Annotated in this window: 93 protein-coding genes (2 of these 93 running past the window's edge); 36 read left to right on the plus strand and 57 right to left on the minus strand. The window is 47.5% G+C overall.

What is annotated here, in order from left to right; translation table 11 throughout:
* Positions 1-547 carry the 5' portion of a class E sortase gene (locus tag BLT51_RS01765; protein WP_091279170.1) on the minus strand. It extends 395 nt beyond the left edge of the window, so only the first 547 of its 942 coding nucleotides appear in the window; the start codon lies at positions 545-547; its stop codon lies beyond the left edge, outside the window.
* Between the two features lie 121 nt (positions 548-668).
* On the opposite strand from BLT51_RS01765, the gene BLT51_RS01770 reads away from it, so the two are divergent.
* Positions 669-938 (plus strand): cell division protein CrgA, encoded by a 270-nt coding sequence (locus tag BLT51_RS01770; protein ID WP_091279173.1) that lies wholly within the window; start codon positions 669-671, stop codon positions 936-938.
* 52 nt (positions 939-990) lie between these two features.
* Here BLT51_RS01770 and BLT51_RS01775 read toward each other — a convergent pair whose 3' ends face one another.
* Together BLT51_RS01775 and BLT51_RS01780 are read right to left on the minus strand one after the other, a co-directional pair.
* Positions 991-1569, minus strand: coding sequence for a rhomboid family intramembrane serine protease (locus BLT51_RS01775; RefSeq protein ID WP_091279176.1), 579 nt, complete (start codon positions 1567-1569; stop codon positions 991-993).
* 75 nt (positions 1570-1644) lie between these two features.
* On the minus strand, positions 1645-2166 hold the full coding sequence (locus BLT51_RS01780; protein WP_091279179.1) for a peptidylprolyl isomerase: 522 nt from the start codon (positions 2164-2166) through the stop codon (positions 1645-1647).
* Positions 2167-2390: 224 nt separating this feature from the next.
* Between BLT51_RS01780 and BLT51_RS01785 the strand changes: the two genes are divergently transcribed.
* From BLT51_RS01785 to BLT51_RS01800, 4 genes are all read left to right on the plus strand, one after another.
* The gene (locus BLT51_RS01785; RefSeq protein ID WP_157672853.1) at positions 2391-3257 is read left to right on the plus strand and encodes a hypothetical protein; all 867 of its coding nucleotides are present in this window, start codon (positions 2391-2393) and stop codon (positions 3255-3257) included.
* Positions 3258-3378: 121 nt separating this feature from the next.
* A complete protein-coding gene (gene rfbA / locus BLT51_RS01790) occupies positions 3379-4254 on the plus strand; it encodes a glucose-1-phosphate thymidylyltransferase RfbA (protein WP_091279184.1) in 876 nt (291 codons plus the stop codon).
* A 7-nt stretch (positions 4255-4261) separates the two neighbouring features.
* Positions 4262-5134: a glycosyltransferase family 2 protein gene (locus BLT51_RS01795; protein ID WP_091279186.1), complete on the plus strand. Its 873-nt coding sequence runs from the start codon at positions 4262-4264 to the stop codon at positions 5132-5134.
* A 45-nt stretch (positions 5135-5179) separates the two neighbouring features.
* A complete protein-coding gene (locus tag BLT51_RS01800; protein WP_157672854.1) occupies positions 5180-6133 on the plus strand; it encodes a serine hydrolase in 954 nt (317 codons plus the stop codon).
* Here the strand turns inward: BLT51_RS01800 and BLT51_RS01805 are convergent.
* The gene (locus BLT51_RS01805; RefSeq protein WP_091279190.1) at positions 6102-6719 is read right to left on the minus strand and encodes a dTDP-4-dehydrorhamnose 3,5-epimerase family protein; all 618 of its coding nucleotides are present in this window, start codon (positions 6717-6719) and stop codon (positions 6102-6104) included. The genes BLT51_RS01800 and BLT51_RS01805 overlap by 32 nt on opposite strands.
* A gap of 129 nt (positions 6720-6848) precedes the next feature.
* Here BLT51_RS01805 and rfbD point away from each other — a divergent pair, with 129 nt between their 5' ends.
* Genes rfbD through BLT51_RS01830 form a run of 5 tightly spaced genes read left to right on the plus strand, consistent with a single transcriptional unit; the run spans position 6849 to position 10289 of the window.
* Positions 6849-7697: a dTDP-4-dehydrorhamnose reductase gene (gene rfbD, locus BLT51_RS01810; protein WP_091279192.1), complete on the plus strand. Its 849-nt coding sequence runs from the start codon at positions 6849-6851 to the stop codon at positions 7695-7697.
* An 8-nt stretch (positions 7698-7705) separates the two neighbouring features.
* Positions 7706-8215, plus strand: a complete 510-nt coding sequence (locus BLT51_RS01815) for a hypothetical protein (protein WP_157672855.1) — start codon at positions 7706-7708, stop codon at positions 8213-8215.
* 48 nt (positions 8216-8263) lie between these two features.
* On the plus strand, positions 8264-8683 hold the full coding sequence (locus tag BLT51_RS01820; protein WP_091279196.1) for a helix-turn-helix domain-containing protein: 420 nt from the start codon (positions 8264-8266) through the stop codon (positions 8681-8683).
* 4 nt (positions 8684-8687) lie between these two features.
* Positions 8688-9119 carry a hypothetical protein gene (locus tag BLT51_RS01825; protein ID WP_091279199.1) on the plus strand — a complete coding sequence of 144 codons (432 nt, stop codon included), beginning with the start codon at positions 8688-8690 and terminating at the stop codon, positions 9117-9119.
* Positions 9120-9176: 57 nt separating this feature from the next.
* The gene (locus BLT51_RS01830; protein WP_091279201.1) at positions 9177-10289 is read left to right on the plus strand and encodes a glycosyltransferase family 4 protein; all 1113 of its coding nucleotides are present in this window, start codon (positions 9177-9179) and stop codon (positions 10287-10289) included.
* A 182-nt stretch (positions 10290-10471) separates the two neighbouring features.
* On the opposite strand, the gene BLT51_RS01835 is transcribed toward BLT51_RS01830, so the two are convergent.
* The 4 genes from BLT51_RS01835 to BLT51_RS01850 all read right to left on the minus strand — a co-directional run bounded on the left by BLT51_RS01835 (position 10472) and on the right by BLT51_RS01850 (position 14623).
* Entirely contained in the window at positions 10472-11605 is a 1134-nt protein-coding gene (locus BLT51_RS01835) for a sunset domain-containing protein (protein ID WP_091279204.1), read from the minus strand.
* 475 nt (positions 11606-12080) lie between these two features.
* Entirely contained in the window at positions 12081-12461 is a 381-nt protein-coding gene (locus tag BLT51_RS01840; protein WP_091279207.1) for a DUF2304 domain-containing protein, read from the minus strand.
* 6 nt (positions 12462-12467) lie between these two features.
* A complete protein-coding gene (locus tag BLT51_RS01845) occupies positions 12468-13178 on the minus strand; it encodes a glycosyltransferase family 2 protein (RefSeq protein WP_091282480.1) in 711 nt (236 codons plus the stop codon).
* A gap of 428 nt (positions 13179-13606) precedes the next feature.
* Positions 13607-14623 carry a glycosyltransferase family 2 protein gene (locus BLT51_RS01850; RefSeq protein WP_091279210.1) on the minus strand — a complete coding sequence of 339 codons (1017 nt, stop codon included), beginning with the start codon at positions 14621-14623 and terminating at the stop codon, positions 13607-13609.
* A 506-nt stretch (positions 14624-15129) separates the two neighbouring features.
* Between BLT51_RS01850 and BLT51_RS01855 the strand changes: the two genes are divergently transcribed.
* The 3 genes from BLT51_RS01855 to BLT51_RS01865 all read left to right on the plus strand — a co-directional run bounded on the left by BLT51_RS01855 (position 15130) and on the right by BLT51_RS01865 (position 19334).
* Positions 15130-16917 (plus strand): NTP transferase domain-containing protein, encoded by a 1788-nt coding sequence (locus BLT51_RS01855; protein ID WP_091279212.1) that lies wholly within the window; start codon positions 15130-15132, stop codon positions 16915-16917.
* 88 nt (positions 16918-17005) lie between these two features.
* Positions 17006-17872: a LicD family protein gene (locus tag BLT51_RS01860; RefSeq protein ID WP_091279215.1), complete on the plus strand. Its 867-nt coding sequence runs from the start codon at positions 17006-17008 to the stop codon at positions 17870-17872.
* Positions 17873-18083: 211 nt separating this feature from the next.
* Positions 18084-19334: a lipopolysaccharide biosynthesis protein gene (locus BLT51_RS01865; RefSeq protein ID WP_091282482.1), complete on the plus strand. Its 1251-nt coding sequence runs from the start codon at positions 18084-18086 to the stop codon at positions 19332-19334.
* A 33-nt stretch (positions 19335-19367) separates the two neighbouring features.
* On the opposite strand, the gene BLT51_RS01870 is transcribed toward BLT51_RS01865, so the two are convergent.
* Genes BLT51_RS01870 through BLT51_RS01880 form a run of 3 tightly spaced genes read right to left on the minus strand, consistent with a single transcriptional unit; the run spans position 19368 to position 24923 of the window.
* Positions 19368-20933, minus strand: a complete 1566-nt coding sequence (locus tag BLT51_RS01870; protein ID WP_091279218.1) for a DUF2142 domain-containing protein — start codon at positions 20931-20933, stop codon at positions 19368-19370.
* Between the two features lie 25 nt (positions 20934-20958).
* The gene (locus BLT51_RS01875; protein WP_091279220.1) at positions 20959-23400 is read right to left on the minus strand and encodes a glycosyltransferase; all 2442 of its coding nucleotides are present in this window, start codon (positions 23398-23400) and stop codon (positions 20959-20961) included.
* Positions 23397-24923 (minus strand): hypothetical protein, encoded by a 1527-nt coding sequence (locus BLT51_RS01880; RefSeq protein WP_091279223.1) that lies wholly within the window; start codon positions 24921-24923, stop codon positions 23397-23399. The genes BLT51_RS01875 and BLT51_RS01880 overlap by 4 nt, the downstream gene beginning before the upstream one ends.
* A 160-nt stretch (positions 24924-25083) precedes the next feature.
* Between BLT51_RS01880 and BLT51_RS01885 the strand changes: the two genes are divergently transcribed.
* Genes BLT51_RS01885 through rfbB form a run of 3 tightly spaced genes read left to right on the plus strand, consistent with a single transcriptional unit; the run spans position 25084 to position 28270 of the window.
* A complete protein-coding gene (locus BLT51_RS01885) occupies positions 25084-26019 on the plus strand; it encodes an ABC transporter permease (protein ID WP_091279225.1) in 936 nt (311 codons plus the stop codon).
* Positions 26019-27251, plus strand: coding sequence for an ABC transporter ATP-binding protein (locus BLT51_RS01890; RefSeq protein WP_091279228.1), 1233 nt, complete (start codon positions 26019-26021; stop codon positions 27249-27251). The genes BLT51_RS01885 and BLT51_RS01890 overlap by 1 nt, the downstream gene beginning before the upstream one ends.
* A gap of 26 nt (positions 27252-27277) precedes the next feature.
* Entirely contained in the window at positions 27278-28270 is a 993-nt protein-coding gene (rfbB, locus tag BLT51_RS01895) for a dTDP-glucose 4,6-dehydratase (protein WP_091279230.1), read from the plus strand.
* 86 nt (positions 28271-28356) lie between these two features.
* Here the strand turns inward: rfbB and BLT51_RS01900 are convergent, their stop codons facing one another.
* The 11 genes from BLT51_RS01900 to BLT51_RS01950 form a co-directional block, all read right to left on the minus strand.
* Positions 28357-29736: an MFS transporter gene (locus BLT51_RS01900; RefSeq protein ID WP_091279232.1), complete on the minus strand. Its 1380-nt coding sequence runs from the start codon at positions 29734-29736 to the stop codon at positions 28357-28359.
* 150 nt (positions 29737-29886) lie between these two features.
* On the minus strand, positions 29887-30630 hold the full coding sequence (locus tag BLT51_RS01905) for a glycerophosphodiester phosphodiesterase family protein (RefSeq protein WP_091279233.1): 744 nt from the start codon (positions 30628-30630) through the stop codon (positions 29887-29889).
* A gap of 131 nt (positions 30631-30761) precedes the next feature.
* Positions 30762-31643 carry a glycosyltransferase family 2 protein gene (locus tag BLT51_RS01910; protein WP_091279235.1) on the minus strand — a complete coding sequence of 294 codons (882 nt, stop codon included), beginning with the start codon at positions 31641-31643 and terminating at the stop codon, positions 30762-30764.
* 7 nt (positions 31644-31650) lie between these two features.
* Positions 31651-32316: a copper homeostasis protein CutC gene (locus tag BLT51_RS01915; protein WP_091279237.1), complete on the minus strand. Its 666-nt coding sequence runs from the start codon at positions 32314-32316 to the stop codon at positions 31651-31653.
* A gap of 148 nt (positions 32317-32464) precedes the next feature.
* Complete coding sequence (locus BLT51_RS01920; RefSeq protein ID WP_091279238.1) at positions 32465-33484, minus strand: DUF3644 domain-containing protein; 1020 nt, start codon at positions 33482-33484, stop codon at positions 32465-32467.
* Positions 33485-33581: 97 nt separating this feature from the next.
* The gene (locus BLT51_RS01925) at positions 33582-34853 is read right to left on the minus strand and encodes an alpha-L-fucosidase (RefSeq protein WP_091279240.1); all 1272 of its coding nucleotides are present in this window, start codon (positions 34851-34853) and stop codon (positions 33582-33584) included.
* Positions 34847-35737: an ROK family protein gene (locus BLT51_RS01930; RefSeq protein ID WP_091279243.1), complete on the minus strand. Its 891-nt coding sequence runs from the start codon at positions 35735-35737 to the stop codon at positions 34847-34849. Before BLT51_RS01930 ends, BLT51_RS01925 begins: the two co-directional genes overlap by 7 nt.
* A 5-nt stretch (positions 35738-35742) precedes the next feature.
* Positions 35743-37740, minus strand: a complete 1998-nt coding sequence (locus BLT51_RS01935) for an ABC transporter ATP-binding protein (RefSeq protein WP_091279246.1) — start codon at positions 37738-37740, stop codon at positions 35743-35745.
* Positions 37741-37748: 8 nt separating this feature from the next.
* Positions 37749-38612: an ABC transporter permease gene (locus BLT51_RS01940; protein WP_091279249.1), complete on the minus strand. Its 864-nt coding sequence runs from the start codon at positions 38610-38612 to the stop codon at positions 37749-37751.
* On the minus strand, positions 38612-39571 hold the full coding sequence (locus tag BLT51_RS01945) for an ABC transporter permease (protein WP_091279252.1): 960 nt from the start codon (positions 39569-39571) through the stop codon (positions 38612-38614). Before BLT51_RS01945 ends, BLT51_RS01940 begins: the two co-directional genes overlap by 1 nt.
* Positions 39572-39695: 124 nt before the next feature.
* On the minus strand, positions 39696-41504 hold the full coding sequence (locus tag BLT51_RS01950) for a peptide ABC transporter substrate-binding protein (RefSeq protein WP_091279254.1): 1809 nt from the start codon (positions 41502-41504) through the stop codon (positions 39696-39698).
* A gap of 188 nt (positions 41505-41692) precedes the next feature.
* Here BLT51_RS01950 and BLT51_RS01955 point away from each other — a divergent pair, with 188 nt between their 5' ends.
* Both BLT51_RS01955 and BLT51_RS01960 read left to right on the plus strand, forming a co-directional pair.
* Entirely contained in the window at positions 41693-42883 is a 1191-nt protein-coding gene (locus BLT51_RS01955) for an ROK family transcriptional regulator (protein ID WP_091279257.1), read from the plus strand.
* Positions 42884-42901: 18 nt separating this feature from the next.
* Positions 42902-44419 carry a M81 family metallopeptidase gene (locus BLT51_RS01960; RefSeq protein WP_091282486.1) on the plus strand — a complete coding sequence of 506 codons (1518 nt, stop codon included), beginning with the start codon at positions 42902-42904 and terminating at the stop codon, positions 44417-44419.
* Between the two features lie 76 nt (positions 44420-44495).
* On the opposite strand, the gene BLT51_RS01965 is transcribed toward BLT51_RS01960, so the two are convergent.
* The 5 genes from BLT51_RS01965 to iolC form a co-directional block, all read right to left on the minus strand.
* On the minus strand, positions 44496-45989 hold the full coding sequence (locus BLT51_RS01965; RefSeq protein ID WP_091279260.1) for a CoA-acylating methylmalonate-semialdehyde dehydrogenase: 1494 nt from the start codon (positions 45987-45989) through the stop codon (positions 44496-44498).
* Positions 45990-46158: 169 nt separating this feature from the next.
* Entirely contained in the window at positions 46159-48048 is a 1890-nt protein-coding gene (gene iolD, locus BLT51_RS01970; RefSeq protein WP_091279263.1) for a 3D-(3,5/4)-trihydroxycyclohexane-1,2-dione acylhydrolase (decyclizing), read from the minus strand.
* Entirely contained in the window at positions 48045-48941 is an 897-nt protein-coding gene (gene iolB / locus BLT51_RS01975) for a 5-deoxy-glucuronate isomerase (protein ID WP_091279267.1), read from the minus strand. Before iolB ends, iolD begins: the two co-directional genes overlap by 4 nt.
* On the minus strand, positions 48938-49804 hold the full coding sequence (locus BLT51_RS01980) for a Cgl0159 family (beta/alpha)8-fold protein (RefSeq protein ID WP_091279270.1): 867 nt from the start codon (positions 49802-49804) through the stop codon (positions 48938-48940). The genes iolB and BLT51_RS01980 overlap by 4 nt, the downstream gene beginning before the upstream one ends.
* A complete protein-coding gene (gene iolC, locus BLT51_RS01985) occupies positions 49804-50790 on the minus strand; it encodes a 5-dehydro-2-deoxygluconokinase (protein ID WP_091279273.1) in 987 nt (328 codons plus the stop codon). The genes BLT51_RS01980 and iolC overlap by 1 nt, the downstream gene beginning before the upstream one ends.
* Before the next feature lie 170 nt (positions 50791-50960).
* Here iolC and BLT51_RS01990 point away from each other — a divergent pair, with 170 nt between their 5' ends.
* The 4 genes from BLT51_RS01990 to BLT51_RS02005 all read left to right on the plus strand — a co-directional run bounded on the left by BLT51_RS01990 (position 50961) and on the right by BLT51_RS02005 (position 54923).
* Positions 50961-51737, plus strand: coding sequence for a GntR family transcriptional regulator (locus BLT51_RS01990; protein WP_091279276.1), 777 nt, complete (start codon positions 50961-50963; stop codon positions 51735-51737).
* A gap of 191 nt (positions 51738-51928) precedes the next feature.
* Complete coding sequence (locus tag BLT51_RS01995; RefSeq protein WP_091279279.1) at positions 51929-53008, plus strand: transaldolase family protein; 1080 nt, start codon at positions 51929-51931, stop codon at positions 53006-53008.
* 32 nt (positions 53009-53040) lie between these two features.
* The gene (gene iolG, locus BLT51_RS02000; RefSeq protein ID WP_091279281.1) at positions 53041-54027 is read left to right on the plus strand and encodes an inositol 2-dehydrogenase; all 987 of its coding nucleotides are present in this window, start codon (positions 53041-53043) and stop codon (positions 54025-54027) included.
* A gap of 32 nt (positions 54028-54059) precedes the next feature.
* A complete protein-coding gene (locus BLT51_RS02005) occupies positions 54060-54923 on the plus strand; it encodes a sugar phosphate isomerase/epimerase family protein (protein ID WP_091279283.1) in 864 nt (287 codons plus the stop codon).
* Between the two features lie 465 nt (positions 54924-55388).
* Here the strand turns inward: BLT51_RS02005 and BLT51_RS02010 are convergent, their stop codons facing one another.
* The 3 genes from BLT51_RS02010 to BLT51_RS02020 all read right to left on the minus strand — a co-directional run bounded on the left by BLT51_RS02010 (position 55389) and on the right by BLT51_RS02020 (position 58935).
* A complete protein-coding gene (locus BLT51_RS02010) occupies positions 55389-56210 on the minus strand; it encodes a PI-PLC domain-containing protein (RefSeq protein WP_157672856.1) in 822 nt (273 codons plus the stop codon).
* On the minus strand, positions 56197-57567 hold the full coding sequence (locus BLT51_RS02015) for an MFS transporter (protein ID WP_091279286.1): 1371 nt from the start codon (positions 57565-57567) through the stop codon (positions 56197-56199). Before BLT51_RS02015 ends, BLT51_RS02010 begins: the two co-directional genes overlap by 14 nt.
* Positions 57568-57801: 234 nt before the next feature.
* Positions 57802-58935 carry a zinc-binding dehydrogenase gene (locus tag BLT51_RS02020; protein ID WP_172801294.1) on the minus strand — a complete coding sequence of 378 codons (1134 nt, stop codon included), beginning with the start codon at positions 58933-58935 and terminating at the stop codon, positions 57802-57804.
* Positions 58936-59119: 184 nt separating this feature from the next.
* Between BLT51_RS02020 and BLT51_RS02025 the strand changes: the two genes are divergently transcribed.
* On the plus strand, positions 59120-59860 hold the full coding sequence (locus BLT51_RS02025; protein ID WP_091279289.1) for a sulfite exporter TauE/SafE family protein: 741 nt from the start codon (positions 59120-59122) through the stop codon (positions 59858-59860).
* An 86-nt stretch (positions 59861-59946) separates the two neighbouring features.
* Here the strand turns inward: BLT51_RS02025 and BLT51_RS02030 are convergent, their stop codons facing one another.
* Positions 59947-60288 (minus strand): hypothetical protein, encoded by a 342-nt coding sequence (locus BLT51_RS02030; RefSeq protein WP_091279292.1) that lies wholly within the window; start codon positions 60286-60288, stop codon positions 59947-59949.
* A 228-nt stretch (positions 60289-60516) separates the two neighbouring features.
* Between BLT51_RS02030 and BLT51_RS02035 the strand changes: the two genes are divergently transcribed.
* The 6 genes from BLT51_RS02035 (at position 60517) to BLT51_RS09030 (ending at position 65302) form a co-directional block, all read left to right on the plus strand.
* The gene (locus BLT51_RS02035) at positions 60517-61779 is read left to right on the plus strand and encodes an AGE family epimerase/isomerase (RefSeq protein ID WP_091279295.1); all 1263 of its coding nucleotides are present in this window, start codon (positions 60517-60519) and stop codon (positions 61777-61779) included.
* 111 nt (positions 61780-61890) lie between these two features.
* Positions 61891-62217 (plus strand): helix-turn-helix domain-containing protein, encoded by a 327-nt coding sequence (locus BLT51_RS02040; protein WP_091279298.1) that lies wholly within the window; start codon positions 61891-61893, stop codon positions 62215-62217.
* A 6-nt stretch (positions 62218-62223) separates the two neighbouring features.
* Positions 62224-63012 carry an ImmA/IrrE family metallo-endopeptidase gene (locus tag BLT51_RS02045; protein WP_091279301.1) on the plus strand — a complete coding sequence of 263 codons (789 nt, stop codon included), beginning with the start codon at positions 62224-62226 and terminating at the stop codon, positions 63010-63012.
* Between the two features lie 8 nt (positions 63013-63020).
* Positions 63021-63641, plus strand: a complete 621-nt coding sequence (locus tag BLT51_RS02050; protein WP_091279304.1) for a PIN domain-containing protein — start codon at positions 63021-63023, stop codon at positions 63639-63641.
* Between the two features lie 890 nt (positions 63642-64531).
* Entirely contained in the window at positions 64532-64660 is a 129-nt protein-coding gene (locus tag BLT51_RS09385) for a hypothetical protein (protein ID WP_269456646.1), read from the plus strand.
* Positions 64661-65089: 429 nt separating this feature from the next.
* Positions 65090-65302: a hypothetical protein gene (locus tag BLT51_RS09030; RefSeq protein ID WP_157672857.1), complete on the plus strand. Its 213-nt coding sequence runs from the start codon at positions 65090-65092 to the stop codon at positions 65300-65302.
* 317 nt (positions 65303-65619) lie between these two features.
* On the opposite strand, the gene BLT51_RS02055 is transcribed toward BLT51_RS09030, so the two are convergent.
* The 9 genes from BLT51_RS02055 to BLT51_RS02090 form a co-directional block, all read right to left on the minus strand.
* Positions 65620-65961 carry a transposase gene (locus tag BLT51_RS02055; protein WP_091279305.1) on the minus strand — a complete coding sequence of 114 codons (342 nt, stop codon included), beginning with the start codon at positions 65959-65961 and terminating at the stop codon, positions 65620-65622.
* A 37-nt stretch (positions 65962-65998) separates the two neighbouring features.
* The gene (locus BLT51_RS09035; RefSeq protein WP_157672858.1) at positions 65999-66277 is read right to left on the minus strand and encodes a hypothetical protein; all 279 of its coding nucleotides are present in this window, start codon (positions 66275-66277) and stop codon (positions 65999-66001) included.
* Positions 66278-66290: 13 nt separating this feature from the next.
* Positions 66291-68258, minus strand: coding sequence for a DUF6571 family protein (locus BLT51_RS02060; protein ID WP_157672859.1), 1968 nt, complete (start codon positions 68256-68258; stop codon positions 66291-66293).
* 15 nt (positions 68259-68273) lie between these two features.
* The gene (locus BLT51_RS02065; RefSeq protein WP_091279311.1) at positions 68274-70211 is read right to left on the minus strand and encodes a DUF6571 family protein; all 1938 of its coding nucleotides are present in this window, start codon (positions 70209-70211) and stop codon (positions 68274-68276) included.
* Between the two features lie 13 nt (positions 70212-70224).
* On the minus strand, positions 70225-72183 hold the full coding sequence (locus BLT51_RS02070) for a DUF6571 family protein (RefSeq protein WP_157672860.1): 1959 nt from the start codon (positions 72181-72183) through the stop codon (positions 70225-70227).
* A gap of 13 nt (positions 72184-72196) precedes the next feature.
* A complete protein-coding gene (locus tag BLT51_RS02075) occupies positions 72197-74155 on the minus strand; it encodes a DUF6571 family protein (protein ID WP_091279316.1) in 1959 nt (652 codons plus the stop codon).
* A 13-nt stretch (positions 74156-74168) separates the two neighbouring features.
* Positions 74169-76781, minus strand: a complete 2613-nt coding sequence (locus BLT51_RS02080; protein WP_091279317.1) for a DUF6571 family protein — start codon at positions 76779-76781, stop codon at positions 74169-74171.
* 129 nt (positions 76782-76910) lie between these two features.
* Positions 76911-77846, minus strand: a complete 936-nt coding sequence (locus tag BLT51_RS02085) for a carbohydrate kinase family protein (protein ID WP_091279320.1) — start codon at positions 77844-77846, stop codon at positions 76911-76913.
* On the minus strand, positions 77843-78874 hold the full coding sequence (locus tag BLT51_RS02090) for a LacI family DNA-binding transcriptional regulator (RefSeq protein WP_091279323.1): 1032 nt from the start codon (positions 78872-78874) through the stop codon (positions 77843-77845). Before BLT51_RS02090 ends, BLT51_RS02085 begins: the two co-directional genes overlap by 4 nt.
* A gap of 171 nt (positions 78875-79045) precedes the next feature.
* Here BLT51_RS02090 and BLT51_RS02095 point away from each other — a divergent pair, with 171 nt between their 5' ends.
* Positions 79046-82075 carry an alpha-mannosidase gene (locus BLT51_RS02095; RefSeq protein ID WP_091279326.1) on the plus strand — a complete coding sequence of 1010 codons (3030 nt, stop codon included), beginning with the start codon at positions 79046-79048 and terminating at the stop codon, positions 82073-82075.
* Positions 82076-82081: 6 nt separating this feature from the next.
* The gene (locus BLT51_RS02100) at positions 82082-83281 is read left to right on the plus strand and encodes a glycoside hydrolase 5 family protein (RefSeq protein WP_091279329.1); all 1200 of its coding nucleotides are present in this window, start codon (positions 82082-82084) and stop codon (positions 83279-83281) included.
* Between the two features lie 74 nt (positions 83282-83355).
* Here BLT51_RS02100 and BLT51_RS02105 read toward each other — a convergent pair whose 3' ends face one another.
* From BLT51_RS02105 to BLT51_RS02125, 5 genes are all read right to left on the minus strand, one after another.
* On the minus strand, positions 83356-85728 hold the full coding sequence (locus tag BLT51_RS02105) for a VWA domain-containing protein (protein WP_157672861.1): 2373 nt from the start codon (positions 85726-85728) through the stop codon (positions 83356-83358).
* Between the two features lie 180 nt (positions 85729-85908).
* Positions 85909-86907, minus strand: a complete 999-nt coding sequence (gene rarD / locus BLT51_RS02110; RefSeq protein WP_091279334.1) for an EamA family transporter RarD — start codon at positions 86905-86907, stop codon at positions 85909-85911.
* Positions 86908-87092: 185 nt separating this feature from the next.
* Entirely contained in the window at positions 87093-87746 is a 654-nt protein-coding gene (locus BLT51_RS02115; RefSeq protein WP_091279337.1) for an Abi family protein, read from the minus strand.
* A 12-nt stretch (positions 87747-87758) separates the two neighbouring features.
* Positions 87759-88517, minus strand: coding sequence for a hypothetical protein (locus BLT51_RS02120; protein ID WP_091279338.1), 759 nt, complete (start codon positions 88515-88517; stop codon positions 87759-87761).
* A gap of 235 nt (positions 88518-88752) precedes the next feature.
* On the minus strand, positions 88753-90600 hold the full coding sequence (locus BLT51_RS02125; protein WP_091279342.1) for a BCCT family transporter: 1848 nt from the start codon (positions 90598-90600) through the stop codon (positions 88753-88755).
* Between the two features lie 189 nt (positions 90601-90789).
* Here BLT51_RS02125 and BLT51_RS09190 point away from each other — a divergent pair, with 189 nt between their 5' ends.
* The gene (locus BLT51_RS09190; RefSeq protein WP_172801295.1) at positions 90790-91008 is read left to right on the plus strand and encodes a hypothetical protein; all 219 of its coding nucleotides are present in this window, start codon (positions 90790-90792) and stop codon (positions 91006-91008) included.
* A 396-nt stretch (positions 91009-91404) separates the two neighbouring features.
* On the opposite strand, the gene BLT51_RS02135 is transcribed toward BLT51_RS09190, so the two are convergent.
* From BLT51_RS02135 to BLT51_RS02150, 4 genes are read right to left on the minus strand one after another with little or no spacing between them, the layout of a single operon-like run.
* Positions 91405-92949, minus strand: coding sequence for a sugar ABC transporter ATP-binding protein (locus BLT51_RS02135; protein WP_231943961.1), 1545 nt, complete (start codon positions 92947-92949; stop codon positions 91405-91407).
* A gap of 5 nt (positions 92950-92954) precedes the next feature.
* Complete coding sequence (locus BLT51_RS02140; RefSeq protein WP_091279350.1) at positions 92955-93956, minus strand: substrate-binding domain-containing protein; 1002 nt, start codon at positions 93954-93956, stop codon at positions 92955-92957.
* 59 nt (positions 93957-94015) lie between these two features.
* On the minus strand, positions 94016-95005 hold the full coding sequence (locus BLT51_RS02145) for an ABC transporter permease (protein WP_091279353.1): 990 nt from the start codon (positions 95003-95005) through the stop codon (positions 94016-94018).
* A gap of 9 nt (positions 95006-95014) precedes the next feature.
* Positions 95015-96487 carry a xylulokinase gene (locus tag BLT51_RS02150; protein ID WP_197672584.1) on the minus strand — a complete coding sequence of 491 codons (1473 nt, stop codon included), beginning with the start codon at positions 96485-96487 and terminating at the stop codon, positions 95015-95017.
* Between the two features lie 215 nt (positions 96488-96702).
* Between BLT51_RS02150 and BLT51_RS02155 the strand changes: the two genes are divergently transcribed.
* Positions 96703-97956, plus strand: a complete 1254-nt coding sequence (locus tag BLT51_RS02155; protein WP_172801296.1) for an ROK family transcriptional regulator — start codon at positions 96703-96705, stop codon at positions 97954-97956.
* Between the two features lie 59 nt (positions 97957-98015).
* On the opposite strand, the gene BLT51_RS02160 is transcribed toward BLT51_RS02155, so the two are convergent.
* Genes BLT51_RS02160 through BLT51_RS02175 form a run of 4 tightly spaced genes read right to left on the minus strand, consistent with a single transcriptional unit; the run spans position 98016 to position 102680 of the window.
* Positions 98016-98666, minus strand: a complete 651-nt coding sequence (locus BLT51_RS02160) for a LutC/YkgG family protein (protein ID WP_231943962.1) — start codon at positions 98664-98666, stop codon at positions 98016-98018.
* A complete protein-coding gene (locus tag BLT51_RS02165) occupies positions 98663-100189 on the minus strand; it encodes a LutB/LldF family L-lactate oxidation iron-sulfur protein (RefSeq protein WP_091279361.1) in 1527 nt (508 codons plus the stop codon). The genes BLT51_RS02160 and BLT51_RS02165 overlap by 4 nt, the downstream gene beginning before the upstream one ends.
* Entirely contained in the window at positions 100189-100977 is a 789-nt protein-coding gene (locus BLT51_RS02170) for a (Fe-S)-binding protein (RefSeq protein WP_091279364.1), read from the minus strand. The genes BLT51_RS02165 and BLT51_RS02170 overlap by 1 nt, the downstream gene beginning before the upstream one ends.
* 44 nt (positions 100978-101021) lie before the next feature.
* Positions 101022-102680, minus strand: a complete 1659-nt coding sequence (locus tag BLT51_RS02175; protein WP_091279366.1) for an L-lactate permease — start codon at positions 102678-102680, stop codon at positions 101022-101024.
* A 343-nt stretch (positions 102681-103023) separates the two neighbouring features.
* On the opposite strand from BLT51_RS02175, the gene BLT51_RS02180 reads away from it, so the two are divergent.
* On the plus strand, positions 103024-103842 hold the full coding sequence (locus tag BLT51_RS02180; RefSeq protein WP_091279368.1) for a CAMP factor family pore-forming toxin: 819 nt from the start codon (positions 103024-103026) through the stop codon (positions 103840-103842).
* Positions 103843-103928: 86 nt separating this feature from the next.
* On the opposite strand, the gene BLT51_RS02185 is transcribed toward BLT51_RS02180, so the two are convergent.
* Positions 103929-106850, minus strand: coding sequence for a YhgE/Pip domain-containing protein (locus BLT51_RS02185; protein WP_172801297.1), 2922 nt, complete (start codon positions 106848-106850; stop codon positions 103929-103931).
* A gap of 123 nt (positions 106851-106973) precedes the next feature.
* On the opposite strand from BLT51_RS02185, the gene BLT51_RS02190 reads away from it, so the two are divergent.
* Entirely contained in the window at positions 106974-107663 is a 690-nt protein-coding gene (locus BLT51_RS02190) for a TetR/AcrR family transcriptional regulator (protein ID WP_091279373.1), read from the plus strand.
* A 3-nt stretch (positions 107664-107666) separates the two neighbouring features.
* On the opposite strand, the gene BLT51_RS02195 is transcribed toward BLT51_RS02190, so the two are convergent.
* On the minus strand, positions 107667-108239 hold the full coding sequence (locus BLT51_RS02195) for a GNAT family N-acetyltransferase (RefSeq protein ID WP_157672862.1): 573 nt from the start codon (positions 108237-108239) through the stop codon (positions 107667-107669).
* Positions 108240-108449: 210 nt separating this feature from the next.
* Here BLT51_RS02195 and BLT51_RS02200 point away from each other — a divergent pair, with 210 nt between their 5' ends.
* Positions 108450-109685 (plus strand): sodium/glutamate symporter, encoded by a 1236-nt coding sequence (locus tag BLT51_RS02200; RefSeq protein WP_091279379.1) that lies wholly within the window; start codon positions 108450-108452, stop codon positions 109683-109685.
* A gap of 103 nt (positions 109686-109788) precedes the next feature.
* Here the strand turns inward: BLT51_RS02200 and BLT51_RS02205 are convergent, their stop codons facing one another.
* On the minus strand, positions 109789-114390 hold the full coding sequence (locus BLT51_RS02205) for a sugar-binding domain-containing protein (protein WP_091279382.1): 4602 nt from the start codon (positions 114388-114390) through the stop codon (positions 109789-109791).
* Positions 114391-114479: 89 nt separating this feature from the next.
* On the minus strand, positions 114480-115343 hold the 3' portion of the coding sequence (locus BLT51_RS02210; RefSeq protein WP_172801298.1) for a family 20 glycosylhydrolase. It continues 2316 nt past the right edge of the window; only the last 864 of its 3180 coding nucleotides appear in the window; its start codon lies beyond the right edge, outside the window — the gene reads right to left on this strand; its stop codon occupies positions 114480-114482.

The following is a 115343-nucleotide window of genomic DNA, read 5'->3' on the forward strand; positions in this document are numbered from 1 at the left end:
TAGTTTCATAATGACCATAACCACCATGATCGAGAATATCCCAATTTGTTGTCCCCTGACTGATAGTACGGGTAGCGAATTTTCCCATCGTAGGCAGGTGAATAACACCAAATGTTTCCGCATGCTTAGGCGATAGTGTGAACGGTGGCGGATCTTTTTTTACCGGTTCAGCTACCACTGCAGGTGGCTTGCCGGCCGAGCGCGAAAAGTCATCAAGCCACTCGTTTTGTACTTGTTTCGCTAAAAATGTGGTCCACCAAAGTTGCCAAGCAATGAATCCGGCCACAATGATGCCAAACGTGATAAGAAGCTCACCTACAATACCGATGATGATCGCAGATGTTTTTCTTTTTTTGCGCGTGCGCATTTTAGGTTTCTTCTTGCCACCCGCCGACGCGACAATCATCGTAGGCGCAGGATCCGGTTCTGTTTGAAATCCGTGGAAAAGATCATCCTGATCGCGCGTTTTTATTCGAGCTTCCCGTGGGAGTGCAGACCGCCGTCGTACCGGCATGGTGCCGTCTGATACGTTTTGCTCATGTGTCACAGAATTCCCTTTCACAGTGTTTCATCTGCCCACTATACGGGTATTTGTGAATCTAAACTACCGCGAACGCGTCAATACCGATAGTCTTATATCGGTAGTTTCACTTTTAGCGAGGAAAATGATGCCTGAATCGAAGAAACGTAAGAAAGTTGAGGAGCGTCGTATCGCCGCTTCACGTAACCAGCAAGAGCGTCCAGCTCCGGAAATTCAACGCTCCCCACGTTGGTGGGCACCACTCATGGTGACCCTAGCGTTGATTGGCTTACTTGTGGTAGTAGTTGCCTACGTGTCTCAAGGTCAAGCCCCTATTCCCGGCTTCGGCAACGGAAACCTGTTTATTGGTATCGGTTTGATGCTGGCAGGTTTCTTGATGACGATGGGTTGGAAGTAACCTCCATACGTTAAAATGTTGAGGCTCGCGTTCGTACGCGAGCCTCAACATTTCACCATCCGCTACGAGATTGTCTTTGCCGACGACGGTGCAGTGGCCACCAGATAGCGGTCAGCAGTAGCCCGGTAAGAAATCCACCGAGATGTGCCTGCCATGAGATTTGCGGATTTGTGAAAACAATCAGTACGTTGATCACAAGCAAGGCTATGATGCCACGCGGATCAGTCCGCAATGCTCGGGTAAGGACAACGAGCGCTCCGAAAAGACCAAAAATCGCTCCGGAGGCTCCGACTGCTGCTATATTCCATTCATTCGTCCAGAATGCCCAAGCATACACACCGGCGTTGCCACCGAGAGCACTAGCAATATAGAGAACAGCAAAACGTGATGATTTAATTGCTGGTTCCAATTCGTTTCCGAGGAAAATCAAGGACAGCAGATTAAATCCGATATGTAGCATCCCGGCGTGTAGAAAGGCTCCGGTAAGGAAACGCCACGGTTCTGTTTGAGCTAAAAACGGCACAAAAGCATAGTCGTAGAGCGCTTGCGGATAGACGTACGTCACCAGGGAAGCTGCAATACATACGGCGCTCATAAACGCTGTTACTGGGGGAATGTTGAGCTTAGACATAAATCCTCACATTGGTAAAAGTATTCCTGCCGCGCCGAAACCGGCGCGGCAGGAAAGATCAACACAAGAAACGAGTTACTCAGTAATAGTGATGGACTCGATCATGATCGGATCGATCGGGCGATCCATTGGGCCAGTTGGGGTGGTAGCAATCTTGTCCACGACTGCTTTCGACTCATCATCGACGACCTTGCCGAAAATGGTGTGTGCACCGTGGAGCCATGGTGTTGGAGCAACGGTGATGAAGAACTGTGATCCGTTTGTGCCTTTACCCATGCGCTTACCCGCGTTGGCCATGGCAAGAAGATAAGGCTCATTGAAGGTCAGTTCTGGGGAGATTTCATCGTCAAACATGTATCCCGGGCCACCGGTACCAGTGCCTAGTGGGTCACCGCCTTGGATCATGAAACCGTCAATGACACGATGGAAAATGGTGCCGTTGTAGAGTGGCTCAGTGCTTTCTTCACCGGTAGCAGGATCGATCCACTCACGCTTGCCGGTTGCCAACTCAGTAAAGTTAGCAACTGTTACTGGGGCATGCTCTGGAAAAAGTTCGATGGAAATATTACCAACAGATGTTGTCATTAGTGCTTTCATAGTCTCAATCTTCCCATACCTTCTCGCCACACACCACTAGCAGCACTCCAAGTAACGGCTGAGAGCGAAATAGCAGCGCCGTCGTCGTCATTAATTCGGTTCAGCGCGAACAAAACCAAGCAAAACCGCGTTTTTATGTGCACAGGATTACAATTTCATGAAAGAATGGAATGGAAGAAGGCTCGCTGTGAAAATTCACGGCGATGAAACCTGGAGGTGGTGCAATGTCTTTCTTTAAGCGCAAGACTGCCGCAGAAAAGGCAGCAGATGAAGCTAAGAAGCTCAAGGACCAGGCAGCGAATGCAACTGGAACATTTTTTGCCAAGGTAGCAGATGCATACCAGACATCCCGCACATGGGCAGAGCCACGGATCGAAGAAGCCGCAGAGAAGCTGGTTCCGGTAGCACAGCAAGCCGTGACCCGAGCCAATACGGTAGCTCGTGACGCATACGAGCGCACGATGCCGTACGTAGAAGAAGCAGTAACTAAGGCAAAGCCGTATGTGGAAGAAGCTGTCACCAAAGCTAAGCCCTACGTTGATGACGCTCAGGCTTTCGTAGCTGAAAGCACCGATCGCGTGAAAGACGATTATCTTCCACGCGCCAAGAAGGCCGCCAACGCTGCTATTGCAGAGATGAAGGCTGGTGCGGATGAGCAGGCGACTAAGATTACGAAGCTTTCCAAGAAAGAAATGAAGAAGGCTAAGAAGGCTGCTAAGAAAGCCGAAAAGAAGGCTATGAAACTGACGAAGAAGCAGGAAAAGAAGGGACGCGGAAAGAAGATTTTCGGTCTGACGCTTCTTGTTGGCTCTGCTTTGGGAGCAGCTTATGTCGCGTGGGCTCGTTCCAAGCCAGTTGAGGACCCGTGGGCAGAAGCCTACTGGGAAGATCTGGCTGTTCCAACGGAGGACAGCACCGATTTCACATCGTTCGAAGAAGCTGTTGATTCAGTCAAAGAGCAGGTAGAAGACGGCGTAGAAAAGGCTGGCGAAGTTGCTGACGAGGTCAAGGAAGCTGCCACTGAAGTAGCTGATGAGGTTACAGAAAAAGTAACTCCTCTTGATGTTGCAGAGCAACTAGAAGACAAGTAATCATCACTGTTGTGGGGCAGAACAAAGTTCTGCCCCACACGTGTACCTATTACCACCCGTTACCCCAAAAAATACGGAATAATAGAGGACATACATTAACCCGCAATAGAAGGTAGGTATCATGCGTGGCATTATTTTGGCAGGTGGGTCCGGCACCCGGCTTCATCCCATTACCCGGGGTATTTCAAAGCAACTCGTGCCAGTCTATGACAAACCGATGGTCTACTATCCCATGACTACTCTTATGCTGGCCGGGATTCAAGATATTTTAGTCATTACTACGCCACACGATGCAGAGAGCTTCCAACGTCTTCTTGGCGACGGATCCCAGCTTGGTGTCAACCTCTCCTATGTTCAGCAACAGCAACCAAACGGACTAGCCCAAGCCTTCGTTTTAGGCGAAGAGTTCATCGGAAACGAAGCAGCGTCGCTCGTTTTGGGTGACAACATTTTCTACGGTCCTGGAATGGGAACTCGGTTGCGCCGTCACGTTAACCCGGACGGTGGCGCCGTATTTGCCTACCATGTGGACGATCCGGAACGCTACGGCGTGGTCGAGTTCGATAGCGAATTCCGGGCGCTCTCCATCGAAGAAAAGCCTACACATCCTAAATCAAACTATGCTGTTCCGGGCCTGTATTTCTACGATAACGATGTTGTTGAAATTGCGAAGAATCTTCAGCCTTCGCCACGTGGCGAATACGAGATCACTGATATCAATAAGCATTACCTGCGTGAAGGAAAGCTAACTGTTGAGGTCTTGCCGCGCGGCACTGCATGGCTTGATACTGGCACATTCGATTCGCTCGCAGACGCTACCTCTTTTGTGCGCACGGTTGAGGCCCGTCAAGGCTTGAAGATTGGATGCCCGGAAGAAGTTGCGTGGCGCATGGGCTTCCTGACCGACGACGAACTCATCGAACGAGCTGAGCCACTGCGTAAGTCTGGGTACGGCGAATATTTGATGCGTGTTCTTGCCCGTGGGAAGGACGCCTGAACTTACCGTGTCCACCATTTTCGCGGTTATTGTGACATATAACCCTGGCGACATCTCGCAACTACTGGACCGCTTCGTCGCGCAATGTGCTGAAGTTGTTGTTGTTGATAATTCCGACGTCGATAGCGCCTTACTTCGTTCAGCGTGCACTGATGCTGGCGCAACTCTCATTAGTTTGGGACAGAATGTTGGCATTGCGGCAGCTCAGAATATCGGCATTGACTATGCACTGAATAGCGGTGCGGACGCGGTGCTTTTATCGGACCAAGATTCTATTCCAGGGCCAACAATGGTTGCCGATCTCGCAACACATCTAGGCCCTGGTATTGGCGCTGTTGGACCAGTTCCCTACGACGGCAATGAACCACTGGTGTACACCGATCACTACTGGGGGCCGAAACGACCTAACACCGCGGTAATCGGGGACGAACCCATTACGGCCGCCTTCTTGTTGGCTTCCGGATGCTTGATACCGGCACAGGTACTCCGTCATGTTGGGTTGATGCCAGCTGACTATTTTATTGATCATGTAGATTTGGCGTGGTCCATGCGAGCACGCACTTATGGGTATCAGCTTCTTGCGATTCCAACAGTTAGGTTGATTCATTCGCTCGGTGACCGCGGAATCAAGATTAAAGGACGCCAACGAACTGTTCACGTGCACTCGCCAATTCGTAACTATTATCTGACCCGAAACACGGTAGAGCTGATGCGTAATCCGGATCTGCCAGCTACATGGCGATTCAGGTATGGCTATTGGATCGCTCGCTTTGCGGCGTTCACCCTATTAGCAAATAGTGATCGAGCAATACGTGCAACTATGATCGGCCGCGGCTTGCGTGATGGTGTTCGACGTCGAATGGGTAAGATGCCGCAGTAACTGGCATATGCTGAATCAACAATAAATGTCAACTATCCTTGAAATATGGCTTTTAAGCACTCTAGTTCTTTCAAGAGGTGCGCTACCGTATGCATCCTTGTTGTTAGTAGTTTGGCAACAGTAGCGTGTTCCGTTACTCCTAACGATGAGCAAAGTAAAGATTACTCAGAAACTACGGAAAGTGCTGATCAATCGGCTCCAGCTTACGAACCATCCCTAGAAGGGCTTCTGGGGCGCGTTGACAGGATCAACTCAAACAAGCTCATTTTACTGCCGCACACTCCTCAGCTTTCGGCACCTTTAAAAGCCAAGCTCACCGCGCAGATAAAAGCTATTAAAAAGGCTGGAGCTAACGTCGGTATTCTCATGATTGACACTGAAACCGGACAAGGCTTGGCGTACAATGCAGAGACCCAATTTTATGGCGCCAGCACCATTAAGGGCCCGTACGTCGTCGCCATTAACAAATTTTTAGCCGACGACGTCACCGAGGCTGACGAAACACTGATGTACAACGCCATCGAAGCATCCGATAACGAAGCCTATATCGCGCTGCGAACCAATTACGGCGACGATCTGTTCTCATTTTTTGCTGACAACGCCAACGCACCTGATATCGACCGCGAAGAATACTATCCTTATCTATCCACGAAAGAACTTACTGCTCTCTGGGCTGAGATGTATGACTATTTCTTCCTCAACCCCAACGACCGAGCCGAAACAACCCGCGATTTCTTCACATCTCCCTACAACTCGTTTATTTATCAGTCTTTGGGCGACGAATACACCACGTACACAAAACCGGGCTGGATAGATATCGATCCGATAGCCCGCAACGATGCCGGCATTATCGAAACAGACGACGGCACATATCTACTCGCGATTATGTCTACCGCTTTCAACGAGGAAGAAAAACTGATGGACCTCACCACAACTATGGATGAGATCCATCAGGATTTAAAGGAAGCTACTTCTGAAGTGAACGCACAAAAGCCATAGCTTCCTCATAGGATGGCAATAGCCCCGCTTCTTGAGCTTCGATAAGACCTGGAGCAGCGGTGTCCTTCTCTGACAGCAGCAATTCCATCGGGTTCCCGGCACGGTCCACAGTTGGCCATTCGATGCCAAGGGTAGAACAGGTTGGATTCACGCCATGTTCCCGGCCCGGCGCATACGGTGCCGAACACAAATAGGTAGCCACAGTATTATCTTCCAACGCAATGAATGCGTGACCGAGACCTTCGGAGATAAAGATCGCTCGCCGATCGACGTCGTCAAGTAGCACTGAATCATACTGACCAAATGTTGGCGAACCGACCCGGATGTCAACCACAAAATCAAGCAACGCGCCCTGCGGGCACATCACGTATTTGGCTTGCGACGGCGGAACATCAGCAAAATGAATACCGCGAACAGTTCCCGCCTTTGACACCGACGTATTAACCTGTTGCACATCGAGTTCCCGGCCAACAGCTTCAACGAACGTCTTCTGCTTAAAAGCTTCCAGGAACAAACCGCGCGAATCCGGGAATTGCTTCGGAGTGATACGGTATGCGCCGTCGATAGCGAGTGGTTCAATCAGCATGGAGCCTCCTCAAAAAGATAAATACTTCTGGAAAGAAGTCTACGCCACCTACAGTGGTGAACACGTTAGTTAAGTCCCCGTGCGTGTAGAATTAATGAAGCTTATGAAATGATGTGAAGGAGATACCCCATGACATGGATGGTTGTTGGCGCTAAAGGCATGCTTGGAACTGACCTTGTGGCACGGATCAAGCGTGACGGTCATGAGGTGCGAGCCGTTGACCTTGGTGACATCGACATCACCGATGTTGATTCGGTGAACACTGTTGTTAACGACGTCGACGTGGTTATCAACTGCGCTGCCTTCACTGCCGTGGATCCGGCAGAAGAAAATGAAGGAACCGCGTTCCGAGTCAACGCTACCGGCCCGGCGAATCTAGCACGTAGATGCACCCAAATTGGTGCCCGGCTGGTGCAAATCTCTACCGACTACGTGTTCCGGGGGGACGGCTCTACCCCGTGGGGCGAAAACGATCCAGTTGATCCGATGTCTGCCTATGGACGCACAAAGGCTGCCGGCGAATGGGCGGTGCAGGCCTACACTGATGATTATTTGATTGTGCGAACCGCATGGTTGTACGGCAAATACGGCAATTGTTTCCCGAAGACGATGGCGAAACTCGCCCAGACGCATGAGACACTGAAGGTCGTTACTGACGAGGTTGGTCAGCCAACGTGGACTGTTGATTTAGCTGATCTGATTGTGCGCCTGGTGGACGCGAAGGCACCGTCGGGCATCTATCACGGCACATCACAGGGCGAAACCTCGTGGAATCTTTTCACCAAAGAGATTATGCGCTCGATCGGCAAGGATCCCGAGATGGTTTTGGAGACGACGGCGGCTGCGTTCGACCGTCCGGCAAAGCGCCCCTCCTACTCGGCTCTCGGCCACGATGCGTTGACGGCTATCGGTGTTGACCCTATTGGCGAGTGGAAAGAGCGCTGGGCGGTAGCCGCGTCGGTAGTGTTAGCAGATTAAGACTAGCCGTGACGATTGAACCCGTTTTCCGTGTTTGTTCATGGCCTCCAGGCCGAGCTTGTGGTGATGGGGCACCTGAATACAAATTTTATCGCGGACATTATGGCGATTTCTCTCAGGAAATCCAAGACTTGCTTAACAGTCTTCCGCGAGTGAAGAAAATGCAACTTCAAGCTATCCTAGTCGCTGTACTCACTGAAGCTAAACTCGGACAGTTGGCGCCTGTCCACCACGATGGAGCCGGCCACCGCATTGGCGATGTGGATGTTTTAGAAATAACCGACCGAAAAATATTAGAAATCCGGTTGGAAAATCAATTCGAGGGCAGTGCAAAGCTATTCCCCGGAAAACGCTTACGGATCTATTTTTGTGAGCCCCTAGTCCCTCACATTCTGATGCTGCTTCTTTGTGAACCAAAATTAGCTAATCAGCAAGGCTTAGCAGAGCAAGATCAGCACGCGAAAAACGCTCTTGATCGAGCGTATGACTGGCACAGCCAGTACTACACGCAACCTTAAAGTTGCACATACTTGTCATGTAGTACAGAATATGAGAAAGGAGGAGCCATGAACATCTACGAAACATTAGGTATAGATCTTACCGATCCACATATGTGCAGTGCGCTAGAAATGGAGGAATCTCGTAGAGAGCTCATCCGAAAACTTACCTCCATCAGAAAAGCATCACATTTAACCCAGGACGATGTTGCCCGTGAGCTTGGCGTTTCCCGGCAATCCATTTCGAAAATCGAACAAGAAAACCGTAACCCCACACTTTCCACTCTTATCGGATACGCTATTGCAGTTGGTGCGCACATAACGTTTAGTGTCGATACCATTAACAGCGAAGACAGCCATTCCAACAATATACGCATCTTCCGTACCAGCATGGATGGGAATGAATCCAGCTGGGGGCCAGATGAGATCGCTTGGCCACAAACGTCCAGCCACGATCAAGTTTTTAGTTTTAAAACTCAGATAAAGTAGTGAGATGAACACTTACACATTACGTGATGTTTCTGTCCGTAAATTCTCTGGAGAGCGCCGCAATAAGTCGCAAAGTCTAGAGCCTAATTTATCGAACAATGAGGTTGAAACTTCGATCACCTTTACCCCTCAGAGTCCGCACGATAATTCGCAGTTTTTTTCTTTTCTAATTGATATTGAAGTAAAAACACTGGACTCAACTTTAGCTTTCACGCTCGGAGTTCTATTTGAATCGCAGACTCCGGAAAGTATTCCCCTAGACGAGTCCGAAAAGCGCCATTTCATTAGCAATATCCTATACCCGTCAATATTTCCATACATACGACAATACGTACAACACTTTTCTGCAACCTTACACACTCAGCCCATTACCTTTCCGTTTTCTCCGCCAACTGAAGCTGACGCAACTTTTATTGAAAACAACATCACTGAATAGCAACTACTATTCACAATATTGACCCTCATTCCCTTATTTCAATTACGGTACATAACTATGCAAATTGCAATGATTGTCAACAATTATCCGCCAAAAGTCGGTGGAGTTGAATACCATGTCCAAAACCTCGCGCATGAACTAGTCCAGCTGGGACACAAGGTCTGGGTGCTCAACATTTCCAATACTCCTGGAAGCCGGTCGGATGAAGGCGTTAAAGTCATTACACGTAAGGCCCACTTGCCGATAGCTGACGTCATTACAGTTCCCGGTTTTGGCACTACTCGCGATATCACACAGTTTTTAATCAAGAACCGGATCGACGTCGTCTCTATCCACACTCGCTTCTTCCCAATGTCATTCGTCGGGCTACGAGCCGCCCAAAAAGCTGGCATCCCAGTTGTTCATACGGAACACGGTAGCGGCTTCGTGGCAACCAAAAACCCTATCGTCTGGTTAGGCTCCCGAGTTGTCGATCTAACGATGGGACGCTACATTCTGCGACACGCCACCAAACTTTTCGGGGTATCAGAAGCCGTCACCGCGTTTGTGGAAAAGCTCAGCGGCCGTCACGCAGATGTGTTTTATAACGCCATCACTCCTCCTAAGCCTCGTTCAGCGCACCCGAATCGCCCGAACCATTTAGTTTTCGTTGGGCGAATGGTTGCCGGTAAGGGCTGGGATACGTTTCTTGACGTGGTTGCCCAGTTGCGTAAGGAAGGCTACGACGTCGACGGCGAACTATTGGGTGACGGCGCGCAACTGGCCGCGGCACGAGAAAAAATATCTACTCTCGGAATGGATGGGATCGTTACGGCACCTGGACGAGTGACTCCAGATGAAGTCCGTGAGCGTCTTGCTGGAGCGACGCTCGTCAATCCTACCGTCTTATCTGAAGGCTTTCAAACAACCCTTGTTGAAGCCATAGCGGAAGGTGGACGTGTAGTGACATTCCCTGTTCCTGGCGCACGTATGCTCGCTGAAAAGCAAGCACCAGTAATCATCGCCAAAGAAAAAACTATAGCTTCCCTTGCCACAGCACTACGCAGTATGCTGGAAAATCCACTACAGCAAGCACATACGGAAATCTATCAAAATTTAACATGGCCTGAGCAAGCTAAAAATTACATTACCGTCTGTAACGACCTCATTCCCTTCGACAGACACCTATAAAACAATCGTACAAAAATCTTCAACTTACTAAATATTCATCATTTTCCGGTTAAATCAGCTTTGGAAAACATAATTCCGCTTGCGAAAAGTTTTTTGAGGAGTACCTCAGATTCAAAGATCTAAGGTACTCCTCAAAGTATCAGTTCAGATAATTAGTTGCTGTCTAACGTAACTGATTATAACTAATCTCTAGCACGACGATACCCTGCAGCTTGTGCGGCTTGCTCATCCGCAAAACACTCTTCCGCGTGAGTCCTCGTATAAGATCTTCCCCCTGGAACATGGTAGATCTTGCCATTCGAAGAACGATTACCTTTAATCGGTTGACCTGCCGGACAAGGATATTTGTCGCCACTTATCGATGGCGCGGATGATGTGGGTGGTACCCACATACCGTCGGCACCAACATAATAGTTACCAATCCATGCATTGCGCATCATCGCACCATCGGCACCAACATAATAGTTACCAATCCATGCATTGCGCATCATCGCACCCGAATTCCCAAGATAGTACCATTGACCATTGGAGGCAATCCACTGATTTGAGAGCATCGCACCGGAAGGATTAAAGTAGTACCACTGGCCACCGTTAGCTAGCCACTGGTTAAACTGCATCGCTCCAGAAGCATCAAAGTAATACCACTGGTCACCGTTAGCTAGCCACTGGTTAAACTGCATCGCTCCAGAAGCATCAAAGTAATACCACTGGCCGCTAGATTGTAGCCATTTATTGGCTAGCATTGCACCATTCGAGTTCAGATAGTACCACTTCCCACTCGATGCAATCCACTGGTTAGACTGCATAACACCAGATTCGTTGAAATAGTAATATGTCTCTGTGGTATCTTTAGCCCATCCGGAAACCATGGCACCATCACTACCGAAGTAATACCATTGACCACCCGCAAATAGCCACTGGTTAACTAGCATTACTCCGGAATCACCTAAGTAGTACCAGCGGTTATTAGTCTGAATCCAACGGTTAGCTGTCATTGCACCACTAGGGTCAAAATAAAAATATTCTCCTAGTTGATTCTGCATCCAGCCAGTAGCCATCACACCTTCATCATCAAGGAAATAGCGATTACCATTGTCAGAAAGCCAACCAGAAACCGGCTGATTGCCGACGTAATAAAACCAGCGTCCATCTTTTTGCTGCCAGCCATGAAGCGCTGAGTCACGAACGGAAAAAAGATCCTTATCGTAGCTCATATTCGCGTTATCAATCATTTCTGTTGCAATTGCAGAACTAGTAAAGCTAAGACCTAATAAAGCAGAAACTACTCCTGCAACTGCACGATAACTTGTTCGCATATTATCTCCATATTTTCAGCGGTTAGTGAGTCGTAGCTTAGTGAAGAAAACTACACATTCCATTAAATCAGAATACGATTTAACTTAATAGTTAAACTAAGCGAATATGTAACACAAGCGCTTACTCAACTCGGACAAACGATGGAATACCAGTGGTTTGTTGCAATACAGTAGTGCTTTCGAGCAGCCAAACCCTTATCGCATTTCCAGGGTAATAAATCATCCAGCACCTGATAACTATACTTTTTCGGCATCCATGTGCTGAGATAAAGCTATTCCTTCACCGCGGTCCAGCTGAATATGCCAAGAGAACAGTCCACACTGAAATTGGATGAGATCGTTACCGTGTCAAACTCTATGACGGAATAATTTCTAGCTCAAAAGAACGACTCAAAATTATTAAAACCAATATTCGATATAGATTTTTTGTTAATTCCCGTCCATCGCCGGAACAAGCAGACTCACCTTAGGTAGATTAATCATTCTCGTTCCGCAAATGGATATAACCGTTCTTTTTTAGCTCAGCTTCAAGAATTGCGATCTTTCTAGCCAGTACCGTCGAGGTTCGCTCTGCTTTACGAGCATGCGCTGTTGTTGTGACCGCAAAGCCCATAAAGAAAACTATAAACATGTAGAGAACTAAGTCGGTACCGCGACCAATTCCCAGCCACGATGCCACAATATCTGTACTTTGCGGGAATAACACTGCGAAGGCTCCTACGGCTAACCCGAGAAGCCAAGCAAGATGCCTGATTGCTTGTCCACGTGCACTCCGTCCTGGGACCACAATCGCGAGTGCAACTAAAAGAAGCGAAATAATCAGGATTGATTTAATAATGATCTGGTTAGTATCCATCAGTTCTCACCTAAACATCAGATCGGAAAGAATGTTGACTGAGTTCCATAATGACTGGCCCTTAGAAAGCGAGTAGTCAGTGTAAACAATAAACACCGGCTCTTCGACGTAACGTAGTTTATGCTCCGCAATTTCACTGACGATTTCTGAGGCATGAGCCATCCTGTTTTGGTTGATACGAATATTTTTGGCCGCAGTTCGGTTTAAAGCACGCAAGCCATTATGCGCATCCGTTAACCGCATTCCAGTAGTCAGCCGTTGGAACACTACTGCTGCCTTAAGCACTATCCGCTTCAAAAGTCCCGCATTGGTTCTATCGTCGAGAAAACGCGATCCGATCACCACATCGATTGGTTCTTTAGCGAGCCGAATGATCATCTTTTGCGCATCAACAACTCGATGCTGTCCATCTGAATCGAAAGTTACAAAATACTTAGCATTCGGCTGTAACAGCGCGTAATCAAGACCTGTACGCAAAGCAGCTCCCTGACCGAGATTTATCGGGTGCTCAACAACATCCACTCCGGAATGACGCGCTTGCGTTGCAGAATCATCACTCGACCCATCGTTTACACACACGATATTGGGGAATGTTTTGCGAGCTTCTTCCATCACGCCTTTAATAACTTTGGCTTCATTATAGAGAGGAACAATCAACCAGCTTTCTTGGGCAAGCTGCTCAGACCATCCAGTAATGTTTCGCTCTTCTTCAGTGATTTTTTCAGGATCCGCCACGTTTCTTTCCGACCTCGATCCTTAACGTTTGGTTAATAACACAGCTGATTATAGCAATCAGCTCACTAGCAAATGTCGTTTCATCTCTTATGCCACTATATTGAAATGAGTAATCGCTTACACATTGACCATAACCGTTCATTTCTAAACCATTAGTTTATATATTTGAACATATTAATAATTCCCGATGATAGTATGAGAGCTCTCTAGCACACACTTACACCACATACAATTCAACAGTCTGACGATTGTCAATCCCGAACACTGTACAATCTCTAGTATAGGTATCTGAGAATCGTGGTGTTCATATTTAGATCCTCAACCAAACTAATAACAATGTCTTCTATAACACTATTACACATTTTAGTTAACCTCATCAATCGACGATCGATAAGTTGAACCTACATAACTCAACGCTGCACAACGTGATGTGGATATTTCTTTCTAAATGCTACACCCAAGCCACGCGCCATAATAGATAACCCAGTAAAACGACTCATCAGATACGCATAGCGTACCGATTTTCGTCCGCTCACACGTGCAACTTTAGGGAATTGAGCAAGTAACTGTTTACGGTGGCTGCTACCATCGACTTTATTGAACAAATCTAATGCTTGGGCTTGCCCAATCCAGACAACAAACGGGTAGGCGAGGAAAGCAAAAAGTGCTTGCTGGCGCACTTTACTCAATTTGGTGCTCGCATCGAGGTGGCGTTGTATAATTTTTTGGAGATCATCAACCTCGGATTGCGTCAGCCGATGCGATGTTTGAGCATACTCATGCCCACGCCGATATACATAAAAACTATCATCAAGCCAAGTCATAGACGCACATAATGAAATAACCTTTGCGCTCCAATCAGTATCTTCGTTGCGCATTCCAACGGGAAAAATAATGTCATTATCAATAATGAACTGCCGGCGAACAACCTTAGTCCAAACCGCACTGGCTAGCAGGGCACGATCAGCCAATAGTTTTATTTTCTGATCGACAGAAAACGAATCCATTTCTTTTTCTAGGCCAGGCACACCGTACTCACAAAACTGAGAACCATCAGAGTTGGAGTCTACATTAATGTGGCAGAGCACATCTGCATTGGTGTCACTGATCTTTTCGTTCATTTTTTCTAGTACATCGTCGTACCGCCACCAATCATCATTATCCATGAAGGTGAGGTACTTTCCAGTTGCTGCAGCGATTCCAGCATTCCGGGCAGCGCTAGTTCCAGCGTTTTGCTGATGGATAACTTTTATTCGCGAATCCCCTCGCGCAAAATCATCGCATATCGCAGGCGAATGGTCTGTGGACCCGTCATCGACGAGGATTACTTCCCAATCATCAAAAGTTTGAGATGTGATCGTTCTCAACGACGATTCGATATATTCTTCCGCATTATAGACAGGGATAATAATGCTAATAAAAGTCATTACTCGGCTCCATAAGGGTTAAGCATCAGACGGCTCCTAATACATATTTTCACAACTATTTTAAGACATTTCTAACCGGCAGCGACACTCAATTGCAATGACAATAAACTGCTACAACATAGGCCATTCACAATCTCGCGTTTATCCGTGACCTAAAGCAACACTACACTGTTGCAATTATCCACTTCCTTTCTTGTTCCGTAGACTTTGTTTCGCTACTCGAGGATAGAATCACCTACGAGCATATTACTAACCGTCGACCGCGACTACGCTGGAAACTAAGATTGACAGATATCAATATCCGAAAACGCTGCAGTAAAAATCAAAGACCCACAACAGAAGAGTGGACAATATCAGTTGCAAGTACTTTAAAACGTTCCTAATTAACGCACTTTCTCACCCTAACATGAGTAATCGCTTACACATTAACCATAACCGTTCATTTTTAGACTATTAGCTTATATATTTGAACATATTAACATTTCCCGATACAGCAAGAGATTTCCATGACACATAAACTAACTCACGTACAGTTTGATATACTTCATGCGCTATTTAAAGCCGATACCGAACTCTCGCAGCGGGATCTGCAATCACACATCAACGCCTCGTTAGGCAGCGTGAACAACGCCGTTCGCGAACTTGAGGCACTTGGCTACATCACAAACCGCCAGATCACTCCTGCCGGACTCAATGCTTTAGCCCCGTATCGGGTCCACAATGCTATCATCATGGCTGCTGGACTATCGTCACGCTTCGCGCCAATTTCTTACGAGCGCCCAAAAGGCACACTACGAGTACGCGGTGAGATCCTCATTGAACGTCAAATTAAACAGTTGCAAGAAGCTGGCATTAGCGACATTACTGTTGTTGTTGGATACAAGAAGGAGTACTTTTTCTATCTTATTGAAAAATATGGCGTTAAAATCGTCGTCAATAAAGAGTATTCTAGCCGTAACAACAATGGCTCTTTGTGGTTAGTCCGTGACCAACTATCCAATACTTTCATCTGCTCCTCCGATAATTACTTCACTGAAAATCCTTTCGAACCTTATGTTTATCGCGCTTACTATTCGGCGGTCTATGTTGACGGTCCAACAAATGAATGGTGTATAACCACTGGGCCAGGTGGCCGCATAACTGGATGCACTATCGGAGGCGAAAATGCATGGACCATGCTTGGGCATGTCTATTTTGATTCGAATTTTTCCAGTACCTTCCGCGATCTACTCGAACGTGTCTACCATCTCCCACAAACTGCGCCTAAACTCTGGGAATCACTTTTTATTGAAAACATAAAAGATTTCTCTATGGTTATTCGCAAGTATCCAGATGGAGTTATCAATGAGTTCGATTCCGTCGATGAACTTCAAGACTTCGATCCGCTGTTTATCGAGAATGTTGATTCAGAAGTCTTTGACAACATCACTAAAGCGCTAGGCTGTAAGAAAACTGATATCCGTAATTTCTCCCCACTAAAACAAGGATTGACTAATCTCTCATGCCACTTTTCGGTTGGCGATAATGAATACGTCTACCGTCATCCCGGAATTGGAACAGACAAACTTATTGATCGCACTGCTGAGAAGCAGGCGCTTTTACTTGCACGCGATCTTCAACTTGATTCCACCTTCATCACTGCTGACGTCGCCAAGGGATGGAAGATTTCCCGTTACATCCCCGAAATACGTAATCTTGACGTAACGGACGACGACGAGCTACAACAAGCGATGCGAATGATCCGCAACCTGCACACCTCGGGTGCTGTTCTCGATAGAGATTTTGACTTTGTGCAAGAAGCGATGAAGTTTGAGCAATTATTACACGATATTGAACCCGTTGTACCGCAGGGATATCAGGAATTGCGTGCCAAAGTTCTCGAACTCAAGCAGTATACTGACGCAGATGGTTTCCCAATAGTACCTAGCCATAACGATTTCTACCCACTCAATTTTCTAATTACCCCTGACGGCGAGATGAATTTGATCGACTGGGAATATGCAGGAATGTCTGATGTCGCCGCTGATTTTGGCACATTGGTAGTGTGTACCAACGACATGGATGACGAGCGCGCACAAGCTGCATTGAAATTTTACTTCGGTCGCACCCCCACACCGGAAGAACAACGCCACTATTGGGCATACGTTGTTTTTGCTGGTTGGTGCTGTCACGTGTGGGCATTACTGAAAGAAGCCGATGGAGACGACGTCGGAGAATGGCTTCTGACATACTACGAGTATGCTTCACAGTATGTCGACAAACTGCTTGTTCAGTACAAAGAAGCCACTAAGTAATGTTATTTGCACACCTACTGAATATCTAAACTAACCTCATATACTTAAATTTAGTAGCTCGATCGTCTTCTACATTGAAAGAAATCTCATGACTCACGAATACAATCCAAAAACGTTGCAACGAATCCAGTTAGCAATGACTGATGTACTGCAAGAATTTGATCGCTTGTGTACTGTATTAGATTTGCGATACGTGGTTTATGGAGGATCGGCTATTGGTGCTGTTCGCCACCAAGGTTTCATCCCCTGGGATGACGATGTCGACATCTGTATGCTACGCGAAGACTACGATAAGTTTTTTGCGCAAGCTCCGGAAATTTTAGATAAGAAGTATACTCTGATTGATTCGCGTACTGATAGTAACTATCCGAAGACATTTGGAGTTCTTGGCTTTAAGGAAAGTGAGTTTATCCCCGGTTTAGCAGCAAAGCGTGACTATCGCATGCCCTTAGGTATCGATCTCTTCCCGCTTGACCCAATCCCAAGTTCGTCGAAAGATTTCGCGAAACAGAACAAGGCCACCTGGTTCTGGGGGAGATTACTCTATCTTCAGGGCACCCCTAACGCCGTACTCTCTGTGCCACAACCTGCAAAATTAGCTATTAATGCTGCACTCCACGGTATTCATTGGGCCTTAAAGCTTGCTCATATTAGACCCGCAACGTTAATTACAAAGTGGGAGAAAGCCGCTCGACAATTCGAGAATAGTTCGGCTACTCTTTATGGCGACTTCTCCACTCGAGACCCGCAGCGATGGTCAGCGACACTAGATGAACTTTACCCAGCGCAACGGCTACCTTTCGGTGATATCGAGGTGATGGTTCCCCGCGATTATGATGCCATTTTGAGCCGTGGTTATGGTGATTACATGACTATTCCACCAGAAGATCAGCGAGAAAACCACGCAGCTTCCTCAGTTATTTTCGGTCCCTACGCTCCGAAACTAGCAGAATGAGTTATGCTTTTTGACATCAATAACTTCGTATTTGCACTATTTTCGTACGGAACCAAAGAATAGAATGCAACACAAATACTGCCAACTATATTTATATTTAATGGTGTACTGCATAAAATATAAAGTCAACTAGAGCATACTGCTATAGTCGGCTTTGTTAATTACGATGCGCTATGGCAATAGAGAATTATAGGAAACAGATGAGGTGCGTATGAGCACTAATAAGCAGCTATCATTAAAAGATAATATGCTGTGGAATTCAGCAGGTTCAATGGTGCGATTGGCTTGTAATTACCTTATAACAATTGCTGCCGTACGTCTCTCGTCTGGATTTGATGTTGCGGGTGGGCTGGCTATCGCTATGTCCATTGCAAATCTTGTTCTACCTTTTGCAGATTATCGACTACGTACACTACAAATCACTGATGTAAAAAATGAACGCTCTTCGAATCACTATGTGGGTTTGAGAATCTTAACGTCTTTCATAGCCTTTTTCGCTGGTAGCTTTTACGCACTATTCACCGCGTCGTTAAACAATCTAGTTCCAGTAATTTTATATCTTATTTACTGTTTAATCATTAGCTTTACCGAGGTTTTTCGTGCGATCGATTGGCGCAACTATCGTATGGATATCTCTGGAATCTCATATATTCTACAGGGAGTTATAGACGTAGTATCTTTTAGCTTCGGACTGTGGCTTACAAACTCGTTGATCTGGGCGATCATTGCTATGACTGTTTCTGAAATTCTCCTAGGAATCCTCTACGACGCACCTCGGGCAGCCAAGTTTGAAAGCATTAAGCCAGCTCTTGAAATCCTGCCCTCATTAAAACTACTTCTTACACTTACTCCACTTGCTGTATCCCAAGTGCTTAGTACGATTGTATTTACCATTCCCCGCCAGCAACTAGAGATTTCTTTAGGCGCTGATGCGTTAGGAATTTATGCTTCAGTAGCATCTCCAGTACTCATTGTTCAAATGGGCGCTACATACGTCTACAGCCCACTGCTTCGGGAGCTTGCCCAGCGGCTGAATTCGGACAAACACTCTGCCTTAAAACTCATCAAAAAAACAACCGGTTTTATCTTGCTCATCACTGGTCTGCTATCCGTTCTTCTTCTGATTTTTGGCAACTGGCTCTTAACGATCTTATTTGGCAATGAGATTAGCCAGCACACTTACATCCTGCAACCAGCCATATTATTTACGTTAATTACTGCCTTTGTGTGGTTTATGAACGATCTGTTGATCACCATAAGAAACTACAAAGGAGCATTCATTGGAAATGCAATCGCTGCAGTTTTAACCATTACACTTTCCCAAGGGTTCATTACCATGTTCGGAATCAATGGACCGAGTTGGGTTGGCACCGCATCTTATTCGAGCGCCCTAATAGTTATGGTTGTAGTATTCGCACACAACTATCGTAAGCTACCACGTCACTCATCCATTGAAGAGTAGGACCAGACCTACAGCCAATCCGCATTTTCATCTTCACACGAGATTTTTAGGCGCCTTCTTTTCACCTTCACTGGCGATGTATCGGTTTTCCTCAACCATAGAAACATTCTTCACTTCCGCATCATAAAATGAATGTCGATGGATGAAGATAATAACCGTTATCACCCCAACTACAAATGCAAGTGACGACACTTCCCATACAGTCATTGGCGAAATACTGATGTCCCACCACCACTCCATGTTGTTATTCAGATTGAACAGATGCGGAGGCTGGAACCCAGAAATATAACGTTGCATGACAATATGAAGAGCAATACTGTTCGCAGCCGAAATAGCCATACCTACAGCTATCAGCTGCGGTAATTGGAATATGCGTTTTTGCTGTGTACCCACAATAAAAAGGATAAAAAGTAGAACTCCAAGTAAAGGCATCATGTATCTTGGCTGATAATCACCAAAACCGCTAAATATTCCTTTAAGAATAAATACTAGTGGTATTCCTGCCATGGCACCAAGAACAACTGTTGCAGACAGCCATTTACGCCATGTTCCAGAACGCAACCCCGCCATTAACGCACCTGAAAAAACAAAGAGCGCCATGTACGTTACCGGTCCGTCTAATGGCGTATCGAACCAACCCGGACCATACGTAACACCGAACATTCCAGCTAGATATCGCGGGAAATCAAGAATCGTATGAACAGCTGTCCGCAATAGATTCCCCTCGGCGGCAAAACTAGCTGTTACATGTTTTGCCTGACCGCCTAAGGTTATCGAATATGCGCCTACCAACCCTATAAGAGCAACAGTTATGGCTGGTACTATATTATCCCTAGTCCACTTGATAGCGAACACGAAAGCAACTGCAACAACGAACAGGTAGAATGAAACGTCTCGCCGAGATGATAGACATAGGATCGCCGAAAAAATACTCAGACCTAAAAGAATCCATCGTCTCCAGTCTTTGCGTGTAGCAGCCCCATACATGGCTGTCGTATAACCATATAGTCCTGTTATTGCCCAGGAGCTTGGATTCATTGATGTAATGAAATAGAACCCCATCGGAATCCAAGTAACTATCATCGGCAACAAGAATGCTGGGCGTTGTTCAGGACGTATGAAAACTCCAATTAAACCTAGTAATACAACGGCAATAGCTAGATTAATCGTACGCATAAGAATAATAGACTTGCCTACATCCTCCTGAACAAAAAGATGCTGAAAGGCATAGTAACCAGTCGGATAGTCACCATTGTCATAGCGGTGGCTCCACATCAACTCGTTGGTGGAGATATCAACATTACAGTCTGCAGCTGAACTATCTGATTTGAACGCGTGGCATGCAGCCCCGGCAGCCACAGGGGCTGGAACTCGAACCTTCTCAACACCATCGATCATCTTGACCGCGCACGATTGACCAATAGGCCTTGGACACCAAATCGACCCCATATGGAAATCGTCATCAGGAGAGCCACCGATCGGGGAAGCTACTGCCCAACCCAAGCCAGCCCCCAAAAAGGCAATCATCGTCAGGATAACTAGGCTGATCGAGCGAATACCTAAAGTTGATCGTAGGTGCTGAAGTCTATTGTCACGCATTATAAATTCCTGTCGCTGTCACGTATTAAAAAAGCTTGCGCAATCGGGAACGTACTTTATCAGCTAATAGCTTTGGACCACCAGCTTTAAGGTGCTCGACCACAAGTTTGGCATCACGGGATAGATTAAATGGCACCTTCGCAAACTGGAGATCGATACGAACTGTATCTCCTTCAACGGTCTTCCGATCGTCTGCACGATGAGCATGATCCACAAAATCGAGTAAAGGTTTGAGCGCATTTCTCCATTCAAATTGAACCGAATAACGCGCAATATTACGCTTAAAATCGTCCGCTAGGCCTGGCTCAAATAGTATTCGCTCTAATGCGGTTGCCAACGCATCAACGTCTTCAGGCGGAACAGAAATTCCAATATTTTCTGAGTTTAACGCATTACCAAAAGAATCACCTTCGGTTGCTACAATCGGCAATCCAGCCCATAAATAATCCAGAATCCGAGTACGGAATGAATACTGGGTTTCAATGTGTTCAAAGTGAGTTGAGACTCCACAGTCTGCATCAAGTAGATAGTTGTGGCGGATGTTGTAGTCCACCCAATCATGATTAAAGAAAACATACTTCCCGGTCAGGCCAAGTTCATCAGCAAGATCCATCGCCTGTTGTGTCATCTTCATCTTCGGCACCGCCGGATTAGGATGCTTCACACCAAGGAAATACATTCGGACGTTGTCGTGCTTCTTTACTAAAATGTCAACTGCCCGAATCAATGTGAGCGGATCGAACCAATTATAGACTCCACCACCCCATAAAATAACCTTATCTTCAAGCGAAATTCCAGGAACCTTTCCCTTAATCGCATGATAATCCTGTACCGGGCGTACTTCATTTAATCCAAATGGCACAATGTCGATCACAGACTCAGGATTATTGCCAGTACCTACAAAATTCCGATTGATTCGGCCCATTGCAGCTAGTTGTCCAAGCCAGAAGTTACGTTGTTTCTCCGAAGCGCATAGGAATCTATCACCTCGAATAATCTGTCGATTTAACGCATTAGTACTTGACAGTAACGTATCGTCACGACCCTTTGGACCTTGGTCTTTAGCTTGTTCAAGTTGTTCGAGGTGGATAGGGTCATAAATATCAGTGATCAAGATCTTATCTGTATCTATAATCCATGGAGCGACTTCAAGTAAAAACCCTTGAAAAATGACGATATCAGACCAGTCAACAAGAGCATGAAGCTCTTTGCTACTACCCAGATGGATATCAAAATCAGCTGATTCCACGCCAATAACACCAGTAGTTGAACATAGTTTGACTTGATGTTTTTCGCTAAGACGCTTTGCCATTTCCCAGGCACGAATAGCTGGACCAGCCATCTTTTCGGAGAGCATATCGCCAGTAATAACTAAAATGCGTGATGGACGGAAATATTTCTGCTCAATATCAAAATGATCAACCAATTCCTTATGCGCATTAAGATAGGCTGAATACGGTTCGAGCGGTTCCAAAGCTACCCGCATTAAAGGCAAAATCTCTGAATCATCACGTACACGTGTTGCTTGAACTTGCTTTCGCAGCGCAGCAAAGTACTCCAGATTTTCATTGAACCAACCAACTGCAAATGCACCCGTAACTGCAGTCTTCTTAATCTGTGTACCCGCAAATGCATCCGCATTAGCGGTATCTATTTCTTTTTCCCCCCGCGAGGCACCACGTTCATTCGCCAATGCCAGTGCAGAAGCAAACACGGTACGTAGAAGATCCGGTCCTAGATTCTTATAAATACACGCCAAAGCATTGCGTTCTAGTAAATACTGCTCACGGTAATTACCGAATTTATTCATCGAGACATGATGCCGGTGATAAGCAATAGATGTCGGAACATAGCGTACATCGTATCCTGCAAGTGTCACACGCCAGCCAAAATCGACGTCTTCATAGAACATAAAGAATTTTTCATCGAAACCGCCGAGTTCTTCATACACATGACGCGGAACAAACATTGCAGCGCCAGTCGCGAACAACACGTTCTTTTCCGAGCTACCTTGCCCAACATAGTCCCAGCCAGCTTCACGCTTGTAGCCCATACCGAACCACGTAAGTGAGCCATCGACGTAGTCAATTTTGTCACCTTCCCAGTTTAGAACTTTCGAGGCTACACAGCCGATTTTCGGATCTGCTTCAATACGTGCCACTGCAGCGCTGATCCAATTTTCGTCTGGGCGCGCATCATTATTCAAAAAGGCAACAACATCCCCGGTTGACGAAGCGACACCCAAATTACAGCCACCTGCAAAACCAAGGTTCTTCCCTGCATCGACAATAACTTCATTAGGAATTTGCTCGCGGAACTTTGCTAGGGAATCATCGCCCGAATTATTTTCAACAACGACAATTTCCAGTTGGTCTTGGGGCCACGATGTTTGGCGTAAATATTTGACTGCATCAATCGTATCTTGTGCACCACGGTAATTAACCAGGATGACCGAAACTTTTGTCATTTCTGAACACTTCCCTTCGCTTTATCCACCACGTTCCCAGTTTTCTTTGCCAGCTCGTTCACTACACCCTTGGCAGTTCGCTTTGCTAACATACCGTAAGGAGTCTTCTGATAAAGCGGAACAGATTCAACGTTATCGAGTGCTTTTAGTGGATGTTTAATAGCAGAAATGATCTCTGCATTCCCCTCTTCAATAGCGACAAGGGAGTTGTATGCGTGATCCTCGTCGTAAGCCATGGCATTAAGCCGTTTAAGCCCAGCAATATAACCAAGGTAAAGATCTCGTTGTTTTGGCGAAGAAACAATAATCCGATCCATATATTCAATCGTTTCATTCCACGTTTGCACAGACGTTTCGGTGACACCTTCAGTAAAACTTCGATAATCATTTTGCATCAGCGATAAAATATCTGTTGTTGTCATATCAAGAATCATCATTGCATGAGTATTTCGAATTCCAATCACATCGCGCAACGGCGATCCAATCAAAACAATAACGGACATTTGCTCAAAAATCCCTTGGACTTTTTCCACCCTCCTCAGCTTTCCCGCTGAGCATTGGAAAAGCTCACTATTGCCCGTGTCCCACATATAAGCATCAGTAGGAAGAAGGGAACTGACCTCCATCATCCGATCGTAGGAGATTTTATCTTTAAACGGACAAACAAATAAAATATCCGGATGATTATACGGTGAGATATCGGCAAAAGACTCACGCAACACAGAAATATAAGCTGGATTCAGTCCAGTACTCGCCCACATTTCATCAATGAAATCGGATAGCCCAGGCAATCGCTTCCCGGGTATTCGATTCATAGGAAAGTTAATCTGACTTGCAGCATTGGTACACTTCATCCCTTTAGTCCATTTACGAATCAAGCGCGCTCCAGATAACGCACGAGAGGGAAGCGTGAGTTCTCGATTAGCTTCGTCGCCTGGCGACAGTTGCAAGTCTAAAGTAGAAATATCAACACCAGTCATCGCCCCCGACAGAACACCTAGTACCAACGGTGCAAGTTCATAAGCTTGCACCTGTGGATCAAGATTTCGGGAAAGAACGTTCATATATAACAAGACAGACGGCAAGTTGGATTTCAATCCGGCCATCCGACGACGTTCAATGACATATCCTCGAGCACTTAGCCGGAACATTACATCCATCGCCATCGTCTGCGCATCAAGTGAAGCATCGAGCCCCCCAATATAATGGATGTCTTCAGCATTGAAAAAATATGCAGCAGCAGCCGTCGATAAAGATTGCCCTTCATATCCATCGCCAGTAAAGACAACATTCTTACCGGCACTCAAGTAATCTAATCCTTTATCCATAACAGTCGCGATTAACTCTCCCGGAATCGCAGCTACCTGCGGGATTATCACAACAACACCGGGGAAAGACATCTGGTCGAAAACATTAGTAAACTCCCCAGGTACAACTTTCTCTACACGCGCGTCACTTTGTAGATATGGCGACCACTGCTGTGAAAAACTCTGATCTTCACCAATAATAAACAGCGAATTCACTACGATCTCCCTAAATTTAATAAGATGTAATCACTACTTAATGCTACCCTGATTACTCATAGTACATACTCCGACTTCAACTATGTCTATCTCACATGTCCACTATTTAGCCAGTCGAGCATTACTATAGATTTAGGAATACCGAAACGATTGGATATCAATGCAAGAACATAACGCCAACCGAAAACCGGGCTCTTCTGCTCAGCAAAGGTTTAAGCGCCTTGCCACTGAAGAAATGCACACAGTTTCGCCTGATTCTAGCTTCATTCATGGCTTAATCCCATCATGGCTCGATGTTTGGAACCATCGAAATCTCCTGATGCTTCTCATCCGTCGCGAACTTAAAGCAAAATATAAAGACTCTTTCCTTGGTTTCACCTGGACTTTAATCCGGCCACTAGTGCAGCTTTTCATTTACTATTTTGCAATCGGAAAAATTCTTGGCGCAGAACGCGGGATACCAGATTTTGGAATTTACGTCTTCGCAGGACTAACTGCTTGGGCATTGTTCAATGAAATTGTTGCAATGGGAACACAATCGATCGTTTCCAATGGTGGAATTATCAAAAAAGTTTATCTGCCACGAGAGATTTTTCCTCTAGCTAGCGCGGGAGCTGCCTTCGTAAACTTCTGTGCTCAAATGTTGGTATTGATCATCGGCGCACTTGTGATCCGTGGTATTTCTTTAACTTCTTTCATTCTTTATGTACCCCTAGCATCACTCGTTCTTTTCGTTTGGGGCGTCGCGCTAGCTTTATGGTTGTCTGCAGTTAACGTCAGTATGCGCGATACCCAATATTTAGTCGAAGTCGGTTTACTCATCGGAATGTGGTTAAGCCCGATAGTTTATTCTTATGAGATGGTAGCTAACGTTGCAAGTGAGACCATTGCACTCATTTATAGTTGGAACCCAATCACCATAGCCGTATCTGCTTTTCAAGCTGGAACATGGAAGGCAGGGATGGACAATGGTGCACAACTCCCTCCCGATTTGCTAACTCGAAACTTCACCGCCCTTGCCGTCGGTATTGTTTTATGCATTCTTGCTCAACGCTATTTTGCCCATGCACAACGTAATTTCGCTCAGGATCTATAATGACATTTAACGTAGCACCAGAACCTTTAGACGTTATTAAAGTAGATAGCGTCTCTAAAAAATTTGTTTTACGTAAAGATAAATCGCTTAAAGAACGCATCGTTAATGCTGGACGTAACCGTAAACACATCGAGCGCTACACCGCACTTGATGATGTTTCTTTCTCGGTACAAGCTGGCGAATCCCTCGGGCTAACTGGCGCCAATGGCTCCGGAAAGTCTACGCTACTCAAACTTATTGGTGGAATTATCTCTCCCGATTCAGGGAGTGTTAAGGTTCGCGGCCGCATTGCAGCTCTTCTTGAACTTGGGGCAGGATTCCATCCCGATCTTACTGGAATGGAAAACATCTTCCTTAATGCATCCATTATGGGCCTGAGCGAAGAAGAAATCGATGACCAGATAGATTCCATCATTGACTTTTCTGGAATTTCCGATTTTATCAATACCCAGGTGAAATTTTATTCTTCTGGAATGTATGTGCGACTTGCCTTCTCAGTTGCTGTCCATTCAAATCCAGACATTCTCTTAGTCGATGAAGTCCTTGCTGTGGGAGATGAACCTTTCCAGCGCAAATGTATGGAACGTATCCGACAGTTCCAAGAGGACGGCCGCTCCATTATTTTAGTTTCCCATTCGCCAGACCAAATTGTTGAAATGTGCGATCGCGCTCTAGTCCTTCAAAAAGGCAAGCTTATTACTATTGGCCCCACTCGTGAATCTATGAACATTCTTCACAAGTCATACGCGAAACAGATTCAGGCCGATCGAGCTAAAAATGCAAGCATCCCTCCCGAAGCTGAAGAATCACTCCACAATCTCAAAATTACCGATGTGCGAGCTAGTGGATTCACAACACTCCCTAGTGGCGTTGATTTGTTCCTTTCAGGCAATGACCTCACTATTTCAACAGATATTTCCACCCAAGTTCCGCTTCATGATTACACGCTAGAACTGAGTATAGAAGCCCTCGACGGCACAAAAATTTTCACAATGAATAGTGCCAACCTTGATCAAAAACTTCAGCCAGTTTCATCTACTGGAACTATCGATATTACTATCCCAAATTTCTATCTTGGCGAAGGTCAATTTGTTTTCAGCGTTCTCCTCAGCACTTCTTCAGGAATAACTCTGGCACATAAAAAGAACGCTTTAGTTCTTCAAGTAGGATCTGACGCAAAGACTTCTGGCTTGATCAAGGCCTTCCCCGAAATCACCGTTAAAGCTGACTAATTCGTTCACATAATTAAGGAGAAATAATGAAAGTACTCGTCACCGGCGGAGCCGGATTTATTGGTGCGAACTTCGTCCACCAAACCGTTGAGACCATGCCCGACACCGACGTCGTCGTCTTGGACAAACTCACCTACGCTGGTAATCCAGCTTCGATCGCTGGCCTCGACCGGGTAACACTTATCGAAGGCGATATTGCTGATCGGGACACTGTTGATCCACTCGTGAAGGATGCCGACGTCGTCGTCAACTTCGCTGCTGAATCACACAACGACAACTCTCTCAACGATCCGTCCCCGTTCATCCGCTCCAATATTGTGGGCACGTTCGAGCTCCTCGAAGCCGTTCGCCGTCACGGCACCCGGTTCCACCACATCTCCACTGACGAAGTCTATGGCGACCTTGAGATCGGCGAACCACGTCGTTTCCAGCCGGGTGACCCCTACGTGCCATCAAGTCCATACTCGTCATCAAAAGCTGCGTCAGATCACCTTGTACGCGCCTGGGTACGCTCCTTTGGGATCGAAGCAACGATCTCCAACTGCTCGAACAACTATGGCCCCTACCAGCACGTTGAAAAGTTCATTCCGCGTACCGTCACTAACCTGATGGACGGCATTCGGCCCCGCATTTACGGCACAGGCGAGCAGATCCGCGACTGGATCCACGTGCGCGACCACAACACCGCTGTCTGGGCCATTATTAACAAGGGTCGCCTCGGCGAAACCTACTTGATTGGTGCCGACGGCGAACTCAACAACCTCCAAGTCACCCAGATGATTCTGGAAGAATTCGGCCGACCAGCTGACGATTTCGATCACGTCAATGATCGCCCCGGACACGATCAGCGTTATGCTATCGATAATTCCAAGCTCGTTGAAGAAACCGGATGGCAGCCGTCGTTTAAGAACTTCGCTGACGGCCTGCACAACACCATCGAATGGTACAAGGCCAACGAAGCTTGGTGGCGTCCAGCAAAAGACGCCGTCGAAGCTAAGTACGCCAAGAACGGCCAGTAAAACTAACTAAATTAATAATCCGCATCTAGTAGGAACGGCAAACCCGATTCCCGCCAGATGCGGATTATTTTACGTCTGAGCGAAGACTAGTCTTCAACCTCAGCTGCAACAGCGAGGATTTCGTTGTCGCCAGCAATATCCAGCTTTCCAGCCTTCTCTAGGCGATTGTTAACAATCGCCAAAACGATCGCGCAGGCAGCACCGATCGCTGCTACCAATACCGTGATCCACAAGATCTGCTGGTAACCGACGTATGGATCCGCCTTGTGAGCTTCCACCAAACCTGCAGTCATTCGGTGTGCCCAGAGCACTGAGGCGAAAGCCGCAAATGAACCGACCGACATAGCCGAACCAGAAATATGTTCAGGCAGATGGAGCTCCGCGATCGGAGCAAGAATAACAGCCTTACCCATAAAGATTCCGATAGCCATGATCATCAGCAGAACCATAGCTAGCCACATCGATTGAGAACCAGCCGGCAACAACGACACGGTGAATGCGCCACCCGCAGTCACCGCCAAAGATACGCCCAGCATGACTGTCGAGGACTTAAAGACATAGTCCGCAACGATACCTGAAATAAGACCAGCAAACACACCAATAAGACCAGTATTGAAAATACCGAAAGCACCCGCAACAGCATCCGAAGCGTTGAATACCAGCTTGATGTATGGCGCCGACAGGTAGATGAGGTTGACGTACGTCCAGTACAGACACATAGCTGCCATGCCTGCCATCCACACGCGTGGCTTGAGCAATACGTTGATCAGACCCGCTAGCGCAGCGACATTCTTACCAGCCTTCTTATCGCTGATCTGAACACTCTTAGCAATTGCGTTCTTTGGTACGTAGCGAAGCAGAGCAATAATGATCGGGATGAGTAAAAGGGCATATCCGATTCCGAAGCCCTTCATAATGCTGACTGCGTTATCTGGATACAGTCCAATGAACACCAAGATAATTGCGTTCATAGCAAATTCGAGTGCGCGGCGAATGGTTTCAAGCAGACCCATTGCTAAACCACGACCCTTAATATCTTCGTCTTTTGCGATAAATACGACACCATTAACCACTGCTGGCCAGCCGATTGCATCCCAGATGCCCCAGCTAGCTGCAATAACAACCATAGCCTTAAATGGAATACCTGGTACCAAGTACAAAATAAGGAATGTGACAAGACGCCATCCAGCGAATGCAATCAGGATTGAACGAATAGTGAAACGATTGTTCACCCAGCCCGCTGGCACATAGAAGAACATCGCAATGCCGATCCAGCCGAATAAAATACCGAATTGGTCAATGCTAATTCCGAGCGACTCGGACAAAGGCAGAAGCAACGCGCCTTTAAACGCTTCGAACGAAACATATACCAGCTGGCCAGTCAGGACGATAGTCAAGAACGCACCGATTTTGCCTCGCTGTAGGAACTTAGGCAAACGTCCAGATGACGTTACGCTTTCTGTCATTATTTTTCACTTTCTGTGTTGGTAGTAGCACCGTTGCTACTAGCGTCAAGTTTTAAAAAATTTTCAGTCAATACAACCAGTCAGGAGCGGGAAGGTATACTGCCTTCCTGCTCCTGATAGGCGTTATAACGGTGAGATATAGGTGGATGGTTACTTCAAGAATTCATCTGCAATGTCGGTAAAGACTCCGGTCGCACCCCAGTTGAACAGTTCGTTTGCGCGGTCTTTTCCATTGACGGTCCAGACGTTTACGCCGTATCCAGCTTCCCGGAATTGGGAGATGAGCTCTGGGGTAAGCTTTGCATCCTCTGGATGGATGTAGGAGGCTCCTACGAGTTCCAAGATGGACTTCCAGTCTGGCCACAGGTTATCAACAACGAACAATGCACCGATCGGGATATCCGGGCGCATTTCATGTACGTGATGGAGAAGCAGGTGGTTGAACGACGAAATGATGATCTCACGCTCTGGATCGAGGCGGTCCAGTTCTGCTAGCGTATTCTCGATCATCTGAAGCGACATGGCCTTGCCTCGCTCATTAGACTTGAGCTCAATGTTGGCGTTCATGCCGGTTTCGTTCATCAAATCTACGAGTTGATGAAGCGTTGGCATTGGCTCGCCGGCATATTCAGACGAGAACCAGGAGCCAGCATCGATGCTCGGCAGATCCTTAGCAGTAAGATCGTAGAAATACCCTGATTTGTTGGTGGTGCGATCTAACAAGGTATCGTGCAGAATAATTGGTGTACCGTCTGCCATAATGTCGACGTCGGTTTCAAACCACTTGCAGCCACTTTCAGCCGCAAGACGGAACGCAGCAAGCGTGTTTTCCGGTGCACGATGGTTAAGACCACGATGTGCGATTACTTCGCGTTGTAACATTGTATGTTTCATAGCGCAATTATCCCCTTTGATATGAATACTTTTGAAGAATAACCCTTCAGTGCAAATAAATCTTAACTGTCGCTAAGTAATGAGAATTGTCAGCATTGACAACGTTGGCTTGTGCACAAAATTTCACATAACTATTCGTTATCACGCGTTTGCCACCACGCACGCATATCCAAGCCTAGTCCCAGCACACCTCGGAGTGGAGCAAACTTCATTCCCGGATATGCCCCAGCAAGATACTGTTTAGCAGATTCGTGGTGGGCACGTATCATTCGTGCCGGACGGGCTTTCCAGGAAGCGCCTTGTTCGTGGACGACGACGGCGGAGGGAACATACACGCTAGCATATCCGGCTTCGCCCGCACGCCTGCCCAAATCGACGTCTTCAAAGAACATGAAGAAACGCGGATCGAAACCGCCAATTTCACGCCAAACAGAGGCTCGGATAACTAGGCACGCCCCAGAGAGCCACCCGGTCACATGCTCTCCGGTTGTCGAGCCATGATATGCCTTCGTCCATGGATTATGTGGCCATATATGCGCGAAAACAGCATGCCCAATTCCGTTGCGAATACTTGGTAAAGCACGTGCCGAAGGGTAAACGTTTCCATTGCTTTCTAAAAGCTGCGGACCGAAAATTCCTGCTTGCGGCCAGCGTTGCCCAGCGGCAACCATCGCCGCTAATGCACCCGGTTTAAAAACCGTATCTGGATTAGCAACACAGACCCACGGTTCGGCTACGTCGTCGAGACCTAAATTTGCGGCTCGGCCATACCCGAGATTCTCTCCTGGGCGTAGCACGCGAACCTGCAACTGATCCCGATATTGTTCCGCGAGCGCATCAACCCGCTCAGTCTCGGTACCGTTATCCACAATCGTCAGCGAGACTCCAAGATCACCACTCACATCGTCTACCTGCCGGCCAGCTTCCAGAAGCGAGAAAACCATCGCATCCAATTCCGGCCCCGGATTGTAGGCGATCGTAACAACGTGAATTGCGGATTGTTTAACTGGCATAGGTCTATTATAAGACACCCGTCGCTACCGCCCAAGATTCGACTAGTCGCGGATCGATTGGATTCGCAAAACTACCGCCACGCACTGCAGAACCAACATGGAACTTATGGATACCTGCGTCTTTCAAAGCTGGGAGATGCTCGAGATGTAATCCACCACCGACCATCATAAGCTCCCGCGCCTGCGGATTCACCGCTTGTGCAAGCAGGTTATCCATACCAGCAGTAACTCCCGCTGCCGAGCCAGCAGTGAGCACACTTGTCACGTGAGACAGGCTCAGAATCTGATGCCAGCCAGCAGCATAATCTGCCACATTGTCTATCGCGCGATGAATCGTTAATTCACAACCAGGAACATCAGCGAGAACCTCCTGCAAGGTTTTTGTATCTAGTTGTCCGTCTCGAACCCAGCCAACAACAAGCGCTTCTACCCCAGCCTGCACAAGTTCTCGAGCAGTAGCAGCAAGCGTTTCTTTGCTCCCAGGCATGAAGCCAGCTTGATCGCGCACCATCGCACGAATAGGAATATCGGATACTTCGCGAATGTGCCGCACCTGTTCAACCGTTGCAGATAATCCGTCTTGGTCCATTGTGCCAACCAATTCGATTCGATCTGCTCCACCTTGAGCAGCCGCGAGCGCATCGTGCGCATTTAATGCGATAACCTCAAGCATCTTTCCTCGTATCCTTACTGATTATTATCTCACTTTAAAATACATTTTCCACTGTATTAACACTAGTTTTCTGTTATTATGTTCGTTATAAAAGGAATGATGCTTGTGAAGGGTTTAGCTGGGTCCCCGAATGGGGGTAAGTGTTTCATCACTGAGAATTCCCTTGCTCCTGGGGGTCGTTCCTTTTATTTTGCTTATTTACGAGTAAGTCTATAATTTTTGGGTTCTTCCGTATTTCTTCAACCACAAACTGAATAACTTGTTCAGAATAAATATATGCTGGTTCTTCACCTCGCGTTGCTCGATTAAACGCAAAACGTAAGTCGTTCTTCATGTCGTAGAAGTCAACAAATTGCTTAAAATGGAAACTGTTAAATCTATCTTGCGGTTTTCCTTTATAGAGAAATATGATGTCACTTTTTCGAATCCTTTTCGAAATAGCATGACACGCTTTGTTATACGTATAAATATACTTCTCTGATGGATTTATTAACTGCTTACCAATTGCCAAACCAGCTTCACTTTCCGAGTACAAGCGCACGGCCAAATCGGCTTTTTTAGGATTCTTCACGACAATAAGGTTTGTTTGATAAAAAGAAGCATAGCGCTCGTTCCCCTCACCAATATCTTGGGTAATACTGTTGTATTGAAGGAGTAGTTTTTCCGCTATTTCCGGAGAATACTTCGCTCGAACTTTATCCTCGTCTACAACAGTGCGATTAACCGATAAATTCAGATAATTCTCCGGCATAATGTCGCTCATACATCGCCCGTGCAGTTCTTCTATTTTTTCAGCATAGTTAGAAACACACGCTTGCAAAATCGGTCCATAAAAAATTTCATACTCCATAGTAATAAAGTGTGTGCTCGTGTTGCGAAGCTCAATAACTTTATCCATATTCTTGCGTAATGGATCGTTCTCATTCGTAAATATTTTCTTTAAGCAATCCGAAAGCGATAATGTCCTGCCTGTTCCCGAATAAAATAACGCCTTATTCCCAGACCGCTTACATATCTCAGCCTTGAGCATTAATTCCCACGCACTACATAAAAAGATCGCACATCCTTCTGCATGATATTTGATTGTGGGACGGTTATAGAGCTCTACTGCCAGCGTAAACAATTCTTGAGATTTATCTAAAAGCTCATTTTGAAGATCTAAGCACATGCGTTGCCCTTTTTCGCCATTATGCAATAAATATTACGTATAGTAACTATACGATAAAATTCGAGCTCAAGTTTTATCTCTACAATTAGGGAATATTTCAATCCACCAACTTCGCCACAACAATAGGCCACTGCATGCCATCACCACTCCCGAGTGGAATTATTTTTCGATCCCGTAGCTTTTCTGGTAACACTACCTCGCGGTCCGGCTCGTACAGTACATAGACCACGTCATCAGCTCCAGTTGAACAGGTGAAATAACAGCCGTCAAGTAATCCCGGACCCCACGGCCGCGTCCCGTAGATGCCCTCACCAAAAACACGTAACCATTGCCCCATATATTCCAGCGATTGCTGCTGAATATCAGGTACCGTTCCATCTGCCTTGGGCCCGATATTGATTAGTAAATTGCCGTTCTTTGCAACCACATCCACCAGATATCGCACCAAATCTGGGCCACTGAGCATTACAGATTCATCTTCATCTGCATTGTAGCCAAAAGACTTACCTAGTCCGCGCACAGCTTCCCATGGTCGATCCATCACCCCTAAAACATCACGATATTCACGGGTTAGTACACCTTGAGCTGGCACTCCCCATCGGTCATTTATTACCCCGTTTGGAACAGTCTGAAAATATTGCGTAAACAACGCAGATAAACCGTATAGTTCGGGTCCCTTTCCACCATCTGGCCAATCAATATCATTCCAAATATAGTCCGGATGGTAAATATCAATGAGTTCACGAAGTTGGGTGGCCGCGTATTGTGCAAACTCCGGATCGTTACGCCGGAATGCGAACAGCTCCTCATCAGAAGTAATCGGCCCGAAATTACTAGCGTGCCAATCTAGTGCACCGGAAAAATACAGTCCCAGCCGAAGCCCAGCCTGGCGTACCGCCTGTCCGCATTGACTAATAATATCGACGCCGGGACCTCGTTTAACAGTAGAAAAATCCGTCGTCTGTGTGTTCCACAAACACAGCCCATCGTGGTGTTTCGTAGTTGGAACAACATAACGCGCTCCGGCACGCACAGCTAGATTCACCATGTTTGCTACTGCATCGTCACGAATCTGCCAGATATCCACCAAATCTTCATAGGAACGTTGACCGTACCGCGCCCGATGAAGCAACGCTGTTGGTGATCCGGGAATACGTACTGTATTTCCGTACCATTCCGCATAGCGATGAAAAGCATATTCTTCAGCTGGGGAAAAATGTTCATCACTTGTAACCGCCCATGCCGGAATCGAATAGATTCCCCAATGGATCATCAGCCCAACTTTAGCGTCCCGATACCACTGAGGTACTGGCGTGGGCGGATACGATACGTCCTGACGGTTGCCCACACGTTCGTCGAAGTTCAGCACAACTCGGCTCCCTTCCGCGCTGCACCAATAAGAACAGCGTCTCCTCCAAGAATAGATTTATGGATAACTAGCCGCGTCCCCGAAACCAATGGGTTTTGTTCTATAACATCGGCAAAACCGACGGAGAGATACTCCCAATCACGAGTTACCCCGCCACCAACCACAACCGAATCTAGATCAAGAATAGTTGCGGTTTGGATAATCGCGAGCGCAACATATCGTCCGGCATTTACAAGGGTCTCGACGGCGATCTGGTCGCCTTGTTGTGCCGCCTGCGAGACTTCTCGAGCAGAAGTCACCTTGTTGCCAGTGGCTTGGGAGTATAACCGAGCAATTGAGCGACCCGACGACGTCGTCTCCACATGTCCACTACCACCGCAGGTACACGGAAGTGAACCAAAGCCAGGCATGTGTCCTATTTCAGCCGCGGCTCCCCGCGGACCGTGAAGGATCTTTCCATCGAGCATAATTGCTCCACCGACACCGGTACCTAACATGACTCCTAAACAGTCAGTTTCGCCAGCAACGGTCCCGCATAACGTCTCACCTAACAAGAATGCATTGACATCATTTTCTACACCTACCGGGATTTCTAACGCACATTGTACTTGCGCACGTAACGCAAACCCTGCCCAGTTGCGGAAAGAATCGGAGGCAGTAAGAATATTACCTTCGGCATCAATCACGCCTGCCGCCCCGATTCCTACAGATGTCGCCTGCGGCCAACGAGATGAGACAATCTGCTTCAGCTCCCGTACAACAGCAAAACCAGATTCACGGGCTGGACTCGGAATTTCGATCCGATCAAAAATCTGTCCATCGTCATTCACTTGGGCGACAGCCATGGTGGTTCCGCCAATATCCGCACCTATTTTTATAGTCATCGCACTCACCGCAACGGATAGTGGCAAGCAACTTGGTGGAAGCCATCAGTCAAGAGCGGTTCTGTGTCACATAATTCAGTAGCGAATGGACACCGATTCTTAAACCGGCAACCTTCCGGCGGATTAACTGCCGATGCCGGTTCGCCCGTCAAATGGACTATTTCTTTTGGTTTATGCGCTGGATCGGCAACTGGAATTGCTTCGATCAAAGCCTGAGTATAAGGATGTTTTGGCGAGCTCACAATGTCTGCAGCCGGCCCTATCTCCACGATTTTACCCAAGTACATCACCGCGATTCGGTCAGAAATATATTTCACTACTGACAAATCGTGAGAGATGAAAATGTAGGTAAGTGAATGCTCTTCTTGCAGTCGCCGCATCACATTCAGTACTTGGGCTTGAACCGATACGTCAAGAGCTGACACCGGCTCATCACAAACAATCAGCCGTGGCTCCATCATCAGCGAACGCGCTAAGCCAATACGTTGTAGCTGACCACCCGAAAACTCATGCGGATATTTCCACATGGCATCTTGTTCAATTCCAATCTTTCCTACCAAAGTATCGGCGCGCTCTTGTTGCTCAGCTGCGGAGCCCATTCGCTGTATTTTTAACGGCTCAGTCAAAATTTCATCCACCCGCATGCGTGGATCCATAGCAGCAAAGGAATCCTGGAACATCATCTGGACGTTGCGCCGGAGTTTCTTCAACTCACTGCGTGAAGCCTGCGCAATATCCCGACCATTAATCACAATGTGTCCCTCGCTGGCCGGCTCAAGAGCTGAAATAATCCGCCCTAAAGTTGACTTGCCACATCCTGATTCTCCCACGATTCCAAGAGTTTCCCCTTCGTGGACATCCAGAGAAACATGAGATACCGCATGGACAGATCCGATTCTTCGGCGGAACAATTTGCCACCCATTGCTGGGTAGAGCTTTGATACGTCTTTTACCGAACACATGATAGGTTGACTTGCGACATCACGCATTTTCCGTACTGACGTTGGACGCTCAAGTGGGGCACCCGCCGGATTCCAACACGAATGAGAATGTGTCATCCCGTTGACCGCTGTCATCACTAACTGCGGGGTTTCCGTATGGCATTTTTCAATGGTGCGAGGACACCGGGGCGCGAACGGGCACCCTACCAGCGTTTCCCTTAACGACGGCGGCATCCCAGGAATTGTGTATAGCTCTTGCCGAGTATCCTTTGTATTCTCCGGCAAAGCCGCCATCAATGACCGCGTGTATTGGTGTTGTGGATGGGCGAAAATTTCAGCCGTCGCACCAATCTCTACAACTTTACCGGCATACATCACTGCAACCCGGTCTGCACGTCCGGCGACTACTCCCAAATCGTGGGTTACCAAAATAACTGCGGTGTTGAATTCCTTCTTCAACGAATCCAACAAATCCAGTATCTGGCGTTGAATCGTTACGTCCAACGCCGTCGTCGGCTCGTCTGCGATCAACAACGCTGGCTGGCAAATCAATGCCATCGCGATCATCACACGCTGCCGCATACCTCCAGATAGCTGATGCGGATAATCGTTGACTATTGCTTCCGGACGTGGCATACCAACTTTGCGTAACACATCGATAGCAGCTTGCCGACCTTCAGCCTTCGATACTCCGCGATGCACCCGCAACGGTTCGGCAACTTGATCCCCGATCTTCATCGTCGGATTCAAACTGGTCAGCGGGTCCTGGAAAATCATGCCGATTTCCAGTCCCCGTACCCGGCGCGCATCCTTTTGCTCCAGTGCCGTCAGGACCCGACCTTTGAAGGTAATCTTGCCACTCGATACCTGCCCCATCTGCGGCAATAAGCCCATGATGGACAGCGCGGTCATCGTCTTGCCACAGCCCGATTCACCAACTATGCCTAGTGTCTCTCCCGGCATAACATCGAGGCTCACGCCGCGCAATGGAGTGACCTGCCCCTTGCGAAGCTTGATTGTCACATTGAGATCATCAATAGATAGCAATGGTTCTGTAGTCATGATTACTCCTAACGGGTCCGAAGCCGAACTTCGAACGCATCACGCAAACCGTCACCAACAAAATTGAAAGCCACAACCAGCAAAATGATCATGATTCCGGGCGGATACAACAACCACCAGTGCCCGTTGTAAACCTCGTTCATACCGGTGGACAGCATGCCTCCCCAGTTGGCTGCCGGCGGTGGAACTCCAAGCCCTAAGAATGATAAGTAAGCGACATATAAAATCGCGTCAGCAACCTGGAAAGTCGCATTAACAATGACCGTTCCAATAGCATTACGCACAATGTGGGTCCGCACAGCACGCATCGGAGAACCACCCATGCCTCGCATCGCCGTAATATATTCGCGAGATCGCAAAGCCAAGGATTCGCCACGAATTAAACGAGCCGGATTCAACCAGGCGAACGCACCAATTGTTAATACCAATAATGGAACATTAGGGGTGATGACAGACGCAATCAAAATAAAGAGGAACAATGCTGGAACTGCCATCATTGCATCCACGATTCGCATCATTGCTGAATCAACCCAGCCACCAACGAAGCCCGCAATTGCGCCCCAAATTGTGCCAATCGTCGTCGCCAAAATACCCGCAGCTAAACCGATAATAATCGACGTTTGGCCACCTTCCATTAACCGGCCTACCTGATCGAAACCAACTCCATCAGTTCCTAACGGATGCTCGCCAGAAATCGGTAAGTAAGCATCCGATAAAGATGAGTATTGCTGCTCAGTTACCCAGATATATGGGCCCACAAAAGAAAACAGCGTAAATGCGATAAGAATTGACAATCCTACAACGGCCAATCGATTCGAAACAAAGACCTCAGCTCCTTGTCGGAATAAGCTGTTGCGTTTCTTAACGCTCATCACGCATCACCTCCCCCATAGCGCACTCTCGGATCAGCCACTGCGTACATGATGTCTGCTAAGAGAGCACCAATCACAGTTGCTATCGAAATAATTGTGGTTACGGCCAACAAGATTGGATAGTCACGTCCCTGGGCCGCCTGCCAATACATCAATCCCATTCCCGGATAGTTAAAAAGTGACTCCACCACGAGCCCTCCAGAAAATAGTGCCGGAAGTGACATTCCAAGCAAAGTGATAACTGGGAATAAGGAGTTGCGCATCGCGTGTTTAATAACTACCCGGGATTCAGACAATCCTTTAGCTCGAGCAGTCCGGATATAGTTTTCTTCTAGATTGTCCACCATCGATGAACGAATATAACGTGTATAGGCCGCTAACGAAACAATCGCTAACGTGATCGACGGCAAAATCAGCCCTTGCCATTGGGACAGCATTTCAGAGACGGTAAATCCCTGAGGTGCTTCGGGTGGCAAAATTGGCCAGGTTTGCGAGAACAGCACAATCAAGAGCAGACCCATGAAAAACAGTGGAGTGGAGTACATCAGCAACGCGATAGCTGTGATGAGATAGTCCGGCCATTGGTTACGTTTCCAGGCCTGTAGCATTCCAAGCGGAATTGCAATCACCACCGCCAACGTTAAACCACAAAAGCTGAGAAGCATTGTTTTTGGTAGTCGCTGTGCGATAGCGTCGGACACATCCATATTCAAGGCAAACGAAGTACCCAATTCACCGTGGATCAGCTGGTTGAGGTACGTAAAGTACTGCTCGTAAAGCGGTCGGTCATATCCCATTTGATGCGCGTAAGCATCTAGCTGTTCCTGGGTGGCTTGCAGGCCCAAAGCTGAGCGAGCCGCTCCCCCGGGCAACATATGCAAAATCGTGAAGGTTATGATCGTCACGAGAACAACCACAACTAGCGATTGCATGAGTCTGCGCGTAATGTAGCGGACCATGTGTTCTCCTTTCACAAAAGAACCGGGTTGGCGGCGGCACACCGTCATAGAATCGGCATGTCATGCTCATAACCAGGACAGTTATTGAACTATATTCTGAGCACCGCTAACCCGGTTCCCTTTGCTACTTGGTATGTGCCCAATCTTGTGGGAACATACCAAGCATTGGATCTTGTGGACCTATTCCGTAAAGGTCTTTCTTCCACGCAGAAATTTGCGCTACTGGATTTGGCATCCACAAAACTGGTAGATCTTCTGCAAGGAAGTCGTTGTATTCCTTCAATGCTTTGCTGTCCTTGGCCCGCAAGGTGGCCTCAATCAGCTTGTCTGCCTCTGGGTTAGAGTATGAACCAAGATTGACTGGCGCATCCGTTTGAAACAGTCGATCTCCTGATGCGTAAACCGGGTAGTACCACGATGATTGTGATCCGAAGAAAGACAAGTCCCAATCACATGCTTCACCCGGTGCACACTTTTGCGAAACTGCTACCGAATCTGGAACTTCTTGGATCTCGAGCTTGATGCCAACCTCCGAGAAGCGGGAGTTAATTTCCGTCATCATGCGAGTTGTGGCTGGGAATCCAGACTGCGAAATCATCTTGAACTGCAGCTGTGCGCCCTTTTCTACACCTTCACCACATTGTTCATCACCAGTACCTGGCTTTTCACATATGGAAACGTCGCCGGCATTGATCTTCCAACCGTGCGATTCCAAAAGCTTCTTTGCGCCTGCTGGATCAAACTTGTATGCGCAGCCTTCAGTTGATCCAGCTGCCCCTGGCTTTTGTGGCACTGGTCCACAAGTCGGGGTTGCTGTTCCAGCCCAAACTGTTTTAGCGATTGCTTCTTGGTCGATTAGCATCTGCATCGCTTGGCGGACGTATTTTTGCTTGAAAATTGGGCCTGACTTCGGGTTGGCGAAGTTGAACGGCATGTAGGTGATTGACCATCCCGCCCAAGGTTCGACGACGTACCCTTGCGATTCAATCGTTGACCGTTGATTAATAGATCCAGCTGGGATATAACCATAGTCAATACCGCCAGAACGCAGAACATTAAACTGGGCATCATCAGATGTGAACGGACGCAAGGTTACCGAATCAAGCTTTGGCTTATCGCTACCAGTGTATTGTTTATTGGCAACCAGTTTGACTTCACCGTTTGGCACGAAGGAATCTAGCTGGAATGGTCCGTTAACAACTTTCCACAATGGGTTAGTTGCATATGATTGCAGATCCTTAGACGCTTCAGTAAGCATGGCGAAAATTGCTTTCGCTCCATCTACGTCACGATCGTAATCGCCAATTTCACCATCAACAGAGGTTTTACCCCACACGTGTTGTGGCAGCGGGCGAACTGAACCTAGCTGATTATCAACAAACCAGCCTGGATTGAATACTTCAGTTGTTGTAAACGATACGGTGTGATCGTCAATAATCTTGAATTCAGCAACGTTATCCGGGAAGTTTCCCTTGCGATAACCGGACCATTCTTCTTTGTTCGCGTTCAGAATGTTCCACCAGAATTCCACATCACGAGTGGTAATGTCTTCCCCATCAGACCATTTCGATGGCTTCATTTTCAGCTCATAGGTTAGACCATCATCAGATACCTTTGGTTCTTCGGCAAGGGAACGCTCGTCAAGGTTGAATTCGTTGTCTGCGTCAAGCTTGTAATCGAAGAATCCCTTGTACAGCATGTTGATGAAAATGCCATTTTCTCCTTGTGTTTTTCCAGGTGCAGAAATTGGCAATATCCATGTAGGTGTGCGCAACGCTACTGTGACGTTTCCGCCCTCTTGGATTTCTCCGGTGGGCTGTGCGCTACCGCCGTCTGACGGTTTGTTAGCAGTTGGTTGTCCAGAGCACGATGCCATCAGCAACATCGCACTGGTAAAAGCAGCTATTTTAGCTACACGGCTGAATGAACGCATAGTCAGTCTCCTCGTTGAGATACACATGGCGGGATACTCCACCACCTGTGATCTACACAATACCATTTGTTCACACACTTCGTTCACTTTTTTCGAATTTTTCCCAAACTTTGTCCACTTAGGCTAGACTAGAGAAAACAGCAACTGGGGCCACGTTGCTCACTCCGCTCGATATAAAGGCAACACGCATGGAAACGATCTCTCTTAATACGACGGTCTCTCCTCGCATATCGTCCACAGCAGATATTCACAAAAACGACCTTGCCGTTCTTGAATCCCTCACTATCGGGCCATTGTCTCGCACCGATATCATCAAGGAAACTAGGCTTCCACGCTCTACCGTTCACGCCAGTGTGCGACGCCTACTTCAGCGAAACGATATCGAGGAATTCACGCTTGCTTCTTCTACTGGTGGTCGACGCGCCGCCCTCCTGCGCATTTCGACACTTCACGACATTGCTGACGTAGTCGAACTAGGATCACACCATGCACGCATCGGAATCGCTAATCTGTCTGGAAAGATTCTTGCAGCAACTGATGTTCCGTTAGAGATCAGTGATGGCCCAGAACGGGTTATTCCAACGCTATATAACGCTTGGACCGAACTCCATCGCAACAATCCACAGATAGCGTCTGCAAAAATCGTTGGCGCGGCGGTACCAGGCCCTGTTAATTCTCAAGGACACATCGTTGCTGCTGCACGTATGCCTGGCTGGAACCACATTGGCCTCGTTGATTTACTCCACGAAGCCACCGGATGCCCAACAATAATAGAAAATGATGCACGTGCTGCCGCCGTCGGCGAATGGTCGCGCCGTGGCGAAACAGCCGAATCTTCGATATACATCAAAGCCGGGTCGGGTATCGGTGCAAGTTGGATTGCTGACGGAATCGTTTTCCGCGGATATCAAGGTTTTGCGGGCGAATTAACCCACACCCGAGTACAAACGCCACAGCCAATGATCTGTTCTTGCGGAAATACTGGATGCCTTGAAACAGTTGCCTCCGGTGCTGCCATGCTCCAGCACCTCGCCAGTATCGGCTCGCCCATCACAACGGTTGCTGAGATTATTGAAGCTACCCAAAACGGTGACTACACAGTTTCACCTCTAGTACGTAATGCTGGTGCCTATATTGGCGAGGCTCTTTCTGGCTTAGTCAATTTCCTTAATCCTCAACGAATTATTATCGGAGGTTCGCTTTCCCAAACACGCACACTCATTGCTGGAATCCGTTCCGAGCTCTACCAACGTTGCCTCCCTATGGCAACCGCACACCTCACCATAGACACTTCACTCTCCGGACAAGATGCTCCCCTCATTGGGATGGCTGTTCTTGCCCGCCAAACCCAAACTACCTCACACCGTCATAGTCATTAAGCAAAGGAGCTTAGAATGATGCGTATTGCTATCTGCGGGATTCATATTGAATCGTCAACATTCACCCCATACCTGTCTGTGGAATCAGATTTCACTGTACGCCGTGGGGAGGAGCTACTACAGCGCTATCCGTTTATCACAGGTGCCGATATTCCACTAATAGACCGCGTGCCAGAGCATCTGGCCGGCCGGGAATGGGGTGTGGGTGGGCGTCGTACTTGGGCGAACGACGTCGAATGGGTGCCAATCTTGCATGCCGCAGCGTTACCGGGTGGCCCGCTTGATGCTCCTACGTTTTTAGCCTGGCGGCGCGAAATCTGCGAGCGGTTAGCAGAGGCTGGCCCACTAGACGCAATTTTCTTCGATATTCACGGCGCGATGAGCGTTCCCGGGTTTGACGACGCCGAAGGGTATCTGATCGATGGGATCCGAATGGCGATAGGATCAGAGATTCTGGTGGGAGCCTGCATGGATCTGCATGGCAATGTTTCACGCAAACTGTTTAGCCAAACTGATATGCTCACCTGCTATCGAATGGCTCCGCATGAGGACGCTTGGGTGACCCGCGAACGCGCAGCACGCACTTTAGTTGAGCGGGTTCGTTCGGGGAAGGGCCGGCCAAAGAAAGCCCTCGTTCATGTCCCGATTTTGTTGCCTGGGGAAAAGACCTCTACACGGATGCAGCCTGCGGCACGGTTGTACGACGCGGTGGCCGAGTTTGCGGACCATACTGATGGTGTTATCGACGCGAGTTTTTGGATTGGTTTTGCATGGGCAGATCAGCCGCGGTGTTGCGCTGCTTTTGCGGCATACGGCGACGACCAGGAGATTCTTAACGACGGCGTATCCCGGCTAGCGCGCTCGGCTTGGGACGCTCGGCACGAGTTTGAGTTTGTGGCACCTACGGACGAATTCGATGTGGCGCTAGATAAGGCAATAAAGTCCGATGCGCGCCCGTTCTTTATTTCTGATTCGGGAGACAACCCAGGGGCTGGCGGAGCCGACGACGTCACCGTTGCACTTGCTGAGGTACTGTCTCGCGCTGAGGTCATCAACGGTGAGGTGTCAGTTATCCTCGCCTCCATTTTCGATCCAGTGGCAGTAATGCATGCGGCTGAGGCCGGCGTCGGCGCGGAGATAACTGTGCACGTTGGTGGAAAGGTTGATACCCGCGAACCCGGGCCAGTTGAGCTGACGGCACTAGTAGAAAATCTGGTGGACGATCCAGAGGGCTTACTGACCGCGGTCTTAGCCGTTGGCGGCTTGCGACTAATTGTCACTACCCGTCGCAATCAATACACGACGCGCGAGCAGTTTGCCCGGTTGGGACTTGACCCGAAGAAAACCGATATCGTGATTGTAAAAATCGGCTACTTGGAACCGTATTTACACGATATCCATGCGGATTGGATTTTAGCTCTCACCCCGGGCGGAGTTGATCAGAACTTGGTGCGCCTTGGCCATTCACATATTGACCGTCCAATGTTCCCATTTGATGACCCAGAGGACGTCTCACTGAAGGTCATTCGCGACTAATTTTCGAACTATAACAGTGTGATGCCCGGGAGCCGAGCTTCCGGGCATCACACTGAATTAGGATTTGCGAGATTACTTATTCTTCGCGTTGGAATGACATAGTTGCCGAGTATGTTTGTTCTGATGGCCAGCGGCTGGTAATTGCTTTTGCCCTAGTATAGAAATTCACGCCCTCTGGGCCATGAATATGATGATCGCCGAGGAGAGATTCTTTCCATCCACCGAAGGAATAGTATGCCACTGGAGTTGGAATTGGAACATTTACTCCAACCATTCCGGCTTCAACATCAAGCTGGAAGCGGCGCGCCATCCCACCATCATTAGTAAAAATAGCTGAACCATTCCCGAATGGCTGTGCATTGACAACATTAATTGCTTCTTCGTAGGTATCGACGTCGTTAATGGTCAGTACCGGACCGAAAATTTCTTGCTTATAAACGTCCATGTCATATGTAACGTCAGTAAGAATCGTCGGACCAACAAAGTATCCGTTTTCATAGCCTGAAACTTTAATGTCACGCCCATCAAGGACAACTTTCGCACCCTGCTTTTCTGCATCCGTGATGAGTTTGACGATCCGTTCCTTAGCATTCTTGCTAATGACTGGGCCCATCTGAACTCCCTCGTCAAGACCCATACCGACCTTAATTTTTTCGGCATGTTCTTTAACTTTCAGTGCAAGCTTCTCACCGATACCGCCCACTGTAATAACTGCAGGTAGCGCCATGCATCGTTCGCCGGCAGCGCCGAATGCGGCAGCTGAAATATGCTGAGCTACAAAGTCTAAATCCGCATCAGGCAAGACGATTGCGTGATTGTTTGCCCCACCAAGTGCTTGTACTCGCTTACCATGCTTGATTCCACCCTCTTGAATAATGTGAGCCACTGGTGTTGAGCCGACGAATGAAATGGCATCAATGCCATGATGCTCAAGGATCTGCGTAACCACTTCACGCGTTCCAGAAACCACATTAAACAGTCCATCAGGAAGGCCAGCTTCTTGATAAAGGCGCGCGATAATCAGTGACACGGTAGGAGTTGAGGTTGCCGGTTTGAGAATAAAGGCATTACCTGTGGCTAGTGCTAGTGGGTGCATCCACATTGGAACCATGACTGGGAAATTGAATGGGCAAACACCAGCAACTACACCAAGTGGCTGCCGGATTGTATGGATATCGACTCCGCGGGAAACGTCATACGAATATTCCCCTTTGAGTGCGGTATTTATTGAGCACGCAAAGTCTAGTGTTTCCCGGCCACGTTGGATTTCACCGATGGCATCAGAATAATCTTTACCATGCTCTTCGACGATTGCACGCGCAATTTCATCTTGATGGTCCAACACCAGTTGGCGCATTTTAAACAGAATTTCAACGCGTCTGGCTAGCGACGTCGCCACCCACTTTTTCTGCGCTTTTCGTGCCACATCAACGGCATAGTTAAGGTCGTCTTGCGAAGCTAGCGCAACTCGACGAATTACCTCACCAGTTGCTGGATTATCTATATCTGCGTAGCTATTTGATCGACCTTCATAGAGTTTTCCATCGATCCAATGCTTGACTATTTCCATAACCACTCCTATGTAGTACATCAACCATTTGTTTACAAACATATCACATTTAAGTAAATTGTATGTACATTAAAAGCGTAATTAAGTCTTATTGTTTGAACGGAGGCCTGCAATGTGAATTTGCAGGCCTCCGTGCTCTTTGGAGAAGAGATTTAGCAGAAACTAACGATTAAAAATAATGCCTTTGATGCTTCACCCCTTCACAGTATTCCTGGTATGCACGCTGGGTTGATTCAAGACGTGAAACTTGTGCGACCGGTACGTCCCAGTAGGATGACGACGGCGGATTTGGCCCATACAGATCAGTCTCAATATAGATCATCACTGCTGACGTCATTTCGGTTGCCTTACGATACGCCGTCTTGAACTCATCAATGGACGAAACACGCAAGACAGTTAATCCCCAAGACTCAGCATTCTTCGCGATATCAACCGGGATAAGCTCTCCTTCTTGATTATGTGGATTGCCGCCACCCATGCGATAACGCGTACCGAAACGCTGTGAACCACGAGATTCTGAAAGCGCACCAATAGAAGCAAATCCATGGTTCTCTAGCAGAACATAGATCACCTTCAGCCCTTCTTGAGCAACAGTTGCTAACTCCATTGGAAGCATCTGATACGTTCCATCACCGACGATCGATACGACCTCAGAGTCCGGACAAGCCATTTTGACACCAATTCCAGCCGGAATCTCATATCCCATCGTCGAGAATGCGTATTCAACATGGTACTGAGTTGGCGTCTTTGCCTGCCAGAGTGCTTGTAGGTCACCTGGCATAGATCCGGCAGCATTGATGAGAACATCAGTATCTTTCATCATCTCATTAAGAGCGCCAAATACTTCAATTTGGGCTGGTAATGGGCCATGACCAATATGGTAAAGACTGTCAACAACCTTAAGCCACGCCGTCCGTTCTTCCGCGATGCGCTTTTCGTATTCCGTAGAAACATGATAGTCAGCAAGCAAATCAGTCAGGCCACTCAACGCTTCTCGCGCATCTGCAATAACCATTTCGGCGCCGTTCTTTACAGCGTCAAATGGCTTCACATTGATGTTGACAAACTTGACAGCAGGGTTCTTAAACTGCGTTCGCGATGCCGTAGTGAAATCGGAATAACGCGTACCAATTCCAATGACGAGATCAGCTTCATCAGCTAAATGGTTTGCTGAATCACCACCGGTTGATCCAACTCCACCAACAGCTTGCGGGTGGTCACAATTGATAGCACCCTTGCCAGCCTGAGTGTCAGCAACTGGAATTCCGGTAAGTCTTGCAAATTCGCGCAATTCTTCCGAAGCCTTCGAATAGATTACACCACCGCCAGCTATAATCAACGGAGCCTGCGAATGCCGAATTAATTCAGCCGCACGCTCTAGCTGTGACTTTTCCGCTGGCGGACGGCGAATATGCCACACCCGCTTAGCAAATGCGGCTTCCGGAAAATCAAATGCCTCAGCCTGCACATCCTGCGGCATGGCGATCGTGACTGCACCAGTATCTGCCGGATCTGTTAGTGCGCGCATTGCTTGCATCAACGACGGTAACAACTGTTCGGGTCGGTTAATTCGATCAAAGAACACCGATACGGGCCGGAATGCATCGTTGACAGACGTGTCTAGCGTTTGCGCATTCTCTATCTGTTGCAGAACCGGATCAGGTATACGCTTGGCGAACTGATCAGACGGGAACAAAAGCACTGGAAGCCGGTTTGTGGTTGCTAACGCAGCTCCAGTGACCATATTAAGTGCACCCGGCCCAATGGAAGAAGTACACATGAAAGTCTGCGTACGGTTCTTTGCTTTAGCATAGGCGGCAGCAGCATTGACCATACCCTGTTCGTTGCGTGGCATGTAATACGGCATCGAACCGCCATCGGGGTCTGGATCAATTTCATTTTGTAATAAAGCTTGTCCTAGACCAGCAACATTTCCGTGTCCAAAGATACCGAAGGCACCGGCAATAAGTCGCTCCTCAACGCCGTCAGCTTCTACGTATTGATTAACTAGAAATCGGATCGTTGCTTGTCCAACTGTTAGACGTACGGTGTTGTTCATAGCTTCTCCTCTGTTACAGGCATGAATGGCAGTCGGGGATCAATATCCTCCCCTTCCCAGGCTTGACGTTGCCAGGTATGGACTGGATCATCGGTCATCATCCAGACAGAGTCCTCTGCAGGTCCTGCCATAACGTTGAGATAGTACATATCATGGCCGGGGGCAGCTACGGACGGACCATGATACCCATGCGGGACGACGACGGTGTCACCCGAACGCACTTCGGTACATACGTTGATGTCTTTTCCGGGCGAAGAGTAAACTCGCTGAAGTCCGAAACCATCAGTTCTTTGTTCCGGACCGCCTGGACGCAACTCAAAATAGTAGATTTCCTCTAAAATCCGCTCATTGTCAGAATGTTCATCATGCTTATGTGGTGGATAAGATGACCAATTTCCTCCAGGAGTTAGGACTTCAGTAACAAGCAGATGTGATGTTTCAAGGTCATTGCCTAGTGCATAGTTATTAACTTGACGCGAACACACGCCTGCACCTCTGATGCCAGAATGGACATCACTTGCAGGACAATAACGCACCGGCAAATCCTTCGTTGATTTTGCCCCCGGTACCGCGAACCGACCGGACTCAGTGGCAACTATCGTGAAGCTAGTATGCCACGGAATGTAGATATAATCAGTTACTGCTGTAAATACAGATTCTCGTCCGGCAAGCGAATACTTTTCATTTGCCACCACCACATCTGCACTTCCATTGAGCGGCAGGACTAAAACTTCGTCGTCGTCAGTATCAATAGTGACTGACTCGCCTTTTTGCAGACGAGCTATTCGTAGACTCGAAAAATCCCATCCAGCTTTTTCGGCTGTAATGTAGGTGTCAAATTTACCGGTTTCAGTACTTCCCGCTTCTAGTACATATTTATCATTGTCGTTCATAGCAACTCCACTGCGTTGTCGACTGCTGTTTGGACATCCCCGTGTGAGGGGAAAAGAAGGGATCGACCAATTACAAGACCACATACGTTTGGCAATTTAACTGCTTTACCCCAACTATTTAACGTATTTTCTGGATCCTTAGATACTTCTCCTCCTAAGATCAGCGATGGCAAAGTCGTACTTTCCATCACGCGCTCCATCTGTGGGACACACGGCAATTTGAGCCAGGTGTATGCACTCGTCGACCCTAGCGCAGATGCAATAGTTATCGACTTAATGACTGCTTCTGGGCTGAGATCATTAACAAGTTGCCCATCTTTCCAACTGGAAACAAATGGCTCTATCATCGCGATTTTTTTATTTACTGACAGCTGGTTAACCGCCTGTGCAGTAGCCGCTAAGGTGCGTGGAGTGCTTGGATCTGCAAAGCAGATGCGAGTCAAAGTTTTCCCTCCGTCTAGATTGTCCTCAACAATCGCTTCTGGCGTATAGCACCCAAAACGGTCATCTATTTCAAAGCTTGCCCCCTGAAGACCAGTCCGGTTCATTGACCCAAAAACAAGCTTGTTTTCAAGCGCTCCTAGAAGCGTAAGGTCTTCAACTAAATCAGCAGTTCCTAAGAATCCATCAACGCCTGGCCGAGACAGAGCTATCATGCACCTTTCTAGAAGCTCAGTACGATTAGCCATCGACATCGGATCCTGTCCGGCGCCCAAAGCACCCCGAGCAGGGTGATCACATGCAATGATCATCATCTTCCGACCATTTTGAGGTAACTGTCCTGGAGCTCGTGAAGACAAACGCTTCTTTATCTCTTCTGGATGATGGAGTCTAATATCCAGGATGTCTTGAATAGCAACCATCACGATTCCTTCACTACCGGCGCCGTCTCAGTACGCTGGATCATTAATTCACGAACTTCGCCTTCCGTCGGCATGGCGGTAGAGCATTCCAAGCGGGAAGAAACAATTGCCCCTGCTGTCGACGCAAAATGGATCGCCGTCGGAATATCCCAGCCAGCAATTAGTGCATGAGTCAAGGCACCACCAAAAGCATCTCCGGCACCTAAACCATTGAGCGTGTCAACTTTAGTAACTGGCACTTCGATACGAAGATCGCGAGTTTTTGCGAGAGTGCCTTTTGGACCTTGCTTAACAATTGCCAGCTGCACACCTCTCTCTAAGAGTGCGTCTGCAGCTCTATCTGGTTCTGTTTCACCAACAGCAATTCGGCATTCTTCTTTATTTCCGACAGCAACATTGACATAGTCGAGTAACGAGCCAATTTCCCGCTGTGCAACTTCTTCACTTTCCCAGAACATAGGCCGATAATCAAGATCAGCGATCGTCCATCCAGAAGTATTTTTACGTGCTCGCAAAGCTTCCCAATGCGCGGAGCGAGACGGTTCGTCCGACAACCCCGTACCTGAGACCAAAAATACCTTTGCATGAGCGACTGCGTCGACCGGAACATCTTGTGGCCGAAGTTGGAGATCTGGTGCTGATGGCTCACGATAGAAATATAACGGGAATGTATCCGGAGGGAATATCTCACAGAATGTTACCGGTGTTTTATAGTTTTCAGTCGTAATGACAAACTGGTCAGATACGCCTAGACGATTCATCTCCATACGAACGAACTTTCCAAAAGGATCATCGCCTACACCGGAGATCACAGCTGCGGAATGCCCCAGCCGGGCAGCTGCTACCGCAACATTAGTTGGTGATCCCCCAAGAAATTTGCCAAATGTTTCGACGTCTTCTAATCCCACTCCGGACTGAAGAGGATATATATCTACTCCGGACCGTCCCATGGTTATTACTTCCGGATATTGAGTTTCACGCACCATTGCGGATTCCTTTCTCACGTACTACACATTTTTCATCACCAACATCACATATGTCAAGTCCTTGTCCTAACATAAATATTACAAACTGTTGCTTATGGGTACTAAAATCAGCACTATAACAGAAATAGGTTATGCTTTACATAAAAAGTGCAAACAACAAGGAGGCTTTCATGGTGGATAAAGAAAAGGACGCGTCTCTTGACAAACCTTTCGCGCTCGATTTAGTACTCAACAGAAATTCGGCCGAACCTCTTTATCAGCAAATCCTCGCACCCATCTCGCAACTAATTAAGAACGGTAGTCTGCAACCAAATCAGTTGCTTGAAGATGAGATATCCATGGCCAAACGTCTTAACATTTCACGACCCACAGCACGTCGCGCACTTCAAGAGCTCGTTGATTCTGGCCTTCTTATTCGACGACGTGGCGTTGGTACAAGGGTCACCCCCTCTCATGTACATCGCCAGCTTGCGCTAACATCCCTCAATGACGACCTTGTCAAAGCTGGTCATGCCACACGAACAGAAGTTCTTAAATACCAGATCCATTTAGCCACCCAAGAAGAAGTTGAATTTCTCAACTGCGACCCAGACGAAGAACTTGTTACTATCCAGAGATTGCGTTGGATTGATGACCACCCGCTAGCAATCTTAAATAACATCATTCCAAGCAGGATTGCTCCATCTTTGACCGAGCTGTCTCACTATGGACTCTACGAATCCTTCAGCCATCAAGGGATAGTCCCCATTTCGGCAGTGCAAACGTTAGGGGCGAAAAACGCAAGTAAAGCTGAGGCAGACATGCTTCAAATTGAACCCCAAACAGCACTATTTACCATGCAGCGAACCGCATATGACTCTCAAGGGAAAGTTATCGAGCATGGCAATCACGTTTATGATTCGCAACAATATAAGATGACATTTCCGCTTGTAAATCCAGCAAACTAGCCACAGATAAGCGTTACCCACAGCATCTCAACCAGCATCTCTTACATAAACAACATGACATGAGAGGACAAATCCTTGACATAAGCCACCCATGTTAGTAACGTATATCTCACACGGTACGTCACCAACGAGGGTGGCTATGAGTTGACTCATTTTGCGTGACCTACTTTAACGTAGTTGAGGAGCAATCTATGTCAGATACTAAATACACACCAGGTCCACTATTAACAGCATGCGAATCGTTCGACACTGTCTTATGGAACGACTCTTCAGATCTTGAGGAATTGCAAACTTCAATTTCATATGGTGGCGTAGGAGCAACCTGCAATCCTGTCATCGCTTATACAACCATCGCAAAGCATCCTGAAATTTGGACTGACCGCATCCGGAAGATCGCTGAAGATCACCCAACCTGGAGCGAATCTCAGATCGGCTGGCAAGCGGTCATGGATATGTCCGTAGAGGCAGCTAAGCTGTTGGAGCCAACTTTCGATAAGACACATGGTCATGATGGACGCCTATCCGTTCAAACAGACCCTCGCTTACATCGTGACGCTCGCGCACTTGCTGACCAAGCCGAACTGTTCCATAACCTTACAAAGAACATCATCGTCAAGATTCCAGCCACAAAGACCGGAATCGAAGCAATCGAAATGGCAACCGAACGCGGTGTCTCAGTCAATGTAACCGTGTCTTTCTCAGTCCCCCAAGCAGTTCAAGCTGCCGCTGCTATTCAGCGAGGGCTTGAGAAGCGTGAAGCTGCTGGACATGACACCTCACAGATGAGTCCAGTTGTCACAATCATGGTTGGTCGCCTTGACGATTGGCTTAAGCACGTCGTAAAACGCGACAAGATTTTCTTGGATCCATCCGCATTGGAGTGGGCCGGAGTAGCCGCAGTCAAGCGCGCATACAAGATTTTTAACGAACGCGGATACCGTGCTCGTGTGCTTGTTGCAGCATTCCGCAATGTACTTCAATGGAGTGAATTCCAAGGTGGCGACCTTGTGGTTTCTCCACCGTTCTCTTGGCAGAAACTCATTAATGACTCAGATTATGAGCCAATCGAAAAGATGAGCATTGACGTTGATGAGCATTACCTCACCCAGCTACGGAGAATCCCCGATTTCAACCGTGCCTACGAACCGGACGGGATGACATTGGAGGAATTTGAAACGTTTGGCCCAACAGTTCGCACACTGCGCCAGTTCCTTAATGCCGACAATGACCTCGACATGCTCATTCGCGACATTCTTATCCCTGCACAATAAAGTTACAACTGACAACGACGTTAGGAAAGACAATGATTAGAATTGGATTAGTGGGAGCCGGGCGTATTGCTCATGTTCATGCTCGCACAGTAGAGGCACACCCAAATGCTCAATTAACATTTGTTGCAGATCCAGTAGAGGCTGCGGTTAAGCCTCTTGCTGAGAAGTATGGAGTTCGTTATTCTCTTAATGCGGATGATGTTTTTACAGCCCCCGATGTGGATGCAGTAATTATCTGTTCACCAACACCCCTACACGTTGAGCACATTTTGAAGGCCGCCAAAGCCGGTAAACCTGCTCTCTGTGAAAAACCAGTTGCAATGGAAACAGCAAAAGTTGAGGAACTGGTTGAGTCACTCAAAGATGTTGATCACACCACCATGATTGGATTCAACCGACGATTTGATCCTACCTTCGCTCAAATGCACAAGATGGTTGAAGCCGGGGTAGTTGGTAAAGTCGAACAGGTAACGATTATTTCTCGAGATCCTGCCGCTCCGCCAAAGGAGTATATCGCCGTTTCTGGTGGCATTTTTAAAGACATGACCATCCACGACTTCGATACTGCACGTTTCTTCCTGGGAGATATCGTTTCGGTCTACGCCGTCGGACAGAACTTGGACCCCGAGTTGGCTGATACCGGCGACTTCGACGGCGCAGTAATTACACTCACCAATTCCGAAGGTGCGGTAGCAACAATCACGAATTCCCGTCATTGTTCCTCTGGTTATGATCAGCGTCTTGAAGTTTTCGGAGATAAAGCGACGATCAACGGCGACAATATGCGATCTACCCAGGTACGCGTCTCTAATGGAGATCATACTGATGCGAAGAATGTTTATCTCGACTTCTTCCTTGAACGTTACGAAGAAGCTTATGCCAATGAGCTAAATGAATTCTTCGCAGCTATTTCTGAGAACCGTAAGCCTGCAACATCTATTGACGACGGCGCTAAGGCTCTTCGTATCGCTGAAGCCGCTGAAGAGTCCGCCAAAACCGGCAAAATCGTTTACCTGTAAAACAATGACAAAAATTCAAAGGAGAATTTGATATGAAAATTGCAGGGGCACCCATCAGCTGGGGAGTATGTGAAGTTCCAAATTGGGGATACCAGTTGTCGCCAGAACGTGTCCTTACCGAAATGAAAGAAATGGGACTAACTGCAACTGAGTTTGGCCCTCAAGGCTGGCTACCTCAGGAGCCAGAGGCACGCGCTAAGGCAGTGTCCGGATATGGTCTCGAACCAGTTGGTTCTTTTTTCTTGGCAGTTATGCATGATCCTAATGTTGATCCGATTCCTGCCGTGGAGCGTGAGCTCGATGCGTTCGAAGTCGCGGGTGGAACTAACTTAATTCTTGCCGCTGATTCGGGACAGGACGGATATGACACTCGCCCAGTTCTAGATGAAACTGGGTGGAATACCCTATTCACAAACCTGTCACGGATCACCGAAGTAGCTGCAGCTCGTGGCGTAACCGCTTCGCTACATCCTCATTGGGGAACAATGGTGCAAAACCTAGACGAAGTTGAACGTGTCTTGGATAACTCACAGGTCGGTCTTTGCCTCGATACAGGGCATCTCGCCTGTGGTGGCGCTGACGTTGTTGAGCTGGTGAAAAAGTATGCTGATCGTGTCAAGATCGTTCACGCGAAAGATATCCACAAGGATATGACTGACCAGCTACTACCTGGAACTTTAACGTGGGGTCAGGGCGTCAAGGCTGGTATGTTTGCTCCCATTGGTGAGGGCGATATCGATTTCGCTGCCATTGTTTCAGAACTCGATAAAGTCGGTTTCGACGGCTATTACGTTCTAGAGCAAGACATCATGATCGACGGCGAACCGGCGCCTGGCGAAGGTCCCCTACTTGACGCTCAAAAGTCATTTGAAGCTCTAAAAGCCTTGGCACGGTGAGCTTCTAAGATAATCATTTCCCTCGGACACTAGGACTCTTCCTATCGGTAAATGATTATCTATGTAGTAGCCCAATGGAGGGAGAATCTCAGATTCTCCCTCCACTCTTCATGCCTGAAATAGGTAGACCACAAAGAATCCTTCTGAGAAAATATGAACACTGCATCCTAGAAGCGGCTGCTACTAGGCACCGCAGTCTTTCATACCCTGTAGTACAAGTGACTCGCATCATTTGTATGTATATAATATGGTCTGCTTCTCGCCCTCGTTTTAACAGAAGTAGATACAATGGCACTGTGTCTGCCGTTCTGTTTCCTCTACTTTACTCACCGCATTGTCCTTAGTATCCGCCAGCGAATATCTGTGTTGCTCTTAAAAGACAAACAGGGTAGCTGGTTCTATCGAAATAAAGTGTTTCGATAGAACCAGCTACCCTGGATATGTTGAACGGATCTACTAGATGGACTATCGTAGATTCATTTCGACTGTTGCACGTGCAAGCTCCGGTGTAACAAAATCAAAGATTTGTACTCCACGTAAAGACAAATCTTCTCCTTGCTTTTCCTTAAATAGCTCCGCTACTCGCGGATTTAGTTCTTGCGCGTATCCCAGTGGGTTACCTAGTTCGCCAAGTGTTGCACTGACATGATTAAGAACGAGACGTTCATCAGTGTCAGTACCCATTGCCTCACGAATTGCTGACCACTTTTCTTCAAGATCTGGACCTTCCCATAAATCTTGAATCAGAAGTGTTGGATTATTGTGCCAAGCTTGCGCCCAGAAGTGGCCACCAATTTGGGTAAAACCATATTGCTCTGGAGCACATTCAAAGGCCACAATCTTCCCACGATAGTCACCAACGCTACCCCATGGTTGCCTATCAGATTCCCACTCTGGGAAGAACTCTTGATAGTTAGCAACGAGATCCAGCATGGCACGACCATATTTCATGAAGTCATCCTTGCGCTCATTCGCATTTTGTACTCTAGCAATAATGACTTCAGATGGGTGTTCGCGTAAGAATCCGGTCATCTCGTCGAATATTTCAGAGCCAGTAATATTTGACTGCCATTCCCGATGCGCCGCAAATAGATTTCGCTTCAGACGCAGATCAACGTAACGCACACCAGCTTCAAGTTGCTCCATAAGAGACAAGGATTGCGTTCGATAAAAAGGATGATCACATGTTGCAGTCATGGTGTCATGCGTACCTGGCAAACAGAGCTCAGCTAGCGGCCGTTCGCCATCAACCTTCTCCATCCAGTCCGCTGTGTTATGCGCCAACATGGTTGTCTTCCATCTTTTGATGCATCCGCACCATAATATGCGAGAGAACCGCGGCGACAATCGCCAGAACTGCAAGACCGAAGAATACGCCACCGAGCGATGACGTTGGTGTCAGTACCTGCGTGACAATCTCACCGACGTCGTTCTTAACCGAAGGAACAATAACGTTCGACAAAACAATAGGCGCAACGAGAGCTGGAATGTAACCTAAGGTAATGGCAAATGACATAGCAGCAGATGCGTGTCTCTTCGGTACATTGAACTCGCCGATCGGAGCGTAATAAACGCCTCGCACCATAAACGTAATAGCCGATGCAAGGAGCATCAAAACGACGAGCGTCCAGAAGATTCCTGTGCTTACGATGTTATCTGGTGCGTTGTCTGCCGAAAACTCCGTCACGGTTGCCGGGTTGGTAATGAAGATTACTCCGATAACAGCAAGAATGACTGCAAGGATAACTTCCATGAACCGCATAAACCGGGTGGCAGTCTTGAATACCTTTTCAACGAGAATACTAGAAACAAGTGGAAGCATCCGCAACCCGATAACTGTGGTTGCGAATACTGCTGCAACAACTGCGCTCGTTCCGTATCCTGCCTGAAGGTAGCGTGCGAAATATGTACCAGCAGCAACAAATGTGCCGTAGATACAGAACACGTTGATGCCCGCGATCCAAACCACTGGGAGCTTTGCAACATGTCCAACGCCACGGATAGCTTCCTTAGCAGAAGCACTCTGAGTATCTGCATCTCCAACCTTAGTACCCTTCGGAACAACGAAGAATACCGCTACACCAGCACCTATTACGATGCAGGAAGCAGTAAGCATAATCGCGAACGGAGTAGCACTTATAGCAATCATCACTGTCCAGAGAAGCGAAATCAGGAAAGCTAGTAGGCCACGTCCAAATTCGAACAAGCCAAAAGCTGTTCCTTGGTGCTCTGCACTTGTTGAAAGACTTACTGCTTTGAAGTTTGCAGGTTTAAACAAGACTTCAGAGCATAGCAACATCAAGAAGAAACATGCTAATAGCACCGGGAACGGGATCCCGGGGGAAGCCAAGGTGATGTATAGCGATATTCCCCCAACGCCTGCCGAAGCGATCGCCATAATCACACGAATTGGAAAACGATCTCCAATCCATCCGAGTGCCACCGTTCCTAGGATAATAACAAGGCCTTGCATTGAATAAAGCTGTCCTGCCTGTGCATCTGTTACACCCAACGCGGCAGGGAAATCCTGGGGAAGAGTGTTTCTAATATCCCAGAATGCGTAGATGAGTTGGGCGTTTACAGTCACAAGTATCAACTGGAAAAGCCCCGTCGTCGTGAAAATTTCTTTAAATTTTGCGCTCATGTCAGCTCCTTTGCTGAATATGGAAGTAGTTCTTCACGCCACATTGCGAGAAGAGCCGAAATGTATCATCACCTCAACTCTATCCTAATGATATGTAACATAGTACATAATGTCTATAACATTTTGATATTTAATGAAATATTTGATTAGACAAATATCTTTCTCGTACGCTTGGTGGGTGATAAAGCACCCTAAATCGGTGCTTTATCACCCACCAAGCCAAGCTGACAACTATTACAAGGACATATCCACAACGGCACGTCCTTGAATCTTGCCCTGCGCCAATAACTTGTACCCTTCACCGGCCTGATCCAATGAGAACTTTCGGGTCACGATGTGACGGTAGTCGATATAACCGTCAGAAGCCATCTTCACAACCGTCGGCAAATCTTGACGTGTACGAGCGCCATACGATCCTAAAATCGATTGCGAGCGACGGACAGTTCGGTTAATTTCCACAGCCGCTGTTTGAACGCCAGCACCCAGCCCAATCGGCACCATACGTCCACCGTCACGAAGTGAATCTAGCGCAGATGTCCAAGTTTCGGGACGTCCAAGTGCTTCGAATGCTACGTCCACGCCGCGGCCGTTAGTAAGGGCTAGCACTTCATCGCGTACGTTCCGTTTCATTGAGTTAACAACATCAGTTGCACCGAGCTTACGTGCAGCTTCGAGCTTCTCATCATCGACGTCGATAGCAATAATTTGCGCAGCACCAAAAGCTTTTGCAACTTGAATAATGTTTGATCCAATTCCTCCAGTTGCAACAACGGCAACAGTTTCTCCGTATTGTAAATTAGCGCCACGACGGACAGCTCCATATCCTGTCAACGCCGCACATCCGAGGATAGAACCAGCAACCATATCCATCCCGTCTTCGAGTGCAGTAACCGATGTCGATGGAATTACACAGTATTCGGATAAGGCTCCCATAGAATACATAGCAATTGGTTCGTTATCTAGACCAAAAAGGCGGGTATGACCGTCATATAGCTGTCCTTTAATACGGTTCATATCAAAAAATGGCGCACATAGGTCATCTCGACCTTGAGCACAGTATTCACACTTTCCACATGGCATCAAAAACGCACCAGCAACATTCTGCCCAACATGAAGTCCTGTTTGCTCATTGCCTGGCCCAACCTCAACAATTTGGCCCGTTACCTCATGCCCAAGAACACACGGCAATGGGAAAGCGATTTTCCCACCGATGACGTGTAGGTCTGAATGGCACATTCCACAAGCAGTTACTTTTATGAGTACTTCACCATCTCGCGGATGCGGTGTTTTAATTGTTTCAACTTGCAATCCGATCTTAGGATCACGTAAAACAGCTGCCCGCATCGTTGCGGGTATTTGTACAGACATTATGCCCCCCATTGGAATTTTTATCTGAACTATTGTTCTATTGTGACACTATCAGTGTAACTATACAGCGGCCATTAAATCCACTTTCTGGCGATTTTCTAATGAAATAATGCTCCACTACCAGATTTAACCAAACTTTAAAACAAGGATATATTTTGTCACATACAAATATTATAATAACGCTATGCATATCTCGATAACCGGCATGATTTTCCTCGCCATAGCTAGTTTTTTCGTTGGCGTATCTAAAACGGCATTGCCTGGCTTAACAACGGTGTCTGTTGCAATTTTTGTAGCTGTTCTTCCAGCAAAGGAATCAACGGCAGCTTTATTAATTCTCCTGCTAGTAGGCGATATTTTCGCTCTCTATGCATGGCGGCAGTTTGCTGACTGGTCCGTTCTACGCAAGCTTCTTATCGGAGTATTCGCTGGTGTTGGGTGTGGGGCTCTATTCTTAGCCGTCGTTCCGGAAGTCGTATTGCGGCGAGGTATCGGTGCACTACTCATCTGTTTAGTGCTATTAACAATATGTCTTAAGTACTATCGACCCGATCAAACTTCCCACCATTGTACGTCTCCCCGAGCACGATGGTTTTACGGCTCCCTCGCGGGTTTCACAACAATGACAGCAAATTCTGGTGGTCCGGTAATGTCGTTATATTTCATCGCATCTGGTTATCACATTGCAGAATTTTTAGGAACACAAGCATGGTTCTTTTTCTTAGTAAATATGATGAAATTACCCTTTACTCTGGGATTAGGTCTTCTCAGAGGTCCGACGCTTAGTATACTTCCTTATTTAGTTCCTTTTGTTATTATTGGATCTTTAGTAGGAACAAAAAGTATAAAATATTTTAGTCAGCAAACATTCGACCACAGCATTATTTTTTTAACTCTCGTTTCCTCAGCATACTTACTTTGGTAAACATATCTATGACTGTGTAGTGTGCCCCTAGAGCCGAGCTCTAGGGGCACACTACACAAAGCCTGATTTTAGCTGAGTATCAAGGGTTACTTATCACCCATGACGATCTTCTTAACACAGTCATTAGAGGTTTTTAGAAACACGTCTTCCGTGCCTTTTGGAAGGTCGTTCTTGTCAATTTTTTCCTTGTCTAAAACTTTATCAAATTCTTTAATCTGCTGGTCATTTAGCTGATCAAAAATTCCATCAGCTAAACAATGCCCAAGATCATTGACCTGTTCTTTGCTCAGCTCGCCAGACGGCACGTCTTCAACGAACTTGTTGTAAAACTTATCTTTAACGGCTGCTTTGTCTGGACCTTGAGAGCATCCAGCTAAACCTGCAATTGAAAATGCTAGTACGCATACTCCCGCAACAATTTTCTTCATACTTATCCTTCACTGTAAACCTGACAGCATAATAAAATAAGCTCGCTTGCCTACATTACTAATAAAATCAGCGAAATATCTTAATTGATTTTATCAGAAATACGGCTTTACGACCGATTACCCTAGCTTAACTAAACCGTTTTTGTTAGGCTCTAACTAGCAGTCTAGAATTCCTGAGGGCGTTCTACCTACTGGCTTATTTAACTACTTGGTTGACAAGGAAGTCTCATGGTTATTGACGAAACAACACAGACCTGGCTTACCCAGGAATTTGATGCGTTAGTTGATTTTGCTCGCCATTCCCGGTGCGAGCATGGTTTTTCCACTCTTGACGCAACTGGCGAAGCTGATCCGGATGCCGGCCTCCAGCTCTGGATTAACTGCCGCATGACGCACGTTTTTTGCCTTGCTACACTCAAAGGCGATGATTCAGCCCGTGCTTTCGCTCAACACGGAATTGATTGTCTGCGCACCCACTTCTATGATGCACAATTCGGCGGGTTTTTCACCACGTTACGTTACGACACCAATGAACCATTAGGGGCCGACGGCGAACGCAAGGCCGCCTACGCTCACGCATTCGTTCTTCTCGCTGCTAGTTCGGGCATTCAGGCTGGTTTAACGGGCGCTCGTGAACTATATGAGTTAGCTCTAGACGCTCACGAAAAACATTTCTGGGAGCCAGAGTATGGGCTGGCTCGCGAGTCTTGGAACCGCGACTTTACCCAGACAGATAGTTATCGCGGGGCGAATGCAAACATGCATACCCTCGAAGCATCACTAGCAGCATGGGACGCTACGTCAGATCCACGATGGTTAGCTAAGTCGGCGTCGATCCTATCTTTCGTGTTGGGCGAAGCCGATAAAATTGGCTGGCGGATTCCTGAACATTTTGATTCCACTTGGCAGTTGCTTCCGGAGTTCAATCGAGATCGTCCGGCTGATCCGTTCCGCCCCTTTGGGCTCACTCCCGGCCACGGAATTGAATGGGCCCGGTTGGCACTTCATTTTTGGGCGGCAGTAAATCGCTTGTCCGGCGAGATTTCACCAGAGGTACAAGAATTTGTTGACCAGCTCCCGGAAGCTGCTTATTCATTATTCACGACGGCGTTGGCTGATGGCTGGGATGCGGACGGCGCACCCGGAATTGTCTACACAACTGATTTCGACGGCGAACCAGTCGTTCACGAACGAATGCATTGGACTATCTGTGAGGGAATAGGTGCAGCATCCGCATTTGCTACCTATGCAGAGCAGGCCGGAGACGCAGATAAGATCACCGAGATGCATCTATGGTTCGAAACCTTCCTCGATTATGCCAAGACACATCTCATCGAAGCCCCGGGCCGTTGGATTCACGAGTTAGATCAGAACAACACACCGTCTGGAATAACTTGGCCAGGCAAGCCGGACGTCTATCACGCAGCTCAATGCGTCCTTATGCCAGAGCTTGGTCTTACCCCATGCTTTGCTGGCGCATTAGTCAAATAAGTAGCTAGATAGATTTATCCATCTCTCAAATTTAACATTCGCAATACCAAAATTTCACCTTGTAGCTCACAATAACATAACATAGAATGAATATTTAGAGAGGTAATATTCATGAATATTAAGTCAAAATTAGTAGCGGAACGAATTCAACAACATCGCCTTGCAGCTGAGTTGAACCAGACCGAGCTCGCACACTTAACACAAATTTCACAACCAACGTTATCTCGCATTGAGCAGGCAACCCAATCATTGACCGCTGAACTTGCTTTAAAGATTGCGATAGCACTCAACATATCTATAGAAGCAATCCTTGGTCCTGCTCTCATATCAGATTCCCTTGCAACAGCTGCTCGCCCTGGCAGTTCCACCTCAGCAATGACTACTATGCACGAAGCTGCCGCGTCATACTTCGCTGATTTCCGGCGAGTAACACTTTAAAACACTATGAGTAACGAAAACGAAGGAGCAGAGGCAGCCCACACTCTCCGCGAACAACTCGATATTGGAAACGCTCCCATCAGTAATATTTTTACTATATTTGACCTTTTAAATATAGATGTTATTTTTGTTCAAGCAGATAACAATGAACATGGCTTCACAGCTCGTGACGAAAAGAGTAAAGCAATAGTTGTAGTTGTTAATTGTCATCTCCCATATGCTAGATTACGTTCAACACTTGCACATGAACTCGCGCATATCAGTTTTTCTGATGACCTCACTAACTTGAATACTCATCTATATTCGAGTGATTCTGAGATACGCGCCAATGCGTTTTCCCGCCATTTCCTATTGCCACTCGCCGCTGTTAGCAATTGGTGGGATAAAGCAGCTACTAAGGATACACATCGATTCCTCAATTCACTTGTCCGTAATTTCGGAGTTTCTCCAGCAATCGCAGCTTTTCAAATGAGCAATGCAGACCTCATTGATGACGCGGTGTGTGAACAATATCGTCAAGAATCCAGTCGATCTCTCGCTAAGAACTATGGCTGGGAAGACCTCTTACAAAACCGCGTTAATGAGATTCACACAAAAAAAGAGCCTAAATTACTGAAAGAAAAAGCTATCACCGCATTTCACAATGGGAAAATTACCCAAAACGAGCTAGCTGCAATTCTTAAGTGCACAGTTACAGATGTAGCACGTAATTTTCCTATCTCATCCCTGCGCGAATCCAAAACGGATGTTGCTGATCCCATTATTTTGGATGACGATCTTTCCGACTTGCTGTGAGTACACCCGTGAACGATACCATTATTGTCGATGCATGTTCTTTCATAAATTTTTTGTCAGTCAATGAACACAATATCTTGATCCAATTCGCAACTATACACGAGGCGTCTCTATTAGTATCTATGACTGTTGCGAACGAAATTGAGCGAGTTACTAACACACAAACCGGGAAATATTCATACCGTTACACTGGCGCATGGTCAAGTTGGCAGAAGATTAAAGACAAGTTCGTTACTATATATGACGATAAGTTTGACCTGGTACAGAACGCAGAGTACTCAAAAGCGCTAGTTGATCTACATAGATATGATATAGCACAGAAAACGGAGCTTGCTTCCCGCTTAAATAACAGAGAAAATCTTGGAGAATTTGTTTCCATCGGCTATTGCCTCTACTTAGCTCGTCAAGGATATAAGGTCATCTTTATTATTGATGATGCCGAAGGACGTCAAATATTTAAACATGCCCAACAAATTCTCCAACGAGACGGTATTGATAAACGCAATCTGCGCCTAGCATCAACTCGTTCAATCCTCAACATCGCAGAAAAAGCTTGGCTAAAAAAGAACTCCAAAACTGAGATCCTGTCAGCAATGGAGAAAATTAATCCTATTCCAGATTGGTCTTGATATATCAATTCTTCAGTACACACTTTTACCAGTAAAATATTATAGCCAGTGAAAAAGGTGGACTTCAAAATCAACTAGTATTTGAAATACCCTTATCAGTGGTAACTCTAGTTATTTTCAGCTCTTGATAAAAGCAATCACCTTAGTTAGGGTTCCTCGCAGATTCCGGACAGTGGCCTATATGACTTTCCGAAAACACCGGCCTTCACGTCCCTATATTGAATACCTGCGTCTATAGTTGTCGATTTATTCAAGGCAAATATCATGCAAATCATATGTCATAAGCTAAGTCTGTTCTATCGAAGCCTTATCTTGAATAGAATCAAAAGCATAATCTAGAACCATCAAGAGTAGCTTTTATACGTGACATTTCGTAATACCTAATCTGTTTTTGCCCAAGTGGTAAATCTCTTCGCCTAACTGCAGTCAATAACTAGTTCTCATATTCTTGCGAGCTAAAATCATGCTGTACCTCACTAAGTTCATCAAGCGTAATACCAGTATCAGACAACACATCACTGTGAAGTGCCCCAGGTTTTGTTCCGTTTGAGTAGATGGGATAATCTGGACTATGCCAAAGAAATTTGATCAGGATGCGAAGGATCGCGTCGTCCGCTTGGTAGAAGACCGTATTCTTGGCTAGAGGGCCTGTCGTTGCAGGCTGCCTGTCAGGTGGTCGCACCCAGGCTGGGTGTTTCTTGGCGCACTGCTCGGCAATGGACTCAGGTAGCTCGCCGCGGAAGGGGCGCGTTCTTGAACGCTTGTCGGAGGACGTGGAAGTCGAAAATACGCGGCTACGTTAGTGAAAACCCCGAGCTTCGCAATACTAACGAGTTCAGATAAGCAGCGTCGGCTTTTTCGCGTCGGAACTCGACCCGAAACATCGGTGAATGATTCGGTTCATTGATGAGAATCGGAAGCGTTTCTCTACTCAGTTCATCTGCAAGACGTTAAACACTGACCGTGTTGGTGGTTTGTGGCTATCGTCAATCACAATCCCGTGGCGTGATTGCTCGTAGCCTGCGTGATGCTGCTGCCGATAGTGCATATCGTTGAGGTTCATCAAGGTAACTACAGTGTCTACGGGATTGGTTAAGATGTGGCACGCGTCGGGCCCGTGAGGGGAAAAGATATTGGTCGTGAACAAACCGCTCGTTTGATGCGCCTTGCTGGAGTTAGCAGCAAAGGTAAGCGCCAGGTTGCTTGTAACAACTCGCAAACCTCAAGGGTGAGATACTCGCCTAGAGTTGGTGAAACGTGAATGTCGAGCTCCGAGGCCGAATCGGTTGTGGGTGGCTGACATTACCTATGTCCGTACCCGTAAGGAGTTTTCTCTACACCGCTTTTGTGACCGATGTGTTCTCTCCGGACGGATTGTCGGGTGGGCGCTGGTCGGTTCAATGCGGACGTAAAGCGTTGCCGTTGCAGGCGCTCAATCAGGCGATCGTATGTGCGAAGAAAACAACTGGGCTGATTCACCATTGCAACCCGCGGCTCACAATATGTGTCCATTGTTGACAATGAGCGTCTTGCCGAGCATGGGATTACTTACCTCGACAGGGACGGTTGGCGATTCCTATGACAATGCTTTGGCTGAGAACGTCAACGGTTCTTACAAGAATGAGCTGATTCATAGGCGGTCATGGATGGGACGTGGTTGACGTAGAAATCGCGGGCGTTTGAATGGGTTTCGTGGTGGAACGAGTCACGACTTCACCAGAGCTTGGGCTACCGTACACCGGCTGAGGTTGAACAGGAGTTTTGGAACGGCAACACCGGCCATGAAATAATAGAAATCAAGGCACGTGCCTAGGAACAAAACCCGGGGCACTTCACATGATGGGGATCAATTCGCAAGTCCCGCAACGAACGCTTGGAAGGCAAACGCCTCTTAGCAGCGCGGTATCCGCGCGCGGTTATAAACCCACCTTCGCGGTGGCGAGCCAATGTAGTGCAGATGAACTCTACCCCGAAACGATCACGATACGCATCGATGAACGCGATCATTTCTTGGCTCGGGGGTCGAGTTCGGACGCGAAAAAGCCGACGCCTCTTTGAGTAGCTCATTGACCCGCCGAAGCTCCAAATTTTCCGCACGAAGCCGAGCGTTTTCCGCCTCGTAATCGATCGCGCTGCCTTGCCCGGCTTTAGCCGAAGCGGCGTCCTTTTTCATCCAATCCAAGATCGAATGCGGTGACATACCAAGTTTAACCGCAATCGCTTGGGCTGCTACCCAACGTGAACACTCATGAATCCGCTGATGTTCAAACGTCAAACGAACAGCCCGATCCTTCAACTCCTGCGTAAATTTCCGTGCCATAATAACAATCCTTCCTCAAAACAACACGGAACAAAGGTCAGGGCGGTTCATACCCACACACACTATCTGCATGTATCGCATCAGTCGCAAACTGGCCCGCCCTATCAGTCAGTTCATCAAGCGTCATACCAGTATCAGACAACGCATCACTGACCGTGGTATCCACACCATCTACCCCAACACCACACCCAGACACCACGTCAGAGCTACTACTAGTATCACTGCTACTAGCAGGACTAGCCCCACACCCAGATAAAAAGACTGAGGCAGCAAGTAACACAGCGAAGAATCGAATACGCAAACGATGGGATGACATAGCCAGGTTCTTTCTATCTAATTTCAGGAGCCTCGTCAGCAAAAGTATCGAAAAGATCATCCATGTCATAGTTCTCAGTCTTTAAGAAATCTTCTAATTCATCGCGTAAAAGTCCATTGTTGTAGATCATGTCACTGGTAGGGAAACTCCCCCCACTAAACCACCGATCAACTTGCCCAGGCTCTTCTTCATGCTGACGGGTGTAGTCCATAAACTCATCCTGATCCACAACACCACTCACAAACAACGCATGAATAATCACAGACTCACGCCGATTAAACACCCCACCAGACAACCCTTGAACATCCTCTCTGCGTTCGCTGGTGGTCTCGGCAAGAGTGGTGGTGTTGGTGGTGAGGGGTTGGGTAGCAAGATAGTCGATAAGATCGGTTGGGTGTTCGAAAACAGGAACAACAGGAGTAGCAGTAGTGGCGGTGAGCCAAGTGGTAGGTGCTTGATAAGGATCACCAGCGAGTCTAGCGTCAAGGATAGCGTGGAAAATAAACCCTTCTAAGGCTATATCCGCTTGATTAACCTGACCAATAACATCAACAACACTAGACATATCACCAACAGTGTTATGGGTTGTTTGGTGCGTGTTGAAGACCGTAGTAAACAACAAACCATGATAGTTATCTACCGCAGCGTGAAGAGCATGAATACCCTCGTCAGTGTGTGTGGTTAGGCTAATCAGGGTTTGGATATCGTTGCGAGTAAAAGACGGCATGGCTGGTAGATCAAGAAGATCATACGGATCAATCGTAGAACGCGACCACGTGTTGGGCGGGGTAGTAGCCCGGCAATGATCAATAGCTGGCATATAGGTAGCCAGAATATGAATAACATGCTCGACTGCCTGGGGACTAAACACTGGTTTAATAGTTGCAAAATTCTTCATAGCATGAGTAGTAAGGGTAGCTGCCTGTAAGCTACCTGCTTGACCCTGAGTAGTAACCGCAGCATCAAGCGCAGCACTGATAGCCGTATACCCATCAAGACCCCAAGACCGATCATGAAACCAATAATTTTGACGAACACTCTTATTGTCAGTGGTGTTAGTGTTAGTCTCATTCTCACCATCATTACCAGTAGCCCTCCCGCCAGTAGCGTTCTCACTAGTGGTGGGGGTGAAGAAGGTCAGGGCAGCTTGCGGGTTATGAGCAAGAGCGCTCATAAAAGACGTAGCAGGGTCATACCACGCATCACGTACCCGGGCAGGGAATAAAACCTTAAAACGCGTTGAGGTAGGTTTAACCCACAACCAATCAACACCACCAGCACCAGCAGTAGTAGTGGTGGTGTGGGTGTGTTCGTAGCGTTCTAACTGGTCACCAAACTCAGTTAAAAACTCACTCGTTAACGTGGCATCATATAACAACCAAGAAATAGCAGTGGTATGAGTCGTTGACAAATGCTGAGCCATCTGGCGAGCAAGACCAACTGACTGACCAGGACTCAGGTATGGTTGAGCAGTGATAAACACTTTTTTCAACACAATCGCATACCGAGACTGAGGATGATCCACAACCGGGTAAGACGGGACATGATAAAACTGTTGCGTCAGATTCATCCGATCAACCAGCTTATCCCCACCCAGGGCAGTAATAAAACGAGCACTAGCTTGTGGTGAAGATGCAAGACCATCAAGAAGAGCACTCACCCGATCAATCTCATCAACACCAGACGAAACAGACAACGCATTCAACTTATCTACCACATACCCACATATACTATCGGCATATGCGGGATCAGTAGCAAACCGGCTTGTTTGAACACTAAGCTCCTCAAGCGTACTACCAGTATCAGACAACGCATCACTGACCATGGTATCCACACCATCTATATCCCCACACCCAAACACCACGTCAGAGCTACTACTAGTATCACTGCTACTAGCAGGACTAGCCCCACACCCAGATAAAAAGACTGAGGCAGCAAGTAACACAGCGAAGAATCGAATACGCAAACAACGAGATAACATAGCACCAGGTTCTTTCTATCTGATTTCAGGAGCCTCGTCAGCGAAAATATCGAAAAAATCATTCAGGTCGTAGTTCTTAGTTTTTAAGAACTCGTATAGCCTATTACGCAAAGACACATCATGGCAGATCGTGTCACTGGTAGGGAAACTCCCTCCACTAAACCATTGATCAACTTGCCCCGGTTCTTCTTCATGCTGACGGGTGTAATCCATAAACTCATTCTGATCAACAACACCACTCACAAACAACGCATGAATAATCACAGACTCACGCCGATTAAGCACCCCACCAGACAACCCTTGAACATCCTCTCTGCGTTCGCTGGTGGTCTCGGCAAGAGTGGTGGTGTTGGTGGTGAGGGGTTGGGTAGCAAGATAGTCGATAAGATCGGTTGGGTGTTCGAAAACAGGAACAACAGGAGTGGTGGTGGGGGTGGTGAGCCAAGTGGTAGGTGCTTGATAAGGATCACGCGTAAGTCTAGCGTCAAGGATAGCGTGGAAAATAAACCCTTCTAAGGCTATATCCGCTTGATTAACCTGACCAATAACATCAACAACACTAGACATATCACCAACAGTGTTATGGGTTGTTTGGTGCGTGTTGAAGACCGTAGTAAACAACAAACCATGATAGTTATCTACCGCAGCGTGAAGAGCATGAATACCCTCGTCAGTGTGTGTGGTTAGGCTAATCAGGGTTTGGATATCGTTGCGAGTAAAAGACGGCATGGCTGGTAGATCAAGAAGATCATACGGATCAATCGTAGAACGCGACCACGTGTTGGGCGGGGTAGTAGCCCGGCAATGATCAATAGCTGGCATATAGGTAGCCAGAATATGAATAACATGCTCGACTGCCTGGGGACTAAACACTGGTTTAATAGTTGCAAAATTCTTCATAGCATGAGTAGTAAGGGTAGCTGCCTGTAAGCTACCTGCTTGACCCTGAGTAGTAACCGCAGCATCAAGCGCAGCACTGATAGCCGTATACCCATCAAGACCCCAAGACCGATCATTCAACCAATACTCATAACGAACACCCCCATCCTTAATATCATCACCAGTGGTGTTCTGGTTGGTGGTGTCAGTGGTGGGGGTGAAGAAGGTCAGGGCAGCTTGCGGGTTATGAGCAAGAGCGCTCATAAAAGACGTAGCAGGGTCATACCACGCATCACGTACCCGGGCAGGGAATAAAACCTTAAAACGCGTTGAGGTAGGTTTAACCCACAACCAATCAACACCACCAGCACCAGCAGTAGTAGTGGTGGTGTGGGTGTGTTCGTAGCGTTCTAACTGGTCACCAAACTCAGTTAAAAACTCACTCGTTAACGTGGCATCATATAACAACCAAGAAATAGCAGTGGTATGAGTCGTTGACAAATGCTGAGCCATCTGGCGAGCAAGACCAACTGACTGACCAGGACTCAGGTATGGTTGAGCAGTGATAAACACTTTTTTCAACACAATCGCATAGCGAGACTGAGGATGATCCACAACCGGGTAAGACGGGACATGATAAAACTGTTGCGTCAGATTCATCCGATCAACCAGCTTATCCCCACCCAGGGCAGTAATAAAACGAGCACTAGCTTGTGGTGAAGATGCAAGACCATCAAGAAGAGCACTCACCCGATCAATCTCATCAACACCAGACGAGACAGACAACGCATCAACCCTACCTGTTACATACCCACACACACTATCTGCATGTATCGCATCGGTCGCAAACTGGCCCGCCCTATCAGTCAGTTCATCAAGCGTCATACCAGTATCAGACAACGCATCACTGACCGTGGTATCCACACCATCTACCCCAACACCACACCCAGACACCACGTCAGAGCTACTACTAGTATCACTGCTACTAGCAGGACTAGCCCCACACCCAGACAAGAAAACTGAGGCAGCAAGTAACACAGCGAAGAATCGAATACGCAAACGATGGGATGACATAGCCAGGTTCTTTCTATCTAATTTCAGGAGCCTCGTCAGCAAAAGTATCGAAAAGATCATCCATGTCATAGTTCTCAGTCTTTAAGAAATCTTCTAATTCATCGCGTAAAAGTCCATTGTTGTAGATCATGTCACTGGTAGGGAAACTCCCCCCACTAAACCACCGATCAACTTGCCCAGGCTCTTCTTCATGCTGACGGGCGTAATCCATAAACTCATCCTGATCCACAACACCACTCACAAACAACGCATGAATAATCACAGACTCACGCCGATTAAACACCCCACCAGACAACCCTCGAACATCCTCTCTGCGTTCGCTGGTGGTCTCGGCAAGAGTGGTGGTGTTGGTGGTGAGGGGTTGGGTAGCAAGATAGTCGATAAGATCGGTTGGGTGTTCGAAAACAGGAACAACAGGAGTGGTGGTGGGGGTGGTGAGCCAAGTGGTAGGTGCTTGATAAGGATCACGCGTAAGCCTGGCCTCAAGGATAGCGTGGAAAATAAACCCTTCTAAGGCTATATCCGCTTGATTGGTCTGACTGACAACATCAGCAACACTAGACATATCACCAACAGTGTTATGGGTTGTTTGGTGTGTGTTGAGGACTGTGATGAAAAGCAGGGCGTGATAGTTATCTACCGCAGCGTGAAGAGCATGAATACCCTCGTCAGTACGCGTGGTTAAGCTGATCAGGGTTTGGATATCGTTGCGAGTAAAAGACGGCATGGCTGGTAGATCAAGAAGATCATACGGATCAATCGTAGAACGCGACCATGTGTTGGGCGGGGTAGTAGCCCGGTGGTGATCAATAGCTGGCATATAGGTAGCCAGAATATGAATAACATGCTCAACTGCTTGGGGACTAAACACTGGTTTAATAGTTGCAAAATTCTTCATAGCATGAGTAGTAAGGGTAGCTGCTTGAGGACTACCTGCTTGACCCTGAGTAGTAACCGCACTATCAAACGCGGCACTGATAGCCGTATACCCATCAAGACCCCAAGACCGATCATGAAACCAATAATTTTGACGAACACTCTTATTGTCAGTGGTGTTAGTGTTAGTCTCATTCTCACCATCATTACCAGTAGCCCTCCCGCCAGTAGCGTTCTCACTAGTGGTGGGGGTGAAGAAGGTCAGGGCAGCTTGCGGGTTATGAGCAAGAGCGCTCATAAAAGACGTAGCAGGGTCATACCACGCATCACGTACCCGGGCAGGGAATAAAACCTTAAAACGTGTTGAGGTAGGTTTAACCCACAACCAATCAACACCACCAGCAGTAGTAGTGGTGGTGGTGTGGGTGTGTTCGTAGCGTTCTAACTGGTCACCAAACTCAGTTAAAAACTCACTCGTTAACGTGGCATCATATAACAACCAAGAAATAGCAGTGGTATGAGTAGTTGACAAATGCTGAGCCATCTGGCGAGCAAGACCAACTGATTGACCAGGACTCAGGTGTGGTTGAGCACTCGTAAACACTTTTTTCAACACAATCGCATAGCGAGACTGAGGATGATCCACAACCGGGTAAGACGGGACATGATAAAACTGTTGCGTCAGATTCATCCGATCAACAAGCCCATCCCCGCCCAGGGCAGTAATAAACCGAGCACTAGCTTGTGGTGAAGATGCAAGACCATCAAGAAGAGCACTCACCCGATCAATCTCATCAACACCAGACGAAACAGACAACGCATTCAACCTATCCACCACATACCCACATATACTATCGGCATATGCGGGATCAGTAGCAAACCGGCTTGTTTGAACACTAAGCTCCTCAAGCGTACTACCAGTATCAGACAACACGTCACTAACCATGTCATCCACACCATCTGTGCTCCCACACCCAAACACCACGTCAGAGCTACTACTAGTATCACTGCTACTAGCAGGACTAGCCCCACACCCAGATAAAAAGACTGAGGCAGCAAGTAACACAGCAAGCGGCTTAACACGTAAGAGTGACATAGGTAGAGTCTTTCTAGTTGATTTCAGGAGCTTCGCTAGTAAACGCTGTGTCAAGATCTTGCGTATCATAGTTCTTAGTCTTTAAGAACTCGTATAGCCTATTACGCAAAGACACATCATGGCAGATCATGTCACTGGTAGGGAAACTCCCTCCACTAAACCATTGATCAACTTGCCCCGGTTCTTCTTCATGCTGACGGGTGTAATCCATAAACTCATTCTGATCAACAACACCACTGGTGAAAAGAGCACGAGTAGTCACAGACTCACGCCAAACATACACCTTAGTAACCAGCCCTTGAACATCCTCTCTGCGTTCGCTGGTGGTCTCGGCAAGAGTGGTGGTGTTGGTGGTGAGGGGTTGGGTAGCAAGATAGTCGATAAGATCGGTTGGGTGTTCGAAAGCAGGAACAACAGGAGTGGTGGTGGGGGTGGTGAGCCAAGTGGTAGGTGCTTGATAAGGATCACGCGTAAGCCTGGCCTCAAGGATAGCGTGGAAAATAAACCCTTCTAAGGCTATATCCGCTTGATTGGTCTGACTGACAACATCAGCAACACTAGACATATCACCAACAGTGTTATGGGTTGTTTGGTGTGTGTTGAGGACTGTGATGAAAAGCAGGGCGTGATAGTTATCTACCGCAGCGTGAAGAGCATGAATACCCTCGTCAGTACGCGTGGTTAAGCTGATCAGGGTTTGGATATCGTTGCGAGTAAAAGACGGCATGGCTGGTAGATCAAGAAGATCATACGGATCAATCGTAGAACGCGACCATGTGTTGGGCGGGGTAGTAGCCCGGTGGTGATCAATAGCTGGCATATAGGTAGCCAGAATATGAATAACATGCTCAACTGCTTGGGGACTAAACACTGGTTTAATAGTTGCAAAATTCTTCATAGCATGAGTAGTAAGGGTAGCTGCTTGAGGACTACCTGCTTGACCCTGAGTAGTAACCGCACTATCAAACGCGGCACTGATAGCCGTATACCCATCAAGACCCCAAGACCGATCATTCAACCAATACTCATAACGAACACCCCCATCCTTAATATCATCACCAGTAGTGTTCTTATTACTGGTGTCACCATCGTCACCAGTAGTGTTCTTATCAGTGGTGGTGTCAGTGGTGGGGATGAAGAAGGTCAGGGCAGCTTGCGGGTTATGAGCAAGAGCGCTCATAAAAGACGTAGCAGGGTCATACCACGCATCACGTACCCGGGCAGGGAATAAAACCTTAAAACGCGTTGAGGTAGGTTTAACCCACAACCAATCAACACCACCAGCACCAGCAGTAGTAGTGGTGGTGTGGGTGTGTTCGTAGCGTTCTAACTGGTCACCAAACTCAGTTAAAAACTCACTCGTTAACGTGGCATCATATAACAACCAAGACATAGCAGTAGTATGAGTCGTTGACAAACGCTGAGCCATCTGGCGAGCAAGACCAACTGATTGACCAGAAGTCAGGTGTGGTTGAGCACTCGTAAACACTTTCTTCAACACAATCGCATAGCGAGACTGAGGATGATCCACAACCGGATAAGACGGGACATGATAAAACTGTTGCGTCAGATTCATCCGATCTACCAGCTTATCCCCACCCACAGTAGTAATAAAACGAGCACTAGCTTGTGGTGAAGATGCAAGACCCTCAAGAAGAGCACTCACCCGATCAATCTCATCAACACCAGACGAGACAGACAACGCATTCAACTTATCTACCACATACCCACACACACTATCTGCATGTATCGCATCAGTCGCAAACTGGCCCGCCCTATCAGTCAGTTCATCAAGCGTCATACCAGTATCAGACAACGCATCACTGACCATGGTATCTACACTATTCGTATCCCCACACCCAAACACCACCACACCAGCATCACTATTACTAGCAGGACTAGCCCCACACCCACACAAAAAGACTGAAACAGCAAGTAACACAGCAAGCGGCTTAACACGTAAGAGTGACATTAGTAGGTTCTTTCTATCTAATTTCAGGAGCCTCGTCAGCAAAAGTATCGAAAAGATCATCCATGTCGTAGTTCTTAGTCTTTAAGAAATCTTCTAATTCATCGCGTAAAAGTCCATTGTTGTAGATTGTTTCACTGGTAGGGAAACTCCCTCCACTAAACCATTGATCAACTTGCCCAGGCTCTTCTTCATGCTGACGGGCGTAATCCATAAACTCATCCTGATCAACAACACCACTCACAAACAACGCATGAATAATCACAGACTCCCGCCGATTAAACACCCCACCAGACAACCCTCGAACACCATTTCTTAGTTCTTCTTCGTTGGTAGCTAGGAGACTATCGAGATGTTCTTTTCCCACGTCAAGGCCTTGATCGGCAAGATAATCGATAACTAGCCCACCTTTCAAAGGAATAAAAGTAGTAGCCGCATCTGTTCCGAGGCTGAGAATATCGCGCCCTAGCTCAGTCCAGGCTTTAATAGCCTGATCCCTTTGCCCAGCTTGATACATCCTACCTTCAATAATGTTGTGAATAAAGAATCCCTCAAGACCAATAATGCTCTGATTGGTCTTGTTTATGGTGGTTATTTCATCAAGGTTATTACTTAAGTATTGTTGAGTAATCTTTCCATATACCAGGTTTTGATAGTTATCTACACCGTTTCGCAATGCGAGGAATCCTTCATCAGTGCCAGAGACAGCTCGAATAAGATATTCAAGGTCTTCTTGCTTGAATCTTGGCATGTTTGGTATGTCGCCAAAACCGATGTCTATATTTTTAGATGTGTTTGACATTTTGTCCGTAGAATTCTTCTTTCGATAACGGTCTATTGCGGGCATGTAGGTGGCCATGATGTGGGCGATGTTGATAGCTGCTATGGGGTTGAGTGATACTACGAGGTTAGTTTCGTTATCCGCAAGTCCTAAAGATTTATTATCATTGCTTGTGTTTTGCATACGGTTTGCTAGTAACTCGATAATGCTGGAGGTTAACTCGCCAGCTTCTTTTGTGCCTCGTAATCCTTCCGATGTCACAGCCACATCAAGCGCGCCCAAGATTGAAACAAACCCATCATGAGCCCAAGACCGGTTTTGGATCCAGTATTCTTGACGAGCAAACTCCCCATCCCTACCAGGCTTAAAGAAAGCCAAAGCTGCTTGCGGATTATTCTTTAACGCGCTCATAAAAGACGTAGCAGGATCGAGTCCTGATTTTCGTGCTATGGCAGGGAAAAGGACGCTAAGATTGCTTGGGTGCTGGGTACACCACAACGGATACGATTGATCAGTTCGGAAACGGTCAGCTAATTCAAAATCATCACCAAACTGCGTTAAGAAAGAAGTACTTAAGTGAGCATCATATAACAGCCACGAAATAGCGTTGCCATTGTTATTAGAAAGTAAAACTTCGCCTTGAAAGGGAGAAATGCATCCAACCATATCCCGAGCAATTTTCTTCGATAATTCAGGGCTATAATCAGCTAACTCCCGTTCACCTGTCATAAAAATAGTTTTGAGGGACTGGGCAAGAATCTGAACTTGAGTAACTACACTTTTACCAGACCGTTCGAGGTGAGTAGCATTTTGAGAAAGTAGTTGGTCTGCTAAAACAATCTTTTCAACCAGACCTTTCCCACCCAAACCCATCAGCATATATCTACTGGCCTGAGGAGATGTTTGAATCCCCGATAACAACGCATTCACACGACTAATATGCTCTGCTGTAGAAAACTCGGTTAGCCCTTTAAGAACGTATGCGACATAGGAAGCAACCTTGGCAGTGTTATCCCGGTTTTGCAGTAAAAGACGAACAGCCTGTTCTAGTTCCTTATTGGAGAGGTTTTTATCAGACAAGATATGATTAACATCATCAACACTCCAAGCAACAGCAACAGATAAACTAAACACACTAAGAGAGTCGTGAGCCTCATTCGCTTTTTCAAACGCTTGAGCAATACGCCCAATCCACACTCTATCAGCCGCATTCTCAGTGAAATACTCAGATATACGAGTAAATAAATCGATATTAGATAACGTGACAAACGTGTTCCGAGTCCGAAAACGCATCCACGCCTCATCAACATCTCGAAACCTGTTTTCTATCGCAGAAGAATAATGAGACAAATACTGCTCATAAGCCCGTAACCGTACCGGATCAGCACTCACCACATCACTACCCAACACAGTCGGGAAACGACGTCGAGTATTGACATAAAAAGGCAGTGAAATCTCGCCCGGAGCAACAGGAACATCCAAGGAAAAATCATAATACGCGGGTAGTGACTCGTGGGATAACACTGCAGGGACAAGGAACGGGCTAGTACGCTTCTTACCTTCTTCCACCTCTAGAGCGTGTAACCGTTCTCGTTCCCGGCGTGCCTGCTCTTTAGCTTGCCAAACTTGCTCAGCAAGGTCTTCAAGCCTGGCAATAATAATGCTCCGGTTCTCGCTTTCTAACGTGGCAGCATTCCCAATAAGAACCCGATACGGGCCACGAAAATCAACCAACGCATCACACACACAACGATAATGATCTTGCGCAAAATACCGATAATCCCGAGCAACACTTCGAGCAACACTCATCAACTGGTCAGCAACGGTATCATCGAACTCAACGCCCACCCGCAACAACCCTTCAAAACACCAATAAAAACGACTAATACCCAACAAGGGATATGTCGATAATGCTACTGAAAACACTTTCAGAAATCAAGCAGTAATACGTCTGAATTATACCTAATACAACCAAAATTAGGAGAGTTCTTCGAGTCGCGGTGGATTGGCTCCCGCACGCGAAACGGTAATATCAGCAACCCGCGCCGCAAATACCGCAATATCTCGCATAGTATCGCGATCGATTTTTGCGATTTCTTCACGTTTACCAGTCAATCCACGGTGAGCTAACTGGTAGACGAGTGCACCCATGAAGGAATCTCCCGCACCTACCGTATCCACAACTTTCACCTGCGGATCTGCCGCCACATGGACATATTCACCTGCTGCGTTTACGGCGATAACACCATCTTTTCCGGCAGTCACAGCAACCAATAGCGGACCATGCCCAGATTCACGACCTCGCGCGATCCATGTGCGTGCCACGTCAATCGCGTCATCTTGGCTTAATGCATCACGCTCAAATAAATACGCGAGGTCTTCATCAGAGCATTTCACCACATCAGCCTGCGCTATTAGGCTCAACACGTGCTCTCGAACCTTCGCCATATCATCTATAAGTGCCGGCCGAATATTAGGATCATAGCTGATTGTGGCATGTTCGCGTGCCTGTGCAATAATTCGCGCTACATCGTGAGCGCCAGGGTCGATAAACGCTGCGATAGAACCGGTATGGACATGGTCAACATCTGTCAGATCTGGCGCGTATCCGTCCAGATCCCAGGTCATATCGAACGTGTAAGTACTTGCGCCCGTCTCGTCAAGAGTGGCAAGAGCGGTCGCGGTACGTTCAGTTTCGACAGTAGTAGTGGTGACGTCGTCGTCAGCTAACCACTGTTCAACGATCTTTCCGTGCGCATCGTCTCCAACCATCGTCAAAAGGCGGGCTGGGATACCAAGTCGACTGACACCGATAGCAACATTTGCAGGGCTTCCACCCGGGTGTTCTTCAATAGTTCCGTCAGTGCGTTTGATGATGTCGATGACGGCTTCGCCAACGATCAAAATGCTCATTTGTAGACCTCTTCGTCTTTCTGTGGGAGTTTTCCGGTTGAATCCCGAATGATAATGTCAGCCGGTTCTTGTTTCTCAAGACGTGGCTTTTTGCCGTTGAGAACGTCCAGCAAAAGCGCTGCAGCCTGCCGGCCAATAGCTGCCGGTTCACGATTGATGACCGTAATTGACGGGGTAACTATTCGACACAGTGGGGAGTCTTCGCATGAGCAGATCAAGACATCCCGGCCGATTTCTTTTCCTGCGGCTCGCAATGCGTTAAACCCGCCGAGGGTGAGGATTTCGTTATCAAAAATGATGGCATCGGGCGTAGCGTGTGCGTCGAGAAGCTCCGCGATAGCGTTGCGTCCCGCTTCTTCGGTTGCATTTGCTCCACTGGCAACTAGTGCGGTAAGGCCACGTTCACGAGCATAGTTTTCGAGCGCTCGGATACGTTCTTGCGTGTGAATGAGACTTGGAATACCAGTGACGTATCCGATGGTTCGGGCGCCTTGGTCATAGAGGTGATCAGCGAGCGTGGTGACGATTGCGGCTTCGTCGCCAATAATGGAGGCGGTGTTGGGGACGTCATTTCCGACGACGACGGCTGGCAATCCGATTTCGTTAAGGATATCGATTCGCGGATCGCCGTCGATCGGATCAACGACGACGACGCCGTCTACTCGCCCTTGTGCCCACCACGTGCGATAGGTAGCTATTTCGGCTTCGAGATCTGGGCCGGTATGGAATACCAGATCGTAATTGTGGTGGGTGAGTGTTTCTTGCAGGCCGACGATGAAGTTGAAGAAGAATCGTTCAGATGTGTAGGAATCTGGTTGGCGGGCGATGAAGAGCCCGACGGCGTCGGCTTTAGCAAGGGAAAGTGATTGAGCGCGAGAGTTCGGCACCCAATCCATTTTGTTTGCGATGTCGAGGATGCGTTCGCGGGTTTGTTCGGAGATACCTGGGCGGTTGTTGAGGGCGAAGGATACGGCAGTGATTGAGACGCCTGCTTCGTGTGCAATATCCTTAATTGTTTTTCTACTCATAACCTACCTTTTGGCTTTGTAACGCTCATTAGTAACTTTTTATATCATAGCTGTATCGGACACTAACCTCAGCGTTTTTGCCCAATCGATTTAAAGACTTGCTCTAAATCGGTTTAGTCATTAATCTGAATATACATCGGGAACAATGATGCTCTCAACTGAAAGGTTGCTATGGACGCCGGACTACTTCTCACTCGTATCAAGCGCACGCTTAACGAGCGGATCGCGCGAGCACAATACACCCCAGTCTCTCAACTACACGTAGAAACGTGGCGCGTCCCTGATGAAACAGTAGATGGCCAAACGGTTATCGGCGAACCAGCAGTCCCGCCGTCGTCTGCCCAATTTACCCCACTACACGTTGGTGAAACCTGGGGGAAACCGTGGCAAACCGTCTGGTTCAAAGTCAACGGAGCCACTCCAGAAAACGTCCCTGCAGGTGACACGATTGAGGCACGGATCAACCTTGGCTGGGCCGATCACTCTGCCGGGTTCCAAAGCGAAGGCCTCGTACGTGACTCTGCCGGCCGCACAGTCAAAGCCCTCAACCCGCGCAACCAGTGGATACCACTTCCGCAAACTCCTAACACCAGCTTCAACTTCACCATCGAAGCCGCAGCCAACCCACTCCTCCTTGAAGTTCTTCCCTTCCAAGTCACCTACGACGGCGACAAGCTCACCGCATCCCAGCAAGATACCTATCAGTTGTCCCAAGCAGATGTGGTCATCCGCCACAACGACGTCGTCAATCTCACCACAGACATCACAGTCCTCTACGAGTTGCTTGAAGCCAAAGGCACCGCCGCCTTCACCAATGATGACTACGAGACGCTATACGCGCTGAACTCCGCCCTCGATCAGATCGATCTGGACAACATCCCGGCAACCGCCGCCGCTGCCCGCACAGTAATCGCACCGATTCTTGCACGGCCGGCACTACCCGGCGCACACCGCCTCTCCGCCGTCGGCCACGCCCACATCGATTCTGCCTGGCTGTGGCCAATCCGCGAAACCAAACGCAAAGTCAATCGCACCATCGCCAACGTTGTCCGCCTGATTGAGGACGGAACCGGACTGGTCTTTGCACTACCTGCCGCTCAACACGTTGCCTGGCTGGCCGACGAAGATCCCGAACTCTTCGAACGCGTCAAGAAATGCGTGCGCGACGGCTCCATCGTTCCGGTTGGATCCATGTGGGTAGAACCCGATGCCGTCCTGCCCGGCGGTGAAGCCATGGCCCGCCAACTCGTAGAAGGAATCAGCTTCTTCCGGGAAGCATTCGACTACGAATGCAAAGAAATCTGGCTCCCAGACTCCTTCGGCTACTCTGCCGCTCTACCACAGCTAGCTCGCGAAGCTGGCATTGATCGGTTCTTAACTCAGAAAATATCGTGGAACCAAACCAACATATTCCCGCATCACACCCTGCAATGGGAAGGGATTGACGGGTCGCGGATCTTCACTCACTTCCCGCCGGCAGACACCTATGGTTCGGAAATCACCGGTGCCCAGATTCGCCACGCCGTCGAAAACTTCAAAAACAAAGGTGAGACCAACAGTTCCCTACTCCCATACGGATACGGCGACGGCGGTGGCGGTCCCACCCGGGAAATGATGGAACGCCTCGATAGGTTGGAAGATCTACGTGGCGCGCCACGTATTGTCCGCGAATCCCCGCACGACTTCTTCGATCGCGCCGAGGCCGAGTTCCCCGAACCACCAGTATGGGTTGGTGAACTCTACCTTGAACTACATCGTGGAACTTTCACTTCTCAAATCAAGGCGAAACAAGGGAACCGTCGTAGTGAAGCGCTCTTGCGTGAAACTGAATTGTGGTGCACTATCGCAGCTCTCGCCGGCGCACCCTACCCGTACGAAGAACTACGTGCTACCTGGCGCCAGGTTCTGCTCTGCCAATTCCACGATATTCTCCCCGGCACATCCGTTGCCTGGGTATACCGCGAAGTAGCTAAGATCTATGCTTGCGTGAAAGAAACCTGCGAACGGCTTATTTCGGACGCGTTCTCATACTTATCTGCGGGTCGCTCCCCCGTCCACGCCCTTGCTAACGCCACAGCTTTCTCCTCACGTGGCGTTGCACCATTGGGCGCGGCAGTGGCGGCCGAATATTCCGGTGGCGTCGCTGATGATATTCAGATCGGCGAATCGTTCCTCTCCAACGGTGTTCTCACCATCGATTTTGCTGACGACGGCGCATGCACCCGCATCACCGACGCCACCGGACACACGTTTATTCCATCCGGCGAAAAGGCTGGCCAATTCTTTGTGTTCCAAGACTTCCCCAACATGTGGGACGCGTGGGATATTGACCCGTTCTATCGCGGTTCCGAAACAGTGTTACCGCTAAAGTTCGACGGAACTAGAATCGACGACGACGGCGTGGCCTGCGCTCGTTCCCGCGCCACATTCAACAACTCACATATGAGTATTGAATGGCGGCTTGCTCCCGGGGCGGACTTCATCGACGTCCATGTTGAAGCTGATTGGCATGAGCATGAAAAGCTGCTCAAGCTCGGCTTCCCAGTTGATATCCACACCAACTCCGCACAGTACGAAACTCAGATGGGATATATTGAGCGGCCAACTCATACCAATACCTCATGGGATAGCGCTAAGTTTGAAGTTAGCACCCATCGCTGGGTGCGCCTCGAGAATGCTCACACATCCTGGTCAATCGCCAACGATGCTACATATGGATGGGATATCAGCCGCCACAGTGCTGGCCGACGCGGAACCTGGAGCCTTGTGCGTGCCACGCTCATAAAATCCGCTGTTTATCCAGATCCAAACCAGGATCAAGGATGTTTCACGTGGAACTTCCGGATTCGCCCGCAGGCCTCAGTAGCACAAGCTATTGCTGACGGCCAACAACTAAATCTGCCATTACGCGAAGCCCCGATGGAAATCGCTGCACCATTTAGTGTTGATGGAGCAATCGTTGAATCTGTTTCGATGACACCAGATAAGAGTGGCGACGTCGTCGTCCGGCTATACGAAGGCGAAGGTAGCCCAACGCACGTGCGCCTCACCTGGGACAACGTATCGGTACGCGCAACCGACCTATGCTACCGAGAGAGTGACAACGCTCCACTCGTAACCTCACATAATGGCGTCCATACGTTTGACTTAGCCGCTTTCCAGATCGCAACATTGCGCATCACACCAGGTCAAGAAAGGTAACTGAACATGAAATTCGGTGTTAACTACACCCCGCGAATTGGCTGGTTTCATTCCTGGTTAGATTTCACTCCAGATCATGTTCGCGCCGATCTTGACGCAATCGCCTCACTCGGCGTGGACCATATTCGGATTTTCCCGTTGTGGCCAGTACTGCAACCCAACCGTACGTTGATCCGCCAGCAAGCACTCGATGACGTTGCTACTGTTGTCCAGCTTGCACACGAACGCGGTATGGATACCTATGTGGATGTGTTACAGGGCCATCTATCGTCTTTCGACTATCTACCGTCATGGGTAAATTCATGGCATCGGCGAAACATTTTCACTGATCCGGACGTAGTATCTGGCGAAAAAGCACTTGTTGAAGCCCTCGCCACCCGATTGCACGATGTGCCCGGAGCACGTGGGCTGAGCCTGGGCAATGAATTCATACAATTCGCAGCTAACCGGCACCCAGAACAGCACAAAATCACTACTGAGCAGGCACACGCTTGGTTAAATGAGCTACTCACTGTTGCTCGTACCCACTGGCCTGAAGGAATGCACGTTCATACGCACGACGACGATCTATGGTTTGACACTGGGCATCCTTTCGATCCAGCAGCAGCCGTGACATTTGGTGACGCCACCACTGTTCATTCATGGGTGTTTGGTAAGGTAGGACCGCGGTTTGGTAAGGGCAGTCCTCAATTACAGTGGTTTGCGCGCTATTTGTGCGAACTCGCATATGCTTGGGGTGAATCGTTCGGCCAGAATCGTCCGGTGTGGCTTCAAGAAATTGGATCGCCCTCAAACTATGTCGACCCTGCCGATGCTGCTAGTTTCTTGACCGCTAATATTGAGCGACTGATGGGGTCTCATGGTGGTGGTACTGCACCAAACTTGAATGCAATTACATGGTGGTGTTCCCATGACGTATCTCGCTCATTAGCAGATTTCCCAGAGCTAGAGCACACCCTTGGACTGTTTGATTCCGACGGCGCAATCAAGCCGATTGGGCGGGCGTACCGAGAAGCCATCGCTACTTGGCACGATGCTGACTGGCACGCTGCAGAACCGACAACAGTCGAGCGTCCTACCCTGACCCTAGAGCTAGAGCCACAAACCCGTGACTGGGCTGATGCTAACCATGGCTTCTTCGATCAGTGGATGGAACAAGCGCTGGCCGGCGAAGTGCCGCAAATAGCTATCAACCAGGTCAGCTAATCGTTACTCACTTGCTGATGCAGTTGTGCGCCGAAGCTTAGCTTCGGCGCACAACTTATACTGATAGTAAGGAATTAGTTTGCGTGTCTACGGTTTCGCCATATCAGACCTGCTGCTACCAGGAGCAGAAAACTACCGGCGATATAGAAGTGGTCCCGTCCTATCCCGCCTGTTAGCGGTAGCGTAGGCGGCTCAATACGGTGGTTTTCGATTTTACCTAAATCAACCTCAAGTTTTTCTCCATTGATTTCTGCAGTCCGCTGTTCTTCATCAATCAGATAACCAAATGGAGCCTTTTGCTCTTGAATGCTCCATTTTCCCCAAGCAAGATTTAATACCTCGAATTTACCTGCCTCTGGATTCTTATCCAGTCCCGAACAGCTCTCTACTGATTCGGCTACACAGTCTTCAACGGTTTTAGGCTCTTGGTTTTCGGCCGTCAATGTCCAGACTGAACCTTCTAAATATTTGTCGGTATCATCTGCATCCACTTTGGACCAGAGAATAGAACCCGGTTTCGCGGTATTTGTGACAGTACACTTGACTGATCCGCGCGACTGTTCATCTGTTGGTTGGCAAACAACTTCACTTGATACATTCGGGAGCTCAGTAAGCTCTTTAACTCGATATTGATATCGTTTTCCATTGGTATCGAAACGATCGAGCTTCTCCCATGTCGCAGTACCATCAGCAGTTTTTTTACTCAGGCTAGACACATCTTCCCAGGTCTGTCCATCAATTGATCTCTGTGGGATAAGGGTAACTTCATGAGGAGCTGTCAGTCCTACCCATTCCTTGATTGCAACTAGTTCAATAGGCTTCTCTCTGTTCGTAACAACGATATTAACGTCCGAATCAGTCTCATCTTTTACAACAAAGGTATTTTTTTGCATAGATGCGCCTGACCGGGTCACCTCATAGCTAACCTCGTAATCTTCAGGCGCTATTTCGCCAGGGAATTTTTCAGTAACCTTATACTCCCCAGTATATCTCAGGTGTGTTTGCCGAGTCTTTTTAGCAGATTCTGAGTCTTTTGGAGCAATCTTATAAACAATGACTTCCGAACACTCTTGTTCCTCAATACACTTTGCTTTTGGCTGATCTTTACGATCATTAGTCAGCTCGATATCAAAAATTTGCGCACTGTTTTTAGCGGTGCCATTAATATCTAGCACCCTCTTTTCCACAGAAATCAACACTGGATTCACTTCTGGCTTCGGAAAGGCTTCTGCTTTTTGTTTCCCTAAATAATCAACGTAAGTTAGCTGCGCTTCTTTATTAGTTGGATATAGATGTTTTTCGTTCGCTACCTGCCCATCAGCCCCTGGTACCTCCCGGAGTTTATCGTCGATCTCAACCCGATAAGTCATTTCTTCAAATTTAATACGGTTCCCATCCCGTATCTCAACTTGATTAAGGCTTTCAACATCCCATGAAAGCGTGGCAGATTTTTCATCATACGAAGCAGTACCCTGCTTCGGGTGAGGGTTGCCAACTACTCGGAAACCTTCACCCATTGGGTCAACTACTTTTGCGTTGTTAATCGGCGACACGATCGAGCCTGCAATATTAGTAAAGACTTTCTCTAAACCCTTGGGATCCGCTTCCGTGTAACTATCACGGTCTGTTGCGATCGCCTTCAAAATATCTTGTCCTGTTTGGCCAGCTTGGAGAGCAACAGACCACATATGGCTAGATTCTTTCGCAAATCTTGCCTCCGCTATAGCACTATTTCCGTGATTAAGAACAATAGGAAAGCCATCTCGATAGTAGTAACTGTAATACCTTAACGTACGGCCATCACCAGCGCGATATTTTCCAAAATCTTCTAACTCTAAATTCGTATTCGTTTCTAAAAAATAATCGTAAATGCTCTGCTGGGTAATTAATTTGTCATAATCTAAGGAGTGGCTAATCGTGTATCCGAACGTTGGCTGCCCATCCGACAGTAAGACAATATGCTTGTGGTCAGCAGTGGAGTTTTCCAGCATCAGGCGAGCTTTTCTAATACCATCTTGCGTGAAGGTTCCACCTCGGATCGTAATCGCGTCAATCGCACGATCTAAAGCTTCACGATTTGTTCCAAGCTGGAGATCTTGAGTAGCTACAGTCCCAAAAGATACTAAACCAACGCGCGTAAGACCATTATTGTTGCCATCCAGAAGTTTCTCCACGAAGGTTTTCGCAGATTTTTTCGCAGCTTCCATTCGTGCTTCACGTGACATACTGCCAGAATGGTCAATAACAAGGACAACGTCGCTCGTTTGTTTAACTTCTTGAGATTCGACCCGTAACGTAATATCCCAGGTATTAACGAGCCCTGCCACCGGACGCGCGGTTTTACAGAGCTTCACTTCTCCTGGCATTTTTGACGAGCCGCGACATTGATCTTCTCCAGCAGACCGTGGATCACTCAAAGCTGCATAAGACCACTCAAAATTACCCACAATCACAAGTAAGACAACAGTAAGTAGTATTCCACTATTTAACTTTAAAATCCATTTCGGACACCTGCGGAACAGAGACAATTAGCACTCCATCTTTACGTACACTAACCTATTCAAGCGTACCTATAACAGTCAAGCTCCGCAGTATAGATAATGTCCGCTACTCGACAGAGACAGAAGTCACCGGGGCTTTTCCACCAGTTTTCCCTTGCGATTCCGAAATAACCGACCCCATGAATCTGGTTCCGAACGACGCTTACGCGGACGACGACGACGCCATGGACGAACCGCCGGAACCGACCAACGTACATGTTTCGATAGCGCAATGACACCGTCAACACCAAGTAACAATACCGCAAGCCAAATACCAAGATATGTCCACCATTGTGTTGGATCAATTCTCTCACCCAACAGCATCGCAACCATAATCACCAAAACTGGCTCTACATAGGACAACAGACCAAAAATACCGTACGGCAACCACTTCACTGCCAATACGTATGAGATAACACCAAATACCGATAGCGCTCCTAGCAACAGCAAAACAGCCACAATTGAGATAGACGAAAATGCGCTATGAACCGAATGACTCTCCGTAGCCACCCAGATCGACACCGGCAAGGCCAAAGTCATCTCCCACGCAAGCGAGCCAACGCCGTCGGTCTCGTAATGACGTCGAACCACAAAATACGCTGGGTAACCAATCGCAATAAATGAAGCAACAGGACCGATGCCACCAGCACGCCACGCCTCATACACCACCGCCATCGCCGCAATCACGGTCGCAACTACCATAAGCCGTGTCATGCGTTCCCCATAGAAAACACGCCCAATGACAACCATTACTAGCGGCATTAAGAAATACCCCATACCAACTTCGAGCGTACGGCCCACCTGCGGCGCCCAGCCAAACAGCCACATTTGGGCAGCGAGCATCGGCGCACAGAACGCATATGCGATAAGCTTGCGCGGGTCTTGGCGCACCCGTCGATATTCACCGGTAAACCACGAGAAACGCTTTGTCATTAGCAAGACAATTAATACACCAGGAACGGTCATAATCATGCGCCACGCCCACAATTCCACGCCAGTTAGTGGCGCAGTCAATGCAGCAAAGTACGAAAACATCGCAAACGCTACGGAAGATAAAAGAGAAATGACGACGCCGCGACTGGACATAAAGCCCCCGAAAACTATGCTGGAAACGTGGAAAAGTAGTGGGCGGGACCGATACGGCCCCGCCCATCACATTAGCGTGTATTACTAGTTATTACGCCAGCAAGCCACTGTGAGCTTGCACTATCTTCAATACACCAAGCCTTTATAGTTCTTTTGTGTCAGCAACCCTAATGTGCTCTTTCAAACTACTGCATACTCTCACCTAAGCGTTTAATCCACTCATCCACCAAAGGCAATACCTGCGGTTCTATCCAGCTCATAATCTGCTGAACCTCGTGGAGAACCTGCGCATCATTTTCGTGAAACACCGGTTCAAGATGAGCTGCACGATTTCGTATCGCATGAAGATGTTTCATAATTTTCTCAACTTCTTGCCGGCGTTTTTTGAGATCTAAATTTCCATAAGAAAACGCCCTGTGAATAGCCGGAACCCACAATTGCGTATAGTAGCGTTTCGTTAAAAGATACCTCCAAAAGCCAAAAGTTAGCTGAGCAAGCACATTGTCATGCGTAACTGGTTTACCATGCTGTTTCAAACGGCCTCTGGCTTTTTCAATATCTCGTTGTGCTTTCTGAGTCAACAACCGTTTATCATCAAGCCAATCCCGGCCGGCATACTTCTTGCTATACCAGTCTATAAGCGCATAATCGATTTGATTTTGCACGATAATCTCAACTGATCCGACTAAATCGAGATACACAAGCGTTAGCTTCCGATTTCGTTCATACAGTTTTAAAGCTTCAGCTTTATTCTGATGAAATTCTTGAAGGTAGGTATCCATGCGCGGTTGAGAGTACATTTTGATCAGAACATCAACAGGAATCACATCTTTCGTCATTGACTTTCCCTCTCAGTCCTGTATAAAATCAAGTGAAGACCCCGGAACGATCCCCAGCTTTTGCTGAATCGCCGGGGTTATATTGTATTCATCCTGGTAAGTATCAACAAAAGAATCCGCTACTTCTTGAAATAGGCCCTCCGCTGTCCATACCTTGTTCATTGGCCCCGGGCGCGACGCCAGATAATTGTGAGCGTACCGGAACCGTTCTTTTGGACTAAACGGTTTAACAACGAAACACCGTCCGCCCGATTTGCTGAGCACGTTAGGGACCTGTTTTTCTATCCGGCCCCCATCGAGGATAAAACCCGCATACGAGGCGACAATAATCCCGTGATTATTCGTCAAATAATTTGTATCGTCTTGACTTACTCTCCAATGACCAGTCACCCGCAATTTGCCGGCGCGAATCTGATTCCACATTACAGGATCTTTAAGTTCCTTTTCGATTTCTTGCAAGTCCTGTTCACGCTCTCCCCAGGTGGCATCAAGGTACAAAGATGGCCGATCTTCGCGCTCCTCCACTCCCATTGAGCAGACAAGTGCACGCGTCCCTGACGGGATAAGGAACGGACGGTTTCTCGCGGTTGCTAAGTATTCGATATCCCAGCCGGAGTATCGCTGATTACGAGGGTTGGCACGATCGTCAAAAACAGAAATAAGGTTGAGATCAATAATTTTCGCAGCAGTATTGGATCCAACGCCAAGAACCCCCTTGAGGGTTTCAAAACCAAAAACTGAACTCGAAAGAGAGTACGTTGTAGCAGACATGTTAATTTTCCTTTCCATGCAGGCCCGCAGGCGTGATGATATACAGGTTTGAGAGCATAGTGTGCTAATACTCATCAGTCCTCAAGCTACTACAACCCATCCCACTTGTCAACAGGATAATGTGAATCCACCTTATCCCAGTATTATTTATAGGTTTGGGCGAGCCTATATAAGACTCGCCCATCACATTAGAGTGAATTACTAGTTATTACGCCAGCAAACCACTGAATTTGCACTATTTACGCCCAGATTTTGTAGCTACTTTGTCAGCCGCTTTCGCAGCAGACTTGGCTGATCCTTTAGCTGTTGGATGCTTCATCCGAGCCATGCGTTTCTTCGCCAACCGGAGTTCTTCACGTTCACGGTGATGGCGGCGCTCCACAGCCAGTTGGCGGTTAAAACGCTCCTGCTCGCGCTGGTCAAGATAGATGACATCGTTACGCAGATCCTTGACAATTGCGAACATTAAAGCGAAGACCACAAACAGGAATGGGGTCGCAGCCACAATCGTTACACTCTGAATCGAATGTAACGCCTGATCGCCACCAGAAACCAGCAGTGTCAATCCGATCATTGCGGTCACTAAGCCCCAAGCTCCAGTGAGCCATGGTGTTGCGGTAGCCCGCCCCCCTTGAGATAGGGACCCCATAACTGTCGACGCCGAATCAGCAGACGTGATAAAGAATGTTGCGAGCAGCAAAACGGCTACAATACCCATCACGAACCCACCCGGTAGCGAATGCAACAGGTTGAAGAGCTGGGACTCGGGAACGCCGTCGGCATAAATGCTGTTGCCACCTTGTTCCATCGAAATTGCGGTACCACCGAAAATAGCGAACCAAACTGTGGAAAGACCTGCAGGCACAAGCAAAACACCAGTACAGAATTCGCGGATCGTGCGGCCACGCGAAATACGAGCAATAAACATACCGACGAATGGTGACCATGAAACCCACCAAGCCCAGTAGAAGATGGTCCAAGACGAAATCCAGTCACCAGCAGTACCATCAGCAGCTGATGCGGTACGGCCAGCCATTTCGAAGAACTGCGAAGCGTAGGCACCCATCGAGCCTGGAAGTAAGTTGAGCTGGACGATCGTCGGACCGAATGCGAAAACAAAGATCGCGAGCGCAGCTGCAAACACCATGTTGATGTTTGACAAGATGCGAATACCTTTACCAACACCAGACATAGCCGAAATTAGGAAGGCAAGAGTCAGAACACCAACGATGGTGACAATAATGCCAGTTCCAGGGTTGCTCACAAACCCAGAGGCAGATAACCCTGCACGGATCTGCAACGCACCCAAACCGAGGGAACACGCTGTTCCAAACACAGTAGCAAAAATCGAAAGTGAATCGATAGCTTTTCCAACAAAACCATTCGCATGCTTTTCACCGATCAACGGAGTGAAGGCAGCCGAAATAAGTTGGCGGCGACCCACGCGATAGGTTGAATAGGCAATAGCAAGACCGACAATGGCATACATCGCCCACGGGTGCAAAGTCCAATGGAACATTGCGGTTGCCATAGCAGTCCCGACCTCATGCGAGTTGTGCCCGGGCACGCCGTCGCGATAAAAAGCGAGCGGTTCAGATGCTCCATAGAACATCAAACCAATCCCCATACCGGCAGCGAACATCATTGCAATCCACGAGGAGTTGGAGAATTCTGGCTGTTCGTCCGCCGCGCCTAGTCTGATTGCACCAAATTTACTGGCAGCAATGACTACCACGAAGGCAACAAAGATTGTTGTAAATAAGACGAACGCCCAACCAAGATTTCCTAGGACCCAGGAAAACGCGGTGCTCGAAGCATGTGAGAAGTTTACTGGCGCAGCAAGTCCCCACACAACAGTACCCAGGACTAGGATCATCGCTGGAACAACAACAGACCACGCGATTGATGCGTCTTCGTTTTCTGACGCCAGCTCAATTGGTTTCTCGTGAATGTCTGCGGCGTTAATTTCATGCTCGACAGACAAGATTGCAGCGAGTTCCGACGTCGCACTCGACGTCGGGTCTAAAGGTTTAATTTCTTGATTTTCTTGTACTTTACTATCGTTTATATCTTCACTATCCATAGTGTCATTCTTTCGGATAGCGAGCTTTTTTCCAACATAACAGCTCGAAAATCGCTGATTTTCCGTACTATGTCACAGACTTAATACTCATAAAGGATAAACCGCGGAGTATTATTTGTCTTTTTTGTAGGGTAATTTTCTTGTTAGCTATGCTTCCGTCGGCCAATAATCCCCACTCCGACAGCAAAGGTGAGCACTATCAAAGCCACCAAACTACCGAAATCTGCACCATTCTTAGCAAAGGCGTTCTTCGTTGGTTTCACCCCGGCATTATTTGCAACCTTATCTGGTCTACTACAATCGTCTTCATTAGCAGAATTCTCGATCGAAATAGTTGGAGTTAGCGAAAAGTGGCATATTAATCTTTGCCTTTCCTTGTGCATTTTCCAGGTTCTTTTTCTACTCTGACCTCTATACTAGCGAGCTTCAATTACTGCTTAGTTTCACCCAATTTATTTTGCACTTCAGTCAGTTTGTTAGCCTTATTCATTTTGATTAGCAGCACTTGAAGACAACATTCTAATCCAGCCATGACGCTGGATGTAACTAGTACATATGTAGTTGATTGTCATTATTTTAACCATTCACATCACATTAGTGATTCGTTGTGTGTTAATATACAGAAAAGTCCTGAACTGGGGATTCTTCCATATTTGACATAGTTTCTATAGCGTCCAAAGAAAGGGTTGCTTTCGGATTTTCTAGTAGCGACCTCTCCATTAACCCAGATTAGAACTAAATGAAACTCTACGAAACACGATGAGAATCAACTATTAGCTCGGTACTGAGAGACCTAACGTTTCATCAACTTATTGATTCTGCTGTTGTAATCCAGGCCAACTCACGAAGTTTTGCAACAGTTAGATTCTCAACCGGAATCGCACTCGCAACTGTTTTACCGTGCGCAAAAACTGTCACTACATCAGCTAATTCAAGGATTTCTTCCTCTTCAGAAGACGATACGATAAGTGTCATTCCCTCATCAACAACCATTGATTTGAGTAGCGAATGGATTTCCGATTTCACTCCAATATCTACACCTTTTGTCGGCTCATCCAATAACAAAATTTTGGGTTGCTGAGCTAGTGTTCTCGCAATTAAGACCTTTTGTTGGTTCCCTCCAGACAGAGCAACAATCGGCCCCTGCGTATTACCTCGAACGTGTAATCTGTTCAAAAATTCTGATGTCATTTTTGACAAACGGGCATTATTGATCCACCCCCCTGTCGAAAACTGAGTTACAACTGGCAATGCAATATTTTGAGGGCTTGACATTCCTGGAACTATGCCATCGATTTTTCGTTCCTCAGTGAGATACGCAAAGCCACATTTCATCGCATCTGCCGGATTTTTAGGAATATATCGCTCCCGGAAAAGTTCAACTTCACCCGAATATATCGGCTCAACACCGATAAGCGAGCGCAATAGTTCAGTACGTCCCGCACCAACTAAGCCGTACAGTCCGATGATCTGTCCTTCTCGCGCATCGAATGAGACACCCTGCAAATGAGGACCATGAACATCTGAAATAGATAAGATTACTTCACCACTAGTTTTCCCTATTCGTGTAGTATCCATACCTTTTTCTTGTGCATCTGCAATATCATCACCAACGATCGCCCGAACAACTTCTTCATGCGAAATTAATCCAGCGTCGGCATCAAGGATTACTTTGCCATCTACTAAAGCCACGATCCGGTGTGCGACTTCATACAACTCATCTAACTTGTGATCAACAAGCAATACGCCCACATTCTTGCGCTTCGCAATATCTTTGACGTAGTCAAGTAACCTACTGATCTGCTCGCCTTCGAGGGAAGTCGTAGGTTCATCCAGTAACAGATACTTAGTGTTTTTGGTCGCCGCAATAGCTATTTCTAGCATTTGTCGCGCTGCAACCGGATAAGAACCTAACGAACGATCAACATCCATTTCTAGGTGAAACTCATTCAACATTTGTTGGGCAAACTTGCGCATCTCTGCTTTCCGTAACCCTGCTATGCCAGATAGTTCCCTTCCAAGCCAAATATTCTCTTGAACCGTTAAATTAGGTATCAGCGAAAGTTCTTGATACACAGTACTTACACCGTGACTAATTGCTTCCGCAGGACTACTAAAAACCACTGACTTTCCGTCAAGATAAAGCTCACCCCCGTCATGCTTATGAGCTCCTGCCAGAACTTTCAATAACGTAGACTTACCAGCGCCATTATGCCCAACCAAACCAACAATTTCACCAGGCTTTAGATCGAAGGAGATGCCCGCCAAGGCTGGCACGCCTGCGAAATGTTTTGTTAAATTCACCGCCTGAAATCCAACTTTAGAAACGGGCATCTTCTTCTCACTCATATTGATCAGCCAACCTCACCTGGCGCAGGAGTTTGTCCGGTTACGAACAACTTCAATGGACGTAAAATTTCAGCATCAACTTTTCCGTCACTAATAAACATCTTGATCTGATCAACAACACGTTTTCCGTAATCTTTTGGTTCTTGCGCAACACAACCAGGGTATGTTTCTGTCAGTGGTAGTTCCGAAGCGCAGAAACCATAGACTTTAACATCTCGTCCGGAAGCTTTTACTGCTTCAAGTGCCCCCTGTGCAGCAGGTCCCGTAGAAGCAAAAATTACGTTCATGTCAGGATTTCCTTGGAGCATAGATGATGTCACGTTGAGCGCTGTATCTAGCTGAACTTTTCCATCAACAGTCGCATCAACTGTTGCATGGCTATTCTTTTCGAGTGCTTTCTTAAATGCATCATCTCTTTCGACGACAATAGTTTGATCTGGCGCAGTTACTAAGCCAACATGTAGCTCAGCATCATCCCCAAAGTCTTTGAGTACCTGTTCACCAATAACTGTTCCACCGCCTGCATTATCAGCACCAAGATATTGAACGATTGAAGCATCTTGATTACTCATAGCAGTTTCAGAAACACCAACATTCACATTAAACACAGGAACACCTGCGTCGTTAGCAAGTTTGACGATTGCCGCTGATGGATCTGAATTGACAGGATTTAATGCAATAGCACATGGCTTTTTCTGGAGTAAAGCCTGTGCTTGCGCTAACTGATTTGAATCATCGTCATTGGCGATAGAAACATCTACAGTAAATCCTTGTTCTTTACCCTGTTCTTCAAATCCTTCCTGCATAGCAACATAATATGGATTCGTTAGATTTGGCAGTAAGACTCCTAAAATTGGCGAATCTGACTTACAGCCCTCTGGTAAGGAGGTAGCTTTTTCACCAGCTTTTGTGGGTTTTGCCTCTCCTGATCCTGTATCGATAGCTCCACAGGCGCTCATTGATAATGCTCCTGCAGCTACAATAGCGAGAATAACTATTCGCTTCATTGGTTTCTCCTTAGTAAAAACAACGCTGTTTTGATTAGTTTGGCTGATTGACCTGAGTTCTAATGAGCAATGCCATCAGAAACAGTTTCTTTTCGTTTTTTGAAAAGTGAAAAAATTGAAATATTTCGTCGATTCGAATCTATAAGAACACCAAGGAGAATAATTACTCCAATGACAAGTGGTTGCCAGTATGCACTAACTCCAATAACATTCATGCCGTTGGAAACTTCCGCAATAAGAATTGCACCAAAAACGGCACCTAAAATTGTTCCTACACCACCAAATAGGCTTACACCGCCAACGACGGCAGATGCAATCGAATAAAACTGTTCCGTACCTGCTCCAGCTGTTGGATAACCTACCATTAACCGTGATGCAGTTATAATTCCGCCGAAAGCTGAGCAAATTCCAGAAACCACATATACAAGTATCGTCGTTTTCCCAACGTTTATGCCTGACAACCTCGCTGTTTCACGATTACCACCAACAGCATAAATATGCACACCTTGAGCGGTTTTCTTCAAATACAGCCCCAGCATGATTGCAGTAATTGCTACTAAAATTACCGGAACTGGAATTCCAAAGATTGACCCTCGACCGAAAAATGCAAACATTTTATCTGAGATCGGCACAGATGACCCATTGGTAAGAATTTTAGGTATTGATGCAGATATCCCAAATGTTGCAAAAGTTACGATGAATGGTGGCATGTTGCCCCAGTGGACTAAAACACCGTTAAAGAGACCCACTCCTGCCCCCACTATAAGAGCAACAATCGCCGCACCCCACCACGGAACACCGGCTTGCATAGTCAATGCGGCGATAACTCCGGTTAGTGCAATATTAGAACCAACGGATAAGTCGATTCCTCCTGTTAAGAGAACGAAAGATTGTCCTAAAGCTAAGAATAAAACAACTGTTCCATTCAAAAGCAAGACCATCATATTGTCGACCGTACAGAATGCAGATGCCGCGAATGACAGCACTACACCAACAATAATTACGACCGCAATAATGCCGACTTCTTGTGGAATTCTCTTATTTTTCATTTTGGTTCCTTAGCCATGAAAATATTTCAGCTTTCTTTCTTGTACCGACAGTGCAATATTGCGATAGCGTTCTAATATGAATGGATGGTATGTCCCGGAAAATTCCGAGGAAAGACGTGGCGTCCAAACTGGCGGATATTTCTGACCAAAATATGCCCATGCAGCCTGCAAAGCAGCTCCGTCTGCTACATATTCACCGCGTTCAGGGACTTTTACTGGCATCCCGAGAACAATTGGTGCAATGCGACGTACCGCTTCCGACCTTGCCCCACCACCAATGAGAGTAACTTGGGAAATATCCACACCTAAACTCCGCATTGCATGGATGCCTTCACTAACCCCGCAGAGCATTCCTTCAATAGCTGCGCGAGCAACATTTGATGGCGAAAAATTATTATTCCTTATACCGTAAAGCTCACCACTCGCATGGGGTAAATTCGGTGTCCGCTCTCCTTCTAAATACGGTATACAAACCAATCCTTCTGCCCCTGGTGGAGCACTCAAAGCCAATCGATCAAACTCACGATGACTAACGCCTAATAAATTCGCATATGCATCTACAACTCGAGATGCGTTCAATGTAGCCACCAGTGGCAAATATCTGCCAGAAGCATCCGCAAATCCAGCAACCGCACCCGTAATATCTTTAACCGGTTTATCGCTCACTAAAGACACTACTCCCGATGTACCAATTGAAAGCACTACTTCTCCAGAGCCAGTCGAAAGCCCCAGTGCGGCTCCAGCATTGTCGCCACACCCAGCAGCCAAGCATATTTCCTTTTTACCATTCCTCATCGTTCCGATGATTTCATTGGGTTTTCCAATGTTTGGTAATATCAGATCGTTGGCACATTCTTGTGACTTCAAGGCTAAACCTAAGAGCTGGCGATCATAATTTTCTGCCGAAGATGAAGCATAGCCAGTTCCTGAAACATCCGACCGATCAGTTGCTAACAAGTCTAGATCTGTCGTGTTCCGTAATTTCCAGGTAAGCCAATCATGCGGTAAGCAGACAGCTCTTGTTCGGTCTAAAGATTGAGGTTCTTCTCTTGCCAACCAACGCAACTTGGTTATCGTAAAAGAAGCAACCGGCACTACCCCCGTGCGCTCAACAAACCTGTTCTTTCCTACTGAATAGTCACCATCGCCTAATTCAGAAATAAGATCATCCGCATCTTGAGCCGAACGAGTATCGTTCCACAAGATCGCATTTCGCACCACTTCACCATGTTCATCAAGAGTGACCATTCCATGCTGTTGCCCCGCAACAGCAAGTGAATTGACGTCTTCTAATCCACCTGCTTGATGAATCGCTTCATGTAAAGCTTTTTCCCAAACTTCGGGAGATACCTCTGTTCCCGTTTGATGATGTGCCACACCAGAGCGCACAAGTGCGCCAGTATGTGCATCTCTAATCATGACCTTACATGACTGGGTTGAGGAATCAACACCTGCAACTAGCTCACGCATAACAACCCCCATTAGTTGCTCCTTGCAATAAATAGTATAGACGTGGGTCACATTAAATGCAACGATTTAACAAAACACACCATATTTCATCCATAGTTACGCTATTTTCGTCAGCTGAACACCCGTAATCACATTAAATAAAATCATGTAACAATTAAATAGTGGTGGCATAATTAGATTGGAAAAGAGCTTAGAAAAATATGACAATAAACCACTTCACACACTCTATGCGTTCCCCTGTCGGTACTGGCATTGAAAAAGTTAGGAACTACAATCTATCGCTCCTAGCTCGAGCTGCTATTACATCAAATACTCCCTTATCTCGTGCCGATCTTGCCGCTAAAACAAGACTTAATAAGTCTACTGTCACACGTCTCGTCGACACATTGATTCACTATGGAATTCTTGTCGAACAACCAACAGAGCGTACAACTAGCGCAGGCCGTCCTTCTGTACCTCTAAGCGCAGCCGCACACACCCATGTCACAATAGGAGCCGAAATTTCAGACTCTTCCGTTCGAACGTGTATCGTCGATTTACGCGGAAAAATCTTATCGGAACATATTCACGAATTTATTGACCAGCCCTTACCTGAAAACGTTTTTCCACTCTTGGTCAACAGTCTAAAAAAGCATGAAAAACAAATCCGTTCGAGCCACATGAATCTTGTTGGCATAACTTGCGGATTTCCTGGCCTCGTCTCGGAAAACGACGGAGTACTATTTTCTGCTCCTTCAATGTCATGGAAAAACATTTCTCTTCCAGACATGCTTAATGAGTTCACCAGCTCAAACCCTTATAAAGTTCATTTCGAAAATTCTATAAATCTCGAAGGATTTAATGAACTTATCCACTTGCGACGTCATAACGATTCAAAAAATAGCTTTCTATATATTTCCGGTTCCTCCGGTATCGGATCAGCAATAGTCCGTAACGGTGTTATCTATACTGGTGCTCGTGGATTTGCGGGAGAAATTGGACATATAGCTATCACTGAAAATGATGTTATTTGTTCTTGTGGCTCTACGGGCTGTCTTGAAACCGTCGCTGGACGCCGCTACATCATGAGACAAGCTGGTTTTCCTAGTGATGCACCAATAGCCCACCTCTATGCCGCTTTACATAGAAATGATCCTCAAGCCTTAACAGCAATGAGTAACGTTGGAACAATTCTAGGAAAAGCGATTGCCGCAAGTCTAAATCTTTTTGACCTACCAGAAGTACGCCTTGGCGGAATATTTGCTGACTTATTCCCTCATATGAAAAAAGAACTACAAGCAGAAATTGATGAACGCGTACTAACAAGCACGCTTAAACAAATACAGGTTTCAAAATCTTTAGGCGATGAACGAGCGGCATCAGAGGGCGGAGCATGGCGAATGTTGCTTAATTTTATCGATTCTCCAGATACGTGGACCGTTCCAGATTCTTACGCATTAACCTATTACGATGTAGACCAAACTCCTGAAGTAACAATTTAAAGTCTATCGGGGTACGATGAATTCATCGTACCCCGATAGAGATTTTGGTGTAGCAAGACTCAATCAGTCACGATAATAACTCGCAAGTTACGTGGTCCGTGAACGCCGTCGACTCGAACCAGTTCGATATCTGAGGTTGCCGAAGGTCCAGCAATCCACGTGATAGGCCGAGTCGGGTTCTCATTCAGAACTGACACCGCCTGCGGAACAGTCGGATAAATATCCTTCGCCCGCAAGACGATCACGTGACTATCTGGCACCAACGTGATCGCACGACGTCCCTGGTCCGGCTCACCATCAAGGATAATCGTGCCAGACATGGAGATCGCTACCCGCGAAGCAGTCACAACAGCATCGATCTTGTCCAGATCATAGTTACCTAACGGCTTCTCACGAGAGTCTTCCTGAACAGTACGGTTGTTACGGCCAGCCGCCTTCTTCCATTTTTCATCCAAACCATGTGGGACGACGACGGAAGACGCATCTTCCAGATACGCATCGATTGCATCTGGAATACCAGCCTCATCAGTGGTCACAACAACCGCAGTGTAATCAACGAGTTTCTCGATCAAGTCCTCGATTACTTCTGGGGCTCCTGGCGGGAATTCACCTTCCTGAATGTAGTTCCGTGGTGGCTCCGGCGCAGGTTCTCCTTGGGAGATAGCAAGCGCATCTTTGATACGTTGCAAAATCTCTTCACGTGCACTCACTTCTCGTTCTCCTTCTTTCCTTCTTCTTTGAGCCATTCACGGAATGTCCGCGACGGTGGAGCTGGAACATCGCGAACCATTGTCCACCGGTTAGCTAATGGAATCGGCACATTATGAATCTTGCGATCCTTACCGGCAACAACACGTCCAGCCTTCATACCCTTAGTCGCAGCAGCCCAAACCTTACCATTGCCCATAACCTTCGAAGCTGCCTTCATAGACACGTCCCAAACATCTGGAATACCTCCACGATTAGCTTCGGTAATCCGATGGCGCAGATCAACAAGGACTTCTGGAATATTAATTTTGACCGGACACACTTCATAGCAGGCACCACACAGCGACGACGCATAAGGCAAGGACGACGCCGGATCATTATGATCCATCGCGCCAAGAAGTTGCGGAGTCAGAATTGCGCCGATCGGTCCCGGATAAACCGAATTGTAGGCGTGTCCACCAACATGCTCGTAAACTGGGCAGGCGTTCATACACGCTGCACAGCGGATGCAATGCAATGCTTGGCGTCCAACTTCGTCAGCCAAGACCTTAGTACGGCCGTTGTCCAACAAAACGAGATGGAACTCTTGCGGTCCGTCACCTGGAGTAACACCCGTCCACATCGAGGTGTATGGGTTCATGCGCTCACCTGTTGATGAGCGTGGAAGAAGTTGAGCGAAGACTTCCGCATCCTTGAATGTTGGGACGAGCTTTTCAATGCCAACCAAAGAGATCAGTGTTTCTGGAAGGGTCAAACACATACGACCGTTACCTTCAGACTCAAACACCGAAAGCGTTCCAGTCTCAGCAACCATCATGTTAGAACCTGAGATAGCCACCTTGGTCTTAAGGAACAACTCACGCAAGTGAGCACGTGCAGCCATCGCCAAAACACGCGGTTCCGTCGTCTCAATTGGTTCTTCCAAGTCAGTCATTTCCCGGTTGAAGATCTCACGAATCTCTGCACGGTTGCGGTGAATTGCTGGCACCACGATGTGTGACGGCATGTCTTTGCCGAGCTGAACAATCATTTCTGCCAAGTCGGTTTCGTGTGCAACGATTCCTTCTTTAGCAAGTTCTTCATTGAGGTTAATTTCCTGAGTTGCCATCGACTTTACTTTGACAACTTCTTTAGCGTTCTTTTCCCGAAGGATGCCAAGGATGATCTCATTAGCTTCCTTCTTATCCCGCGCCCAATGAACAATGCCACCTCGTTTAGTGACATTCTCTTCCAACTGAACAAGCAGCTCTGGAAGATTACTCATCGTTTTATGCTTGATTGCTGAACCGGCATCACGTAGAGCCTGCCAATCAGGCATTTCTTCTACTCGCTCAGCACGTTTATTGCGAATAACAGTTGTTGCATGGCGCAGGTTCTTACGCAGTTGGTTATCGCGTAATGTAACAGCAGCTCCTTGTGGGAAACTTGTTCCCCACTCCAAAGTATGTTCAGGCAATGCATCACCTTGGACCCACTGCTCATGACCTTTGCCGAATATCTTTGGCAAACCTAAAAATGTAGCCATTACACACCAGCTTTCGTGGTAGATTCTGGAGCCACCCATGGCTCATTCTGTGTACCAGCAAGGACTTCAGCAAGGTGCATAGCGCGCACACCAGCTCGATTCCGAGAGAGACCACCAGCAATATTCATTAAACATGAATAGTCACCGGCAACGAGAACATCAGCCTTGGTGGCAATAATATTGTTCATTTTGTCAGTTAGCATCGACGCGGATGTCTCATGGTTTTTCAGTGCGAATGTCCCACCGAACCCACAGCACGATTCTGCGCTTGGCAATTCGATGAGATCAATGCCGCCAACTTTGCGGAGTAACTGCAAAGGTTTGTCACCAACTTTGGCAACACGTAAAGAATGGCATGTTGGATGATAGGTCACGCGGTGCGCAAAATATGCTCCAACATCATCGGTCCCCATAACGTCAACAAGGAATTCAGAAAGTTCGTATGTCTTCTTCGCAATCGCCGCTGCTTTGGAAGCCAAAGCATGATCACCAAGCTTATCAGCAACCATTTCCTGCTGTTCGCGAATAGAACCGGTACATGAACCCGAGGGAACAACAATGGCATCCCATTCGCCGTCGAGCACAGGTTCAAAAGTTTTGACGTGATTCTTGATCAAAGGCATTGATTCGGGATAGTAACCCGTGTTGATATGCATCTGCCCACAGCAAGCTTGGCTTTCTGGAAAATCGACCTCAACTCCAAGCCTCTTAAGAAGATGCATTGTTGCTTGCGGAGCCTGTGGAAACATGGCGTCCGCAATACATGTTGCAAATAGTGCTACTTTCATTTCTTAATCTTTCTTATCTATGCATGTAGATACGTTGATAAAACTTATTGAACGATTGGCAAAATGCCCTGTGTGCCTAAGAAAGTTAGTAAACAGAGAATCATAAGGAGACCGATTGAGAACGGAGCGGCCTTACGAAGAATCTCAGCTTCTGACCCAGGCTTGTTAATAGCAGTTGCTGCAATTGCTAGATTCTGTGGAGATACGATCTTCCCAAGGCCACCGCCGATGGAATTGGCGGAGAGGAGAACATGTGGATCAAGCTGCGCTCCTGTGGCTGCGGTTGATTGCAGCGAGGCGAAGAGTGCATTTGCCGAAGTCGCAGAACCTGTTACGGCAGTCCCAATCCAACCAAGAACTGGAGAAAGAAAAGCGAAAGCTGAACCCGTCGCCGCGAGAGCCGCTCCGATAGCAGCAGTTTGACCGGAGAAATTCATAACATATGCAAGTGCCATAACAAGAGCGATTGTAAACAATGACCAACGCAACGAATGAATAGTATGCCCTAACACGTGAAGTCCACGGCTAAAGCTAAACGTAAACCGTGACGTGGAGTTCGCCCCATAAACAGCAGATACGATAAGTGCTGTAACAGCGAGCATAGTTCCAGGATTGGCTAGTGTTTGGATACTAAGAATAGCTCCAGATGAAGGTTCACCGGCATTGTTTAGTAAAGAGCCGTAGAGACCCGGCCACTGAATTTTTATCGTTGTTTGTGCAAATAATTCCGGGATATTGATACCAAGAGTCCATAGTTTAGCAATAGAGAAAATTACCACAACAAGCCAGTATGGCATGAGCGCTAGAGTGATTCGGCTAGCACTTGGCCTGCCTTCAACGGAGACTTCAGAACGCCAATCATCCGGAGTAATTGGATTCAAATAGACCAGGGCTCCAGCAACAACACCAAATCCAAGGAGTGAAGCGAATACAGCTGTCAACTCATATGAAACATAGTGTGCTGCCACGAAATGTCCACATGCTGTTATGAATCCTTGGAGGAGGGCAATATGCCATAATTGCCGAATACCGCGCATACCATCAAGAATGAAGAGCAGTAAGAAAGGGATTATGATAATAATCCATGGAGTCATTGATGAGGCAGTATTCGCTACTTCAGTAGCGGCAACTCCACCAATTTTACCCGCTGTTGTAATCGGGATGGCCATTGCACCAAAACCAACATTGATAGCATTTCCAACCATAGTTACAAGTGCTGCCTTTATCGGGTTAATTCGCAGCGACACTAGCATGGCGGCAACGATCGCTACCGGCGCCCCGAAACCTGCCAAGCCTTCCAGAAGTCCACAAAAAGAGAAACCTAAAAGAAGACCTTGAATGCGAATGTCACCTTTTCCAACCGCAGAGAATACTGCACGAACATCTTCATCCCTGCCTGAATCGACAGTAAGGTTATATAACCACACCGCCGCGATAACAATGTAGAGAATGGGCATGATACCGAATGCCGCACCAAAGAGCGCTGAATTTACTGCCATGCTTGTTGGCATATGGAACCCGAACACTGCGATCAATAACGCAATGACCAAAGACCCAAGTGCACACCAATGTGTTTTAACTTTGAAAACCCCAAGCATGATAAAGAATGCAATCAGCGGCAAGATACCTACTAATGCAGAAAGGACGTTTGAGCCACCGATAGACTCAGTAGACGGCACGAATGTTACCGCATGTATCGCCATTGAATACAAGTAATCTCCTAGGACAAAAGTAACGTATACACATCCATTTTGTGACAGTGGGTAAATATATTCAAACCCACAAGCGCCCCGATTTACCTTTATCAGACAATTACAGTTTCTAGATATGGGAAAACCGCGAATTTCCGCCATTTTTTTAACGTGAGACTTTCCTTAGCTAATTGCTAGATAAACAGTAAACCCCAATGCCACCAGTTTCATAAAACTGTTCAAGATGTGACATAGGTCTATACGGATCGCGGTTTTTCTTATACAATTTTAATTACTGCGAAATATTCACATTTCGCAGTTATGTCAATTTTCATTTTTAGTTTTTGGAGTGCCAATGAAGAAATCGCTTATCGCCGTAGCACTTTCAGCATCTCTTTTGATTCCTCATCTTGCTGCTCCGGTAGCACATGCAACAACAGTCTCTTATCCTGCTGTTAGCTTAGTTTCTCTCACTGCAAACACAGGGGAAAATCAAGAAAAGCAAATTCAGGCAGAGGCTAAAGAAAAAGCTGAAGCCGTAGAAGAAACAATGAAGCATGTCACTGAAATCGCTGATGCCGCCAAAGTTGCGCGTCCAGACATCAAGTGGAGCAAGGAGTTCAACGAACTTTTTAAGACTCTCAGTGAATTGCAAGGAGAAATCCTTGCCCTCGCTTCCGGAAATATTCCAGCTTTTGATGCTAAGACCATCCTGGCTCGTGCCGAGCTTGCAACCAATATTGGCCTGACAATCGATACTGCGGCAACGAAGCTGAAAGACAAAGTTCAAGCTGCTCACGTTGAGATCGGTTTCGCCGTCACCCGCGCAGTTATTCGTTTGACGAACCTTACCTCAACTGAGGCACAGCTCAAAGAGTCCATCAAAGACCTTCAAGATGTTCTGGCACGTGTTTCTGAATACCCAGAAATCGCTCCAACAGACACTGCAACCGTCTACGTGAAAAACGAGCTGACGAAGAAAATCTGGAAGACTCGTTGGGATCGTGACACAAACATTCTCGGAAAGAAAGCTTTTGTCACCTACCACGGTTTGAACAAACACATCACTAAAGCAGTTGGAGTAGAGCTCAACCCTCACTCAACAGTGCAACAAGTGCGTGACGCTGTCACCGATCTCGATACCGCATACAAAACTGCACTTGCCGGTAAGTAGCCACCACAGGATCTATCCCAATAGATCCTTATAGCTCAGTAGGCTCCCTAGCAAAAACTAGGGAGCCTACGTCACATCAGTAGAAGTTATCCAGCAGTTGGAGCTAAGGCTTCATCATGAGCCATCGCTACATTCTTCTTCGTCCGAACCTTCGAAGCGAAGAAGCTAATCGCTACCGCAACCACCGTCCACAGCAAGAGAACTAGAACCGTCTTGCCAACAATTCCATCCACGCCACCACCAGCAATCAGCGACCGGAAGGCAAGCTGAGTATCACTCATCGGCAAGAGCCAGTGGATCCACTGGAAGAACTTCGGCGCAGTTTCGATTGGGAACGTTGCTCCCATCGAGGTGATCTGCAAGCTCAGCAAAACGATAGACAAGAACCGACCGCGGAACGCGAAGGCCGCAACACACGCCTGGTTGACTGCCATGAAACAGATACTGGCGAGAACCGCCAACGCACTCAACCCAGCCAAGTTCGCAACATGCAATTCGCCCATCGCATTGACTACAACCATCATCACAACAGCCTGAACCACAGCCAACATGGTTGCTGTTACTGCCGGCTTCGTCACTGCTTGGACCCATCGACCGCGAGCGCGTTCATCATGATCGAGAGCTGGCAAGACCAAGAACAGTGCGATTGTGCCAATCCACAATGCGAGCGACATAAACATCGGAGTAAATCCAGCGCCGTTATTTGCAACTGCGTGTAGCCGTTCTGTCTTAACTTCAGCAACCTTTCCAGCCGTTGCCGAAACATTCTGCTGATCAGCATTCGATAGTTGTGGGATCTTTCCAGAACCTTCAGTTAAGCCGTTGCGAAGTTTTGTTGCGCCGTCGTTCAACTTGGTTGCCCCATCAGCAAGTTCGCCGACCTTTTCTTGAGCAGTCTGCGCGCCGTCGTTCAGCTTGCGAGCTCCGGAGTCTAGCGCACCCGCACCTTGCTGAGCAGTTTGCGCACCGTCAGCAAGTTTCTGTGAACCAGAACGTGCCGATTGAGTACCGTTCTTCAGCTTACCAATTCCGGAGGCTAATTCTTGTGCCGAGCTGGCAGCCTTCTGCGAGCCCTCGGATAGTTTGGTCATGCCAGTAACAAGCCCCGTGGAACCGTCAGCAAGTTTTTGCGCACCGGCATCGAGCTTGTTCACACCATCAGTTAGCTCTGGCAACTTCCCCGTCAGCTTGCCGATTCCGCCAGCGAGCGCCTGTGCTCCATCACGCAGTTGAGCGGACTGGGTTCCGTTTACTCCGCTGATTTTTGCTAATCCTGTACTCAGATCGTTAATACCACCAAGGAGAGTACCATCATTTGACGACGACGCCGTTCCAAGCTTCGTCTTGAGCTGTCCTACCCCAGCACTAGCCTTAGCCATGTTTTGGGTCAGCTGATCACTTCCCTGCGCAAGCTTCTCCGAACCTGCCGCAACCTGGTTGACACCGTCCTTGACAGCCTGTGCGCCTTGCGCGATCGTGTTGATGACCTCAGTGAACGGTGCAAAACCCTTAAGCTTCCCGGTGATCGAATCAGCGCCCTTGACCAGGGCCCAGCTACTTTCGCGGAGTTTTTGCGACGATGAAGACAATGCCTTTATTTTCTGGCACATCTCCGAATCTTGCGGTTTACACTGCTCCGCAAGCTCGTCAATGCCAGTGGTGTAATCATGCAAAGACTTATCGAACGATCTAGTACCAGCTGCGAGCTTAGTAGCGTCGCTCGTATCAACATACTTCAGCGATTCGGCAACAATATCAGTCACTCCAGCTAGCTGAGTAGCACCATCTTGGAGAGATGGCTTGCCATCTTTTCCTACAGTGACGCCATCGTGTAATTTTTTAAGACCAGCATTGAGAGCTTCTGTTCCAGCCATCAGACTCTTTTTAGCGGTCTCCGGCTTAGTCGGATCAAAATCTCCAGCCTGACCTAAGCCTGCACTCATTTTCTCGATAGCGCCAGGTAGTGCTTGAGCAGCCTGTTGTAACTTGGCGCTTCCAGCTTGCGCCTGATCGACGCCGTTAGTGTACGCCGCGATTCCAGGAGCTAATTTGCCAGATCCATCCGCCAACTGCTTCACACCAGCACCAAGTTTGCCGGTGTTGGCATTCAACTTATGGACACCCTGGGCAAGTTGTTCCGCACCATTGTGTAGTTCGCTCGAACCCGATGCTACTTTATTAACACCCGAGTTGAGTTCGGTTAAGCCCAGCGATAGTTTTTGCGAACCATCAGCCGCGCGCCCAGTTCCGTCGTCGAGCGTAGCCAATCCATTACGCAACGTTACTGTTCCGTTCGCAAGGTCATTCATACCGACGACGAGGCGTCCAGTTCCCTGCGAAAGGTCACGTGTTCCTTGGGAGAGTTTTCCGATGCCATCATCGAATTTCCTGACGCCATCGTTAAGTTTGACAGTGCCATCAGCTAACTTCGTTGAACCATCGGCAGCGTCATGCAGACCGCCACGGATCTTCTCAATCGAAACGAGAAGCCGTTCGGTGATTCGAGTCGCACCGCGTTCATTAATCCGGTTCGTCATCGCCTCAGACACGGTTTTAGCCATGGTTCCAGCCAGATAGTTCACGCCGTCGTCGGTAACTAAACGCAACTCTTGGGTTGCGGAAGATCCAATATCAGTACCGATCTTCGCTACGTTCTTCGAAAAATCGTGCGGAATATACAAAATGGCACGCACTCGTTCGTCATTCATCTGAGCTAACGCGTCTGATTCAGACATTTCTTTCCATGAGAAGCCGACGTCTTCACCGTCTTTCGGATGTACCAGTGCATCGGTCAATTCATGTCCCAGTGAGAAAGTTTCCTGCTTGCCGGTCACCAATGTTCCGGTATATGCCTGGTCTTCATTAACAATCGCGGCAGTCATGTCGTCAAGACGATTTGTTGGATTTTGATAAGTCATAGTCAACAAGCCCGCATATAGCAGCGGAATTAGCGCAACTGCAAATATGACAATTGCAGTTCCCAACCGTGGGCCTTTCAACCGTGTCATCATGTCGGATTCTCCTTCTAGCTGTACCAGATATTCACGATACACGTCTGTATCTTGCAGTTTCAATACACATGTGTATCGAGTGATGGGGTAGACTAAAACGGAAGATAAAGGAGTATGTCTATGGCAATTCATGTCCGCTCGATTAGGCGAGAGGCCATCGAAAAACTAACAGCGACACCGCTGTCAACGCGCCGGCAACGTACCCGTGCAAAACTTCTCGAAGCCGGTTCGATACTGTTCGTTCAAAACGGCATCCTCGGAACCTCGGTAGGAGATATTTGCGAAGTAGCCGGATTTTCCCGAGGCGCTTTCTATTCGAATTTTGCTGACATGGATCACTTCATTCAAATACTAGCCGAGGACCAGTGGGGTCGAATTCTCACCACCACAATGGATGCGTTCGCTTCAAAAGACATCCCTATTATTCACGGCTCATCCGATGATGAGACCCTCACCAGCACCAAACTACTAGCCTCGAGAATTCTCGCCGCACTCCCAATTTCTCGGGATTTCTACCTTCTTCTCACTGAGTTTTCAACATATCTGGCCCGTGCTCACAACAAAGAAAACCCACTATATGAAGGTGCTGAAGCCTTCAAGAAGCAGCTTTCTGCAGTCATTGAATCAAAACTTTCCGACATCGGCAGACGCAGTATTCTCTCTGCCCCGGACTTAGTCAACATGATCCTCGCACTCGCTGAACGATCCATGATCCTTGCGCTGACCCACCACGATGAGGACCTAACTGCCTACTTGGTGCGTACCCTGCCCAGTGTGCTCGTCAAACTCACTGTTCCCGTAAATAACTAGCACTCACCAGCGGGGTTCCGGCATCGGCTTGCCGTCGCGGCGACGAATCATTTCCATCCAGCCTTCATAGGATCCGTCGTCGTTCCGCCGAATCACATCCCACCGAACGTTCAATTCATACCCGTACCGAGCATAGAGCTTCCCGAGACCCAGCCCAGCCCGGAACTGCAAATGTAAAAATTCAATGTCCGCACCCAACGAGGCAAGTACCTCCGGAGAATGCAGGTGCTCCATCAACATGCGCCCTAGACCGCGCCCGTGGAAATCGGGGCTGACCTGCAACCGCTTAATCGTCGCAATATGTTGAGGCTGGCCCTCCGGGATGCCAACAATCCACCACGCAAAACCTAAAAGCTGCTGCGTGCTCGAGTCACGCATAACATACAGCCAACCACGACCATCAGCCATATCCTGTTCGTGCCCAGCAAGAAGCTCCCCATATCGACTAATCGGATCACCTGGGCGAACACCAATCGCCGCCCCAAGCTCGGTATTGCGCTGCCACATCTCAAGCATATCGGCACGCAACTGCGGCGAAGTTATCGAAGTAAGGGTTTCAAAATACACGTCAGACACGAGCATTATTTTAGCGGAATAACCCGCCATATTAGTGGCTCAAATAGCCTACTAACACGGGTTTAATTTTTGTTGAATATGACACCTCATCGCATAGGCCCTCAATATTATGGTACTTTTCAACAGTTGTTGATTTTTATAGCATAATGACATTTTTCTGGGCCGAATGCCGGCTTACTGATAATATCCCCTACCGTTTACGAGGTATATATGACGATTGAATTTTCGATGGTTCAAACAATTGGATTCGCTGTACTGTTATTGTTCTTTGGTCGGTTTATGCGGCGGCGCGTTCCGCTATTCGAGCGTTTTGCTATCCCGTCCCCGGTCATTGGCGGGTTCACATTTGCCATCGTCAATCTCATCCTCCACCTCACACATACGGTGAATTTTCACTTTGACTCCACACTCCAAAGTTTCTTTATGGTTTTGTTCTTTACCTCTATCGGCTTTGGCGCAAGCCCCATGATTTTACGCAAAGCCGGACCTAAGGTTGCGCTTTTTCTACTGGTAACCGTGGGCTTGCTCGTGGCACAGAACCTCGTAGTTATTGGACTGGCGCCATTGTTAGATCTGCCAGCACCGTTGGCGCTGATGGTTGGTTCGACGTCAATGATCGGCGGGCACGGAACCTCCGCCGGTATCGCTCCGCTCATCGAAGACGCTGGATTTTTGGGGGCAGAATCGATTGCCTATACGGCCGCAACCTTTGGCCTGGTGGCTGGTTCTCTTATTGGCGGACCGGTCGCGTTACGGCTGATTCGCCGTCATGACCTCGTCAAACTCCATGACACCTCCACGTTTGACGATTCTTTCCTTCACGAAAAAATCCATCCGCTTAACGCAGACCGGGTGCTAGCTGGATTCATGGCGCTACTCGTAGCCATGTTTATCGGCAGCTACATCACTGATGGGCTCAATATACTTGTGAGCGGCTGGACGTCTATGGCTCAATTTCCTGCCTATTTAGGACCGATGATCTGCGGTATTTTAGCACGCTGGTTTTCCGACTATCGGTTCACCCGTGCCGGCGGTGAAGACAATGGAGCCAAGGAACTAGTTCCACATCAAGAAATCGAGATGCTAGGAACAGTGACCCTGAGTGTTTTCTTAGCGATGGCCCTCATGTCAGTCCGGCTGTGGGAGCTCGGTTCGCTGGCGTTCGCTCTCGTGGTTTTGTTGACTGCCCAGGTTGCTCTAACCGTGTTATACACCCGCTTCATTACGTTCAAAGCAATGGGCTCAACATACGACGCTGCCGTGCTCGTAGCTGGCAATGTTGGTTTTGCAATGGGAGCAACCCCAAACGGGATGGCAAACATGGAATCAGTGACGGCCAAATTCGGACCATCTCCCACGGCCTTCTTCGTTTTGCCAGTAGTTGGCGGAATGTTCATCGATTTCTTCAATATTATGTCGATTATTGGGTTCTTGACGGTCGCATAAATCAGATTCGCCGTCTAGGCCTGCACAAAATCTCGACATACGGCACGGTAGCATGCTATATGCAACTACCGTGCCGTATACCGTGATTTTAACCGGAAGAATGCTAGATTCGGCGGCGCTTACCTACGTAAGTCGCTATCAAACCTGCTAATAGGATTACTAGAAGTCCAGTAACACCCACATCCACTCCAGTCTTTGCCAAACGGCTAGACGATTGGGCACTAACTGTTCCTCCGTTAGTGCCGTTTTTCTTTAGCACAGTTATTTTCACAACCGACGACGGCTGCTCACCGGCGATATTAGATGTTGCTACAGCATAATGCTCACCTGGAGAAACGGTCTCGGGTATATGAACGGTATAGGACTTAATCATTCCTTGGGAATCAGAAACCTCAGTGCCAAGTAATGTTGGTTCAGAGTAGAAGAAGATGCGCGCTGGCATTTCGCTCTTCAATCCACTGAAATCAACATCTACTGACTTACCTTGTTCAACTGTGTACTGACCATCAAGCTTTACCTTTCCATTGGCTATATCAGCCGCGATTACTGATGAATCAGCATACGTTGGCCCAGTTAATACTGCATCTAGAATTTTGATCCATGGGATGGACATTCCATCTGGTTTCGATGGACCTGGCTCAGGTTGTGGATCCGGTTGTGGATCCGGTTGTGGATCCGGCTCAGGTGCCGGCTGCGGATCCGGCTGCGGATCTGGTTCTAGGTTCCCGGTATATTTGATTTCAAACATCTTAGTTGTTCGATGATCTTCTGACTCAACAATTATCCTCGATACTCGCTCAAATTCAGGAACAATTGTCACCGCCGCATTATCCTCGGAATAGGCTTCCAACATCTGGGGTTTAGCAGCAGGAGATGTGTAAGACCAGGAATCAAGCGCCTCTTTGGACAATTCTTCATCGTTAAGCACAACCTTGGTTAACAAGGCCGTTGAATGAACGTCATAAGACTGTTTCACACCTTTGAGGAATATCTCCGATATACCAGTTACCGGTTTGATATTCGGCCTAGCAGTCTTACCGTTGACATTATTGTGTACCTCAACCTTCAGATACGTCGTCGTCACTGGATCTAGCTCATATTTGTAAGGCTGAACGTTTCCTTGTTCATCGCCGATTGTTTCTCTTGATTCTACAAGCTTCCACTCTTCATTAACCGTGTCTCGTACAAAGAACCTCGTCGAATGAGGCTCCGGGTAGTTGGCCGACCAACCATCTCGATAGAACCACACCTCAAATTGGCTAAACTGCTGCGGAGTATCGTAGGCAAACACAAGGTCCGCAAATTTTTCGTCAGTCTTTTGCGTATTTTCATAATTCGTCCAAACGTTTTTGTTCGGACCGTTACCATCATGGCTCGGAACTGCGGTTTTACTATCACGAATCGCTTCAAGCGTGTCAGATTGCAAAGCCGGATCAATCGATTGAGTCAACGACTTCGCTGCCCCGGCTAAATTATCACCAACTGCAACCGTCGGTTCTTGCACACGAATAGTCGCAGTAACCTCATATTTCTGGTCAAAAATGGTTGTGGCACCGTGAACTGTCACAGTTCCAGGTTTATCCCAAACACTAGCCTCAGGGTCCTGCCATGTAACTGGGAACGACGTCGATAAAATTGCTCCATCCGGCATTACTACAGGGCGCGTAGAAGGAAGTTGGGCAACTGTTCCTACTGGTGACGTTGCTGAATAATTCAGAACTGCGCCAACCCCATCAATCATAATGATGTCAATATCAACCTTATCTCCGACGCCCGTTTTTCCAGAAACAACAAAATGACCAGCTTTGCCGTATTGCTTTGCAGTGATGTCGTCCCATGTCACCTTAGTAGTTGAGGAACGATTATCAGCATCGTAACTTTCAATAACCTCAGGAAGAATCGGCTTATGACCTGTCTTGACATAAATATTACGTGGATAGCGATAGTGATCCGCACCAGATTCACTCGATGGATCCGTATTGTCATTCGTCGTAATTACAGTTACTGACTGTGGAGTCATTCCTTCAGCACTTGCAGTCACAGTAAACGATCCTGCTTTCTTAGTGGATTTCGCAATTGCTAATGCTTTACCCGAGAAAGCTCGACGCTCAAGTGACTGATAGGACGTATGGTCTGCTTGCTCTCCATTATCAGTACCTACTATTTCGCCGTTTCCCTCAATAGAGAAGGTTATAGGCGTGTTTGCGTCAGGCACAGGTTCGCCTTTGGCATCCGTTACGGTGACGTCAACATAAGCGAGATCGCTACCATCAGCAGCAATCGAATTACGGTTAACGTTTACCTTTAGTGATTGCGCTGGTCCCGCCGTCGTCACTTTATTGCGCCCATGCGTATCGGAAATTATCTGACCGTCTTTGTCTTTCGCTACTGCTTCTAAAGTTCCGTCAGCATAAGGAACCTCCCACGTGAAATATAGATTTTCGTGGTCTACCCTCTTTTTATCTGTTCCTTCGTAGAGTTGATACCGGTATCCAGCCTCTGTTTTCTTTACAGTAAATTTCTTTTCGCCGAGTGATTTTTTCTGCCCATGCGTATCAATAAAGAACAATTCAACACGCGGCGCATCTGAATAAACATCTACCTTCACTTTTCCTTGTGAATTGGCGACGACGTTGCGGTTCCATGCTGGCAAAATATGAAGGGTATGGAGATTATCATTCCATTGGCTTTGATACAAATAATAGGAATCTTTCGGGAAACCAGCAGTATCAATAATGCCAAAATAGGAATTCTTTGGTGATGGCCATGAGCCTACAGCACCTGGTGAATCACCAAACCAGAATGTTGGTTCACCGATGTAATCGAAACCAGTCCATACAAATTCTCCAGCAACATAATCGCGGGTGATGATATCGTACCAAGCCTCAGATGCGTATGCTCCCCATCCAACTTTAGAACCGTCATATGAGGTCAGTTGTTTGTCCGCAGTACGCCCGCTATCGTGCGTACGATTATATATTCCACGACTATTTACTGATGACGCAGTTTCGGAGCCATATAGTTTCCAGTCAGGATGCTGGGAATGAATACTGTTGTATTTATTTCCCGCAACATAATTCAAACCAACTGTTCCATCAGCCTTAGCTAAGGATTCCATGAGCGTCGCAGCACCTGGAGCACCGTCTTTGAGCTGATTGTCCCCGCGGGTAACTGGCCGGGTTTTGTCAATCTGCTGTGTCCACTTAATGAGGTCGGCTTGCTGACTGGTATAATTCGCCATGAGGGTGTACAAGCCTGTTCCCTCACCAATTTCATTTCCTAAAGACCACATGATCACGGATGGAGCATTTATATCCCGCCGTATTGTTGCTTCAAGGTCGAATTGTGCCCATGTACTTTCGGGTGCCACATTTTCTAAAGCAGTGTTCAGTGGCACTGGCTTCTCAAAGAAACGGGCATAGTCATTGTAATTTCTGTTCTTTGGATGATGAAACCCGTCAAAAAGTTCTTCGACGATAAGCATCCCTTTTTCATCTGCAAGATCGATCAAATCGCGCGATGCTGGATTATGGGTGACACGAATGGCATTGGCGCCCATCTCTTTCAAGATATCGATTTGTCGCTCTATGGCAGCACGATATGCTCGAGCACCTAACGCTCCTTGATCGTGATGCATGGATACGCCCTTGAGCTTCATTCGCTGACCGTTGAGCGTGAACCCGTTGTCAGCATCGAACTGCGCATTCCGGAATCCAGTTTTAACTGTGACTTCATCAAGTGGAGTATTATCCACATCAGAAATTTTGGTTACCACCTGGTAACGTTGCGGATTATCCACGCTCCACATCTTGATGTTATGTGCTGTAATTGCTGCCGTTTCATCAGCCTCAGATCCAGGAGCGATCATGAGTTTCTGTGCACTACTTTCACCTAATGTTTGCTTACCATCAAGTGATGTCAACACGTGCGTAACCATAACTTCAGCAGGTTCCGCTGATTCATTTACTACTCGTGCAGTGGCATTAATGTCGAGATCGCCTTCAGTGGCTGTTGCAATATTGGGGGCGACAACAGTTACCCCATCGTGAGCGATATGGACAGGGTTAGTAACCACGAGGTCAACATTGCGATAAATTCCTGAACCAGAATACCAGCGACTTGAGGGAAGCTCATGGTTGACTTTAACAGCTACGACGTTGTTCGCCCCGATTTTCACATAATCAGTGATATCTACCGAAAATGGGGTGTATCCATATGGATGGTTTGCTACTTCAGTGCCGTTGACATATATGGTGGCATCCATATAGACGCCATCAAAATTCAAGTTAATTCGCTTGCCAACGAATTTCTGATCCAGAGGTAGGTTTTTCCGATACCAACCAATGCCCCCTAAAAGATATCCACTTTCTGCCTCACCTTGCTGGGTAAATTCCTGTTCGATGGAATAATCATGTGGAAGATCTAGGATCCGCCATTGAGCATCGGAATATTCCGGCGACTCAGCACCTTTTTCCTCTCCTAGTTTAAATTTCCAACCAGTATTGAATTGTTGGATACGCACACTTGCATCTAGTGGAGTGGTGTAGACATCTTCTGCATCAGATGCCATTTGTGTGCTTGTTGAAAGTCGAGAATAATCTTGTGATGCGGATGCTATCGGAAGCGATCCAAAAGTTGATAGCGCTAGCACAAGTGTGCTTGCTATCGCACTTTTGCGCCAGTTGTTGGCTTGCTTGGTACGCATATGTTCCTCATTTCGTCATTGAAATATGAGATATGCTGAGGGAAATAGTATTTCAATTCCCCTCAGCGTATGTTTTTATAATTGCATCATCACGATTCGTAACGACGACGAAGCAGGATCATCGCCATTCCGAAACCTAGCAAGGTAACCGAGATAACTCCAACAAAAGTAAGCGAGCTACCAGTTTTTGCAAGAACTTGCGTGTGTTGCGATGTAACTTGATTCTGGTTTGGGAGCTGTCCATGTCCGTCTGTACGTGACTCAACTACGGTAATTCGCACAATAGATGATGGCTGATGCATGCCAGCAACATTTGATGTTGCAACCACATAGTGCGTTCCCAGCGGAGCATCAGTTGTCTTTACATCAAATTCAGCGCTACCACTATCTGAGGCAGTCACATCACCAATCTTTGTTGGTTCAGAATACAAGTACACACGTGCTTGCGCATTCTTTTCCAATCCAGCGAAAGTGACTTTAACGTTTTCGCCTCGTTCCACTGTGTATTGACCGTCAAGCTTAACGCTCTCATCAGCCAACGCTTTCTCAATCATCCCCGAATCAGAATAAACTGGATCAAGATTTATCCCAGGAACAAGCGGTAGCCAATCGACATGTGGACGGGCAGGCGGCTCAGGCTGCGGTGCCGGCTCAGGCTGCGGTGCCGGCTCAGGCTGCGGTGCCGGCTCAGGCTGCGGATCAACTGGCGGAACTGGTTTTTCATCGTGAGTATCTGGTACCTGCGGTTTGCGATCAACTATGAAATCAAGAGTTGCTACGCTTGGTTGAGCAGGCTTCAGTACATATTCAGCTGTGCTCGTTAGTTCTACGGAGGCCTTCTTGTCAGCATCTTTGGCTATTGTGGCATCCCAGGCGAAAGATATGGATTGACTTGGTTCAAGGCTACCATTCCAAGTAAGTTTTCCAGTATTGTTAAGCTTTGCTGGAGCAAC

Origin of the sequence: Arcanobacterium phocae, from assembly GCF_900105865.1 — a bacterium.
GTDB classification, from domain to species: Bacteria; Actinomycetota; Actinomycetes; order Actinomycetales; family Actinomycetaceae; genus Arcanobacterium; species Arcanobacterium phocae.

Bases quoted from the DNA above. Each gene is read 5' to 3' on its own strand.
- BLT51_RS01770 (WP_091279173.1), top strand. From the start codon at position 669: ATGCCTGAATCGAAGAAACGTAAGAAAGTTGAGGAGCGTCGTATCGCC.
- BLT51_RS01775 (WP_091279176.1), bottom strand. From the start codon at position 1,569: ATGTCTAAGCTCAACATTCCCCCAGTAACAGCGTTTATGAGCGCCGTA.
- BLT51_RS01780 (WP_091279179.1), bottom strand. From the start codon at position 2,166: ATGAAAGCACTAATGACAACATCTGTTGGTAATATTTCCATCGAACTT.
- BLT51_RS01785 (WP_157672853.1), top strand. From the start codon at position 2,391: ATGTCTTTCTTTAAGCGCAAGACTGCCGCAGAAAAGGCAGCAGATGAA.
- rfbA (WP_091279184.1), top strand. From the start codon at position 3,379: ATGCGTGGCATTATTTTGGCAGGTGGGTCCGGCACCCGGCTTCATCCC.
- BLT51_RS01800 (WP_157672854.1), top strand. From the start codon at position 5,180: ATGGCTTTTAAGCACTCTAGTTCTTTCAAGAGGTGCGCTACCGTATGC.
- BLT51_RS01805 (WP_091279190.1), bottom strand. From the start codon at position 6,719: ATGCTGATTGAACCACTCGCTATCGACGGCGCATACCGTATCACTCCG.
- rfbD (WP_091279192.1), top strand. From the start codon at position 6,849: ATGACATGGATGGTTGTTGGCGCTAAAGGCATGCTTGGAACTGACCTT.
- BLT51_RS01820 (WP_091279196.1), top strand. From the start codon at position 8,264: ATGAACATCTACGAAACATTAGGTATAGATCTTACCGATCCACATATG.
- BLT51_RS01825 (WP_091279199.1), top strand. From the start codon at position 8,688: ATGAACACTTACACATTACGTGATGTTTCTGTCCGTAAATTCTCTGGA.
- BLT51_RS01830 (WP_091279201.1), top strand. From the start codon at position 9,177: ATGCAAATTGCAATGATTGTCAACAATTATCCGCCAAAAGTCGGTGGA.
- BLT51_RS01835 (WP_091279204.1), bottom strand. From the start codon at position 11,605: ATGCGAACAAGTTATCGTGCAGTTGCAGGAGTAGTTTCTGCTTTATTA.
- BLT51_RS01840 (WP_091279207.1), bottom strand. From the start codon at position 12,461: ATGGATACTAACCAGATCATTATTAAATCAATCCTGATTATTTCGCTT.
- BLT51_RS01850 (WP_091279210.1), bottom strand. From the start codon at position 14,623: ATGACTTTTATTAGCATTATTATCCCTGTCTATAATGCGGAAGAATAT.
- BLT51_RS01855 (WP_091279212.1), top strand. From the start codon at position 15,130: ATGACACATAAACTAACTCACGTACAGTTTGATATACTTCATGCGCTA.
- BLT51_RS01860 (WP_091279215.1), top strand. From the start codon at position 17,006: ATGACTCACGAATACAATCCAAAAACGTTGCAACGAATCCAGTTAGCA.
- BLT51_RS01865 (WP_091282482.1), top strand. From the start codon at position 18,084: ATGAGCACTAATAAGCAGCTATCATTAAAAGATAATATGCTGTGGAAT.
- BLT51_RS01870 (WP_091279218.1), bottom strand. From the start codon at position 20,933: ATGCGTGACAATAGACTTCAGCACCTACGATCAACTTTAGGTATTCGC.
- BLT51_RS01875 (WP_091279220.1), bottom strand. From the start codon at position 23,400: ATGACAAAAGTTTCGGTCATCCTGGTTAATTACCGTGGTGCACAAGAT.
- BLT51_RS01885 (WP_091279225.1), top strand. From the start codon at position 25,084: ATGCAAGAACATAACGCCAACCGAAAACCGGGCTCTTCTGCTCAGCAA.
- BLT51_RS01890 (WP_091279228.1), top strand. From the start codon at position 26,019: ATGACATTTAACGTAGCACCAGAACCTTTAGACGTTATTAAAGTAGAT.
- rfbB (WP_091279230.1), top strand. From the start codon at position 27,278: ATGAAAGTACTCGTCACCGGCGGAGCCGGATTTATTGGTGCGAACTTC.
- BLT51_RS01900 (WP_091279232.1), bottom strand. From the start codon at position 29,736: ATGACAGAAAGCGTAACGTCATCTGGACGTTTGCCTAAGTTCCTACAG.
- BLT51_RS01905 (WP_091279233.1), bottom strand. From the start codon at position 30,630: ATGAAACATACAATGTTACAACGCGAAGTAATCGCACATCGTGGTCTT.
- BLT51_RS01910 (WP_091279235.1), bottom strand. From the start codon at position 31,643: ATGCCAGTTAAACAATCCGCAATTCACGTTGTTACGATCGCCTACAAT.
- BLT51_RS01915 (WP_091279237.1), bottom strand. From the start codon at position 32,316: ATGCTTGAGGTTATCGCATTAAATGCGCACGATGCGCTCGCGGCTGCT.
- BLT51_RS01920 (WP_091279238.1), bottom strand. From the start codon at position 33,484: ATGTGCTTAGATCTTCAAAATGAGCTTTTAGATAAATCTCAAGAATTG.
- BLT51_RS01930 (WP_091279243.1), bottom strand. From the start codon at position 35,737: ATGACTATAAAAATAGGTGCGGATATTGGCGGAACCACCATGGCTGTC.
- BLT51_RS01935 (WP_091279246.1), bottom strand. From the start codon at position 37,740: ATGACTACAGAACCATTGCTATCTATTGATGATCTCAATGTGACAATC.
- BLT51_RS01940 (WP_091279249.1), bottom strand. From the start codon at position 38,612: ATGAGCGTTAAGAAACGCAACAGCTTATTCCGACAAGGAGCTGAGGTC.
- BLT51_RS01945 (WP_091279252.1), bottom strand. From the start codon at position 39,571: ATGGTCCGCTACATTACGCGCAGACTCATGCAATCGCTAGTTGTGGTT.
- BLT51_RS01950 (WP_091279254.1), bottom strand. From the start codon at position 41,504: ATGCGTTCATTCAGCCGTGTAGCTAAAATAGCTGCTTTTACCAGTGCG.
- BLT51_RS01955 (WP_091279257.1), top strand. From the start codon at position 41,693: ATGGAAACGATCTCTCTTAATACGACGGTCTCTCCTCGCATATCGTCC.
- BLT51_RS01960 (WP_091282486.1), top strand. From the start codon at position 42,902: ATGCGTATTGCTATCTGCGGGATTCATATTGAATCGTCAACATTCACC.
- BLT51_RS01965 (WP_091279260.1), bottom strand. From the start codon at position 45,989: ATGGAAATAGTCAAGCATTGGATCGATGGAAAACTCTATGAAGGTCGA.
- iolD (WP_091279263.1), bottom strand. From the start codon at position 48,048: ATGAACAACACCGTACGTCTAACAGTTGGACAAGCAACGATCCGATTT.
- iolB (WP_091279267.1), bottom strand. From the start codon at position 48,941: ATGAACGACAATGATAAATATGTACTAGAAGCGGGAAGTACTGAAACC.
- BLT51_RS01980 (WP_091279270.1), bottom strand. From the start codon at position 49,804: ATGGTTGCTATTCAAGACATCCTGGATATTAGACTCCATCATCCAGAA.
- iolC (WP_091279273.1), bottom strand. From the start codon at position 50,790: ATGGTGCGTGAAACTCAATATCCGGAAGTAATAACCATGGGACGGTCC.
- BLT51_RS01990 (WP_091279276.1), top strand. From the start codon at position 50,961: ATGGTGGATAAAGAAAAGGACGCGTCTCTTGACAAACCTTTCGCGCTC.
- BLT51_RS01995 (WP_091279279.1), top strand. From the start codon at position 51,929: ATGTCAGATACTAAATACACACCAGGTCCACTATTAACAGCATGCGAA.
- iolG (WP_091279281.1), top strand. From the start codon at position 53,041: ATGATTAGAATTGGATTAGTGGGAGCCGGGCGTATTGCTCATGTTCAT.
- BLT51_RS02005 (WP_091279283.1), top strand. From the start codon at position 54,060: ATGAAAATTGCAGGGGCACCCATCAGCTGGGGAGTATGTGAAGTTCCA.
- BLT51_RS02010 (WP_157672856.1), bottom strand. From the start codon at position 56,210: ATGTTGGCGCATAACACAGCGGACTGGATGGAGAAGGTTGATGGCGAA.
- BLT51_RS02015 (WP_091279286.1), bottom strand. From the start codon at position 57,567: ATGAGCGCAAAATTTAAAGAAATTTTCACGACGACGGGGCTTTTCCAG.
- BLT51_RS02020 (WP_172801294.1), bottom strand. From the start codon at position 58,935: ATGTCTGTACAAATACCCGCAACGATGCGGGCAGCTGTTTTACGTGAT.
- BLT51_RS02025 (WP_091279289.1), top strand. From the start codon at position 59,120: ATGCATATCTCGATAACCGGCATGATTTTCCTCGCCATAGCTAGTTTT.
- BLT51_RS02030 (WP_091279292.1), bottom strand. From the start codon at position 60,288: ATGAAGAAAATTGTTGCGGGAGTATGCGTACTAGCATTTTCAATTGCA.
- BLT51_RS02035 (WP_091279295.1), top strand. From the start codon at position 60,517: ATGGTTATTGACGAAACAACACAGACCTGGCTTACCCAGGAATTTGAT.
- BLT51_RS02040 (WP_091279298.1), top strand. From the start codon at position 61,891: ATGAATATTAAGTCAAAATTAGTAGCGGAACGAATTCAACAACATCGC.
- BLT51_RS02045 (WP_091279301.1), top strand. From the start codon at position 62,224: ATGAGTAACGAAAACGAAGGAGCAGAGGCAGCCCACACTCTCCGCGAA.
- BLT51_RS09385 (WP_269456646.1), top strand. From the start codon at position 64,532: ATGATTCGGTTCATTGATGAGAATCGGAAGCGTTTCTCTACTCAGTTC.
- BLT51_RS09030 (WP_157672857.1), top strand. From the start codon at position 65,090: ATGTGCGAAGAAAACAACTGGGCTGATTCACCATTGCAACCCGCGGCT.
- BLT51_RS02055 (WP_091279305.1), bottom strand. From the start codon at position 65,961: ATGGCACGGAAATTTACGCAGGAGTTGAAGGATCGGGCTGTTCGTTTG.
- BLT51_RS09035 (WP_157672858.1), bottom strand. From the start codon at position 66,277: ATGTCATCCCATCGTTTGCGTATTCGATTCTTCGCTGTGTTACTTGCT.
- BLT51_RS02060 (WP_157672859.1), bottom strand. From the start codon at position 68,258: ATGTTATCTCGTTGTTTGCGTATTCGATTCTTCGCTGTGTTACTTGCT.
- BLT51_RS02065 (WP_091279311.1), bottom strand. From the start codon at position 70,211: ATGTCATCCCATCGTTTGCGTATTCGATTCTTCGCTGTGTTACTTGCT.
- BLT51_RS02070 (WP_157672860.1), bottom strand. From the start codon at position 72,183: ATGTCACTCTTACGTGTTAAGCCGCTTGCTGTGTTACTTGCTGCCTCA.
- BLT51_RS02075 (WP_091279316.1), bottom strand. From the start codon at position 74,155: ATGTCACTCTTACGTGTTAAGCCGCTTGCTGTGTTACTTGCTGTTTCA.
- BLT51_RS02085 (WP_091279320.1), bottom strand. From the start codon at position 77,846: ATGAGCATTTTGATCGTTGGCGAAGCCGTCATCGACATCATCAAACGC.
- BLT51_RS02090 (WP_091279323.1), bottom strand. From the start codon at position 78,874: ATGAGTAGAAAAACAATTAAGGATATTGCACACGAAGCAGGCGTCTCA.
- BLT51_RS02095 (WP_091279326.1), top strand. From the start codon at position 79,046: ATGGACGCCGGACTACTTCTCACTCGTATCAAGCGCACGCTTAACGAG.
- BLT51_RS02100 (WP_091279329.1), top strand. From the start codon at position 82,082: ATGAAATTCGGTGTTAACTACACCCCGCGAATTGGCTGGTTTCATTCC.
- rarD (WP_091279334.1), bottom strand. From the start codon at position 86,907: ATGTCCAGTCGCGGCGTCGTCATTTCTCTTTTATCTTCCGTAGCGTTT.
- BLT51_RS02115 (WP_091279337.1), bottom strand. From the start codon at position 87,746: ATGACGAAAGATGTGATTCCTGTTGATGTTCTGATCAAAATGTACTCT.
- BLT51_RS02120 (WP_091279338.1), bottom strand. From the start codon at position 88,517: ATGTCTGCTACAACGTACTCTCTTTCGAGTTCAGTTTTTGGTTTTGAA.
- BLT51_RS02125 (WP_091279342.1), bottom strand. From the start codon at position 90,600: ATGGATAGTGAAGATATAAACGATAGTAAAGTACAAGAAAATCAAGAA.
- BLT51_RS02135 (WP_231943961.1), bottom strand. From the start codon at position 92,949: ATGAGTGAGAAGAAGATGCCCGTTTCTAAAGTTGGATTTCAGGCGGTG.
- BLT51_RS02140 (WP_091279350.1), bottom strand. From the start codon at position 93,956: ATGAAGCGAATAGTTATTCTCGCTATTGTAGCTGCAGGAGCATTATCA.
- BLT51_RS02145 (WP_091279353.1), bottom strand. From the start codon at position 95,005: ATGAAAAATAAGAGAATTCCACAAGAAGTCGGCATTATTGCGGTCGTA.
- BLT51_RS02150 (WP_197672584.1), bottom strand. From the start codon at position 96,487: ATGGGGGTTGTTATGCGTGAGCTAGTTGCAGGTGTTGATTCCTCAACC.
- BLT51_RS02155 (WP_172801296.1), top strand. From the start codon at position 96,703: ATGCGTTCCCCTGTCGGTACTGGCATTGAAAAAGTTAGGAACTACAAT.
- BLT51_RS02165 (WP_091279361.1), bottom strand. From the start codon at position 100,189: ATGGCTACATTTTTAGGTTTGCCAAAGATATTCGGCAAAGGTCATGAG.
- BLT51_RS02170 (WP_091279364.1), bottom strand. From the start codon at position 100,977: ATGAAAGTAGCACTATTTGCAACATGTATTGCGGACGCCATGTTTCCA.
- BLT51_RS02175 (WP_091279366.1), bottom strand. From the start codon at position 102,680: ATGGCGATACATGCGGTAACATTCGTGCCGTCTACTGAGTCTATCGGT.
- BLT51_RS02180 (WP_091279368.1), top strand. From the start codon at position 103,024: ATGAAGAAATCGCTTATCGCCGTAGCACTTTCAGCATCTCTTTTGATT.
- BLT51_RS02185 (WP_172801297.1), bottom strand. From the start codon at position 106,850: ATGACACGGTTGAAAGGCCCACGGTTGGGAACTGCAATTGTCATATTT.
- BLT51_RS02190 (WP_091279373.1), top strand. From the start codon at position 106,974: ATGGCAATTCATGTCCGCTCGATTAGGCGAGAGGCCATCGAAAAACTA.
- BLT51_RS02200 (WP_091279379.1), top strand. From the start codon at position 108,450: ATGACGATTGAATTTTCGATGGTTCAAACAATTGGATTCGCTGTACTG.
- BLT51_RS02205 (WP_091279382.1), bottom strand. From the start codon at position 114,390: ATGCGTACCAAGCAAGCCAACAACTGGCGCAAAAGTGCGATAGCAAGC.